The 115,343-nt window shown below is 71.6% G+C and carries 102 protein-coding genes and 1 tRNA gene (2 of these 103 cut by a window edge); 42 read left to right on the top strand and 61 right to left on the bottom strand.

The genetic code is table 11. The annotated features are described in order from the left end of the window. The 7 genes from FBY41_RS14225 to FBY41_RS14195 all read left to right on the top strand — a co-directional run. Positions 1-1,079, top strand: partial view of a transglycosylase domain-containing protein gene (locus tag FBY41_RS14225; RefSeq protein WP_141844856.1) — the 3' portion only. 904 nt of this gene lie to the left of the window's left edge; only the last 1,079 of its 1,983 coding nucleotides appear in the window; the start codon falls outside the window, past its left edge; it ends in the stop codon at positions 1,077-1,079. 79 nt (positions 1,080-1,158) lie between these two features. Beyond that, the gene (locus tag FBY41_RS14220; RefSeq protein WP_141844855.1) at positions 1,159-2,127 is read left to right on the top strand and encodes an aldo/keto reductase; all 969 of its coding nucleotides are present in this window, start codon (positions 1,159-1,161) and stop codon (positions 2,125-2,127) included. A gap of 212 nt (positions 2,128-2,339) precedes the next feature. Further along, positions 2,340-3,764 (top strand): M23 family metallopeptidase, encoded by a 1,425-nt coding sequence (locus FBY41_RS14215; protein ID WP_141844854.1) that lies wholly within the window; start codon positions 2,340-2,342, stop codon positions 3,762-3,764. 264 nt (positions 3,765-4,028) lie between these two features. After that, a complete protein-coding gene (locus FBY41_RS14210; RefSeq protein WP_141845147.1) occupies positions 4,029-4,757 on the top strand; it encodes an amino acid ABC transporter ATP-binding protein in 729 nt (242 codons plus the stop codon). A gap of 85 nt (positions 4,758-4,842) precedes the next feature. Beyond that, a complete protein-coding gene (locus FBY41_RS14205; RefSeq protein ID WP_141844853.1) occupies positions 4,843-5,679 on the top strand; it encodes a glutamate ABC transporter substrate-binding protein in 837 nt (278 codons plus the stop codon). Between the two features lie 162 nt (positions 5,680-5,841). Then, positions 5,842-6,519: an amino acid ABC transporter permease gene (locus FBY41_RS14200; protein WP_141844852.1), complete on the top strand. Its 678-nt coding sequence runs from the start codon at positions 5,842-5,844 to the stop codon at positions 6,517-6,519. Further along, entirely contained in the window at positions 6,516-7,442 is a 927-nt protein-coding gene (locus FBY41_RS14195) for an amino acid ABC transporter permease (RefSeq protein WP_141844851.1), read from the top strand. The genes FBY41_RS14200 and FBY41_RS14195 overlap by 4 nt, the downstream gene beginning before the upstream one ends. 72 nt (positions 7,443-7,514) lie before the next feature. Here the strand turns inward: FBY41_RS14195 and FBY41_RS14190 are convergent. From FBY41_RS14190 to FBY41_RS14170, 5 genes are all read right to left on the bottom strand, one after another. Next, positions 7,515-7,587: transfer RNA gene (locus FBY41_RS14190), tRNA-Asn, on the bottom strand. 71 nt (positions 7,588-7,658) lie between these two features. Further along, positions 7,659-8,177: a hypothetical protein gene (locus FBY41_RS14185; RefSeq protein WP_141844850.1), complete on the bottom strand. Its 519-nt coding sequence runs from the start codon at positions 8,175-8,177 to the stop codon at positions 7,659-7,661. Further along, positions 8,177-10,111 carry a DNA primase gene (gene dnaG, locus FBY41_RS14180; RefSeq protein ID WP_141844849.1) on the bottom strand — a complete coding sequence of 645 codons (1,935 nt, stop codon included), beginning with the start codon at positions 10,109-10,111 and terminating at the stop codon, positions 8,177-8,179. Before dnaG ends, FBY41_RS14185 begins: the two co-directional genes overlap by 1 nt. 51 nt (positions 10,112-10,162) lie before the next feature. Then, a complete protein-coding gene (locus FBY41_RS14175; RefSeq protein ID WP_141844848.1) occupies positions 10,163-11,392 on the bottom strand; it encodes a deoxyguanosinetriphosphate triphosphohydrolase in 1,230 nt (409 codons plus the stop codon). Positions 11,393-11,411: 19 nt separating this feature from the next. After that, positions 11,412-11,690 carry a hypothetical protein gene (locus FBY41_RS14170; RefSeq protein ID WP_141844847.1) on the bottom strand — a complete coding sequence of 93 codons (279 nt, stop codon included), beginning with the start codon at positions 11,688-11,690 and terminating at the stop codon, positions 11,412-11,414. Between the two features lie 117 nt (positions 11,691-11,807). Here FBY41_RS14170 and FBY41_RS23975 point away from each other — a divergent pair, with 117 nt between their 5' ends. Next, positions 11,808-11,939 carry a hypothetical protein gene (locus tag FBY41_RS23975; protein WP_260439778.1) on the top strand — a complete coding sequence of 44 codons (132 nt, stop codon included), beginning with the start codon at positions 11,808-11,810 and terminating at the stop codon, positions 11,937-11,939. A gap of 8 nt (positions 11,940-11,947) precedes the next feature. Here FBY41_RS23975 and FBY41_RS14165 read toward each other — a convergent pair whose 3' ends face one another. Next, a complete protein-coding gene (locus tag FBY41_RS14165; protein WP_141844846.1) occupies positions 11,948-12,586 on the bottom strand; it encodes a YdeI/OmpD-associated family protein in 639 nt (212 codons plus the stop codon). 45 nt (positions 12,587-12,631) lie between these two features. Between FBY41_RS14165 and FBY41_RS14160 the strand changes: the two genes are divergently transcribed. Continuing rightward, the gene (locus FBY41_RS14160) at positions 12,632-13,345 is read left to right on the top strand and encodes a hypothetical protein (protein ID WP_260439777.1); all 714 of its coding nucleotides are present in this window, start codon (positions 12,632-12,634) and stop codon (positions 13,343-13,345) included. 2 nt (positions 13,346-13,347) lie between these two features. Here FBY41_RS14160 and dusB read toward each other — a convergent pair whose 3' ends face one another. Together dusB and FBY41_RS14150 are read right to left on the bottom strand one after the other, a co-directional pair. Further along, positions 13,348-14,577 (bottom strand): tRNA dihydrouridine synthase DusB, encoded by a 1,230-nt coding sequence (dusB, locus tag FBY41_RS14155; protein ID WP_141845146.1) that lies wholly within the window; start codon positions 14,575-14,577, stop codon positions 13,348-13,350. A gap of 31 nt (positions 14,578-14,608) precedes the next feature. Then, entirely contained in the window at positions 14,609-15,316 is a 708-nt protein-coding gene (locus tag FBY41_RS14150) for an alpha/beta fold hydrolase (protein ID WP_141844844.1), read from the bottom strand. 25 nt (positions 15,317-15,341) lie between these two features. Between FBY41_RS14150 and FBY41_RS14145 the strand changes: the two genes are divergently transcribed. After that, positions 15,342-16,172, top strand: coding sequence for a sulfurtransferase (locus tag FBY41_RS14145; RefSeq protein WP_141844843.1), 831 nt, complete (start codon positions 15,342-15,344; stop codon positions 16,170-16,172). A gap of 204 nt (positions 16,173-16,376) precedes the next feature. Here FBY41_RS14145 and FBY41_RS14140 read toward each other — a convergent pair whose 3' ends face one another. Beyond that, positions 16,377-17,771, bottom strand: coding sequence for a glycine--tRNA ligase (locus FBY41_RS14140; RefSeq protein ID WP_141844842.1), 1,395 nt, complete (start codon positions 17,769-17,771; stop codon positions 16,377-16,379). A gap of 84 nt (positions 17,772-17,855) precedes the next feature. Here FBY41_RS14140 and FBY41_RS14135 point away from each other — a divergent pair, with 84 nt between their 5' ends. The 5 genes from FBY41_RS14135 to FBY41_RS14115 are packed head-to-tail and all read left to right on the top strand — an operon-like array spanning position 17,856 to position 21,495. Continuing rightward, positions 17,856-18,137 (top strand): DUF6703 family protein, encoded by a 282-nt coding sequence (locus FBY41_RS14135; protein WP_260439776.1) that lies wholly within the window; start codon positions 17,856-17,858, stop codon positions 18,135-18,137. A 49-nt stretch (positions 18,138-18,186) separates the two neighbouring features. Further along, positions 18,187-19,146: a metal ABC transporter substrate-binding protein gene (locus FBY41_RS14130; RefSeq protein WP_141844840.1), complete on the top strand. Its 960-nt coding sequence runs from the start codon at positions 18,187-18,189 to the stop codon at positions 19,144-19,146. Then, positions 19,143-19,994 (top strand): metal ABC transporter ATP-binding protein, encoded by an 852-nt coding sequence (locus tag FBY41_RS14125; RefSeq protein WP_141844839.1) that lies wholly within the window; start codon positions 19,143-19,145, stop codon positions 19,992-19,994. Before FBY41_RS14130 ends, FBY41_RS14125 begins: the two co-directional genes overlap by 4 nt. Then, positions 19,991-21,085, top strand: coding sequence for a metal ABC transporter permease (locus tag FBY41_RS14120; RefSeq protein WP_141844838.1), 1,095 nt, complete (start codon positions 19,991-19,993; stop codon positions 21,083-21,085). Before FBY41_RS14125 ends, FBY41_RS14120 begins: the two co-directional genes overlap by 4 nt. Beyond that, entirely contained in the window at positions 21,082-21,495 is a 414-nt protein-coding gene (locus tag FBY41_RS14115) for a Fur family transcriptional regulator (protein ID WP_141844837.1), read from the top strand. The genes FBY41_RS14120 and FBY41_RS14115 overlap by 4 nt, the downstream gene beginning before the upstream one ends. A 202-nt stretch (positions 21,496-21,697) precedes the next feature. Here FBY41_RS14115 and FBY41_RS14110 read toward each other — a convergent pair whose 3' ends face one another. Together FBY41_RS14110 and recO are read right to left on the bottom strand one after the other, a co-directional pair. After that, positions 21,698-22,468, bottom strand: a complete 771-nt coding sequence (locus FBY41_RS14110) for an isoprenyl transferase (RefSeq protein WP_141844836.1) — start codon at positions 22,466-22,468, stop codon at positions 21,698-21,700. Between the two features lie 34 nt (positions 22,469-22,502). After that, complete coding sequence (recO, locus tag FBY41_RS14105; RefSeq protein ID WP_141844835.1) at positions 22,503-23,231, bottom strand: DNA repair protein RecO; 729 nt, start codon at positions 23,229-23,231, stop codon at positions 22,503-22,505. Between the two features lie 121 nt (positions 23,232-23,352). Between recO and FBY41_RS14100 the strand changes: the two genes are divergently transcribed. Together FBY41_RS14100 and FBY41_RS14095 are read left to right on the top strand one after the other, a co-directional pair. Continuing rightward, entirely contained in the window at positions 23,353-24,003 is a 651-nt protein-coding gene (locus tag FBY41_RS14100; RefSeq protein WP_141844834.1) for an alpha-ketoglutarate-dependent dioxygenase AlkB, read from the top strand. Positions 24,004-24,019: 16 nt separating this feature from the next. Beyond that, entirely contained in the window at positions 24,020-24,838 is an 819-nt protein-coding gene (locus tag FBY41_RS14095; protein WP_141844833.1) for a maleylpyruvate isomerase family mycothiol-dependent enzyme, read from the top strand. A gap of 75 nt (positions 24,839-24,913) precedes the next feature. Here the strand turns inward: FBY41_RS14095 and FBY41_RS14090 are convergent, their stop codons facing one another. From FBY41_RS14090 to uxaC, 4 genes are read right to left on the bottom strand one after another with little or no spacing between them, the layout of a single operon-like run. After that, positions 24,914-26,395, bottom strand: a complete 1,482-nt coding sequence (locus FBY41_RS14090; protein ID WP_185749055.1) for a glycoside-pentoside-hexuronide (GPH):cation symporter — start codon at positions 26,393-26,395, stop codon at positions 24,914-24,916. Between the two features lie 50 nt (positions 26,396-26,445). Next, positions 26,446-28,116 (bottom strand): gluconokinase, encoded by a 1,671-nt coding sequence (locus FBY41_RS14085; RefSeq protein WP_141844831.1) that lies wholly within the window; start codon positions 28,114-28,116, stop codon positions 26,446-26,448. Then, positions 28,109-29,650 carry a mannitol dehydrogenase family protein gene (locus FBY41_RS14080; RefSeq protein ID WP_260439775.1) on the bottom strand — a complete coding sequence of 514 codons (1,542 nt, stop codon included), beginning with the start codon at positions 29,648-29,650 and terminating at the stop codon, positions 28,109-28,111. The genes FBY41_RS14085 and FBY41_RS14080 overlap by 8 nt, the downstream gene beginning before the upstream one ends. Further along, positions 29,647-31,071: a glucuronate isomerase gene (uxaC, locus tag FBY41_RS14075; RefSeq protein ID WP_141844830.1), complete on the bottom strand. Its 1,425-nt coding sequence runs from the start codon at positions 31,069-31,071 to the stop codon at positions 29,647-29,649. Before uxaC ends, FBY41_RS14080 begins: the two co-directional genes overlap by 4 nt. Before the next feature lie 98 nt (positions 31,072-31,169). Between uxaC and FBY41_RS14070 the strand changes: the two genes are divergently transcribed. Then, complete coding sequence (locus FBY41_RS14070; RefSeq protein WP_141844829.1) at positions 31,170-32,507, top strand: lactate racemase domain-containing protein; 1,338 nt, start codon at positions 31,170-31,172, stop codon at positions 32,505-32,507. Here FBY41_RS14070 and FBY41_RS14065 read toward each other — a convergent pair. After that, entirely contained in the window at positions 32,411-33,481 is a 1,071-nt protein-coding gene (locus tag FBY41_RS14065; protein WP_141844828.1) for a LacI family DNA-binding transcriptional regulator, read from the bottom strand. The two genes, FBY41_RS14070 and FBY41_RS14065, sit on opposite strands and share 97 nt — an antisense overlap. 488 nt (positions 33,482-33,969) lie before the next feature. On the opposite strand from FBY41_RS14065, the gene FBY41_RS14060 reads away from it, so the two are divergent. From FBY41_RS14060 to larB, 5 genes are all read left to right on the top strand, one after another. After that, positions 33,970-34,734, top strand: coding sequence for a hypothetical protein (locus FBY41_RS14060; RefSeq protein WP_141844827.1), 765 nt, complete (start codon positions 33,970-33,972; stop codon positions 34,732-34,734). A 341-nt stretch (positions 34,735-35,075) separates the two neighbouring features. Next, positions 35,076-36,857 (top strand): beta-glucuronidase, encoded by a 1,782-nt coding sequence (uidA, locus tag FBY41_RS14055; protein WP_141845144.1) that lies wholly within the window; start codon positions 35,076-35,078, stop codon positions 36,855-36,857. A 59-nt stretch (positions 36,858-36,916) separates the two neighbouring features. Continuing rightward, positions 36,917-38,350 (top strand): NADP-dependent phosphogluconate dehydrogenase, encoded by a 1,434-nt coding sequence (gene gndA, locus FBY41_RS14050; RefSeq protein ID WP_221629279.1) that lies wholly within the window; start codon positions 36,917-36,919, stop codon positions 38,348-38,350. Between the two features lie 35 nt (positions 38,351-38,385). Then, the gene (locus FBY41_RS14045; protein WP_141844826.1) at positions 38,386-39,288 is read left to right on the top strand and encodes an asparagine synthase-related protein; all 903 of its coding nucleotides are present in this window, start codon (positions 38,386-38,388) and stop codon (positions 39,286-39,288) included. Further along, positions 39,281-40,054 (top strand): nickel pincer cofactor biosynthesis protein LarB, encoded by a 774-nt coding sequence (larB, locus tag FBY41_RS14040; protein WP_311769404.1) that lies wholly within the window; start codon positions 39,281-39,283, stop codon positions 40,052-40,054. The genes FBY41_RS14045 and larB overlap by 8 nt, the downstream gene beginning before the upstream one ends. A 33-nt stretch (positions 40,055-40,087) precedes the next feature. Here larB and FBY41_RS14035 read toward each other — a convergent pair whose 3' ends face one another. The 14 genes from FBY41_RS14035 to hrcA form a co-directional block, all read right to left on the bottom strand. After that, entirely contained in the window at positions 40,088-41,446 is a 1,359-nt protein-coding gene (locus tag FBY41_RS14035; protein WP_141844825.1) for a LarC family nickel insertion protein, read from the bottom strand. Positions 41,447-41,450: 4 nt separating this feature from the next. Next, positions 41,451-43,010, bottom strand: coding sequence for a hypothetical protein (locus tag FBY41_RS14030; RefSeq protein WP_185749054.1), 1,560 nt, complete (start codon positions 43,008-43,010; stop codon positions 41,451-41,453). Positions 43,011-43,111: 101 nt separating this feature from the next. Beyond that, complete coding sequence (leuA, locus tag FBY41_RS14025; RefSeq protein ID WP_141844824.1) at positions 43,112-44,854, bottom strand: 2-isopropylmalate synthase; 1,743 nt, start codon at positions 44,852-44,854, stop codon at positions 43,112-43,114. A gap of 125 nt (positions 44,855-44,979) precedes the next feature. Beyond that, on the bottom strand, positions 44,980-45,150 hold the full coding sequence (locus FBY41_RS23445; RefSeq protein ID WP_185749053.1) for a hypothetical protein: 171 nt from the start codon (positions 45,148-45,150) through the stop codon (positions 44,980-44,982). 39 nt (positions 45,151-45,189) lie between these two features. After that, positions 45,190-45,555 (bottom strand): VOC family protein, encoded by a 366-nt coding sequence (locus FBY41_RS14020; RefSeq protein WP_141844823.1) that lies wholly within the window; start codon positions 45,553-45,555, stop codon positions 45,190-45,192. 66 nt (positions 45,556-45,621) lie between these two features. Further along, complete coding sequence (gene era / locus FBY41_RS14015; RefSeq protein ID WP_141844822.1) at positions 45,622-46,581, bottom strand: GTPase Era; 960 nt, start codon at positions 46,579-46,581, stop codon at positions 45,622-45,624. Continuing rightward, positions 46,559-47,875 carry a hemolysin family protein gene (locus tag FBY41_RS14010; RefSeq protein WP_141844821.1) on the bottom strand — a complete coding sequence of 439 codons (1,317 nt, stop codon included), beginning with the start codon at positions 47,873-47,875 and terminating at the stop codon, positions 46,559-46,561. The genes era and FBY41_RS14010 overlap by 23 nt, the downstream gene beginning before the upstream one ends. A gap of 44 nt (positions 47,876-47,919) precedes the next feature. Then, positions 47,920-48,387: an rRNA maturation RNase YbeY gene (gene ybeY, locus FBY41_RS14005; RefSeq protein ID WP_141844820.1), complete on the bottom strand. Its 468-nt coding sequence runs from the start codon at positions 48,385-48,387 to the stop codon at positions 47,920-47,922. Further along, a complete protein-coding gene (locus FBY41_RS14000) occupies positions 48,384-49,475 on the bottom strand; it encodes a PhoH family protein (RefSeq protein ID WP_141844819.1) in 1,092 nt (363 codons plus the stop codon). The genes ybeY and FBY41_RS14000 overlap by 4 nt, the downstream gene beginning before the upstream one ends. A gap of 13 nt (positions 49,476-49,488) precedes the next feature. Beyond that, entirely contained in the window at positions 49,489-51,021 is a 1,533-nt protein-coding gene (locus FBY41_RS13995) for a S10 family peptidase (RefSeq protein WP_221629278.1), read from the bottom strand. Then, positions 51,018-51,374 (bottom strand): histidine triad nucleotide-binding protein, encoded by a 357-nt coding sequence (locus FBY41_RS13990; RefSeq protein ID WP_141844818.1) that lies wholly within the window; start codon positions 51,372-51,374, stop codon positions 51,018-51,020. Before FBY41_RS13990 ends, FBY41_RS13995 begins: the two co-directional genes overlap by 4 nt. A 95-nt stretch (positions 51,375-51,469) precedes the next feature. Next, a complete protein-coding gene (locus tag FBY41_RS13985; protein WP_141844817.1) occupies positions 51,470-52,213 on the bottom strand; it encodes a 16S rRNA (uracil(1498)-N(3))-methyltransferase in 744 nt (247 codons plus the stop codon). A gap of 27 nt (positions 52,214-52,240) precedes the next feature. Next, a complete protein-coding gene (gene dnaJ, locus FBY41_RS13980) occupies positions 52,241-53,374 on the bottom strand; it encodes a molecular chaperone DnaJ (RefSeq protein ID WP_141844816.1) in 1,134 nt (377 codons plus the stop codon). Between the two features lie 89 nt (positions 53,375-53,463). Then, positions 53,464-54,507, bottom strand: coding sequence for a heat-inducible transcriptional repressor HrcA (gene hrcA, locus FBY41_RS13975; RefSeq protein ID WP_141844815.1), 1,044 nt, complete (start codon positions 54,505-54,507; stop codon positions 53,464-53,466). 169 nt (positions 54,508-54,676) lie between these two features. On the opposite strand from hrcA, the gene FBY41_RS13970 reads away from it, so the two are divergent. Further along, entirely contained in the window at positions 54,677-55,561 is an 885-nt protein-coding gene (locus FBY41_RS13970) for a DUF3097 domain-containing protein (protein WP_260439774.1), read from the top strand. 27 nt (positions 55,562-55,588) lie between these two features. On the opposite strand, the gene FBY41_RS13965 is transcribed toward FBY41_RS13970, so the two are convergent. The 3 genes from FBY41_RS13965 to hemW all read right to left on the bottom strand — a co-directional run bounded on the left by FBY41_RS13965 (position 55,589) and on the right by hemW (position 60,209). After that, positions 55,589-57,199, bottom strand: a complete 1,611-nt coding sequence (locus FBY41_RS13965) for a CHAP domain-containing protein (protein WP_185749052.1) — start codon at positions 57,197-57,199, stop codon at positions 55,589-55,591. A 311-nt stretch (positions 57,200-57,510) separates the two neighbouring features. Further along, the gene (locus FBY41_RS13960; protein WP_141844812.1) at positions 57,511-58,977 is read right to left on the bottom strand and encodes an aldehyde dehydrogenase family protein; all 1,467 of its coding nucleotides are present in this window, start codon (positions 58,975-58,977) and stop codon (positions 57,511-57,513) included. Beyond that, positions 58,974-60,209, bottom strand: a complete 1,236-nt coding sequence (gene hemW, locus FBY41_RS13955) for a radical SAM family heme chaperone HemW (RefSeq protein WP_141844811.1) — start codon at positions 60,207-60,209, stop codon at positions 58,974-58,976. Before hemW ends, FBY41_RS13960 begins: the two co-directional genes overlap by 4 nt. Before the next feature lie 60 nt (positions 60,210-60,269). Between hemW and FBY41_RS13950 the strand changes: the two genes are divergently transcribed. The 3 genes from FBY41_RS13950 (at position 60,270) to FBY41_RS13940 (ending at position 63,956) form a co-directional block, all read left to right on the top strand. Then, positions 60,270-61,046, top strand: a complete 777-nt coding sequence (locus FBY41_RS13950; RefSeq protein WP_141844810.1) for a peptidylprolyl isomerase — start codon at positions 60,270-60,272, stop codon at positions 61,044-61,046. 98 nt (positions 61,047-61,144) lie between these two features. Further along, the gene (locus tag FBY41_RS13945; protein WP_141844809.1) at positions 61,145-61,984 is read left to right on the top strand and encodes a tyrosine-protein phosphatase; all 840 of its coding nucleotides are present in this window, start codon (positions 61,145-61,147) and stop codon (positions 61,982-61,984) included. Positions 61,985-62,120: 136 nt separating this feature from the next. Continuing rightward, positions 62,121-63,956, top strand: coding sequence for a DUF222 domain-containing protein (locus tag FBY41_RS13940; RefSeq protein WP_141844808.1), 1,836 nt, complete (start codon positions 62,121-62,123; stop codon positions 63,954-63,956). A gap of 280 nt (positions 63,957-64,236) precedes the next feature. Here FBY41_RS13940 and lepA read toward each other — a convergent pair whose 3' ends face one another. Continuing rightward, positions 64,237-66,096 carry a translation elongation factor 4 gene (lepA, locus tag FBY41_RS13935; protein WP_141844807.1) on the bottom strand — a complete coding sequence of 620 codons (1,860 nt, stop codon included), beginning with the start codon at positions 66,094-66,096 and terminating at the stop codon, positions 64,237-64,239. A 276-nt stretch (positions 66,097-66,372) separates the two neighbouring features. Here lepA and FBY41_RS13930 point away from each other — a divergent pair, with 276 nt between their 5' ends. After that, entirely contained in the window at positions 66,373-67,551 is a 1,179-nt protein-coding gene (locus tag FBY41_RS13930; RefSeq protein ID WP_260439771.1) for a M48 family metallopeptidase, read from the top strand. 34 nt (positions 67,552-67,585) lie between these two features. On the opposite strand, the gene FBY41_RS13925 is transcribed toward FBY41_RS13930, so the two are convergent. From FBY41_RS13925 to FBY41_RS13910, 4 genes are all read right to left on the bottom strand, one after another. After that, positions 67,586-68,632, bottom strand: a complete 1,047-nt coding sequence (locus tag FBY41_RS13925) for an ABC transporter ATP-binding protein (RefSeq protein ID WP_141844806.1) — start codon at positions 68,630-68,632, stop codon at positions 67,586-67,588. Next, entirely contained in the window at positions 68,629-70,272 is a 1,644-nt protein-coding gene (locus FBY41_RS13920; RefSeq protein WP_260439769.1) for an ABC transporter permease, read from the bottom strand. The genes FBY41_RS13925 and FBY41_RS13920 overlap by 4 nt, the downstream gene beginning before the upstream one ends. Before the next feature lie 47 nt (positions 70,273-70,319). Next, entirely contained in the window at positions 70,320-71,402 is a 1,083-nt protein-coding gene (locus FBY41_RS13915; protein ID WP_141844805.1) for an extracellular solute-binding protein, read from the bottom strand. Between the two features lie 238 nt (positions 71,403-71,640). Beyond that, complete coding sequence (locus tag FBY41_RS13910; RefSeq protein ID WP_141844804.1) at positions 71,641-72,855, bottom strand: MFS transporter; 1,215 nt, start codon at positions 72,853-72,855, stop codon at positions 71,641-71,643. Positions 72,856-72,980: 125 nt separating this feature from the next. On the opposite strand from FBY41_RS13910, the gene FBY41_RS13905 reads away from it, so the two are divergent. Beyond that, the gene (locus FBY41_RS13905; RefSeq protein ID WP_141844803.1) at positions 72,981-73,592 is read left to right on the top strand and encodes a type II toxin-antitoxin system PemK/MazF family toxin; all 612 of its coding nucleotides are present in this window, start codon (positions 72,981-72,983) and stop codon (positions 73,590-73,592) included. Between the two features lie 88 nt (positions 73,593-73,680). On the opposite strand, the gene rpsT is transcribed toward FBY41_RS13905, so the two are convergent. From rpsT to FBY41_RS13890, 3 genes are all read right to left on the bottom strand, one after another. Next, a complete protein-coding gene (rpsT, locus tag FBY41_RS13900) occupies positions 73,681-73,941 on the bottom strand; it encodes a 30S ribosomal protein S20 (RefSeq protein ID WP_141844802.1) in 261 nt (86 codons plus the stop codon). Positions 73,942-74,166: 225 nt separating this feature from the next. Continuing rightward, the gene (gene holA / locus FBY41_RS13895; RefSeq protein ID WP_141844801.1) at positions 74,167-75,132 is read right to left on the bottom strand and encodes a DNA polymerase III subunit delta; all 966 of its coding nucleotides are present in this window, start codon (positions 75,130-75,132) and stop codon (positions 74,167-74,169) included. 69 nt (positions 75,133-75,201) lie between these two features. Further along, positions 75,202-77,442, bottom strand: coding sequence for an ATP-dependent DNA helicase (locus tag FBY41_RS13890; RefSeq protein WP_141844800.1), 2,241 nt, complete (start codon positions 77,440-77,442; stop codon positions 75,202-75,204). Positions 77,443-77,642: 200 nt separating this feature from the next. Here FBY41_RS13890 and FBY41_RS13885 point away from each other — a divergent pair, with 200 nt between their 5' ends. Beyond that, on the top strand, positions 77,643-79,346 hold the full coding sequence (locus FBY41_RS13885; RefSeq protein ID WP_141844799.1) for a formate--tetrahydrofolate ligase: 1,704 nt from the start codon (positions 77,643-77,645) through the stop codon (positions 79,344-79,346). A 6-nt stretch (positions 79,347-79,352) separates the two neighbouring features. Here FBY41_RS13885 and FBY41_RS13880 read toward each other — a convergent pair whose 3' ends face one another. Both FBY41_RS13880 and hflX read right to left on the bottom strand, forming a co-directional pair. Then, on the bottom strand, positions 79,353-80,447 hold the full coding sequence (locus FBY41_RS13880) for a GNAT family N-acetyltransferase (protein WP_141844798.1): 1,095 nt from the start codon (positions 80,445-80,447) through the stop codon (positions 79,353-79,355). 142 nt (positions 80,448-80,589) lie between these two features. Next, on the bottom strand, positions 80,590-82,107 hold the full coding sequence (hflX, locus tag FBY41_RS13875) for a GTPase HflX (RefSeq protein ID WP_141844797.1): 1,518 nt from the start codon (positions 82,105-82,107) through the stop codon (positions 80,590-80,592). A 117-nt stretch (positions 82,108-82,224) separates the two neighbouring features. Between hflX and FBY41_RS13870 the strand changes: the two genes are divergently transcribed. Then, positions 82,225-82,836 (top strand): class I SAM-dependent methyltransferase, encoded by a 612-nt coding sequence (locus tag FBY41_RS13870; RefSeq protein WP_141844796.1) that lies wholly within the window; start codon positions 82,225-82,227, stop codon positions 82,834-82,836. A gap of 31 nt (positions 82,837-82,867) precedes the next feature. On the opposite strand, the gene dapF is transcribed toward FBY41_RS13870, so the two are convergent. From dapF to miaB, 6 genes are all read right to left on the bottom strand, one after another. After that, complete coding sequence (dapF, locus tag FBY41_RS13865; protein ID WP_141844795.1) at positions 82,868-83,719, bottom strand: diaminopimelate epimerase; 852 nt, start codon at positions 83,717-83,719, stop codon at positions 82,868-82,870. Further along, positions 83,716-85,482: a SulP family inorganic anion transporter gene (locus tag FBY41_RS13860; RefSeq protein WP_141844794.1), complete on the bottom strand. Its 1,767-nt coding sequence runs from the start codon at positions 85,480-85,482 to the stop codon at positions 83,716-83,718. The genes dapF and FBY41_RS13860 overlap by 4 nt, the downstream gene beginning before the upstream one ends. Then, on the bottom strand, positions 85,479-85,814 hold the full coding sequence (locus tag FBY41_RS13855) for an ArsR/SmtB family transcription factor (RefSeq protein ID WP_141819491.1): 336 nt from the start codon (positions 85,812-85,814) through the stop codon (positions 85,479-85,481). Before FBY41_RS13855 ends, FBY41_RS13860 begins: the two co-directional genes overlap by 4 nt. Positions 85,815-85,930: 116 nt before the next feature. Further along, a complete protein-coding gene (gene miaA, locus FBY41_RS13850; protein ID WP_141844793.1) occupies positions 85,931-86,896 on the bottom strand; it encodes a tRNA (adenosine(37)-N6)-dimethylallyltransferase MiaA in 966 nt (321 codons plus the stop codon). Continuing rightward, entirely contained in the window at positions 86,893-87,522 is a 630-nt protein-coding gene (gene def, locus FBY41_RS13845) for a peptide deformylase (protein WP_141844792.1), read from the bottom strand. The genes miaA and def overlap by 4 nt, the downstream gene beginning before the upstream one ends. A 43-nt stretch (positions 87,523-87,565) precedes the next feature. Continuing rightward, a complete protein-coding gene (miaB, locus tag FBY41_RS13840; RefSeq protein WP_141844791.1) occupies positions 87,566-89,089 on the bottom strand; it encodes a tRNA (N6-isopentenyl adenosine(37)-C2)-methylthiotransferase MiaB in 1,524 nt (507 codons plus the stop codon). A 275-nt stretch (positions 89,090-89,364) separates the two neighbouring features. Here miaB and FBY41_RS13830 point away from each other — a divergent pair, with 275 nt between their 5' ends. Beyond that, the gene (locus FBY41_RS13830; protein ID WP_141844789.1) at positions 89,365-89,970 is read left to right on the top strand and encodes a YceI family protein; all 606 of its coding nucleotides are present in this window, start codon (positions 89,365-89,367) and stop codon (positions 89,968-89,970) included. 94 nt (positions 89,971-90,064) lie between these two features. Here FBY41_RS13830 and FBY41_RS13825 read toward each other — a convergent pair whose 3' ends face one another. The 4 genes from FBY41_RS13825 to FBY41_RS13810 all read right to left on the bottom strand — a co-directional run bounded on the left by FBY41_RS13825 (position 90,065) and on the right by FBY41_RS13810 (position 92,779). Continuing rightward, positions 90,065-90,757, bottom strand: coding sequence for a regulatory protein RecX (locus tag FBY41_RS13825; protein WP_260439766.1), 693 nt, complete (start codon positions 90,755-90,757; stop codon positions 90,065-90,067). A 2-nt stretch (positions 90,758-90,759) separates the two neighbouring features. Then, entirely contained in the window at positions 90,760-91,800 is a 1,041-nt protein-coding gene (recA, locus tag FBY41_RS13820; protein ID WP_260439811.1) for a recombinase RecA, read from the bottom strand. A gap of 233 nt (positions 91,801-92,033) precedes the next feature. Then, entirely contained in the window at positions 92,034-92,279 is a 246-nt protein-coding gene (locus tag FBY41_RS13815) for a DUF3046 domain-containing protein (RefSeq protein WP_446496951.1), read from the bottom strand. Between the two features lie 167 nt (positions 92,280-92,446). Next, positions 92,447-92,779: a DUF6221 family protein gene (locus FBY41_RS13810; RefSeq protein ID WP_141844786.1), complete on the bottom strand. Its 333-nt coding sequence runs from the start codon at positions 92,777-92,779 to the stop codon at positions 92,447-92,449. Between the two features lie 498 nt (positions 92,780-93,277). Between FBY41_RS13810 and FBY41_RS13805 the strand changes: the two genes are divergently transcribed. Both FBY41_RS13805 and FBY41_RS13800 read left to right on the top strand, forming a co-directional pair. Next, positions 93,278-94,915 (top strand): DUF3352 domain-containing protein, encoded by a 1,638-nt coding sequence (locus tag FBY41_RS13805; RefSeq protein WP_141844785.1) that lies wholly within the window; start codon positions 93,278-93,280, stop codon positions 94,913-94,915. Between the two features lie 55 nt (positions 94,916-94,970). Next, the gene (locus FBY41_RS13800; RefSeq protein ID WP_141844784.1) at positions 94,971-95,759 is read left to right on the top strand and encodes a DUF5995 family protein; all 789 of its coding nucleotides are present in this window, start codon (positions 94,971-94,973) and stop codon (positions 95,757-95,759) included. Here the strand turns inward: FBY41_RS13800 and FBY41_RS13795 are convergent. The 6 genes from FBY41_RS13795 to rimO form a co-directional block, all read right to left on the bottom strand. Beyond that, positions 95,684-96,793, bottom strand: coding sequence for a mandelate racemase/muconate lactonizing enzyme family protein (locus tag FBY41_RS13795; RefSeq protein WP_141844783.1), 1,110 nt, complete (start codon positions 96,791-96,793; stop codon positions 95,684-95,686). The genes FBY41_RS13800 and FBY41_RS13795 overlap by 76 nt on opposite strands. Then, positions 96,790-97,668 (bottom strand): serine hydrolase, encoded by an 879-nt coding sequence (locus tag FBY41_RS13790; RefSeq protein WP_141844782.1) that lies wholly within the window; start codon positions 97,666-97,668, stop codon positions 96,790-96,792. The genes FBY41_RS13795 and FBY41_RS13790 overlap by 4 nt, the downstream gene beginning before the upstream one ends. A gap of 17 nt (positions 97,669-97,685) precedes the next feature. Continuing rightward, positions 97,686-97,988 (bottom strand): helix-turn-helix domain-containing protein, encoded by a 303-nt coding sequence (locus FBY41_RS13785; protein WP_141819476.1) that lies wholly within the window; start codon positions 97,986-97,988, stop codon positions 97,686-97,688. 75 nt (positions 97,989-98,063) lie between these two features. Continuing rightward, entirely contained in the window at positions 98,064-98,630 is a 567-nt protein-coding gene (locus tag FBY41_RS13780; protein WP_141844781.1) for a CinA family protein, read from the bottom strand. Between the two features lie 3 nt (positions 98,631-98,633). After that, complete coding sequence (pgsA, locus tag FBY41_RS13775) at positions 98,634-99,521, bottom strand: CDP-diacylglycerol--glycerol-3-phosphate 3-phosphatidyltransferase (protein ID WP_375869872.1); 888 nt, start codon at positions 99,519-99,521, stop codon at positions 98,634-98,636. Next, complete coding sequence (gene rimO, locus FBY41_RS13770) at positions 99,518-101,005, bottom strand: 30S ribosomal protein S12 methylthiotransferase RimO (RefSeq protein ID WP_141844780.1); 1,488 nt, start codon at positions 101,003-101,005, stop codon at positions 99,518-99,520. The genes pgsA and rimO overlap by 4 nt, the downstream gene beginning before the upstream one ends. Before the next feature lie 37 nt (positions 101,006-101,042). Between rimO and FBY41_RS13765 the strand changes: the two genes are divergently transcribed. Continuing rightward, the gene (locus FBY41_RS13765) at positions 101,043-102,266 is read left to right on the top strand and encodes a dipeptidase (RefSeq protein WP_141844779.1); all 1,224 of its coding nucleotides are present in this window, start codon (positions 101,043-101,045) and stop codon (positions 102,264-102,266) included. A 69-nt stretch (positions 102,267-102,335) separates the two neighbouring features. On the opposite strand, the gene FBY41_RS13760 is transcribed toward FBY41_RS13765, so the two are convergent. Then, on the bottom strand, positions 102,336-103,082 hold the full coding sequence (locus FBY41_RS13760; RefSeq protein ID WP_141844778.1) for an ion channel: 747 nt from the start codon (positions 103,080-103,082) through the stop codon (positions 102,336-102,338). Positions 103,083-103,183: 101 nt separating this feature from the next. Here FBY41_RS13760 and FBY41_RS24275 point away from each other — a divergent pair, with 101 nt between their 5' ends. Genes FBY41_RS24275 through FBY41_RS13730 form a run of 6 tightly spaced genes read left to right on the top strand, consistent with a single transcriptional unit; the run spans position 103,184 to position 110,935 of the window. Then, positions 103,184-103,270, top strand: a complete 87-nt coding sequence (locus tag FBY41_RS24275) for a potassium-transporting ATPase subunit F (RefSeq protein WP_084327844.1) — start codon at positions 103,184-103,186, stop codon at positions 103,268-103,270. Next, the gene (kdpA, locus tag FBY41_RS13750) at positions 103,270-104,916 is read left to right on the top strand and encodes a potassium-transporting ATPase subunit KdpA (RefSeq protein WP_141844777.1); all 1,647 of its coding nucleotides are present in this window, start codon (positions 103,270-103,272) and stop codon (positions 104,914-104,916) included. Before FBY41_RS24275 ends, kdpA begins: the two co-directional genes overlap by 1 nt. Further along, positions 104,913-107,069 (top strand): potassium-transporting ATPase subunit KdpB, encoded by a 2,157-nt coding sequence (gene kdpB / locus FBY41_RS13745; protein WP_141844776.1) that lies wholly within the window; start codon positions 104,913-104,915, stop codon positions 107,067-107,069. The genes kdpA and kdpB overlap by 4 nt, the downstream gene beginning before the upstream one ends. 22 nt (positions 107,070-107,091) lie before the next feature. Continuing rightward, positions 107,092-107,673, top strand: coding sequence for a potassium-transporting ATPase subunit KdpC (kdpC, locus tag FBY41_RS13740; protein WP_141844775.1), 582 nt, complete (start codon positions 107,092-107,094; stop codon positions 107,671-107,673). 17 nt (positions 107,674-107,690) lie between these two features. Then, complete coding sequence (locus FBY41_RS13735; RefSeq protein ID WP_141844774.1) at positions 107,691-110,261, top strand: sensor histidine kinase; 2,571 nt, start codon at positions 107,691-107,693, stop codon at positions 110,259-110,261. Then, positions 110,258-110,935, top strand: coding sequence for a response regulator (locus FBY41_RS13730; RefSeq protein WP_141844773.1), 678 nt, complete (start codon positions 110,258-110,260; stop codon positions 110,933-110,935). The genes FBY41_RS13735 and FBY41_RS13730 overlap by 4 nt, the downstream gene beginning before the upstream one ends. Before the next feature lie 20 nt (positions 110,936-110,955). Here the strand turns inward: FBY41_RS13730 and FBY41_RS13725 are convergent, their stop codons facing one another. Next, the gene (locus FBY41_RS13725; protein WP_185749051.1) at positions 110,956-113,925 is read right to left on the bottom strand and encodes an FtsK/SpoIIIE family DNA translocase; all 2,970 of its coding nucleotides are present in this window, start codon (positions 113,923-113,925) and stop codon (positions 110,956-110,958) included. 236 nt (positions 113,926-114,161) lie between these two features. On the opposite strand from FBY41_RS13725, the gene FBY41_RS13720 reads away from it, so the two are divergent. Then, positions 114,162-115,343: the 5' portion of an MFS transporter gene (locus FBY41_RS13720; RefSeq protein ID WP_141844772.1), read on the top strand. The gene runs 234 nt beyond the window's last position; the window shows 1,182 of its 1,416 coding nt (coding positions 1-1,182); the start codon lies at positions 114,162-114,164; its stop codon lies off the right edge, out of view.

Genomic DNA, 115,343 nt, shown 5'->3' with positions numbered 1-115,343 from the left:
TCCACGGTGGTCTGACGATCCACACGACGCTCGACCCGAGCGTGGAGGACACGGTGAACGCGGCGCTGCGCACCGTGGCGCCCGAGCACAACTCCATCGGGGTCGCGGCGGCCGCCTACGTCACCGAGCCGGGCACGGGCAAGGTGCTCGCGTTCGGGCAGGACACGGCATACGGCAGCTCGCGGCCCGGCGAGACGGAGGTCGACTACTCCGTCGACGCCACGTACGGCGGGTCGGGCGGCTTCCAGTTCGGCTCGACCGCCAAGGCCTTCTCGCTCGTCACCGCGATGGCTCAGGGTCTCGGCACCCGTGCGAGCATCGACGCTCCGGCCGCCGACAACCAGCGCCCGGCCACGTTCTCGTCGTCGCAGTTCCCCCAGCCGTGTGGGCTCTCCACCGACTGGATGGTCTACAACGACGAGGCCTGGGGCGGTGGCCGGATGTCCTTGATGACGGCGACCGCACAGTCGACCAACACGGCCTTCGTGGCGCTCGCGAGCAAGATCGGGGTCTGCGCCATCCACGACACCATGACGGCGTTCGGCATCCACGGAGGCGACGGCTCGCCGCTCGGGACCTATCCACCTCAGGTGGTCCTCGGCGCTCAGGCCGTCTCGCCGGCGACCCTCGCCACCGCCTACGCAGGTCTCGCCGCCGGCGGGGTCGTCTGCGCCCCCTATCCGGTGACGAGCATCGAGCAGGGCGGCAAGACCCTGTGGTCGCCGAAGCCGTCGTGCAGGCGCGTCGCCGATGCCACCGCGGTGAGCCAGGCGACCCGATACCTCGAGTACAACATGACCCACGGGTCGGGCATCCTCAACCAGCTCTCCGGCCGCGTCTCCGCGGGCAAGACAGGCACGTCCGACGGCAACGCGCAGTCGTGGTTCGTCGGCTACACCCCACAGCTCGCGACCGCCGTCTGGGTGGGCAACCCGACGCGCCCGAACCGGCGGATGTTCGACGTGACGATGGGTGGCAAGTACTGCCACGCGATGACGGGCGCGTGCTACGCCGCGCCGATCTGGCGCCGCATCATGGACGGCGCCCTCGCGGGCGAGCCCGCGCTGCCCCTGCCCTGAGACGGGGTAACTACCGTGGGTACGTCGGGCGCCGGTCAGCGGACCAGCGCCGGGACCGGCTGAAGGGAAGCGCACGACCATGGACTACGTCCGCCTCGGAAACACCGGCCTGCAGGTCTCGCCCCTCATCATCGGTTGCATGAGCTTCGGTGACCCCCACCGTGGCCCTCACCCGTGGACGCTGGACGAGGACGCCAGCCGCCCTCTCATCCGACAGGCCATCGAGGCCGGCATCACCACCTTCGACACCGCCAACGTCTACTCCGCGGGCAGCAGCGAGGAGATCGTCGGCCGCGCCCTGCGCGACTTCGGCCGCCGCGAGGAGCTCGTCATCGCCACGAAGGTCCACGGCCGGATGCACGACGGGCCGAACGGCGCAGGCCTGTCGCGCAAGGCGATCCTGAACGAGATCGACGCGAGTCTGCGCCGGCTCGGCACGGACCACGTCGACCTCTACCAGATCCACCGCTGGGACCCGCTGACCCCGATCGAGGAGACGATCGAGGCCCTGCACGACGTCGTCAAGGCGGGCAAGACGCGCTACGTCGGGGCCTCCTCGATGAGCGCGTGGCAGTTCTCCAAGGCCCACTACCTCGCCCGGATGGCCGGACTGACGACCTTCGTGTCCATGCAGAACCACTACAACCTCCTCAACCGCGAGGAGGAGCGCGAGATGCTGCCGCTCTGTGCAGACCTCGGCGTGGGTGTCCTCCCGTGGAGCCCGCTCGCCCGCGGCAGGCTCACGCGCGACTGGGACGTCGAGACCGCCCGGAGCCAGACCGACGAGTTCGGCAAGACCCTCTATCGCGAGGGCGACCGGGCGATCGTCGACCAGGTGGCCGCGATCGCGCGGGAGCGCGGGGTGCCGCGCGCCCAGGTGGCGCTGGCGTGGGTCCTCGCCAACCCGGTCGTCACGGCGCCCATCATCGGCGCCACGAGGCCCGAGCACATCGACGATGCCGTCGCTGCCCTCGACCTGCACCTGGGTGAGGACGAGCACGCCCGCCTCGAGTCCGCCTACGAGCCTCACGAGCCCGCCGGCTTCTGAGGCCCGACGGTTCGGAGTCACTCCTGTCACACCAGTCACATCCGTCACGAATCTCGGAGAACTTCTCCCACAACTGCCCCCAATCGTTCTCCCCCACATATGGTGGAGGAAGCGACAGAGGTTGGCCCCTGGGGAGAACCAACCGCAGTTGGTAGTGACAGATGCGGCCCATGGGCCGAACGTGACGAGACGCCTGAGGGGGTGGCCGGCCGGTGGGTGATGACACCCGACCCAAGGGTCCCTTCGTCCTCAACATCCGCATGAGTGGCCGCATCGTCCCGTTTGCCGCGGGACTCACGATGTTCGCGGTCCTCCCCTTCCTCGGCGGCAGCGCCCCGAGCGCACAGCGCGCCGACGTCGTGCTCGCCGCCGGCACCCCGGCGCAGGCCGCGGTCCAGGACGCCGTCGGAGCAGTCGACGTGGCTCGCGCAGGCCTGTCCGACCACACCACGTCACTGCTCGGCGACGCCGTCGCGGTCGGCGGCGGCAACGCCGCCTTCAGCGGCGCATCGGGGCTGTTCATGTTCCCGTCGATGAACCTCGCACTGTCGACTGCACAGGCGGTCGCCGCACCGGTTGCCGGCCCGCCCTCCACGGCCGGCTTCATCCACCCGGTCCCGGGCGCCGAGGTCTCCGCCTTCGGCCCCCGCATCCACCCGGTGCTGCACCGCGCGATGTTCCACACCGGAATCGACCTCCAGGCGAGCTGCGGCACCCCGATCCGCGCCGCGGCCGACGGCACGGTGATCTACGCCCGCGTCTCCAACTCATGGGGCCTGCGCACGATCATCCAGCACACGACCGGCGTCAAGACCGCCTACGGCCACCAGTCGAAGTTCCTCGTCAAGGAGGGTGACGTCGTCAAGCAGGGCCAGGTCATCGGCCTCGTCGGCACGACCGGGTGGTCGACCGGCTGTCACCTGCACTTCGACGTCATCATCAACGACCGCTACGTCGACCCGGCCCCCTACCTCGGCTTCCCCGCCTCGGCCGTGGACAGCATCCCGTATGCCGTCGTCCCGCACTTCGTCATCGACCGGAGCGGGCGCACGGTGCAGACCGTGCAGGACGGCGACGTGCCGATCCCGTCCGGTGGCTCTGCCGGCTCGAGCAGCGCGATCGACGGCTCGGGCAGCACGCCGTCGACTTCCACCCCGACGACGACACGACCGACGTCCTCCGGCTCGGGCACGACGACGCGGCCCCCGACGTCCACCGGCACCGGCACGCCGACGAGCACCGGCACGTCGAGCGGCACCGGCACGTCGAGCGGCACGGGCACCCCGACGACCGGCACGACGTCCGGTTCCTCGAGCAGCACGACCACGACGCAGCCTCCGTCGGAGACGACGACGAGCTCGCCCACCACGACGACGAATCCGCCTGAGACGTCGACCACGACAGCCGCCGACCCGACTCCGACCGACTCGCCGACGTCCTCGACGAGCCAGTCCACGACGAGCGCGGAACAGTCGGTGACGACGTCAGACCCGGCTCCGGCAGGCACGAGCGACACCTCGACGAGCTTGACGAGCTCGTCGAGTGACGCGTCGACCGGCACCTCGAGCTCGGCCGACACGGCGAGCACCGCCGACACGTCGACCTCGACAGGGTCGACGGAGAGCGCCACTCCCTGACCTGCCGGCTCGGCCGGTGCGCGGACCCCGCCGTGCGGGTTCCTCGCCCGTCCCCGCCATGTCATGGTTCGTCGGGTTCTGAGCGGTCCGACACAGGCAGATGGAGCCGATTGCTCACGATTGGGCGTCGCTCTTGCGTGGTGACTCCCCCGCGCGCGTCCCAGCCGATAGGTTTCCGGGATGGACGACGTGAATCCCGGTCAGGCAGATCGGACCACCGGCGAAACGGTTGCCCCTGACCGCACCGGAGGCGCTCGCGAGCCGATGGTCGTCATCGAGGGCGTCAACAAGCACTTCGGAGACCTGCACGTGTTGCAGGACATCAACCTCACCGTCGGCAAGGGTGAGGTCGTCGTCGTGCTCGGCCCCTCGGGGTCGGGCAAGTCGACGCTGTGCCGAGCCATCAACCGCCTCGAGACGATCGAGTCGGGCACCATCAGCATCGACGGCAAGGCCCTGCCCGAGGAGGGCAAGGCGCTCGCGCAGCTGCGCGCAGATGTCGGCATGGTCTTCCAGTCCTTCAACCTCTTCTCGCACAAGACGATCCGAGAGAACGTGACGCTCGGACCCATCAAGGTGCGCAAGAAGTCCAAGGCCGAGGCCAGCACCCAGGCTGATGCGCTCCTCGAACGCGTGGGTGTCTCGGCGCAGGCCGACAAGTACCCCGCCCAGCTCTCCGGCGGCCAGCAGCAGCGCGTCGCCATCGCGCGATCGCTCGCCATGGGTCCCAAGGTGATGCTCTTCGACGAGCCGACCTCGGCGCTCGACCCCGAGATGGTCAACGAGGTCCTCGACGTCATGGTCGGCCTCGCCAAGGAGGGCATGACGATGATCGTCGTCACCCACGAGATGGGCTTCGCCCGCAAGGCAGCAGACCGGGTCGTCTTCATGGCCGACGGCCAGGTCGTCGAGGTCGCCACGCCCGAGGAGTTCTTCACGGCGCCCAAGAGCGCCAGGGCCAAGGACTTCCTCGGCAAGATCCTCACCCACTGACGATCCCCGCCACCACGCACCAACCGCCCGCAGGGAGCGGCACGCACCCGGCGTGCCGCGAGCAACCACTCATGGAGGAACCCAGATGAAGTCACGAGGACTTGGCGCCGTCGCAGCAGCCGCTGCCCTGGCGCTCACGCTCGCCGCGTGCGGATCGAGCAGCAGCGGAGACAGCGCCGGCTCCGGCGGGGGCACGAAGCTCAAGATCGGCATCAAGTTCGACCAGCCGGGCATGGGCCTGAAGAAGGGCAGCGAGTACACCGGCATGGACGTCGACGTCGCGAAGTACATCGCGAAGCAGCTCGGCGCCTCAGAGGGCGACATCACATGGGTCCAGGCCCCGAGCGCCCAGCGCGAGACCCTCATCCAGACCGGTCAGGTCGACATGGTCGTCGCGACGTACTCGATCACCGACGCCCGCAAGGAGAAGGTCAGCTTCGCCGGCCCCTACTTCGTCGCCGGGCAGGACCTGCTCATCCGCGCCGACGACACGTCGATCACCGGCCCCGACTCCCTCGACGGCAAGAAGCTCTGCTCCGTCAAGGGCTCGACGTCCGCGCAGAAGGTCAAGGACAAGTACCCGGGCGTCCAGCTCCAGGAGTTCGGCACGTACTCCGAGTGCCTGCCCGCCCTGGCAACCGGCGGCGTCGACGCGCTGACGACCGACGACACGATCCTCGCCGGGTATGCCGCCCAGCCGGAGTTCAAGGGCAAGTTCAAGGTCGTCGGCCAGCCGTTCTCGCAGGAGAACTACGGCGTCGGCATCAAGAAGGGCGACACCGCCCAGTGCACGAAGATCACCGACGCCATCAAGAAGATGATCTCCGACGGCTCGTGGCAGAAGGCCATCGACAACAACCTCGGGCCGGCCGGCTACAAGCCCGGCCAGGGCAACCCGCCCACCCCCGCGGCCTGCTCCTGATCCACCCGCACCCGGTGGCGGGTCGGTCGACACCAGCCGTCGACCGACCCGCCACCGCCGGGGTCCGGGCCCGCTGACCGGCGACGAGCACGGACCGTCCGGCACCAGCCCTCGACACCGACCTCGACACCTCCGCTCCACCACTCCCCCGAAAGGAGCGCCGTGCTCGACATCCTCGACAAGTACGACGTCCTCGGCGCGTTCTGGATGACGATCAAGCTGACCGTCTTCTCCGCGATCGGCGCCCTCGTGATCGGAACGATCCTGGCCGTCATGCGGGTCGCGCCCGTGGCGATCCTGCGCCGGCTGGGGGCGTTCTACGTCAACACGGTCCGCAACACCCCCCTGACGCTCATCCTCGTCTTCTGCTCGCTCGGTCTGCTCTACATCCTCCAGATCAACCTCACCGACCCGAACTCGTCGACCTCCATCGTCGACAACAACATCCGGTGGGCGATCGTCGGTCTCGCGGCCTACCACGCCGCCTTCGTCTGCGAGGCCCTGCGCAGCGGCGTCAACACCGTGCCCCTCGGGCAGGCCGAGGCAGCCCGCTCGATCGGGCTCACCTTCAGCCAGAGCCTGCGTGAGGTGATCCTCCCCCAGGCCTTCCGCGGCTCGATCGCCCCGCTGGGCTCGGTCCTCATCGCCCTGACGAAGAACACGACCGTCGCCTCGATCATCGGTGTCGCCGAGGCCTCCGGCCTCATGAAGGAGATCATCGAGAACGAGACCGCGAGCTTCGGGGTCTTCTTCATCTTCGCCCTCGGCTTCGTCATCCTCACCCTCCCGGTGGGGATCCTCTTCACGTCCCTCTCCCGACGCCTGGCGGTGAAGCGATGAGCGCCCAGAACGTCCTCTTCGACGCCCCCGGGCCCAAGGCCCGCCGGCGGCACGCGGTCTTCACCGTCATCGGCTTCGCCCTGGCAGCGGTGACCCTCGGTCTCGTGGTCTGGAAGCTGCAGGCACAGGGCCAGCTGGACCCGTCCATGTGGACCGTGCTCTTCACGGCCGACGTGTGGACCCAGTACCTCATCCCCGGCCTCATCAACACCATCAAGGCCGCCGCGCTCTCCATCGTGTTCGCTCTGGCGTTCGGCCTGCTCTTCGGCATGGGGCGCCTGTCGCACAACGGGCCGATCAGGTGGGTGAGCGGCATCGTCGTGGAGTTCTTCCGCTCCGTGCCCGTGCTGCTGATGATGTACTTCTTCTTCCAGGTCTTCGCCTTCAACAACTACTTCGGGGCCGACTACAACTCGCTCGCCGCGGTCGTGCTCGCACTGACGCTCTACAACGGCTCGGTCATCGCGGAGCTCGTGCGCTCGGGCGTTCACGGTCTGCCGTCCGGACAGTCGGAGGCCGGTCTCTCGATCGGCCTGACGCCCGGTCAGACGCTGCGCTCGATCCAGCTGCCCCAGGCCCTGACGGCGATGCTCCCGGCTCTCGTGGGGCAGCTCGTCGTCATCCTCAAGGACAGCGCCCTCGGCACGGCGATCACCTACCCCGAGCTGCTCCAGGCCGCGAAGGACGTCGGCACGGCATACGGCAACGTCATCCCGGCGTACGTCCTCGCCGCGCTCATCTTCATCCTCATCAACTACGGGTTGACGAACGTCGCCGGACGCGTTGAGCGCCGCCTCAGCCGACGCGGTCGCGGTCCGCGCAAGGGTGCCGCCGCTGCCGTCGTCGGGACAACGGTCGACGGCTCCCTCGGCGGCCCCCTCGAGGATGCTGCCGTCGGCGAGGCGCCGGGCCCGCCCCGGTGACCCTCCAGGGTCGGCAACGCCGGCCGATGACGAAGGCCCTGACACCGTGGGTGTCAGGGCCTTCGTCGTGGGCTCCCCCGATTGGACTCGAACCAATAACCTGCCGGTTAACAGCCGGCTGCTCTGCCAATTGAGCTACAGGGGAATGCTGCCGGGCAACCATAGCAAAGGGATCGGGCCGACACTAAATCGGGTCGCCGGGCGCTGGATGCCCTCTCAGCGACCGATCTCCGAGCGCAGACGCGCGAGGTGTCTGCCCGCCTCGGCAGCCACCGCCGGGTCGTCGACGCGGGCCCCCTTGCCGGGGATCACCTGCTCGACGATGGCGCCGGTGGCGAGGTCCTGACGGATGACGACGCGCACCGTGCGCCGCGCAGAGGTGCGGAACTCGTCAGCCAGCACGACGCTCGCCTGCACCCGCTCGCGCAGCGTCTGCTGGATCAGCGAGGGCTCGGTGACCTCCCACCGACACGGCGCCCCCTGGTCGACCCACGAGACGGTGAGCAGCGACTCCCCGCCCTGCCACGTGCCCGCCTCGACCTCGTGCCACGGCCGGCTCCAGGCCAGCACACCGTCACCTCCGACGAGGGCGAGGTGGTGGGTCGTGGCGACGACGTGAGAGCCGGTGCGGTCATCGCGGGCCCATGCGAGCACACGCTCGCCGGGGCCGAGCGGCACCGCCGAGCGCACCGTGTCGGGCAGCGGAGCACGCCGCCGGTTGCCGAGGAGTCCCATCAGCCCATCCCTGCCTTGATCGTGGCGAGCTCGCGTTGCAGCACCTGCAGCTGGGTGCCCAGCTCGCGGGTGCGCTCGGGTGAGGGCTCCGCGGCATGGTCGAGCCGGCGCATCTCGCTCAGGGCGTCGGCGATCTGCCGGGTGAGGGCGATGGTGCGTACCCGGTCGAAGAGCTCCTCGACGTAGCGCGCCGTGGGCAGGCCCGTGACCGGGTCCATCCGGGTCGGCAGGGTGCCGACGGCCAGCTCGCTCACGAGTCCGGCCACGGGTCGCGGAGCGGCCTCGGTGACGGCGGCCATCCAGGCCTGCGCGTTCGCCGAGCTCGTCGTGGCTCGGGCGATGCGGATGCCGTCGAAGACCGCCCGGTGAGCGGGAGCCGAGAAGGACTCCGGGGTCAGCATGTCGATGGCCTCGGCCCGCAGCACGTGCGGGAACTGCAGGAGCACCTGGAGGAGCTGCCTCTCGGCCGACACGACCGGGTCACGGGGGTCGGGCATCGCCATGATGCCGCCGGACTCGGCGACCTCGTCGTCGCCCGGCTCCGGCGACTCCACGACCGCGCGGTCGCGCCGGCGGTCGTCGTCGGCGGAGTCGACGGTGAGGCGCCCGGCACGGCTCACCTCACGCGCCACCTGCTCCACCTCGAGCCCCAGCAGGCCGGCCACCTCACGGGTGTACTCCGGCCGCAGCGACTGGTCGCGGATCGCCGCCACGATGGGAGCGACGGCCGTCGCCGCCCGCACCCGTCCCTCGGCCGTCGCGAGGTCGTAGCGCTTGATCGTCGTGCGGACGGCGAACTCGAACATCGGCACGGCGTCCTCCACGAGGGCCTGAACGGCGGGGTCGCCCTTGGCCTGGCGCAGCTCGCACGGGTCCATACCCGAGGCCTCGACCGCGACGAAGGACTGCGACGACCACTTCTGGTCGTCGGCGAAGGCCCGCATCGCGGCCTTCTGCCCCGCGGCGTCGCCGTCGAAGGTGAAGATGACCCGGGCCGGGGCGAGGTCTGCCTCGTCGCGCATGATGCGGCGCAGCACCTTGATGTGGTCGGAGCCGAAGGCCGTGCCGCACGTGGCCACGGCGGTCTCCACCCCCGCGAGGTGGCACGCCATGACGTCCGTGTAGCCCTCGACCACGACAGCCGTGCGGTCGGCCGCGATCCGCTTCTTCGCGAGGTCGAGGCCGTAGAGAACCGTCGACTTCTTGTAGATCGGTGTCTCGGACGTGTTGAGGTACTTCGCCTCGATGCGGTCGTCATCGAAGATGCGCCGCGCCCCGAAGCCGACCGTGTCGCCGGTGATGTCGCGGATCGGCCAGACGAGACGCCCCCGGAAGCGGTCGTAGAGCCCCCGCGAGCCCCGACCGGCGAGACCGCCGGTCACGAGCTCGTCGTCGGTGAAGCCCTTGGCTCGCAGGGCGCGCACGAGGTCCTCCCCGCCGCGTGGGGCGAAGCCGACCCCGAAGTGCTTGGCCACGGCCCCGTCGAAGCCGCGGGCCCGCATGAAGTCGCGGGCGGGCCGAGCGCCGGGCTGGTTGAGCAGAGCCTCGGCATAGAACTCCTGCGCGACCCGGTGGGCCTCGATGAGCCGCGAGCGCCGACCCGGACCTTCCTGCGCCGACCGCGCGCTGCCGTCCTCGTAGCGCAGCTCCATGCCGAGCTTCTGCGCGAGCCGCTCGACGGCCTCGCTGAAGGAAAGGGCCTCGACCTTCTGCACGAAGGAGATGACGTCGCCGCCCTCGCCGCACCCGAAGCAGTGGTAGAACCCCGCGGCCGGGTTGATGCCGAAGGAGGGGCTCTTCTCGTCGTGGAAGGGGCAGAGCCCCACGAGGCGCGCCCCGGAGCGCCTGAGGGTCACGTGCTCGCTCACGACGTCCTCGATCGACGACCGCGCCTTGACCGTCGCGATGTCGTCGCTGTTGATGAGCCCCGCCATGTGCCTCCTCCCGCTGCTCGTGATTCTAGGTCGACACTCCCACCGCGCCGGTCAGCGGCTCCACTGCACGTGCAGCGCCAGGGCGCGCACGTCGGTCAGCGAGGCCACCTGGTCGACGACGACCCGCAGCCGCTCCCCGTCGTCCGACGCGGCGTCGTGGTCGGCGCGGAAGGGCGCGTCGAGACGCTCAGCCGGCCGGGCGGCATACCCCTCGACGAGGCTCCTGACGATGTCGCGCTGCTCGGCCATCGCCCGCAGCCGCTCGTCGGTCGTCATGACGAAGTGGTTGGCGATCGCCTTGAGCACGGAGCACTCGGCGCGGGTCTCGTCGGGCACCACGAGGTCCGCCTCGAAGCGGCACAGCGGCCCGGGGCCGTGGCGCTCTCGCGTCGCGCGCTCGACGTCGAGCACGAAGTGCCCGATGAGCCGGCTCGTCATGTCCTTGAGCCGGGCGAGGTCACCACGAGAGCCGCCGTATGCCGTGGGCACCGCGTCGGAGGCCAGGAGGCGTTCCAGCGCGGCCCCCAGGGCGTCGCTGCCGAGGTCGGGCGCGTAGGTGCGGCCTGCCACGGCCACGACCTCTGCCATGTCGGTGGAGCGCAGCACGCGAGGGTCGAGCCAGCCCGAGGCGATGGCGTCCTCGACGTCATGGACGGAGTAGGCGACGTCGTCGGACCAGTCCATGACCTCTGCCTCGAAGCACCGGTCACCGGGGGTGGCCTGCTCGCGCATCCACTGGAAGACAGGGAGATCCGATGGGTAGACGCCGAACTTCTTTGTGGGATAGGGCGCTTCGCCACGTTGCCAGGGATACTTCGTCGTGGCGTCGAGGCTCGCGCGGGTGAGGTTGAGCCCCGCGGGAGTGCCGTCCGGGTGCGAGCGCTTGGCCTCGAGCCGGGTCAGGAGGCGGAGGGTCTGGGCGTTGCCCTCGAATCCCCCTATGTCGCAGGCGATCTCGTCGAGAACCGTCTCGCCGTTGTGACCGAAGGGCGGGTGCCCCAGGTCGTGGGCGAGGCACGCCGTGTCGACGACGTCGGCGTCGCACCCCAGCGCGGCACCGAACTCCCGACCGATCTGCGCGACCTCGAGCGAGTGGGTGAGGCGGTTGCGCACGAAGTCGTCGTGGCCCGGTGCGAGGACCTGGGTCTTGGCGGCGAGGCGGCGCAGCGCCGAGGAGTGCACGACCCGCGCCCGGTCGCGGGCGAAGTCGTCGCGGTCGGCCCGCTTCTGGGCAGGGTCCTCCGCGACCCACCGCTCGCGATCTCGACCCTCGTAGCCCACGACCCGACTCTAGGCCGGATCACCCCGGCGGCAGCGTGAGGCCCGTCGTCGCGGGGTCGACGGTCTCGTCGAACGCCGCCCGGGGGTCGCCCTGGAGGCGCTCCCCCGCGTGGGTGCCCAGGTCGTAGCGGTAGGGGACCGACGAGCCGGTGGGGGCGGCGGCAGTCGCGGCGAAGACGTCGGCGCTCTCCCAGGCGTAGTCCTCGATCGGGGCCGCCAGGGCGTGCGCGAGCCCCGGTTCTCCCGTGACCGCGCCGCCGGCCAGAGGTCGTGCAGTGCCCCCTACGCCGGCGGGCACGGGAAAGGTTGCACGACGCCTGACGATGACGCCACGGCACAGCGACGGTCGCAGCAGCGCCGAGGGGGCATACTTCAGGGATGGAGCCGTTCAGGCTTCCAACGCGAGGAGCTCGCCATGGGCGACAAGTCACCGAAGTCCCACATGACCACCAAGGCCAGATCGCTCAAGGAGAAGCGTGCCGACAAGCACGCCAAGTCCGCGGCGAAGGACCACATCGAGATCATCCCGCCCAAGGGCAAGCGGTGACCGGCCTCTCAGCGCAGCTCTGAGCGGGCCCGCCGCACCCAGGCCGGCTCGGTGCCGTAGCGCTGGATCTTGATGAGGCGCAGGTTGGCGCAGTCGTCGACGAGCTCGGCCATCCGCTTGTCGCGGGTCGCCTCCAGCTTCGCGGTGAGGACCCAGTTCGTCGCGACTCGCCGGTAGGACGGTGTCGCGGCGTCCCAGAACGCCGAGGCCGTGGCGTCGGCGCGCAGCTGCGCCTCGTAGTGCGCCGGCCACTCCCTCTCGCGGGTCTCGTAGGCGTAGATGCCGGAGCGGTCCTCGCGCCGCCTGGCGAAGGCCGCCAACCCCGCTGGGTGCATGCGCCCGGACGCCGTGAGCTCGGCGACCGCGTTGATGTTGATCGTGCTCCAGTTGCTGCCGCTCCGGCGCGGCGTCCACCGCTGGCGGCGGGTGTCGTCGTCGATGCTCTGGGCCATCGAGTCGATCCAGCCGAAGCAGAGCGCCTCACGAACGGCATCGGCCCACTGCAGACCCGGCGGGTCGACGTGCTTCTTGTTGAGGCCCATCCACAGCTCGGTCGCCGTGTCGTGGTTGGCCTCGAGCCATGCCCGGAAGTCGGCCGCGTCGTCGAAGAACACGGCCGGCCGCTCCGGCGATCCGCCCTCTCGCATGACCCGATGGTGCCACCACCCACCGACAGGGGGCAGGATCTACCCGTGACGAGCACCCCCGACCGGATCGCCCTCGCCGCCCACAACAACGCCCTGTGGTGCGACGCCGTCGCCCGCTCCCACGGCGTGCGGGGCACCTTCGACGACGAGGCCTGGGCGGCCCCCACCCGCACCCCGCCCTTCTACCCCGACGCCGTCACCCTCTCCCCCACGGCCGAGGAGTACGACCTGCTCGCCCGTGTCGACGACTCCGACGGTTGCTCGGTCAAGGACTCGTGGGCCCGCCTCGACCTCACGCTCGAGGACTTCGCCCGGCTCGTCGTCGGCGAGTGGGTCTGGCTCGACCCGGCGACCCCGCTGCCCGTGGACGCCGGCGGCAGCTCGCGCACGTGGCGTCGCGTCACGACCGCCGACGAGCTGGCGGAATGGGTGCGCGCCTGGTCGTCCGACCCCGACGCCGTCTCCATCCTGCGGCCCAGCCTGCTCGACGAGCCCGGCGTGCACGTGCTGGCTGGGCGCTCGGCCGCAGGATCCGTCGTCGCCGGTGCGATCCTCCACGTCACCGGCGAGGTCGCCGGCCTCGGCAACATCTTCGCCCGGGACGGCGACGAGCACCGGGCCTGGCGCGAGGCCGCCGCGGCTGCGCGAGAGGTCGCCCCCGGCATACCCCTCGTGGGGTGGGAGGCGGGGGCGAGCGTCGATGCGGCCGTCGCCGCAGGGTGCGAGCGGCTCGGGCCCCTCACGGTCTGGCTGAAGTAGCCTCAGCCGCCGCTGACGGACAGCTCGGCCTCGGCGATCGTGCGCTCGTGCTCCTCCGAGAGCTCACGCGACTCGAGCCACCGGTCGGGCAGTGCGACGGTGCGCGACGAGCCGGCGCGGCCGCGCTGGCCCTCCGCCGCCTCCCCCGGCCACGGCGCGTCGCTGTCGAGGGTCGCGAGCAGCGCGTCGAGGGACGCGAGCGAGTCGACGAGCGCGAGCGAGTTGCGGATCGTCGAGCCGGCGGGAAAGCCCTTGAGGTACCAGGCGATGTGCTTGCGGATGTCGCGGCAGGCGCGCTCCTCCTCGCCGTAGAAGTCGGTGAGGTATGTCGCGTGCGTCCGCAGCGTGTCGGCGACCTCCCCGAGAGAGGGGGTCACGCGCGTCGGGGTGCCGGCGAAAGCGGCCGCGAGGTCGGTGAAGAGCCAGGGTCGGCCGAGGCAGCCGCGCCCGACGACGACGCCGTCGCAGCCGGTCTGCTCCACCATGCGCAGGGCGTCCTCGGCCGACCAGATGTCGCCGTTGCCGAGCACGGGCACCGACGCGATCGTCTCCTTGAGCAGCCGGATCGCCGCCCAGTCGGCCTGGCCCGAGTAGGCCTGTAACGCGGTGCGGCCGTGGAGCGCGATCGCCGCGACCCCCTCCTGCTCGGCGGCGAGGCCGGCGTCGAGGAAGGTGAGGTGCGTGTCGTCGATGCCCTTGCGCATCTTGACCGTCACGGGGATGTCACGTCGGGCGCCCTCCTCGACGACGGCGCTGACGATGCGGCGGAAGAGGTCTTTCTTCCACGGCAGCGCCGAGCCGCCGCCCTTGCGGGTCACCTTGGGCACGGGGCAGCCGAAGTTGAGGTCGATGTGGTCGGCGCGGTCCTCGGTGACGAGCATCCGGGCCGCCGCTCGGGCCGTCGCCGGGTCGACGCTGTAGAGCTGGATCGAGCGGGGGTTCTCGTCGGGGTCGTGCTCGATGAGGCGCATCGACTCCGGCGTGCGCTCGACGAGCGCGCGCGAGGTGATCATCTCGCTGACGTAGAGGCTCGTCGCCCCGCTGGCGCCGCCCAGGGAGGTGCCCTCGTTGCCGTACTCACGGCACAGGCGGCGGAAGGCGCGGTTGGTGATGCCCGCCATCGGCGCCAGCACGACCGGTGACTCGATGACGTGGCGGCCGATGCGCAGCGGGGGCAGCACGGGCGCCGGGGCAGCGAGCGCAGCCTCCTGCGCGGGCGCGTCGGCGGTCATCAGGTCGGTCACAGCGACCCATTCTCCCCAATCAGGCGCGCTGGACCGAATCGGCGAAGTGGAGCAGCGCCTGCGCGAAGGCCTCCGGCTGGTCGAGGTTGGCGAGGTGACCGGCCCGCGGGATGACCTCGACCCGGGCCTGCGGGCAGGCCCGGAGGAACGCGCGCGTGCCGAGCCGGAACTGGTCGAACCGCCCGTTGAGCAGCAGCACGGGGCACGACACGTGGCGGAGCATGGCCGGCCGGCAGTGCGTCATCACCTCGCGCCAGGCTGCCGGCGTCGCAGCGAAGTAGTAGCCGCCGGCGATGACCGGCTCGATGCGCTCGGGCGGGTAGAGCCGTCGGAGCACCCGGTCGTTGACCCTCGTCATCCGCTCCGGACCGAGCCGGTCGGTCAGGGCCGCCACACCCCGGTAGATCGCCGCTCCCGGTCCCGTCGGGGTGGCGGAGGCGTCCGCGAGCACGAGGCCACTGAGGGCCTCGGCCCGCCGGGCGGCATACGCCATCGCGACGTAGCCGCCGAGCGAGTGGCCGACGAGGACGACCGGCACGCCCGTGGGCAGGGCCTCGTCGATGACCTCGACGCAGCGCTCGAGGGTGAAGGCCTCACGCTCGCGGGTGCCATGGCCCGGCAGGTCGACGAGGGTCAGGCCCACGTGGCCGCGCAGCAGCGGGACCTGCGGCGCCCACTGCGAGCTCGCGAGGCGGGAGCCGTGGATGAGAACCAGGTGCACCTCCACACGGCGAGGATGCCACGATGGCCGCGTGACCCACCTCATCAGTGCTGCCGAGCTCGCGCGCGGGATCGACGACGTCGTCGTGCTCGACGTCCGCTGGGCGCTCACCACCGCCAACACCGCCGCGGGGCGCGACGACTACGACGCGGGGCACGTGCCGGGTGCCTTCTTCGTCGACCTCGACACCGAGCTCGCGGCGCCGGCGGGTGCCGGTGGACGCCATCCGTTGCCCGATCCCCTTGTCGTGCAAGCGATGCTGCGGCGGGCGGGCATCACTCCGAGCACTCGCGTCGTCGTCTACGACGGCAAGGAGTCGTATGCGGCAGCGCGAGCCTGGTGGGTGCTGCGCTGGGCCGGCGTGTCGGACGTCCGCGTGCTCGACGGCGGGTATGCCGCGTGGCTCGCCGCCGGGCTCCCCGTCTCGACCGAGACCCCCGCCGACCGGGGCGGCGACATCGAGGTGAGGCCCGGTGCACTGCCGACCCTCGACGCCGGCGCAGCCGCTCGCGTCGCCCGGGAGGGGCTGCTGCTCGACGTGCGGGCGCCCGAGCGCTACGCCGGTGAGACCGAGCCGATCGACCCGGTCGCGGGGCACATCCCCGGCGCCGTCAACAGCCCGACCACCGCCTGGCTGACCCCCGACGGGACCTTCCGGCGCGACCTGGCCGAGCACTGGGCCGCCGTGCGCGGCGAACGGGGCGGCGAGGTCGGCGTCTACTGCGGCTCCGGGGTGACTGCGGCCCACCACCTCCTGGCGCTCGCCGAGCTCGGCGTCGATGCGACTCTCTACCCCGGCTCGTGGAGCGAGTGGATCCGCGACCCGTCCCGCCCCGTCGCCACCGGTCCCCACCCCGGCTGACACCAACGCCGATCGACAGAGCAGTTCGTCGCCTGCACGGGTGCACCTCCGATCGAAAGAGCAGTTCGTCGCCGTCTCGTGTGCGGCGCCGGCCATCGGACGCGCGACGAACTGCTCTTTCGATCGGTCTTGAGGAGGGGCGAACGCGCGTATGCCGCCCGCCCGGGTGGGCGGACGGCATACGTCAGCGCTGGGTGGGCGAGGTCAGCAGCCGACGAGGCGCTGGGCGAGGTAGCCCTCGACCTGGTCGAGCGCGATGCGCTCCTGGGCCATCGAGTCGCGCTCACGGATCGTGACCGCCTGGTCCTCGAGGGTGTCGAAGTCGACCGTGATGCAGAACGGCGTGCCGATCTCGTCCTGGCGGCGGTAGCGCTTGCCGATCGCGCCGGCGTCGTCGAAGTCGATGTTCCAGTTGCGGCGCAGCTGGGCCGCGAGGTCGCGCGCCTTCGGGGAGAGGTCGGCGTTGCGCGACAGCGGCAGCACGGCGGCCTTGACCGGCGCCAGACGCGGGTCGAGACGCAGGAGGACGCGCTTGTCGACGCCGCCCTTGGTGTTGGGCGCCTCGTCCTCGGTGTAGGCGTCGACGAGGAAGGTCATGAGCGACCGGGACAGGCCGGCCGCCGGCTCGATGACGTAGGGCGTGTACTTCTCACCCGTCGTCTGGTCGAAGTAGACGAGGTCGGTGCCGGAGTGCTTCGAGTGCGTCGACAGGTCGAAGTCGGTGCGGTTGGCGATGCCCTCGAGCTCACCCCACTCGGAGCCGGCGAAGGTGAAGCGGTACTCGATGTCCACGGTGCGCTTGGAGTAGTGCGAGAGCTTCTCAGGAGCGTGCTCGTAGTGGCGCAGGTTGTCGGGGTTGATGCCGAGGTCGACGTACCACTTGGTGCGCTCGTCGAGCCAGTACTGGTGCCAGTGGTCGTCCTCGCCGGGCTTGACGAAGAACTCCATCTCCATCTGCTCGAACTCGCGGGTGCGGAAGATGAAGTTGCCCGGGGTGATCTCGTTGCGGAAGCTCTTGCCCGTCTGCGCGATGCCGAAGGGCGGCTTCTTGCGCGAGGCCTGCATGACATGGTTGAAGTTGACGAAGATGCCCTGAGCCGTCTCGGGACGCAGGTAGTGCAGCCCCGACTCGTCCTCGATGACGCCGAGGTAGGTCTTGAGCATCATCTGGAAGTCGCGGGGGGCGGTCCACTGGCCCTTGGTGCCGCAGTCGGGGCAGACGATCTCGGACATCTCGATCGTGTCGGGGTCCTCGATGCCCTTCTTGGCCGCGAGCGCCTCCTGGAGGTGGTCCTGGCGACGGCGCTTGTGGCAGTTGAGGCACTCCACGAGCGGGTCGGTGAAGGTGCCGACGTGACCCGAGGCGACCCACGTCTCGCGGGGCAGGATGATCGAGGAGTCGAGACCGACGACGTCGTCGCGGCTCGTCACCATCGACCGCCACCACTGCCGGCGGATGTTCTCCTTGAGCTCGACACCGAGCGGCCCGTAGTCCCAGGCCGATCTCGTGCCTCCGTAGATCTCACCGCTCGGGAAGACGAAGCCCCTGCGCTTGCAGAGGCTGACGACGGTGTCCACGGTGGATGTCTGCTTGGCCATGCCGCTCAGGTTATCGGGGCGGCGGCCGGCGGTTGTCCGCCGTCCGGGGTATGCCGCCGCGTCCCCTAGGCTCGTGTCGTGGCCATGAGCTTTCGTTCCCGTGTCGAGCACGCGTCCTACCCGTGGGTCGAGCGGCTCCGCGCCGTGCCGCGGCCGGTGGCGATCGGCGGCTTCATCGCCCTGCTGGCGGTCGGGATCCTCGCGCCGCGACCGTGGGCGGGCATCGCGTTCCTGCTCGTCTCGCTCTTCGTCGGCTGGCTGCTCTACCTCACGTGGGAGCGGCTGACGCTGCCCGAGCGACTCATGCGGACGGCCGTGCTCGTGCTCGCCCTGGCGGTGGCCGTCGTGAGGATCTTCCCCAGCTGACGTCGACGCGGTTTTGACAATCATTCTCACAACGAGAATGATTGTCATCATGATCTCCGCTCCCCGGCGCCGCGCGCTGACCGCCCTCACCGCCGTCGGCGCCTGCGCCGCGCTCGTCCTGTCGGCCGCCGCGTGCAGCAGCGACTCAGGAGCAGGCTCGGGCTCGGCCGAGGGGGCGGTCGTCACCTCCTTCTACCCGCTCCAGTTCGCCACCCAGCAGATCACCGGATCGGCCCTCCCGGTCACGTCGCTCACCAAGCCGGGCGCCGAGCCGCACGACCTCGAGCTCGCCCCGCAGGACGTCGCCGGCCTGACGAAGGCACGCCTCGTCATCTATGCGGACGGCTTCCAGCCGGCGGTCGACGACGCCATGGCGCAGGTCGACCAGAGCCGCGTGCTCGACGTCGCCGACGCCGCGGCGCTGACGCTCCCCGCGGCCGAGAGCGGGCACGCCGGCGAGTCAGCCGCAGACCACGCGGAGCACTCGGCCGACGACCCGCACTTCTGGCTCGACCCGCAGCGGTATGCCGCGGTCGCCAAGGTCATCGGCGCCCGCCTGGCCAAGGACGACCCGGCAAAGGCCGCCACCTACACAGCGAACACCGACGCCTTCGTCGCGAAGCTGACGGCGCTCGACGGCGAGTTCGCCAAGGGGCTCTCGTCCTGCACATCGAAGGTCCTCGTGACGAGCCACGCCGCCTTCGGCTACCTCGCGAAGCGCTACGGCCTCGAGCAGCACGGCATCAGCGGCATCTCGCCGGAGGCGGAGCCGAGCGCCGCTGCACTGAAGGAGATCTCCGATCTCGTACGCACCGAGGGCGTCACGACGATCTTCCAGGAGACGCTCGTCGAGCCGAAGTTCGCGCAGACCGTCGCGACCTCGACGGGAGCGACGCTCTCGACCCTTGACCCCATCGAGGGCATCACGACCGACTCGGCCGGCAAGGACTACTTTGAGGTCATGCGCAGCAACCTTCGCGCGCTCCAGCAGGGCCTCGGGTGCTCATGAGCGCCCCCCGCACCTCGCCTGACGCCGGCCTCCCGGCGGCCGCGTCCGACGTCGTGATCGACCTGCGACGGGCCTCCTTCGGCTACGGCGAGCGGCCGACGGTCACCGACGCCACGCTGACGGTCCGTCGGGGCGAGATCGTGGCTGTCGTCGGCCCGAACGGCTCGGGCAAGTCGACCCTCATGAAGGGCATCCTCGGCCTTAACGAGCGCACCGACGGCACCCTCACCCTCTTCGGCGTGCCGGGCGACGAGCTGCGAGACCGCGCCCGCCTCGGCTACGTGCCCCAACGGCATACCCTCTCGACGTCGGTGCGGGCCACGGCGGAGGAGATCGTCTCGACCGGGCGCCTCCCCCGCATCGGCTGGCTGGGCCGACTGCGCGCGACCGACCGGCAGATCGTCGCGCGCTCGCTCGACGTCGTGGGGCTCGCCGACCGGGCGGCGACGGAGGTCAGCACGCTCTCGGGTGGCCAGCAGCGCCGGGTGCTCATCGCGCGCGCCCTCGCCGGCCAGCCCGACGTGCTCATCATGGACGAGCCCACCGCAGGCGTCGACGCCGCCAACCAGCACGTCCTCGCCGACGTGCTCGAGCGGCTCGTCGAGCGCGGCGTGACGATGGTCATCGTCACCCACGAGCTCGGAGCGCTCGAGCGGCTGCTGACGCGCATCGTCGTCGTCGACGGTGGGCGCATCCGCTTCGACGGCACCCCCGAGCGGTATGCCGCGCAGCGCGGTGCCGTGCACCACGACCACGACAGCCACCACCACGACGACGAGCTGCGGCCACACCCCAGTGGCGTGACCGTCGGCCCTCTCGACGTGCGGCACGACGGGAGGCGACGGTGATCGACCTGCTCTCCATCGACTTCATGCAGCGGGCGCTCATCGCGGCCCTTCTCGTCGGCACGGTCGCACCGATGGTCGGCATCTTCCTCGTGCAGCGGCGGCTCTCGCTCATCGGCGACGGCATGGGCCACGTCGCCCTCGCCGGTGTCGCCATCGGGCTCGTGACCGGCGTGGCACCGGTGTGGACCGCGCTCGTCGCGGCGGTCGTCGCCGCGGTCGTCATCGAGCTGCTGCGCACCCGTGGCCGCACCAACGGCGACGTCGCCCTTGCCGTGATCTTCTACGGCGGCATCGCAGCGGGCGTCGTCATCATCAGCAAGTCGCCCGACGGCACGCCGGCGAACCTCATGAAGTACCTCTTCGGCTCGATCCTCACGACGACCTCGTCGGACCTCTACCTCTTCGCCGGTCTCGCGGTGCTCATCGCCGCGACGACCTGGGCGCTCCGGCCGCGGCTGTTCGCGGTCGCCAACGACGAGGAGTACGCCCGAGCCGTCGGCATCCCGGTGCTGCCGCTCAACATCGTGCTCGCCGTCCTCACCGCGACGACCGTCGTCGTCGCGATGCGGGTCGTGGGCCTGCTGCTCATCAGCGCCCTGATGATCGTGCCGAACGCCGCGAGCCAGCTCATCGCTCGGTCGTTCAGCGGTGCCCTGCGCTGGGCCATCGCCTTCGGCCTCGTCTCCGCGGTCGGCGGCGTGGCGCTCTCCTACCCCCTCAACACGCCGTCCGGCGGAACGATCGTGCTGCTGGCGGTCGGGCTCTTCATCGTCACCGCGGTGGCTGCGACGGTGCGCACCCAGCTGTCACGACGCCGGCACGACATCGCCGAGACCCATCCCCACGAGCACGGCATCGAGTGCGGGCACGAGGCGATCCCGCACGGCGACCACGTCGACTACGTCCATGACGGGCACCTCCACGCCGCGCACGAGAGCCACTACGACGAGCACGGCCACGAGGGCGTGCACAGCGACACGACCGGCGGTGCTGGCGCGGCCGGCACGGTGGGGGCGGCCGACACAGCTGGCACGGTTGGGGCGGCTGACACGGCCGGCACGACGAGCACGACGACGGGAACGGCACGATGAGCAAGACGACGAGTCCGGTGAGCCGCCGGCCGACGCGCCAGCAGGCCGCGGTGGCCGAGCTGCTCGGTCGCTGCGACGACTTCACGTCGGCCCAGACGGTGCACGCCCGACTCCGCGAGGCCGGAGAGGGCGTCGGACTGGCCACGGTCTACCGCACGCTGCAGGCGATGGTCGAGGCGGGCACGGTCGACGTGCTGCGCACCGACGACGGCGAGGCCGTCTATCGCGCCTGCTCGACCCACCACCACCATCACCTCGTGTGCCGGGCCTGCGGCAAGACGGTCGAGGTGGAGGGACCGGCGGTCGAGAAGTGGGCCGACAAGGTGGCCGGCGACCACGGCTTCAGCGGCGTCACCCACACGATCGAGATCTTCGGCACCTGCGCCGACTGCACCGCTGCCGGCGCCTGAGCAATCGAAAGAGCACTCCGTCGGGTCCCCCGCGACCCCAAGCCGACCCAAGGTCTCAATCGAAAGAGCGATTTGTAGGTCCAGTCGGCGGTCGACCCCGGGGCCTCAGGCGACGAATCGCTCTTTCGATTGGTGGCGTGGGGGCCGTGGAGCCCGACGAACTGCTCTTTCGATTGCCCGCGCCGACGAACTGCTCTCTCGATCAGGTGGGGGTGTCGACGGCTCCGCCGTAGCGACGGTCGCGGTCGACGTAGTCCTCGATGGCGGCCCACAGGTCGCGCCGGTCGTAGTCCGGCCAGAGCCGGTTCTGGAAGACCATCTCCGCGTAGGCCGACTGCCACAGCAGGAAGTTGCTCGTGCGCTGCTCGCCCGACGACCTGACGAAGAGGTCGACGTCGGGCATCGTCGGCTCGTCGAGGTAGCGCTTGATCGTCTTCTCGTCGACCGAGCTCGGCCGCAGCCGACCGGCCTTGACGTCATGGGCGATTCGCTGCACGGCGTCGGCGATCTCGGCACGGCCGCCGTAGTTCACACAGAAGTAGAGCGTCAGTCCCGTGTTGTGCTGCGTCAGCTCCTGGGCGACCTCGAGCTCCTTGACGACCGAACGCCAGAGGCGCGGCGCTCGCCCGACCCAGCGCATCCGCACACCCCACTCGTGCAGCTGGTCGCGGCGCCGACGGATGACGTCGCGGTTGAAGCCCATGAGGAAGCGCACCTCCTCGGGTGAGCGGCGCCAGTTCTCCGTCGAGAAGGCGTAGGCCGACAGGTGGGTGACGCCGACCTCGATGGCCCCGGCGACGACGTCGAGCAAGGACGCCTCCCCTGCCTCGTGGCCCTTCGTGCGAGGCAGGCCCCGGGCGTTGGCCCAGCGGCCGTTGCCGTCCATGACGACGGCGACGTGCTTCGGCAGCAGGTCTGCCGGGATGACCGGCGCCGTCGCGCCGGAGGGGTGCGGGAAGGGCTTGGCGTACATGGCTCTCCGTTGAGGTGGTGAGTTCGCTTGCGGTTCAGGCGCGTTCGACGAGGCGCAGTGAACGCAGGCCCCGCTCGATGTGCCACTGGAGGAAGGCGGAGACGAGCCCGTTGCCCTGGCGCCGACACCGCTCGTCACTCGCGTCGGCGACGTCCCAGTCTCCGGAGAGCAGTGACGCGAGCAGCGCGAAGGTCTCGGGGGCGGGCGCGCTCGAGCCGGGCGGACGGCATACGGAACACACGGCCCCGCCGGCCTGCACGTTGAACGCCCGGTGGGGTCCGGTCGCGCCGCAGCGGGCGCAGTCGACGAAGCTCGGCGCCCAGCCCGCGACGGCGAGGGAGCGCAGCAGGTAGGCGTCGAGGACGAGGCCGGGATCGTGGCTGTGCTCGGCGAGCGAGCGGAGCGCGCCGGCGAGGAGGAGGTACTGCTGGGTCTGCGGCTCGTGCTCCTCGGTCAGCTGCAGCGCGGTCTCGAGCATCGACGTCGCACACGTGTAGGCGGCGTAGTCGCGGGCGATCGCGTCGCCGTAAGGGGCGAGCGTCTCGACCTGTGTGACGGTGTCGAGGTTGCGCCCCTCGTAGCACTGCACGTCGATGACCATGCCCGGCTCGAGCCGCGAGCCGAAGCGCGACTTCGTGCGCCGCACGCCCTTGGCCACCGCCCGCACCCGGCCACGCGTGCGGGTCAGCATCGTGATGATGCGGTCGGCCTCACCCAGCTTGTGGGTGCGCAGGACGATCGCCTCGTCACGGTAGAGGGGCATGCCGACCATTCTCCCCCGCCCGCGCGGCGCGAGCTCACCGCACGCGCCGAACCCCCCGAGATCTCCCGATCTCCGGTCGCCTGATCGAACAGGCGTTCGACCTTTGGGCTATCGTGGCTCCATGGACCTCACCCTTCAGGGGTCGCTCCTCGACCTCACCGACGAGATGAGCCTGCGCCACCTCGGCACGGCCACCCGACGACACCACCTGACCCGCGGGGCGTGGGTCGACGTGCGCCCCGACTGGCTGAGTGCCGGCGACGAGCTCTTCACGGCGCTGCTGCACGACGTGCCGTGGCACGCCGAGCGGCGCCAGATGTACGACTCCGTCGTCGACGTGCCCCGCCTCACGAAGTTCTACGCCGCCGGTGAGCGCCTGCCCCACCCGATGCTGACCACGGCCCGCGAGGCCCTCTCGGCGCACTACGCCGACGAGCTCGGTGAGCCGTTCGTGACGGCCGGCCTGTGCCTCTACCGCGACGGCCGTGACAGCGTGGCCTGGCACGGCGACCGCATCGGCCGCTCGCGCGACAGCGACACGATGATCGCCATCCTCTCGCTCGGCTCGTCGCGCACGCTGACGCTGCGACCGCGCGACGGCGGCACGATCGAGGGCACGAGCCAGAAGACCTTGCGCTTCCCCCTCGGGCATGGTGACCTCGTCGTGATGGGCGGCTCGTGCCAGCGGACCTGGGACCACGCGGTCCCCAAGACCTCCGAGGCCGTGGGTCCGCGCATCTCCGTCCAGTTCCGTGTTTCCGGAGTCCGTTGAAGGAGACCCCTGCCGTATGCCGTCCGGCCCGTCCGACCCCGCCGCTCCACCGTTCCTCGACCACCTCGCGGATGACTCCGCGCGCTTCCGAACGGTCCTCGCCGATGCCCCGCCGGGCCTGCGGGTGCCGACGTGCCCCGACTGGGACGCCGACGACCTCATCTGGCACCTCGCCGAGGTGCAGTGGTTCTGGGGTGAGATCGCCGCCGGCGGCCTGACGACCCGAGCCGACGTCGATGCGCTCGATGGACGTCGCGTCGAGCGGCCGGCCGACCGTGCCGGGCTCCTCGAGCACTTCGACCGGTCGAGCAGCCGGCTCCACGCCGCCCTCGCTGCACTCGACCCCGCCACCGAGCTGTGGATGTGGGCCGACGAGCACACCGCCGGCTACATCGCGCGGCGCCAGGCGCACGAGGCGATGATCCACCGCCTCGACGCCGAGCTGACCGTCGGCGCGCGCACTCCCCTCGACTGCCGCCTGGCAGCCGACGGCGTCGACGAGGCGCTGCGCATCATGCGTGGCTACGAGCCCGAGCCGGGGCTCACGCACGAACCCGTCGCGGGCACGGTCACGATCGCCACCGTCGATGCGATGCACGCGTGGACCGTCACGCCGGTGCGGATCACCGGCGCCTACGAGGGCCGGCAGATCGACCTCAGGCGCTTTCTCGTCGACGACGGCCCCGACGACGCCTCGGCCGCTGAGATCTGCGGCACCGCGGCCGACCTCGACTGCTGGCTCTGGAACCGCCCAGCGGCCGAGGCGATCACTCGTGAGGGTGAGGCGGCCGCGTTGGCCGCCGTGGACGCCGTGCTCACCGACTCGATCGACTGACGCTCGCCCGGCACAGAAGACGGCGCCGGGCGGGTCCATCGGACCCACCCGGCGCCATGAGCACCACCGTGCGCGTCAGACCTCCCGCGCCTCGATGACCTGACCGTCGGGCCCGATGAGGTGGCCCTGCCGGCGCTTGCGCAGCTCCGTCTCGTTGCGGATCTCACGGAAGCGCTCGTCGGTGAGCGGGTACTTCCAGAAGATGAGCATCGCGATGGCGGCGACGATCGCGGGGAGCAGTCCGATCGTGAAGCGGATCGCGTCGATGGCGGACTCCGGCTGGACCGGGTTGGGCACCGCCGCGGTGGCGGAGAGGTAGCCACCGAAGGCGAGGGCCGCCGCACCCACCGCGCCACCGATCGACTGCGTGATCTTGCGGGTGAAGGAGAAGACCGCGTAGGTGGCGCCCTCGGACCGCTGCCCGGACTTCCACTCGCCGTACTCGACGGTGTCGGCCTCGAGGCCGAACATGATCGTGTTGATCAGAGCTGCGCCGATTCCCTTGATGCCCAAGAAGATCAGGGCAGGAGCGACGGCGCCGACCGGCGTGAAGAAGAGCGCGATCCCGCCGACGACGGTGAAGACGCCGCACCACTGGAAGAGGGACTTCTTGCCGAAGCGGTCGACGAGCTTGGGGATGAAGGGAGCCGCGACGATCGAGATGCCGCTGTTGACGAGGGTGATCGGGCCGAGCCACTTGATGTCGCCCATGACGTACTGCGCGTAGAAGGCGGACGCACCGCCGACGGCGAAGAGGCCGACGAGGTAGAAGAAGCTCGCCGCGCAGAGGTAGCCGAGGGGCTTGTTGGTCCGGATCGTGTCGTACGTCTCGCGCAGCGACACCCGGGGTGAGGTGCGCACGACCTGCTCGCGACAGAAGTACCAGGTGATGAGGTAGGCGATCGAGCCGATGACGATGAAGAGCAGGGTCGTCTGCGTGAAGATGGCCTGCACCTGCTCCTGGTACTCCGCGGGGGTCAGCGTCTTCTTCACCGACTTCAGGTCCGAGATCTTCGGCGCGATGATGTAGGTGAGGACGATGCCCCCGAGCGCGCCGCCGAAGAAGCGCGACGACACGAGCTTGGCCCGCTCCTTGACAGACTGCGTCATCGCCGAGGCGAGCGAGCCGTACGGGATGTTGACGAGCGAGTAGAGCAGGCCGAGGACCGCGTAGGTGACGTAGGCGTAGAGCAGCTTCGCGCCGTCGTCGAGCGAGCTCGGGACATGGAAGGTGAGGAAGCTGAGGAAGAGCAGCGGCACGGCTCCGAAGAGAATGAAGGGGCGGAACTTGCCCATCCGCGTCATGGTGCGGTCGACGAGCCGGCCCGCGAACATGTCGGCGACGGCGTCCCAGAGCCGCACGACGAAGAACATCGTTGCGACGGCGGCCGCGGAGAGGCCGGCGACGTCGGTGTAGTAGTAGAGCAGGAACGCCGTGCTGAGGGTGAATGCCAGGTTGTTCGCGAAGTCGCCGAATCCGTAGCCGACGACCGATCGCTTGGGAAGGCGCTCGTCGACGAACGACTGCGCGATCTCCTCTTTGGTGATGGTGCTCATGGGGCCGAACTCCTTTGTGGGCCAAGGCTTTTTCGCCATCGGTGATGCACCTAGTGAAGGGCCGTCTGGCCCTGGCGGACAACGAGTTGCCTCTTGTTGCCAGACGGTTGCACGGTGTTGCCGCGCACGGTGCCCGAGGGACCCGCCAGCAGGGCTGCCGCATCCGCCAGATCGCGCAGCCGCGCCCCCGCGGAGGCTCGCGCGTCGCGGTATGCCGCTGAGCTGGCTTCCGGCGCCACGACCCTGTCGCTGCCGTCGGCACGGTCCCCGACGAGACCCGGGGCGAGGCGCCTCAAGGAGTCCTCCAGCGTGGCCTCGAGCCCGACGGCGTGTAGCCCGAGCGCCGCCGCACCGAGCGCCGACCCCTCGGCGCCGGCCGTCACACTGAGCGGCCGGCCGAGGGCTCCGGAGAGGACCTCGCGCCAGAGCTCGCTACGGAAGACACCCCCGGTGGCGCGGATCGAGGTCACGGGCTCGACCTCGTCGAGGCCGTCGAGGATCGTGGCGAGCTGGTAGGCGACGCCCTCGACAGCGGCACGCACGAAGTGCGCCCGGGTGTGGCGCTGGCGGATGCCGAGGTAGGCGCCGCGCAGGTCGGCGTCCCAGAGAGGGCCACGCTCGGCCAGGAGGAACGGCAGCATGACGAGGCCCTCGCTGCCGGGTTCGACGCCGGCAGCGAGGGCCAGCAGGTCGGTGTCGGTGACGGGCGGGCCGGCATACTCCTCGGGGGCGTCGGGACGCTCGGCCGCGAAGACTGACCCGGCCCACCTGACGACGGCGCCGCCGTTGCTGATGGGAGTGCCGAGCACCCACCGGTCCTCCGTCAGGGCATAGCAGAAGAGGCGGCCGCTCGGGTCGGCCCACGGGTGGTCGACGACGAGACGGAGGGCGCCGCTCGTGCCGAGGGAGAGCCCGGCGACGCCGGGGCGGATCGCGCCCGTGCCGAGGTTGCCCAGGGGCCCGTCGCCGGCACCGAGGACCACGGGGGTGCCGGCGGGCAGGCCGACTCGTCTGGCGACGTCGGCGTCGAGCGGCAGGGTCGCTGTCGTCGGGAGCACCGGTGGCAGCTGGCCGAGGCGGGCGCCCGAGAGCGCGACCGCCTCGGCGTCCCAGGTGCGGTCGGCGATGGAGAGCATCCCCGTGCCGCTGGCGGACGACAGCTCCGTGACGAGGTGACCGGTGAGGGCGTGCAGGATGAGGTCCTTGAGCCCGACCCAGGAGGCGGCCCGGGCCATGAGCTCCGGCTCGTTCTCGGCGAACCAGCACAGCTTGGTGAGGGGTGACATCGAGTGCACCGGCGTGCCGGACCGGGCGTGGAGCGAGGCCGAGAGCGGGGTCTCGCGCAGCCTGCGTGCGACGTCGCGGGCCCGCGCGTCGGCCCAGGTGACGATCGGCGTCAGGGGTCGCGCCTCGGCGTCGAGGGCGATGAGCCCGTGCATCGCGGTGCTCACCGAGACGGCGACGACGGACCCGCCGTCGAGCTGGGCGACGCAGCCCGCGAGAGACGTCAGGGTGGCCGCGACGACGGCGTCGGCGTCCTGCACGCGCCACCCGGAGCGGGGCCTGACGAGGGGATACTCGTGCACGGCGACCGCCGCGGGCGACCCGCTCGTCACGTCGGGCTCGGCATCGTCGAGGAGCCGGAACGCGACGACCTTGGCCGCTGTGGTGCCGACGTCGACCCCGACGACGTAGCGAGGCTGGTGTCGCCCGTCACTCACGAGCGGCACCCGCGAGTGAGGCGGTCGCCGTGGTGGCTCGCCCCAGTCGGGTGAGGTGCGCGAGCTGGGCGAGCACGACAGGCGCGATCGGCTCGCGCTGGCCGTCGTCGAGGCCGAGCCACTCGAGCACCGAACGGACCGCGGCCTGCGGGTCGCCCTGTGCGAGCGCCCGGACCTCGGTCGCTGCGGTGTCGGTGACCGGCGCTCCGAGCCCACGCAGGTGCGCGATCCACGCGGCGACGATCCGGGTCGCGCCGGGTGCGACGCGGCCCCGGGCCAGCTCGGCCCGGATGACGGGCAGGGCTCGGATCGGCACCTTCTGCGAGCCGTCCGCCGCGATCTGCGCGAGGAGGTGGCGGATCTGCGGGTTGCGGTAGCGCTCGAGCAGGGCCTGGCGGTAGTCCGAGACGTCGACGGCCGGGAGGTCGACGTGCGGCGCCGCGGCGTCCCACCACTCCTCCACCCACGAGCGTACGAGGGGGTCGGCGATCGCGTCGGCCACGGTCTCGTGCCCGAGGAGGGAGCCGGCATACGCCATGAGCGAGTGGGAGCCGTTGAGCAGCCAGAGCTTGCGCGTCTCGAAGGGACGCACGTCCGCCACGACCGTGGCACCCGCCGACTCCCAGTCGGGCCGCCCCGCCGGAAAGGTGCCGGCGAGCACCCACTCCGAGAACGGCTCGGTCGGCACGGTCTCGGGGTCGTCGACACCCGTCTGGCGTGCGACCTCGGCACGGTCGTCCGCGGTCGAGCGCGGCGTGATGCGGTCGACCATCGTCGTCACCCAGGAGACGTTGGCGTCGATCCAGGCCGGGAGGGAGGGGTCGACGAGGGAGGCGAGGTCCCCGACGACGCGTGCGACCATCGGGCCGTTGTCGGGCACGTTGTCGTTGGGGACGACGGCGATCGGACCTCCGCCCGACGCCCGGCGGGTCAAGAGGCCGGCGACGAGCTTCCCCGGCGTCGTCGACACGCTCCCGCGCGGATCCCCCTGCAGCGCAGCGATGTCCGCGCGCACATCGGCTGCGTCGACGTCGAGCCCGCCCTGCGGGTTCCGGCGGTAGCCGGCCTCGGTGACGGTCAACGTCACGACGGCCACGGCGGGGTCGGAGAAGTAGCCGCGGAGAGCGTCGAGGTCATCGGCCGGGTGCACGGCACTGAGGCTCGAGATGACCTCAGGACGTGCTCCCCCCGGGCCCCGGACGAGGAGGGTGTAGAGCCCGTCCTGCTCGGCCAGGCTCTCCGCGACGGCGGGCGAGCGCCCCGTGAAGGCGGCGATCCCCCACTGCGCGGCGTCGCTCGCGTGCTCCGTGTACCAGGCGGCGTGCGCCCGGAAGAAGTTGCCGACGCCGAGGTGGACGATGCGCACGGGCGCGGCGGGCCGCCCGTCGGTCTCTCGCCGGAGGCGGCGCCGAGCCACCCCGGCGTGGGCCGCGTCGTCGGTGTCGCGCGCCGTGTCGGACGTCGTGTCCGGCGTCGTGTCGGGCGTCGTGTCGGGCGTCGTGTCGGGCGTCGTTTCGGTCGGGTGGGTGCTCACAGCTTGAACGCCTTCCTGGGGATGGTCGAGACGAGGTCGATCACCGTCTCGAGGGCCTCGTCCTCGTCGAGCCGGTGCTCGGCCACGAGCTGGGCGAGGTAGCCGCTGTCGAGGCGCCGGGACATGTCGTGGCGGGCCGGGATGGACAGGAACGCGCGCGTGTCGTCGATGAAGCCCGAGGTCCGGTAGAAGCCGGCCGTCTCGGTGACGGCGCCACGGAAGCGGCGCACGGCCTCGGGCGCGTCGAGGAACCACCACGGGGCGCCCGCGTAGACGCTCGGGTAGAACCCGGCCAGCGGCGCGATCTCCCGCGAGAGGACCGTCTCGTCGAGCGTGAAGAGAATGAGCTGGAAGCCCTCCGCCGTGCCGAAGCGGTCGAGGAGCGGCTGCAGGCCTCGGGTGAACTCCACGGTCGTCGGGATGTCGTGACCCGTGTCGGGTCCGAAGCGCTCGAGCGTCGGCGAGTGGTGGTTGCGGTGCACGCCCGGGTGCAGTGTCATGACGAGGCCGTCCTCGGTCGACATCCGGGCCATCTCGACGAGCATGTGGCGGCGGAAGGCGGTCGCGTCGCCCGAGCACACGACGCCGCGCAGCGCGGCGTCGTAGATCCGGGCGGCCTCGTTCTCGTCGAGGGTGAGGGTCACGACGTCGGCGTGGCTGTGGTCGCTCGAGACGGCGCCGTTGGCCTTGAAGAAGCGCCGCCGCTCCTCGAGCGCTGCGAGGTAGCCCCGGTAGGTGCCGGTGTCGACCCCGCTCGCCCTCGACAGGTCGGTCATGAGGTCGGCGAAGTCCGCGCGCGCAGGCTCGAGGTAGCGGTCGGGTCGGAAGGTGGGCACGACGCGCCGACGGAACCCGTCGTCGCGCAGCGTGCGGTGGTGGTGGAGGTCGTCGACCGGGTCGTCCGTCGTCGCGAGGATGTCGATGCCGAAGCGCTCCATGAGGGCCCGGGGGCGGAAGTCGGGTGCCGCGATCGCCTCGGCGACCCGGTCGTAGATGGCGTCGGCGCTCTCCGGCGCCAGTCGCTCCGTGACCCCGAAGACGTCGGCGAGCACGCTGTCCATCCAGAAGCGGCTCGGTGTGCCGCGGAAGGCCGGCCAGTGCTGCGCCAGCAGGTGCCAGGCGCGTCGCGACTCGGCGGCCGTCAGCGGGCGACCCCCGACTCCGAGCTCGTCCAGCGCGACACCACGGGCATGGAGGAGGCGGAAGACGTAGTGGTCCGGGGAGACCAGCAGGCTCGTCGGGTCGCTGAACGCGACGTCCTCCGCGAGCCACTGCGGTGGGACGTGGCCGTGAGGCGAGATGATGGGCAACCCGGCGACAGCGGCATACAGCCGGCGGGCGATCTCGCGCGTCCGCGGCTCGACGGGCAGGAGCCGATCGGGGTCGAGGGCAAGGGGCCGGGCTGTCGCGAGGGTCGTCATGTCTGCCATCGTGCGCCCCCGGCGCGCGGGTGCCCACGAGTTGCCACGAGTTGCCCGGCGCCCTTGTCGGCGCGGGCGGTCGGGGCAACAGTGGGTCCATGACGACCACCGCACCGAGGCCGGCCACCGCACCGAGGCCGACCACCACCCCAGCTGCCGACGAGACACCGCAGGAGGCGGCCCGCCGGGCCGCGCGCCTCGGCGGCACCGAAGGGGTGCTCGCTCCGGAGGCGGTGAAGGCCTTCATCGCCGAGCAGCTGGGCGGGGCCGACCTCGACGGGAAGAGCGTCTGCATCGTCGTCCCCGACGGCACGCGCACCTGTCCGCTGCCCCTCCTCGTCGGCGCGGTGCACCGAGCGCTGCACGGGCGCGTCACGCGGATGACCACGCTCATCGCACTCGGCACCCACCAGCCCATGTCGGAGGCAGCGCTCGCTGCCCACCTCGGCTACGAGGAGAGAGGGCTCGAGGCCACGTATCCGGGCATGTCGGTGGTCAACCACGAGTGGTGGGAGCCGTCGACCTTCGCCGACCTCGGCACCATCCCGGCAGCGCGCCTGGCGGAGCTGTCGGAGGGGCGGCTGTCGATGGACGTGCCGGTGCTGCTCAACCGGGCGGTGGTCGAGCACGACGTGGCGCTTGTCGTGGGGCCGGTGCTGCCGCACGAGGTCGTCGGCATCTCGGGCGGCAACAAGTACTTCTTCCCCGGTGTCGCGGGCCAGCAGATCATCGACGTCTCGCACTGGATCGGGGCGCTCATCACCTCCGCCGAGATCATCGGCACGACGGACATCACGCCGGTGCGGGCGCTCATCAACGAGGGCGCGTCGCTCGTCCCGGCCGAGAAGCTCGCCCTCTGCGTCGTCGGCGAGTCGGGCTCGCTCGACCTGCACTCGATCTCCTTCGGCGACACGATCTCGTCGTGGGCCAACGCGGCCGAGGTCTGCGCTGCCACGCACGTCACCTACCTCGACGAGCCGGTCCACCGGGTCATCTCGGTCATCCCGGAGATGTACGAGGACATCTGGACCGGCGCCAAGGGCTTCTACAAGCTCGAGCCCGCGGTGGCGGACGGCGGCGAGGTCATCATCTACGCGCCGCACATCACCGAGATCTCGACGAGCCACCCCGAGATCAACGAGATCGGCTACCACTGCCGCGACTACTTCGTGAAGCAGTGGGACCGGTTCGAGCACATCCACTGGGGCACCCTTGCCCACTCGACCCACCTCCGGGGGGCGGGCACCTACGACGCCGAGACGGGCGAGGAGCGTCTGCGCGTGCGCGTCACGCTCGCGTCGCAGATCCCCGAGGAGGTATGCCGCGCAGCCAACCTCGGCTACGTGGACCCAGGCTCCATCGACGTCGCTGCGGAGGCGGAGGGTGGCGCGTTCGTCGTGCCGAACGCCGGTGAGGTCCTCTTCCGGCTGCGCTGACCCGTCGACCGGCGCACGACGAGACGCACCGGCATGACGATCGGCTCACGGCTCGGCACGGCGCCCCCGGCCATGGCGACGAGGTTCTTGACGCCGGTCGCGCCCATCGCGTGCAGCGGCGCGGCGACGGTCGTCAGCTCCGGCTCGGTGATCTCGGCCAGGAGGGTGTTGTCGAAGCCGACGACGCTGACGTCGCCCGGCACGCTGAGGCCGAGTCGGAGCAGTCCCTTGAGCACGCCGATGGCGACGACGTCGTTGTAGGCGATGACGGCGGTGGCCCGCTGGGCGGCGATCTCGGCGGCTCGGCCGAAGCCGGCTTGCACGGTGGGGCTGTTGCAGGGGCCGACCCGGCGCAGGCGGATGTCGAGCTCGTAGGTCGCCTCACGCAGCGCCTGCCACCGCGTGCCGTCGGTCCAGCTCGACTCGGGGCCGGCGACGTAGGTGATCGAGTCGTGGCCGAGCTCGGTCAGGTGCTCGACCGCCCGGCGGACGCCACGGGCGTTGTCGACGAGGATGTTGGGCACCTCGGGAAGTCGGCGGTTGAGGACGATGACGGGCTTCTGCTTGGCCATCATGCGGATCGCCTGGTCCGACATCCGCGAGCTCGTCAGGAGCACGCCCTCGACGGCGCGCAGCTCGCGCTCGGTCCACTCCCGCTCGAGCTGCGCGTCCTCCTGGGTGTGCGACAGGAGCAACGTGTAGCCGAGCTCCGCCGCGGCCTCGTGGGCGCCCCGGATGATGTCGCCGTAGAACGGGTTCGTGATGTCGGTGACGACGACGGCGAGCGTCCTCGTGCGGGTCGGCACGAGGCCCGGGAGCGAGCCGGAGCGGTAGCCGAGCTGCTCCGCGGCGGAGAAGATCCGCGCCGCGGTCTCGGCGTTGACGCGCCCCGGCCGGGCGAAGGCCCGCGACACCGTCGACGCGGCCACCCCGGCGGCCTCCGCCACGTCGTAGATGGTCGGCCGGCGCTCCATCCCGCCAATCTAGGCAGCCACCCCCCACCCCCACAATCGAAAGAGCACCCCGTCGCCTCCCAGCCAAGGCGAGAGCGCGTCGCCAGACGACCGCGTATGCCGTCCGCGACCTCCCGATCGAACGAGCACTCCGTCGTACCTCGGCGTATGCCGTCCGCGAACCCTCAATCGAAAGAGCACTTCGTCGGACCCCGGCGGCCTGTGGACAAGTCACCGCCTCGATCGTGGGTCGTCGCCACCATCGACACATGCCTTCCCCCCTCCCCGAACCGCTCAGACACCGGCCCTTCACTCCAGGTATCGCCAGTGTGTGGGGCCTGACGCGAACTCAGGTGTACGCGATGAACCTCGTGTCGCCGGTCCGTGGCGTATGGGCGGCCGACCCACTCGACTCACTCGTGGAGCAGTGCGGTGCCATCTCACTCGTGGTCGAGTGCCATGCGTTCTCTCACCTGACCGCCGCCAGACTTCACGGGCTTCCACTTCCGATGGCGCTGGACGACGACGACTCGATCCACGTCGTCCGCGATGCCCGTGACGGGGCGATCCGTCGACGGGGGCTGATCGGACACCGCGGCCTCCTCAGTCGCGAGGTGGTCACGTTTGCCGGTCTCCCCGTGACGAGCCCGGCAGAGACCTGGGTCGACATGGGCGAGCTCATTCGCCCCGGGATGCCCTTGGGTCTGGACGACCTCGTCGTCATGGGAGATGCCGTGGCGACCAGGCTGGGCTCGGTGGACCCCTTGCACGAGGCCCTGAGCGCCAGAGTCGCCCCGCGCGGCAAGCTCACCCTCCTCGAAGCCCTCACCTGGATCAGAGTCGGCTCGGAGTCACCGGGCGAGACTCGCACGAGGCTCGTGCTCGTGCGAGCAGGGCTGCCCGAGCCTGAGCTCAATCAGCCCATTGTCGCGGTGGGCGACCGGTGGTTGGGCCGGCCCGACATGCGTTGGGTCGCACAGCGGGCGCTGCTCGAGTACCAAGGGCGGGAGTTCCACGACAGCGACGAGCAACGAGCGCAGGACAAGGTGCGGTTCCAACGGTTCGGCGACGACGGCTGGTCGGTCATCGAGGTCTGGGACGAGGATGTCAACACCGACGCGGCCCGAATGGCGCTGGTGCTGAGGGCCGCTGAGGAGCTGGGTCAGCCACGGGAAGGCTTGGAGCTCACCGACATCCACCCGAGGTTCTTCAGCACGCGGATGCTCGAGCTCGCCGAGATCCGCGCCCGGAGAATGCGCGCCAGAGGCTGCTGATCCCGCCCGCCGACGAACTGCTCTTTCGATCGGGAAGGGCCTTGCGGCATACGGGCTCGGCTGGTCGACGAACTGCTCTTTCGATCGGGTGGGGGGACAGCCCGAGCTGCGATCGAAAGAGCAGTTCGTCGCCCTTCCACGCAGCCGCGCCGGGCCGCTCGAACCCGACGAACTGCTCTTTCGATCGGGGAGGACCGGGCGGCATACGGGCTCGGCTGGCTGACGGACTGCTCTTTCGATTCTGGTGGGTATGGGCGTGGCAACTGGTGGCAATCGCTCGCCTGGCGCTGGCGGCGGTGACTCAATGGAGGGACGCCCCACCGATGACGAAAGGCACCACCATGCTGCGCCCCCAGGACACCTCCACTCGCGAGACGAAGCGCCTCGACGGCCTCTGGTCGTTCGAGCTCGACGGAGACTCCGCGGGCCGCGACGCCGGGTGGTTCCGTGGTCCGCTGCCCTCGCCCCGCGACATGGCGGTGCCCGCGAGCTTCAACGACCTGACCGCCGACGCCGCCGTGCGCGACTACGTCGGCGACATCTGGTACCAGCGCACCGTCCGCGTCCCGCGCGGCTGGACGGACCAGCGCGTCGTGCTGCACTTCGAGTCCGCGACGCACCGCGCCACCGTCTGGGTCGACGACCACGAGGTGGTGAGCCACGAGGGCGGCTACACACCCTTCGAGGCCGATGTCACGGAGTTCGTCACCCCGGGCGAGGAGGTCCGCATCACGGCGCTCGTCAACAACACCCTGAGCTTCCAGTCGATCCCGCCCGGCGTCATCGAGGACACGGCCGCGGGCAAGGCCCAGCGCTACTGGCACGACTTCTTCAACTTCGCCGGCATCCACCGCTCGGTCTGGCTGGCCGCGACGCCTCAGGCGCGCATCGAGAACCTCACCGTCGTGACCGGCTTCTCGGGTGACGTCGGCTCGGTCGACTTTGCGGTCGAGACCGCCGACTCCGACGGGCTCGAGGTCCGCACCGTCCTGCGTGACGCCGCGGGCCGCGAGGTCGCCACCGGCAGCGGCGCGACCGGCTCGCTGCGCGTCGATGACGTCCACCTCTGGGCACCAGGACACGGCTACCTCTACGACCTCGAGGTCCAGCTCGTCGACGACACCGGCGTCGTTCTCGACACCTACCACCAGTCCGTCGGCATCCGCACCGTCGAGGTGCGCGGCACCGAGTTCCTCATCAACGGCGACCCCTTCTACTTCAAGGGCTTCGGCATGCACGAGGACCACTCGACGATCGGCAAGGCACACAGCCCGGCCCACCTCGTCCAGGACTTCGAGCTGCTCGACTGGATCGGGGCCAACTCGTTCCGTACGTCGCACTACCCCTACTCCGAGGACGTCCTCGACTACGCCGACCGCCACGGCATCGTCATCATCGACGAGACCGCGGCCGTCGGTCTCAACATGGGCCTCGGCGGCGGCATCTTCGGCGGGCAGGGCTACACGACCTTCTCCCCCGACACGATCAACGAGACCACTCGCGAGGTGCACGCCCAGGCCATCCGCGAGCTCATCGCCCGCGACAAGAACCACCCGAGCGTCGTGCTCTGGTCGATCGCCAACGAGCCCGAGTCCGACACCGAGGGCGCCGAGGACTACTTTCGCCCCCTCTTCGACGTCGCCCGCGAGGCCGACCCGTCCCGTCCCGTCGGCTTCGTCAACGTCATGCTCGCCCCGCACGGCAGCTGCCGCGTCTCCCAGTTCGCCGACGTCCTCATGCTCAACCGCTACTACGGCTGGTACGTCAACACGGGCGACCTCGCCGGCGCCGAGATCGCGTGGACCGAGGAGCTGACCGGCTGGGCGTCGGAGGGCAAGCCGATCATCATCACCGAGTACGGCGCCGACACCCTCGCCGGCAACCACTCCCTCACGCCTCAGCCGTGGAGCGAGGAGTACCAGGTCGACTACCTCGACATGAACCACCGTGTCTTCGACGCGTGCGAGGCTGTCGTGGGTGAGCATGTATGGAACTTCGCGGACTTCGCGACCACCTCCGGCATCATGCGCGTCGACGGCAACAAGAAGGGCGCCTTCACCCGCGACCGCAAGCCCAAGGCGGCCGCCTTCGCTCTCCGCCGCCGCTGGCGCAAGGACGCCTGACCCGACCAGCCCACCACCCGGCATACGCCGGATCACCCTCTCCCCCAAGGAAAGCAACCGTGAGCAGCCTCGCCACCATCGGAGTCACCGGACTCGCCGTCATGGGCAGCAACCTCGCCCGTAACCTCGCCCGCCACGGCCACACCGTCGCGGTGCACAACCGGAGCAACGCGAAGACGCAGGCGCTCATCGAGCAGCACGGGTCCGAGGGCACCTTCGTCCCTTCGGAGTCGACGGCCGACTTCGTCGCCTCCCTCGAGCGACCCCGGCGGATCATCGTCATGGTCAAGGCGGGCGGCCCGACCGACGCCGTCATCGACGAGCTCGTGCCGCTGCTCGAGGAGGGCGACATCGTCGTCGACGGCGGCAACGCGCACTTCGAGGACACCCGGCGCCGCGAGGCCCGGCTGCGCGAGCACGGGCTGCACTTCGTCGGCACGGGCATCTCCGGCGGCGAGGTCGGTGCCCTCGAGGGCCCGTCGATCATGCCGGGTGGCTCCAAGGAGTCGTATGCCGCCCTCGGCCCGATCCTCGAGTCCATCGCCGCGCAGGTCGACGGGGAGCCGTGCTGCGCCTGGATGGGCCCTGACGGCGCCGGCCACTTCGTCAAGATGGTCCACAACGGCATCGAGTACGCCGACATGCAGTTCATCGCCGAGGCCTACGACCTGCTGTCGGCGGCAGGACTCACGGCCGCCGAGGCAGCCGACGTCTTCAGGGAGTGGAACTCCGGCGAGCTCGACTCCTTCCTCATCGAGATCACGGCCGAGGTGCTCGACCAGGTCGACGCAGCCACCGGCGGCCCGCTCGTCGACGTCATCGTCGACGCGGCCGAGCAGAAGGGCACCGGCCGCTGGACCGTGCAGACGGCGCTCGAGCTCGGCGTGCCGGTGTCGACGATCGCCGAGTCGGTCTTCGCCCGCTCCGGATCTGGTGACACCGACGTGCGCGGAGCGGCCCGAGGAGTCTTGACCGGGCCGAATCGCACTGTGACAGTTGAGGATCGGCAGCGCTTCGTCGACGACGTGCGCGATGCACTGTGGTCCTCCAAGGTCGTCGCCTACGCCCAGGGTCTCGAGCAGATCCGCAAGGCGAGCGACGAGTACGTCTGGGACGTCGACATCGCGACCGTGGCCCGCATCTGGCGCGGCGGCTGCATCATCCGTGCACGCCTGCTCGCGCAGATCAGCGACGAGTACGCCGCCGGCCGGCTCGCGACGCTCCTCGTGGCCCCGAGCATCGTCTCCGGGCTCGGCGACCGCCAGGACGCGTGGCGACGCGTCATCGCCCTCGGCGCCACCTCGGGGGTCCCCGTGCCCGGCTTCTCGAGCGCGCTCGCCTACTACGACACGATGCGCGCCGAGCGTCTGCCGGCCGCCCTCGTCCAGGGTCTCCGCGACAACTTCGGAGCCCACACCTACGGCCGCATCGACCGCGACGGCGCCTTCCACACGCTGTGGTCGGGCGACCGGACCGAGGTCACGACGCCGTGATCGACCGACGGACGGCGATCGGCAAGACTGGGGACATGACGACTCCTGACCCGTCGGTCGAGGTGTGGGGGCAGCGCAACGACGCGCTGCCCCCACACCTTGCGGCGCGTGCTGACGCAGTGGGCGAGCGACTCCGAGCCGGTATGCCGTCCGGCCAAGGCCGCCTCGGCGTGGCCTTCTCGGGTGGCGTCGACTCCGGGCTCCTGCTCGCCCTCGCGGTGCGCGCGCTCGGAACGCCTCGGGTCGTCGCCGTCATCGGGGTCTCCCCCAGCCTTGCTGCCGATGAGCGCAGGGGCGCTCACGACGTCGCCGCCCACATCGGCGCGTCGGTCGTCGAGGTCGCGACGCACGAGGGCGACAACCCCGCCTACCGCGCCAACGGACCCGACCGCTGCTTCCACTGCAAGGACGAGCTCTTCACCCGGATCTCCGACGACGTTGCACGCGCACACGGTCTGACGGCCGTCGCCTACGGCGAGAACGCCGACGATGCCCGCCGGCCCGACCGCCCGGGCTCGCGCGCCGCGACCGAGCACGGCGTCCTGCGGCCGCTCGCCGACGCCGGCCTCACCAAGGCGGACGTGCGCGCGCTCGCTCGCGCCCTCGGCCTGCCCAACGCCGACAAGCCCGCCGCCCCGTGCCTGGCCTCGCGCATCCCGCACTTCTCGGTCGTCGATCCCGCCAAGCTGGCCCAGGTCGAGCAGCTCGAGGCGGCGGTCCGCTCGCTGGGCTTCGACGACTGCCGGGTGCGCCATCACGACCAGGTGGCGCGTATCGAGCTGTCGGAGCCCGACCTCGCGCGCTCGATGGCGGCTCCGGTCCGAGCGGCCCTGCACGAGGCCGGCCGGGCAGCCGGGTTCGCCTTCGTCGCCGTCGACGTCTCCGGCATCCAGTCCGGCGCCTTCACCCTCCCCCTCGTCCAGGTCACCCGTGGCTGACGCCGTCGCTCCCCCCGGCGACGGCGCTCGCCCCGGCGGGAGCGATCTCGGCAACGGCGATCTCGGCGAGAGCGATCTCCGCGACGTGGCCGAGCTCGACCTCGGAAGAGCGGCCCGGCGCGGCTACCCCGAGGCGATCTACTGCGAGGGCAAGACCTCCGAGCAGGTGCGCGCCATCGCCGAGCGCCTGCGGGCCGCGGCTGCCGATGGCACGACCTCGGGCGCCGTGCTCTTCACTCGCGCGAGCGCCGAGCACGCCGAGGCCGTCCTCGACGTGCTGCCCGACGCCGTCCACGACGAGACCGCGCGCCTTCTCGCCTGGCCGCCGGACCCTCCGGCTCCGTCGGGCGGGCTCGTGGCCGTCTTCTGCGCGGGCACGTCGGACCTTCCCGTGGCCCGCGAGGCCGTGCTCACCGCGCGCTACCTCGGACGCGCAACCGAGCTCGTCGTGGACGTCGGGGTGGCCGGCCTGCACCGGATCCTCGCCCGCCGCGACCTCATCGACCGGGCGCGCGCCATCGTCGTCGTCGCCGGCATGGACGGCGCCCTCCCGAGCGTCGTCGCCGGCCTCGCCGCGTCACCTGTCGTCGCCGTGCCCACGTCCGTCGGCTACGGCGCGGCCTTCGGGGGGCTCGCTCCCCTGCTCTCGATGCTCAACTCCTGCTCACCGGGGATCGGCGTCGTCAACATCGACAACGGCTACGGCGCCGGTCACCTCGCGGCCCAGATCGCGGCACCGTGGTCGCCCACCGCGGAGCGTGCCTGACAGCTCGGGAGCTCCGCACCCACGCCACCCCGGTCACGGGGTGTCGCGCAGCCCGTCCGGTATGCCGCCACCCCGCGTGAGACCCGCAGCCGCGGCAGCCGCTTCGGCTGCGTCGAGCACCTCGCGCACCGGCAGGCCCAGGGCGACAGCAGCAGCCTCGACGTCGCGGAACTCGGCGGCCACGTTGACGATGCGGCCCTGCTGGTGGGCCACCTTGATGCCCACGCGCTGACCGCTCACCTCGACATCCGACCAGCCACGGTCGAGCGCCCACCGGATGACGTCGTGCACCCGCACCCCGATGGTGCTCGTCGAGGCGAACACGACGTCGACGAGCCCGGCCACCAGCGACGGGGCCGCGAGGACGGAGAGCAGCTGGGCCGGCCGGCCACGCTTCATCGTCATCGGGGTGGTCCACGCATCGGCGGCGCCGGCCGCGAGCATGCCGTCGATGACGGTCGGCCACAATCGGGGGTCGAGGTCGTCGACGTTGGCCTCGATGACCTGCAGACGCTCCGCGGGGCCATCCGCGCCCCGGTCTCGATCCGGCTGGCCCACGACGACGCGCACGACGTTGGCCCGGTCGGGCTGCTCCTTGGTGCCGGCCCCGATGCCGACCGTGTGCACGGTCATGGCGGGCATCGCCGTCTGCCCGCCCGCGAGGGCGGTGACGAGCGCGACTCCCGTCGGGGTGGCGAGCTCGCCATCACCTCCGGAGGTGACGTCCCACCCGCGACACAGCTCGAGCACGGCTGGCACCGGCACGGGCACCCGGCCGTGCGCCACTCGCACCGAGCCGGAGCCCAGCGAGATCCGGCTCGCCGTCACACGGCGGCTTCCCCCCGCGCCCGGCGCCCCGGCCACACCCGAGGCGTTCGACGCCCCGGTCACACACGACGCCCCGGCCACACCCGACGCGCCGCCCCCGCCGAGTCCGCCGAGCACACCGAGGTCGGCGAGCGCAGCACAGGTGCCGACGACGTCGGCGATGGAGTCCCAGGCGCCGACCTCGTGGAAGTGCACGTCGTCGACGTCGGTGCCGTGCACGCGCGCCTCGGCGACGGCCAGGCGCTCGAAGACGGCGTGCGCGCTCTCGCGGACGACGTCGGGCAGGTCAGCCGCCCCCAGCCGATCCCTGATCTCGGACCAGCGGCGGTGGTGCTGGTCGGCGGCGAGCAGCTCGACGTCGACCTTGAGCGCCCGCATGCCGGCCCGCGCCGTCTCGTGTGCGACGAGTCGCACGGTGCCCGGGATGACCGAGTCCACAGCGGACTGGACGACCTCGAGAGCGGCTCCCGCGTCGACGAGGGCCCCGAGGAGCATGTCGCCGGAGACACCCGCCGAGACGTCGAGCCAGGCGCAGCGGTCCTCGCCGCGGTCCGGGTCGTTCATGGGTTCACCGTAGGCGCCCGGACGCGCGCGGGTCGCGCACGGCTCGCAGCCGCGGTCGCCGCAGGTGCGGCACCCAGAGGTGCACCATGCCGGCGAGGGCGACGACGAGCGGCACGAAGGCGAAGAGGTAGCGTGCCCGGCCCTGGAAGAGCAGGGTGAACGCGGCGATGCCGAGCACCGTGACCGCGAGCAGGACGATCTCGCGGCGGTAAGGGGCTCGGAGGAGCCCGACGCCCGCGAGCAGGAGCACGGTGATCCACATCGCCTGGGCAAGCTCGGCCCGCAGCGGGTACCACCGACCGTGCAGCCCGTTCAGCTCCTGCACGGTCGCGACCGCTCCGGTCGCCGGGGGCATCACCCCGGGCAGCGAGTCGGCCCCCTCGACCCAGGCCGAGAACATGCCGTCGCCCCAGTTCCACGCGAGCTTGTTGCCGTAGAACGCGAGGGTTCCGAGCGGACCCCGCTCGGCCCACCGGTCGGCGAGGAAGGCACGCGCATAGGAGTCCATCTCGTCTGGGCTCAGCCCCTGGATGCCGTCGACCATCTCGCGGGAGTACGTGCCGTAGTTCGTCACACCCGTCTCGCTCGTCTTCTCGTTGGACCCGTTGGCCAGCCACCACAGCGGGCTCGGCGAGACATCGGCTCGCAACCGGGAGTTGTCTGCACCCGAGGCGTTCTGCGCAAGGCTCGGCACCGCGACAGCCAGGGCCGAGAACAGCACGAGACCGGCCGCACAGGCTGCCAGCCCGGCTGCGCGACGCTCGAGGTGCTGGTGACCGTCGAAGACCGCCACGAGGACGGCGACAGCGACCGCGATCACCATGACGACCGGAGTCGTCTTGAGCGCGTACGCCACGGTCATCGCGAGGATCGAGAGGCACCACAGGACGACGCGCACCTCGCGGCGCCCCGGCGCGAGCGCGCGGGCCGCGAGAGCGGCGCCGCCGGTGACGAAGGGCATCGCGTAGAGGTCGGTGTACGGCACGGCCACCCAGGGGCTCGTCGCGACGAGCACGAGGGTGACGAGCTGGGCCGAGAGAGCGGGACCGCGGCCGGCCACCCGGGCGACGAGGTCGTGCACGGCATACAACGTCACGGCGACGCAGACGGCGCTGAGCCCGATGAGCACCTCGTCCGCCGTCAGACCCGCCTGCCTCGCGACCGCGTGACCCCACTGGTCGACCGCGAGGAGCGGCAGGTTGTTGGGGTAGAGCGAGAAGTAGTCGACGCCGAAGGGCGGCAGGGGCAGCCCCGAGTCGAGCGTGCGTGCGAGGTCCATGACGACGCGGGCGTCCCAGCCGTATGCGTACTGCCCGGCGAGACCCACCGCTGCCGTCACGACTCCCCCGCCGACCGCCACCGCCGGCGGCACCCAGCCGCGCCCGAGCCACCGCGGCAGGCGCGCGACGAGTGCCAGGAGCACGAGCGCGACGACGCCGACGACGACCACCGGCCAGCGATAGGGCGTGATGACCGCTCGGGGGGCGACGAGCGCGACGAGGGCCACGCCGAGCAGCCCGACCCCGGTGAGCCGCATGAGGAGGCGGCCGACCGGTGAGTCCATGCGCAGACCGTATCCCAGCGCCATCCGGGCATGGGGCGGTGGCTCAGGGTGGGGCCCACCGCGCGTCGAGCGGCGGGCCCCACCCGCGTCGCGGGCCCCGCTCAGGCGGTCGTCGCGTCGCGGACCGACCGGTTGACGGCGGACACCACGGCCTTGATCGACGCCGTGACGATCGACGGGTCGACCCCGACGCCCCAGAGCACCCGCTCACCGACGGCGCACTCGACGTAGGCAGCGGCGCGCGCGTCGCCACCGGCCGAGAGCGCGTGCTCGGCGTAGTCGAGGACGCGGACGTCCGGAGCGTCCTCGACGGTCGAGAGCGCGTCGACGAAGGCGGCGATCGGGCCGTTGCCGCGGCCGTGCACCGTGAGGCTCTCGTCACCGTCGCGCATCGTGGCCTCGAGCGTGCTGACGCCGTCGACCGTCGAGTCCGTCACGACGTTGACGAGCTCGAAGCGGCCCCAGGCGCGGTCGGGGTCCGGCAGGTACTCGTCCTGGAACCTGGCCCACAGCTCGGCCGGAGCGACCTCGCCACCGTCCTGGTCGACACCGCGCTGCACCACTCCGGAGAACTCGATCTGGAGCCGGCGCGGGAGGTCCATCTGGTGCTCGGACTTCATGATGTAGGCGACGCCACCCTTGCCGGACTGGCTGTTGACGCGCACGACCGCCTCGTAGGAGCGGCCGAGGTCGTGGGGGTCGACGGGGAGGTAGGGCACGCCCCACACGAGGTCGTCCACGGAGGTCCCCTTGCCCTTGGCCTCGACCTCCATCGCCTCGAAGCCCTTCTTGATGGCGTCCTGGTGCGACCCGGAGAAGGCGGTGAAGACGAGGTCGCCGCCGTAGGGGTGGCGCTCGCCGACCGGCAGCTGGTTGCAGTACTCGACCGTGCGGCGGATCTCGTCGATGTCGCTGAAGTCGATCTGGGGGTCGATGCCCTGGCTGAAGAGGTTCATGCCGAGGGTGACGAGGTCGACGTTGCCGGTGCGCTCGCCGTTGCCGAAGAGGCACCCCTCGATGCGGTCCGCCCCGGCGAGGTAGCCGAGCTCGGCGGCTGCGACGCCCGTGCCCCGGTCGTTGTGCGGGTGGAGCGAGACGACGACGGACTCCCGACGGTCGAGGTGGCGGATCATCCACTCGATCGTGTCGGCGTAGACGTTGGGCGTGATCATCTCGACCGTGGCGGGCAGGTTGATGATCATCTTGTGGTCGGGGGTCGGGTCGAGCACCTCGATCACGGCGTTGCAGATGCGCATCGCGAAGTCGGGCTCGGTGCCCGTGTAGGACTCCGGGGAGTACTCGTAGTAGATCTGGGTGTCGGGGATCGTCTCCTCGAGCTTCTTGATGAGGCGGGCCCCCTGGACGGCGATGTCGATGATGCCGTCCTGGTCGAGCCCGAAGACGACCCGGCGCTGGAGGATCGAGGTCGAGTTGTAGAAGTGGACGATGGCCTGCGTCGCGCCACGGATCGCGTCGAACGTGCGCTCGATGAGGTGGTCGCGGCACTGCGTCAGCACCTGGATCGTCACGTCGTCGGGGATGTGCCCGCCGTCGATGAGCTCGCGGCAGAAGTCGAAGTCCGTCTGGCTCGCAGACGGGAAGCCGACCTCGATCTCCTTGTAGCCCATCTTCACGAGCAGCTGGAACATCCGCAGCTTGCGCTCGGAGTTCATCGGGTCGATGAGCGCCTGGTTGCCGTCACGCAGGTCGACCGCGCACCACCGCGGGGCCGTCTCGATGCGCTTCGTCGGCCACGTGCGGTCGGGCAGGTCGAACGGGATCTGCTCATGGAAGGGCTGGTACTTCTGGAACGGCATTCCCGACGTCTGCTGGGGGTGGATCATCGCTTCACTCTCTCGTCTGCGTTTCGCTCGGTGTCCGGCCGGACACGGGAAACTCCGCGACGAGGAGGGCCGGGGGTCAGGCCTCGTCGCGGCAGAGAAGGAGGAGGCTCACCGCACGCACGATGTCACCGTATGCCGGTGGGTCGGCTCGCGTCCACCCCTCGGGACCCCTGCCCGGATCGTGAGACCTCGGGGTCGTCGGGCGCGTCGGCGATCTGCTCCTCGGGGCGCGGGGGGACGTTCTGGTCGTCCTCGAGGACCTCGAGCTCGTGGTCGTGTGCGGCTGTCTCCGACATGTCAGCCTCCTCGCTCCGAGTCTAGGACGGACGCGCCTCTCAGGCGCGCTGACAGACCATGAGCGCGTTGCCGTCGGGGTCCTCGAACTGGACGAAGAGGACGCTGCCGATGTCCTCGACCTCGGAGGTGATCGTCACGTCGAGCCTGCGGAGGTGGGCCACCGTGGCCACCATGTCGTCGGTCCAGAGGAAGAAGCGCGGCGGCCCCGACGTCTCGACGTCCGGTCGGTTGGCGTCGAGCGAGAGCCGGGTCTCCCCGTCGGTGGGCACGTCGTAGATCGTGCCCCCGTGGGAGGCGGCGCCCGGCTCGAAACCCAGCAGGGCGGCATACCACCGGATGGCGGCGGCCATGTCGCGGACGGGGACGAAGACCTGGCCGACTCGGCGCTGGATCGGGCTGCTCACCCCGGCAGGCTAGGGGCACCCACCCACAGCGCGAAATCGCCTGTGCCGCAGCGCTGGAACGCAGCGCTAGAAGCCGAGGCGCTGCATCTGCTTGGGGTCACGCTGCCAGTCCTTGGCCACCTTGACGTGCAGGTCGAGGTAGACCTTCTGGCCGAGGAGCTGCTCGATCGCCTTGCGGGAGTTCGTGCCGACCTCGCGCAGCCGGGACCCCCCCTTGCCGATGACGATGGCCTTCTGGCTCGGGCGCTCGACGAAGACGTTGACGCGCACGTCGATCATCGGGCTGTCCTCGGGGCGCCCCTCCCGCGGCACCATCTCCTCGACGACGACCGCGAGCGAGTGCGGCAGCTCGTCGCGCACGCCCTCGAGGGCTGCCTCGCGCACGAGCTCGGCGATCATGATGATGTCGGGCTCGTCGGTCATCACCCCGTCGGGATAGAGCTGGGGCGAGCGCGGCAGGTAGGACGACAGGAGGTCGCGCACCTGCTCGACCTGCTCCCCCGACACGGCCGAGCACGGGATGATCGCGTCCCAGTCGCCGAGCTGGTCGATGGCCATGAGGTGCTCGGCCAGCTGGTCGCGGTCGACGGTGTCGGCCTTCGTCGCGATCGCGACGACGGGACGGCGACGCACGGAGCGCAGCTCGGTCAGCTCGTTCGCGATGAACGCGTCACCCGGCCCGGGGCGCTGGTCGGCCGGCAGGCAGAAGCCGATGACGTCGACCTCGAGAAGCGTCTCGCGCACGAGGTCGTTGAGCCGCTGGCCGAGCAGCGTGCGCGGCTTGTGCAGCCCGGGGGTGTCGACGAGGATCAGCTGGGCCTGCGGCGTCGTCGAGATGCCGCGGATCGTGTGCCGCGTCGTCTGGGGCTTGGAGCTCGTGATCGCGACCTTCTGCCCCACGAGGGCGTTGGTCAGCGTCGACTTTCCGGCGTTGGGCCGCCCGACGAGGCAGGCGAACCCCGCGCGGTATGCCGCCTGGTCGCCGTCCTCCGGTGCCGTTCCCTCAGTGCCCGCTCGCGTGCCCATGGGCGTCCTCCGTGTCGGTGTGGTCCATGTCAGTGTCCTCTGCCGCGACGCGGTGCACGATGACCGAGGCGACGCGGTGGCGCCGACCGGCCATCCGCTCGGCCGTCAGCTCGAGCCCCGCGATGCGGGCGGAGGAGCCGACGATCGGCACGCGGCCGATCGCCTTGGTGAGGAGGCCGCCGACGGTGTCGACGTCCTCCTCGTCGATCGTGACGTCGAAGAGCTCGGCGAGGTCGTCGATGTCCATCGAGGCGGGCACCCGCAGCGTGCCGTCCTCGAGCTGCTCGACTCCTGGCGCCTCGCGGTCGTGCTCGTCGGCGATCTCGCCGACGATCTCCTCGATGATGTCCTCGATCGTTACGAGCCCGGCCGTGCCGCCGTACTCGTCGACGACGATCGCGAAGTGGGTCTGGTCGCGCTGCATCTCGCGCAGCAGGTCGTCGACCGGCTTGCTCTCGGGCACGAAGTGCATGGGCCGGGTCACCTCGGTGGCCAGGCGCTTGGCGTCCTCTGGGGCGGCGTTGAGCCGCCGTGCGACGTCCTTGAAGTAGAGCAGGCCGCGCACGTCGTCGCTGTCCTCGCCGACGACGGGGATGCGCGAGAAGCCGGAGCGCAGGAAGAGCGACATCGCGCTGCGCAGCGACTTGTCGGCGTCGAGCACGACCATGTCGGTGCGCGGCACCATGATCTCGCGCACGACGGTGTCGCCGAGCTCGAAGACGGAGTGGATCATCTCGCGCTCGTCGTCCTCGATGACCTCGGAGCGGCCGGCCATGTCGACGAGGTCACGCAGCTCGGACTCCGTCTGGAAGGGGCCGTCGCTGTAGCCCTTTCCCGGTGTGACGGCATTGCCGAGCACGACGAGCAGCTTGGCGACCGGGCCGAGCACGCGTCGCAGCCCGACGGCGAGCGGCGCGCTCCAGAGGGCGACGGTGTCGTAGTGCTGACGGCCGAGGGTGCGCGGTGAGACCCCGACGACGACGAACGACACGACGGCCATGATCGCGATGCTGATGAGCGCCCGGCTCCAGGTCGACTCGACCTGCCCCGCGACGGCGAGCGTGACGAGCACCGCTGCGGTCGCCTCCGCCACGACGCGCAGGAAGGCGATGACCGACAGGTAGGCCGGCGAGTCGCCGACGACGACCATGAGCGACTTCGCGCCGGAGCGGCCCTCGTCGTAGAGCTCCGCCGCCCGGACCCGCGACATGCGGAAGATGGCCGCCTCGGACGCCGACAGCACGAAGGCCATCGCGATGCTGATGAGGGCCGGGAGGACGAACTGCGGGAGCATCAAGGTCTCTCGTGAGTGAGCTTCTGTGCGGGACGGGGGCGCGCTCAGGCGCCGGGCCGGCCCCGGGTCGCGAGGAAGGTGAGGAGCAGCTGGCGCTGGAGCTCGAACATCTCGCGCTCCTCCTCGGGCTCGGCGTGGTCGTAGCCGAGCAGGTGCAGGATGCCGTGGGTCGTGAGGAGCAGCATCTCCTCCATCGGGGCGTGGCCCGCCTCGGCCGCCTGCCGCGTCGCGACCGACGGGCAGAGCACGATGTCGCCGAGGGTGCCCTCCTCGGGCTCCTGGCCCTCCCGGCCGGGACGCAGCTCGTCCATCGGGAAGCTCATGACGTCGGTCGGTCCGGGCAGGTCCATCCACTGGACGTGGAGCACCTCCATGGCCTCCTCGTCGACGAGCTTGATGCAGAGGTCGGCCTGCGGGTTGACCCGCATCTGCTCGAGCACGTACTTCGAGCAGGCGAGCAGCTCGAGCTCGTCGACCTTCTCGTCGGTCTCGTTGAGGACGTCGATGCTCACGCGCGAGCCTCTCTCGCTCCGTGAGCTCCTCGCTCGCGAGCCGCCGCGGAGGCCTTGCGCTCACGCTTCTCGCGCTTGACCTCGTCGGCCTCGTAGGCGTCGACGATGGCGCTGACGAGCCGGTGGCGCACGACGTCGTGCGAGGTGAGCTCGGCGAAGTGGACGTCCTCGACCCCTTCGAGGATGTCGCGCACGACCCGCAGCCCCGAGCGGGTGCCGCCCGGGAGGTCGACCTGGGTGATGTCACCGGTGACGACCATCTTCGACCCGAAGCCGAGACGGGTGAGGAACATCTTCATCTGCTCGCTCGAGGTGTTCTGCGCCTCGTCGAGGATGATGAAGGCGTCGTTGAGCGTGCGGCCACGCATGTAGGCGAGCGGCGCCACCTCGATCGTGCCCGAGGCCATGAGCCGCGGGATCGTCTCGGGACTGACCATGTCGTGCAGCGCGTCGTAGAGCGGGCGCAGGTAGGGGTCGATCTTGTCGTTGAGGGTGCCCGGCAGGAAGCCGAGGCGCTCGCCCGCCTCGACGGCGGGGCGGGTGAGGATGATCCGGTTGACCTGGTGGGCCTGGAGGGCGGCGACCGCCTTGGCCATCGCGAGGTAGGTCTTGCCCGTGCCGGCCGGGCCGATGCCGAACACGACCGTGTGCTGGTCGATGGCGTCGACGTAGCGCTTCTGGTTGAGCGTCTTGGGTCGGATGGTGCGACCGCGGCTGCTCACGATGTTCATCGTCAGCACGTCGGCCGGGCGCTCGCTCGACTGGTTGCGCAGCATCCCGATCGAGCGCTCGACGGCGTCGCGGTTGAGCGGCTGGCCGAGGTCGACGATGGTCAGCAGCTCGTCGAGGAGGGAGTCGATGATCTCGAGCTCGCCCGTCGGGCCGCTGAAGGTCATCTCGTTGCCCCGCACGTGGGTGTCGACGAGCGGGAACTGACGCTCCATCGTGCGCAGCAGCTCATCGCGCGGGCCCAGCAGGGACACCATCTCGATGGGCGGGGGGATGCGGCGGGTCAGCACGGGTGCGTCGGAGTCGACGGGGCTGACGGGGCCGCTCGAGTCGGGGCCGGGTGAAGAGGCGTCATTCATCGTGATGTCGAGTCTACGTGCGACCGGCGGAGCTCCTCACCACGAAATCGGCGAGATCGGCACTCTGGCGGCGGCGGGTCGGCTCGTGGACGTACATCATGTGCCCGGCCTCGTAGTAGGCGTGCTCGATGTTGGCGCGCAGCTCGTCGGGCAGCTGGAGGTGCGCGACGACGTCCTCCGCGGCGAAGTGCGGGGTGGCCCCGTCGTAGTAGCCGTAGGCGACGTGCACCCGCAGGTGCGGGTTCTGGCGCATCGCGCGCTCCAGCTGCGGCGAGACGTCGATGGGCCGGCCCTCGAAGTCCTTGAACGACCACGGGTGCACGAGGCGCGAGATCTGCTCGTAGTGCAGGTCGCTGTCGAAGCCGAGCTCGTCGCGAACGTAGTGGTTCCACGTCGCGGCATACGGCCCGGCGATGGCGTCCATCGACGGGTCGGCGTCCATCCCCTCGGCGATCGCGCTCGCTGCAGGCCCCGTGAACCGGCCGTCGAGGCGGCCGACCGACAGCCGCTGGTCACGCAGCAGCTCGGTGAAGAAGCGCCAGTGCTCGATGCGCAGGTCGGCGCGGTCGACGTAGTCCTCACCGAGCCCCGTGAGCCGCGCGAGGGTCGCGACCGCCTCACGCCGCTCGGACGGGGTGAGCCGGGCACCTCGGGACAGGAGCCACGGGTAGTCGCGCGCGGCATACGCCTCCGCCTCGTCGAGCACTGCTCGGAGGCCGCGGCGGCCGTGCTTGCCGTGGTAGTGGGCGATCGCGGCATACGTCGGCAGGTAGAGCGCGTGGGCGCGGTCGTTGCGCTGCTTCTCGAAGTCGACCGACGACAGGTCGAGGACGCTGGAGATGAGGATGAGCCCGTTGAGGTACATGCCGTACCGCTCCTGGAGGTGCCCCGCGAGCGCCGCACCGCGCAGGGTGCCGTAGGACTCCCCCGCGATGAACTTCGGCGACATCCAGCGGCGGTGGCGCGACGTCCAGAGCCGGATGAGCTCGGCGACCGACTCGATGTCCTTCTGGTAGCCGTGGTAGTCGCCGGGCTTGCCGCCCTCGACCGCCCGCGACCACCCCGTCGACATCGGGTCGATGAAGACGAGGTCGCTGACCGCGAGAAGCGACTCCGGGTTGTCGACGAGGTCGTAGGGCGGCGCCTCGAGCGCGCCGACGTCGCCCATGACGACGCGGCGCGGGCCGAGCAGCCCGAGGTGCAGCCAGACGCTCGAGCTGCCGGGCCCCCCGTTGAAGGCGAAGGTCACCGGCCGCTTGCGCACGTCGGCGCCGTCGAGCACGTAGCTCGTCATGGACAGCTCGGCGCGGGCCTTGTGACCACCGAACGTGCCGTCCTCGTGGTGCTCCTCGCGCAGGACGACCCGGCCGGTCGTCGCGGTGTAGCGCAGCTGGCGGCGCCCGACCCGCAACGTGTGGTGGGTCGTGACGAGCTCGTCGACCGGCTCCTTGGGCTCGGGCTTGCCGGTCGGGTCCTTGGACGTGTCGCCGGCAGGGAGCGTCTCGCCGTCAGCGGCGTTCTGGTCGATCTCGCTCCGGTCGCTCACAAGAGCCACTCCTCGCTGAATCGGGCCCCCGCGAGCACGTGGACGTGGGCGTGGAAGACGGTCTGGCCAGCGCCACTGCCGGTGTTGACGACCATCCGGTGCGCGTCGGCGACGCCCTCCTGCTCGGCGACCTGCTGGACGAGCCGGAAGACGTCGGTGAGGTCGTCGGACGACGCGGCAAGGGCGCCCACGGTCGGCTCGTGCCGCCGAGGGACGACGAGCACGTGGACCGGCGCCGCCGGGTTGATGTCGCGGATCGCGATGGAGCGCTCGGTCTCGGCCACGCGCTCGGACGGGAGCTCGCCGGCGACGATCCTGCAGAAGATGCAGTCGTCGGGCGTCTGCTGGGTCATGCCTGCACCCTAGGCACCTCGACCCCACCGCGCACCTGAGTCGACGAGCCCGTCGCCGCCCTCCCGCCCATTCGAGGTCTCGGGAGGTCTGTCGGTCAGCGCCAGCGGGTGGCGGCGTTGATGACGGCCAGGGCTGCGGGGCCGGCGGAGGAGGAGCGCAGGATCGCCGTGCCGAGCCGCACCGGGCGACCGCCCGCCGCCGTCAGCGCCTCGAGCTCGCGGGGCGAGATGCCTCCCTCGGGACCCACGACGACGAGCACGTCACCGTCGGCGGGCAGGTCGAGACCGGCCAGGCGCTCGACGGCCTCCTCATGGAGCACGACCGTCAGCGCCGCAGCCTGCACCCGCGCGACGAGCGCCCGGAGGTCGACCGCGGCGGTCGTGAGCGGCATACGGGCTCGGCGGGACTGCTTGGTCGCGCGGGCGACCACGGCGGCCCACTTGGCGAGCGACTTCGCGGCGCGCTCGCCGCGCCAGACGACGACCGAGCGCTCTGCCTGCCACGGCACGACCTCGTCGACACCGAGCTCGGTGGCGGCCTCGATCGCCTGCTCGTCGCGGTCGCCCTTGGCCAGGGCCTGCACGAGCACGAGACGCGGCTGCGGGGCGGGCTCGTCGGTCACCTCGACGACCCGGCCACGCACCCACGTGCGGTCGACCTGCTCGGCCTTGCAGAGCACGCACCGCCCCGCACCGTCGGCCACGAGGTAGCGCTCACCCGGCCGCACGCGCACGACGGTCGCGGCGTGACGGCCCTCGTCGCCCTCGAGCAGGAGCACGCCGCCCGCCACCGCGCCTGCGACGGCCGAGGCGTCTCCGAGGAAGAGCTGGTGGGTCACCGCGAGCACTCCCCCACGCTCACGGCGTCACTTCTCCTTGAAGGCGTCACGCAGCTTGCCGAAGAGGCCCTTGTTGGCGGGGGCGAGCCGACCCTCGGGACGCTCCTCCCCGCGCAGCGCTGCGAACTGCTGGAGCAGCTCGCGCTGCTCCTCGGTCAGCCGGGTCGGGGTCTGCACCGTGGCGTGGACGAGCAGGTCTCCGCGCCCGCCGTGGCGCAGGTGCGTCACGCCGAGCCCGCGCAGGGTGTGGACCTCGCCGCTCTGCGTGCCCGGCTTGATCTCGAGGTCCTGCATGCCGTCGAAGGTCGAGAGCTTGAGCGTCGTGCCCAGCGCGGCCGCCGCCATGGGCAGCTCGACGCTGCAGTGCAGGTCGTCGCCCCGCCGCGTGAACGTCTCGTGGTTCACGACGCGGATCTCGACGTAGAGGTCGGCGTTGGGGCCGTTGCCCGGGCCGACCTCACCCTCTCCGGTCAGCTGGATGCGGGTGCCGGTGTCGACGCCGGCGGGCACCTTTAGCTTGAGGTTGCGCCGCGTGCGCACGCGCCCGTCGCCGGAGCAGTCGTGGCACGGGTCGGTGAGGTTGGAGCCGTAGCCTTGGCAGTTGACGCAGGGCCGCGAGGTCATGACCTGGCCGAGGAAGCTGCGCTGGACCTGCTGCACCTCGCCGGCGCCCCTGCAGATGGGGCAGGTCTCGCGACCGGTGCCCGGCTCGGCCCCGTCACCGCCGCAGCGCGCGCAGCCGATGGCCGTCTCGAGCGTCAGCTCCTCCTCGGAGCCGAAGACGGCCTTGGCGAGGTCGATGTCGAGGCGCACGAGGGCGTCCTGGCCGCGCTGCACGCGCGAGCGGGGTCCCCGCGTCCCGCCCGGGGCACCGGCACCGAAGAAGGCGTCCATGACGTCGCTGAAGGAGAAGCCCGCCCCCGCGCCGTAGCCCGCGCCACCGCCGCTCGCGAAGGGGTCCGAGCCCAGGTCGAAGGACCGCCGCTTCTGCGGGTCCGAGAGCACGTCGTAGGCCTGTGAGACCCGCTTGAACTCCTCCTCGGCCTCCGCGCCCGGGTTGACGTCCGGGTGCAGCTTGCGGGCGAGGCGACGATAGGCCTTCTTGATGTCCTCCTGGCTCGCGTCGCGAGCCACCCCGAGGACGGCGTAGTAGTCGTTCAAGCTGAGGTTCCTTCGTGGGACGTGGTGCGTGTGGTGCCGGGGCGACGGTGCTCCGACGGCTGGCCTCGTTGCAGAGGTGAGGATCTGGGTCAGGTGGTCTGGTTGGCGTCGAGGATCTCGGAGACGTAGCGCGCGACGGCCCGGACCGAGGCCATCGTCATGGGGTAGTCCATCCGGGTCGGGCCCAGCACGCCCAGGCTCGCGACCCGCTCGGCACCCGAGCCATACCCCATGGAGACGAGCGAGGTCGACTGCAGGCCCGTCACGGGGTTCTCGGAGCCGATGCGCACCGACACGAGGTCGGGGTCGTCACCGAGCTGACCGAGGAGGCGCAGCAGGGTGACGTGCTCCTCGAGGGCCTCGAGGATCGGACCGATAGTGCGCGGGAAGTCGGTGCCCGCACGGGCGAGATTGGCCTGACCGGCCAGCACGACCCGCTCCTCGCGCTCCTCGACGAGGGCGTCACCGAGGGCCGACACCACGGCCTCGGTCGTCGCCTTGTCCGGCTCCGGGGCGTCCTCGACGAGGTGGCGCAGCCGGGTCGCCGCGAGGGTGAAGGGCACGCCGGCGGCGACCTCGTTGATGCGCGAGCGGATCGCGGCGACGAGCGCCTCGCCCTCGGCGTCGACGAGCGAGCGACCGGTGTCGACGACGCGCTGCTCGACGCGGCCCGTGTTGACGATGAGCACGATCATGAGGTGCGTCGCGCCGATCGGCACGAGCTCGATGTGACGCACCGTCGAGCGGGTGAGCGAGGGGTACTGCACGACCGCGACCTGGCGGGTCAGGCTGGCGAGCAGCCGCACGGTGCGGTCGACGACGTCGTCGAGATCGACGGCGCCCTCGAGGAACTGGCTGATCGCGCGACGCTCCCCCGGGTTCAGCGGCTTGACCGCGCTCAGGCGGTCGACGAAGACTCGGTAGCCGGCATCGGTCGGCACCCGTCCCGCCGAGGTGTGGGGGGCGTGGATGAGGCCCTCCTCCTCGAGCAGGGCCATGTCGTTGCGCACCGTCGCCGCGCTGACACCGAGGTGGTGGCGCTCGACGAGGGCCTTGCTGCCGACGGGCTCGGAGGTCTGCACGTAGTCCTGCACGATGGCGCGCAGCACCATGAGCCTGCGGTCCTCGCTCATCAGTCCTCCCTCGCTGCTCGTGCGCACCTCTGGCACTCTCGATTGACGAGTGCCAAGTCTACGCGTTCGGCCGCCGATGCACCGAACGACGTCCTCGGTGTCGAAGGTCGCAGCGCCCTCGGGCGTGGCGTGGCGCGCGGGCCCGCGGGACGGCATACCCTGCCTCACCGTGAGCCCCGACGACCGCTACGGCAACGACGTACTCTCCGGCGACTGGCGTGCCCCTCGGCGGGGCCGCTCGACCGACCTTCCCGCCGAGCGTGACCTCGTCGTCGAGGAGGTCGAGACCGGCTGGGTGGGCGCCGTCGTGCGGGTCGAGAAGGCCGGAGGTATGCGTGTCGTGCACCTCGAGGACCACCGTGGCCGCACCAAGGCCTTCCCGCTCGGCCCCGGCTTCCTCGTCGACGGCCGCCCCGTGACGCTCACCCCTCCCCGGGCCGCGTCATCGGCGCAGCTCGCCGATGCGCTCCGCGCGCAGTCGCGCACGGCCTCCGGGTCGGTGGCGGTGCACGACGCCCGGGCCAGGGTCGCGAGCGGCTCGCGCATCTACGTCGAGGGTCGCCACGATGCAGAGCTCGTCGAGAAGGTGTGGGGCGACGACTTGCGCATCGAGGGCGTCGTCGTCGAGATGATGGACGGCGTCGACGATCTCGCCGGCATCATCGCCGAGTTCCAGCCCGGCCCCGGACGGCGGCTCGGCGTCCTCGTCGACCATCTCGTGCCGGGCACCAAGGAGGCGCGGATCGTCGACCAGGCGCGTTCCCTCCCGGGGCTCGCGGCGCACGTCAAGATCCTCGGACACCCCTACGTCGACGTGTGGCAGTCGGTCCGCCCCGAGCGGCTGGGCTGGCAGAGCTGGCCCGTCATCGCCCGTGGCACGTCGTGGAAGCACGGGATCTGCGCCGAGCTCGGCTGGCCGCACGACACCCAGGCTGACATCGCGCGCGCCTGGAAGCGCATCCTCGGCACCGTGGGCACCTACGCCGACCTCGAGCCGACCCTCCTTGCGAGCGTCGAGGAGCTCATCGACTTCGTCACCGAGCCGGCCGCCTGACGGTCCCTTCTCCGAGCCCGTCTGCCGTCAGCGCAGCACGTAGCCCGTGATGTCCACCTTGACGTATGCCGCAGCCGACGTCCTGACGCGGATGGCCCCGTCGGGGCCGATCGGCACGACGATGGTGTTGGTCACGGTGGCGCCGGAGAGGTACTTCACCGTGGCGTACGGCGTCTCGGCGGCGCCGCTCGGGTAGGCGGTGAGATAGCCGCTCGCCGTGGGCGACACGGCCGTGACCGTGACGGTGACGGCGCTGACGCCCGAGGACGGGACGCCCGCCTTCCCGAGCACCGGCACGATGGGCGCCGAGCCCGCGGGCACTCGACCGGCGGGGAAGCCCAGCCCGCTCTGGCTGTCGAGGACGCGCTTCGGGGTGAGGGCGACCTGGTCGCCACCGGAGCGGAGCCATCCCACGATGTCGACCATGACGTCCGTCTGCGCGGACGAGTGGATCTTCACCGCACCCCCGGTGCCGATGCGCGCGACGACGAGGCCCGTGCCGGCCTTGCCCGTCTCGTAGCGCACCTGCGGGGCCGCGGGCCGCGTCGCCCCCGACGGGTAGGTGGTCAGCCAGCCTCCGCCGGTCGCATTCGCGGACGAGACGTCGAGCAGGACCGCCGAGGCACCGGAGGTCGGGACGCCGGCCCGGCCGGTCACGGTGAGGCTGAGGGTGCCCCCTGCGGCGAGCTTCGCCTTCGTCGCGGAGAGACCGGTGCGCGTGTCGAGCACCCGCACGGGCGCCCCGCCCGCAACGTGCCCCCCGGTGGCCGACCACCCCACGACGTCGGCCGAGAGGTCGGTCGTGGCGGACGTGTAGATGCGGACCTTGCCGTCGGAGCCGACCCGGGTCATGACGCTCGTGGTGTTGGGGCGAGCGGCCCTGATGGAGGCCGCTCGTGCGGTCGGCTGCGTCGTGCCGGAGGCGTGCACCGTGAGGTAGCCGTCAGTGGCGGGAGTCGTCGCGTTGACGTTGAGCAGCACCTTGTCGATGCCGGAGGTGGGCAGCCCCCCTCGCCCGGTGACCTGGAAGGTGACGGCCGACCCGCCCGTGACCCGCACCTTGGCGGCGCCGTTGCCGGTCCGCGTGTCGAGCAGGCGGACCGGACCCGCGACCTGCCAGGACGGGTCCGTCGTCGGAGCGCTCGCGCCCTGGTCCTTGAGGTGGATGAAGCCGGTGGGCCAGCGACCGCCCGTCAGCGTGATGCGGCGCCAGCGGAAGTCGCCACCCCAGTTGTCCTCCGAGACGAGGATCTCCGAGGGTGAGATGACCTTCTCCACGTAGGCCACGTGTCCCGTCGCGGAGTAGGACGTGTTCCACCACGCGACCGCCCCCCGCGCAGGGCTGTTGTTCGTCTGGGTCGGGAAGGCGGGACCCCAGTTGTAGGCATTGCCCGACAGCGAGTCCGGCCGGACGTTCGGCATCCCGTTCTTCACGAGGCGGTAGGCGACGTAGTTCGTGCAGTTGTGGCCGGGCGTCTGGCGCCAGTAGCTCGTCGAGGAGACCGCCTTGTACCCGCTGTCGGAGTAGCCGGCCGCGTTGCACGTGTCGTAGCCGGTGCAGAGGACGATCCACTCGGCGGAGCTGGCCGGAGCCGTGAGGCCGACGCTCGTGAGCAGGGCGAGCAGGAGCGCGAGCACCGGCAGTGAGCGCCTCGACCGTCGACGCCGGGACCGTGGCGTAGCCGACGGCTCGGTCGACGGCTCGGTCGACGGCTCTGCCGGCAGCCCGGTCGGCGGCCCGGTCGGCAGCCCGGTCGGCGGCTCCGGGGCGGGGCCTGCACAGGTGGGGCTGGCTGCTGGACGTCCGGCTGCGCTCACCGTGCGGCTCCCGTCGTGGGCATCAGGTCCCTACGGAATCTAGGACAGAAGCGTCACGACGTCACTGCTTTCCCAAAAATCCCTTGCGACACGCCGAGTCCCTACGCCGACATTTCGCCCCCGTGTGCTAATCAGCGACGGCGACCGGGGAAGACGAAACGATCGATGAGACGACGCTGGACGGACGTCCTCGGCGGGCGCACGACGATCGTTGCGTCCGGCCGCAGCGGCTGGCGCAGCACCGCCTTGGCGTGCGAGAAGAGGTCGATGGAGAACTCGCCGTGGTAAGCCCCCATGCCGCTCATGCCGACGCCCCCGAAGGGCAGCTCGGGCACGGCGAGGTGGGCCAGGGGGATGTTGAAGCTGAGGGCTCCCGATGACGTGTCACGAACGAACCGCCGCCTCGTGTCGGGACTCGACGTGAAGACGTAGAGGGCGAGCGGCTTGTCGCGGCCGGTGATCACCTCGATGGCTTCGTCGACGCCCGACACCTCGACGAGGGGCAGCACCGGCCCGAAGATCTCCTCCCCCATCACTGGGTCGTCGAGCGACACGTCGTCGAGCACCGTGGGGGCGAGGTAGCGCGCCGAGAGGTCGCTCTCGCCACCCGTCACCACCTTCGAGGGGTCGATGAGCTCGACCAGGCGACGGAGATGGCGCGCGGTGATGATGCGCCCGTAGTCGTCCGAGCTGCGGGGATCGTCGCCGTAGGAATCGCGAATCGCCTTGATGAGCAATGGCTTGAGCGCATCGAGAGTCTGCCGTGTGCCGAGCACGTAGTCTGGCGCGACGCAGGTCTGCCCGGCATTGGTGAACTTGCCCCAGACGATGCGTCGGGCGGTCGTCTCGAGGTCGACGCCGTCGTCGACGAACGTCGGCGACTTGCCGCCGAGCTCGAGGGTGACGGGCGTCAGGTGCCGGGCCGCCGCCTCGAGCACGATGCGCCCGACGACACCGTTGCCGGTGTAGAAGATGTGGTCGAAGCGCTCCGTGAGCAGCGCGGTCGTCTCCGGCACGCCGCCCTCGACGACGTGCACCGCCTCGGGGTCGAGGTGCTGCGCCATGAGTCGCGCGATGACGGCGGATGTCGCCGGCGCGACCTCGCTCGGCTTGACGACGGCGGCGTTGCCCGCGGCCAGCACGCCCACGAGCGGTCCGAGCGTGAGGAGCACCGGGTAGTTCCACGGGGCGATGATGAGCACGACCCCGAGCGGCTCGCGCACGATGCGCGCCTGCCCGGGCTGGACGCGCAACGGCACCGACACACGACGCGGAGCGAGCCATCGGCGCAGGTGCTTGAGGGTGTGGTCGATCTCACTGACGACGAGACCCATCTCGGTGAGCCAGAACTCCTCGGCGCTCTTGCCCAGGTCGGCCTCGAGCGCCTGTGCGATCTCGTCGTGGTTGTCGATGAGCAGCTCTCGCAGGGCCTTCAGCTGGGCCTCACGCCAGGCATACGGCTTGGTGCGGCCGCTGTCGAAGGTGTGACGTGCCTGCGCCACGACCGAGGACACGATGGAGGCCACGTCGGACTCGGCGGTCGACCTGGAGGAGGCGAGGTCAGTCATCGGATTCCTTTGTTGGATCGGGTCTTTCATGCCGCCAGGAGGCGGTGGACAACGGTGTCGGCGAGAAGGCGGCCGCGCCGGGTGAGCACGACCCGGCCGTGCGCGACAGCAGCCGGACCGTCGACGAGACCGTCGGCGATGAGCCCCGCCACGGCACCGCGCCCCCCGGTGCCGAGGTCGTCGACGGGCAGACCCTCGACGAGGCGCGTGCCGAGCAGCACCCGCTCGTCGTGGCGCTGCTCGTCGGTGAGGCACTCGCGCGCCTGCGCGGGCGAGACGCCCGAGGCGAGGCGTGCGGCATACGCACTCGGATGCTTGACGTTCCACCAGCGCACCCCGCCGACATGGCTGTGCGCGCCCGGACCGATGCCCCACCAGTTCGTGCCGGCCCAGTAGGCGATGTTGTGGCGGCACCGGGTCTGCTCCGACCGGGCCCAGTTGCTCACCTCGTACCACCCGAAGCCGGCATCGGCGAGCAGGGCGTCGGCGAGCTCGTACTTGTCTGCCTCGTCGTCGTCCTCGGGCATGGCGACGAGCCCCCGGCGCACCTGGGCGGCGAGCTTCGTGCCCTGCTCGACGACAAGGGCGTAGGCCGAGATGTGGTCGGGCTCTAGCGCGATCGCCGTCTCGAGGCTGCGCCGCCAGTCGTCCAGCGACTCCCCCGGCGTGCCGTAGATGAGGTCGACACTCACCTGCATGCCCGCTGCACGGGTGGCCGCGACCGCCCGTGCGACGTTGGCGGGGTCGTGCGTGCGCTCGAGCGTTGCGAGCACGGGAGGCACCGCCGACTGCATGCCGATCGACACGCGCGTGAAGCCGCCGTCGGCGAGCTCCGTGAGCGACTCCGGCGTCACCGAGTCGGGGTTGGCCTCCGTCGTCACCTCCGCGCCGGGCTCGAGCCCGAAGCACTCGCGTATGCCGCCCAGCATCCTCACGAGGTCACCCGACCTCAGCATCGTGGGAGTGCCACCACCGACGAAGACCGTTGACACGGAAGGTGACTCGTCACCGAGCACTCGGCGGGCGAGGTCGACCTCGCGCAGCGCGGCATCGGCGTAGGAGTCCACCCCGATCGAGGCTCCGGGGCCACCCAGCTCGGTGAGGGTGTAGGTGTTGAAGTCGCAGTAGCCGCATCGCACGGTGCAGAACGGCACGTGCACGTAGATGCCGAGCTCGGTGCCGGCGAGCGACGACAGGGCCGCTGCGGGGAGCTCGCCCGACGCGGGGGCGGGGTCGCCGTCGGGGAGGGCGGAGGGCGGCATACCACGATTGTCTCAGGCGAGGAGGGCGCCGTTGACCGGCCGTCGTCCTACGCTCAGGAGATGAGCGGTGCGGGCGAGGGCCGGCCCCCACCGGCCGTGCCGTCGCTGCGCACGGCCGTGCTGCTGGTGCTCGCTGCCATCGCGGCCGCCGCGGCCCTGCTCCTCGTGTCGACGCGGACGGGGGACCCGTCGCCGAGCGGTCCGACGACGAGGCCGCCCACGACCGCACCGGGCACGCCGGCGCGGGCAGCCGGGGCCGTGACGTGCACCGCGCCGCCGACACCCCCGACCACGGCGCCCCGTCGGGCGTCCCCGCCCGACCCGGCGATCGCGGCGGGAGCCCGGTGGCGGGCCACCGTGACGACGACGTGCGGCGTCATCCGGCTCGAGCTCGACGGCAGGGCCGCCCCAGCGACGGTCGCCTCGTTCGTGACCCTCGCGCGGTCCGGCTACTGGTCCGACAGCGTCTGTCACCGCCTGACGAGCCACCAGGCGCGCACCGGCTTCCTCCAGTGCGGCGACCCGACCGGGCACGGCTTCGGCGACCCCGGATACGGCCTCCCGCTCGAGAACGTCCCGGCCGACGACCACTACGTGCGCGGCATGGTGGGCATGGCGCGCGGCGACGACGTCAACGGCACGGCCGGAGAGTTCTTCCTGGTTTACCGCGACTTCACCGTGCGACCGGGGGCCCCGGTCTACTCCGTCTTCGGCCGGGTCGTCGAGGGCCAGGAGGTCATCGACCACATCGTCGCGCGCGGCGGCGAGGACACGCGACCGGACGGGCCACCGTTCGCCTCGATCAGCATTCTCACCGTGAGCGTCGTGCGCGACTGACGTCGCGGACGGTCACCAGGGGTCACCAGGGGGTCATCACGGGGTCATCACGGGGTCACCACGGGGTCACCACGGGGGGGCTCGCTTAGGCTGCTGGGGTGTATAGCCCCCAGTGGATCGACCTCGACGGCGTCGTCAACATGCGCGACCTCGGCGGCCTCCCGACCGAGTCGGGTGAGGTCGTGCGACACCGCCGGCTGCTGCGCTCCGACAACCTCCAGGACCTCTCGCCGGAGGCGATCGAGACGCTCGTGACCCGCTTCGGGGTGAGCGACGTCGTCGACCTGCGCACGCACGTCGAGCTCGCCAAGGAGGGCGACGGACCCCTGCGCGCGGTGGTGCAGATCCGCCACCACCACCACACGCTCTACCGCGAGGACTCGACCGAGTCGGGCATCCCCGCCGCGGAGCGCGCCCTCCCGTGGGAGACCGACGAGCGCCATGAGGCCGCGGCGGCTCGTCAGCTCGCTGGCGCGGACGCCGCGCACCGCCGCAGCCACGAGGAGTACTGGTCGGAGCACTATCTCTCCTACCTCGCGACCCGCCCCGACTCCGTCGTCGCCGCTCTCGACGCGATCGCCTCGAGCGAGGGCGCCGCGATCGTGCACTGCGCCGCTGGCAAGGACCGCACCGGCACCGTCGTCGGCCTCGCCCTCAAGGTCGTCGGCGTGCCCGACGAGCTCGTCATCGCCGACTACGCCGCCTCCGCCGAGCGCGTGCCCGCGATCATGGCGCGCCTGCGCTCGAGCACCGCGTATGCCGCGAACCTCAAGGACAAGACGGTCACCCAGCAGTCCCCGACCACCGACACGATGCGCCTGCTGCTGCGCACCCTCGACGAGCGCCACGGTGGTGCGCTCGGCTGGCTGGGCACGCAGGGGTGGACCCGCGCCGACACCGACCGCCTGCGCCGCAAGCTGCTCGGCGACCGGGGCTGACCGGCCTACCAGCGCTGGCCGGCGCACCAGCGCACGGCACCGGGCGGCATACCGCCTGTGGCCCGCCACCAGCTCGAGACCACGAACCCGACGCGCACGCAGGAGCACTGTCGGTGGTCGCCTCTAGTGTCGTTTCATGGCAGAGAACGCGGACGTGCTCGAGCTCCTGAGGAGCCGGCTCGCCGACCTGGAGACGCGGCAGCGCTCCGGGGGCGGCACGTCCGCGACCGACTTCTGGCAGCGCCTGACGGGCGGTATGCCGTCCGCGCCCGACGCGTCCTCCGCGACCGCGTCGGGCCCGTCGCGACCGTCTGTGACGACTGCACCCGCGGAGGCTGACGGGGCGGGCGTGTGGGCCGAGTGGGGCAGGACCACGAGCGGCCCGGCAGAGCCGGGGCCGTCCCAAGGATCGACGGGGACGTCGCGGCGCAGGCCGAGCCGCCGGGTCGCGCCGCAGGTGCGGCCGTTGACCGCGCCGCGGGGGCCGTGGTCCGGGGTGCCTGCGGAGGTGCTGGACTCGATCGACCCGCAAGGGCTGGAGCCCCTGTCGGAGGCCGAGTGGCTCGCGATGGTCGACGACCCGGAGTGGATCGAGGCCACCGCAGCCCGCGCCGCAACGTGGGACAGCGACCGCAGCCGCGCCGACGCCCGCCAGGCTGTGCAGCTCGACGCCGTCGTCGGCCGGTCCTTGGTGGCTCACGCCGACACCGACCTCGCGGCCGCGGCCGAGCGGGTCGCCGCGCAGCGCGCCACCCTCGAGGTCACCCTCGTCGGCATCGTCTCCGAGCTGGTCTCCCGCGGCACCGAGGCTCCGGACGGGCTCTCACGGGTCGACTGGCTCCGCCGCCACGACGCCTCCCTGACCGCCGGGCAGGCCAAAGCCCTCGTCACCGTCGGCGCCGCCCTGACCGGCCCCCGCTGGGCCCGCCTGCGCCTGCTCGTCACCACCGGGCAGGTCACCGTCGGCAACGCCGCCCAGATCCTCGACTTCCACACCCGCACCGCCCCGGTCGCCGACGATGGCGACCTCACCACCGCCCTCGCCGACCTCACCGACCAAGCCCGCCAGCTCCGCCCCGAGGAGCTGGCCCGGCTCGTGCGCCACCACACCGAACAGATCACACCGCCCCGCGACCAGGACGACCTCGACCACCGCCGGCGCACCGCGCGGGGGCTGTGGTTCACCCCACCCAACGCCACCGGCATGGTCGGCCTGCGCGGCACCCTCGACCCCGAAGGCGCCGCCATCCTCAAGTCCGCCATCGACCCCCTCTCACTCCCTCGCCCCGAAAGAGACGAACACGGCCACACCATCACGGCCGACGACCGCACCCCCGCGCGCCGCCGGATGGACGCCCTGCTGGCCATGCTCCAACGTGGCGTCGCCTCCGCCGACCGGGTGCCGACCACCGACAAGGCGAAAGTCGTCGTCCTCATCGACCTCGACACCCTCCTCACCGACCTCAGCGACGACCTCGGCGACCACATCGGCGACGACATCCCCGACGCGTTCCGCCGCAAGCCCCCCACCAGCACCCGCACCGGCACAGCCACCGGCACCGGCACCGGGACGGGCATCACCCTCAGCGGCGACGTCCTGTCACCGGGCGTGGTCCGGCGCATGGCCTGCGACGCCCAGATCATCCCCATGGTCCTCGGCGGCGACAGCAAACCCCTCGACGTCGGCCAGCGCAGACGCCTCTTCACCCGCTCCCAACGCCTCGCCCTCGGCGTGCGCGACAAGGGCTGCAGCTGGCAGGGCTGCACCATGCCCCGAGCTGGTGCGACGCCCACCACGTCACCCACTGGGCCCTCGGCGGCCCGACCGACCTGCTCAACGCGGCCCTGCTGTGCCCGAGACACCACACCGAGGTCCACCGCCGCAACCTCACCGCGACAGTCACCGCCCACGGCGTCACCTGGCACACCTGAGCCACCCGCCCCAATCCCCGCCGAGACCAGCGGGGACTGAGGCATGCCCGCACCGAGATGAATGCTGTTCACAGGGGGCGGCCACGCCTCATCAGGCGCTGTGGCACACCCCGGTGTCGTCACCCCGGTGTCGTCACCCCGGTGTCGTCACCCCCATGTCGTCACGCGGTGTCGTCACCCCGGTGTCGTCACCCGGTGAGGTCGAGCGCGGCGGCGAGGAAAGCCTTGCCCAGTCCGCCGAGCTCGAGGTCCAACACGGTGACGCGGGTATGTCCGCACCCATCACGGATGCCAACACCGTCCCCGTGCCCCCGAGCGGCCTAGGAGCCCTTCTTGCCCTTGTCTCCGTCGCTCGAGAGCGCGGCCACGAAGGCCTCCTGGGGGACCTCGACGCGGCCGACCATCTTCATCCGCTTCTTGCCCTCCTTCTGCTTCTCGAGGAGCTTGCGCTTGCGGCTGATGTCTCCGCCGTAGCACTTGGCGAGGACGTCCTTGCGGATGGCGCGGATGTTCTCGCGGGCGATGATCCGCGAGCCGATCGCGGCCTGGATCGGCACCTCGAACTGCTGGCGCGGGATGAGGTCCTTGAGCTTGCCGGCCATCATGACGCCGTAGGCGTAGGCCTTGTCCTTGTGGACGATCGCGGAGAACGCGTCGACGGTCTCGCCCTGCAGGAGGATCTCGACCTTGACGAGGTCGGCCACCTGGTCGCCGTCGGGCTCGTAGTCGAGGGAGGCGTAGCCGCGCGTGCGCGACTTCAGCTGGTCGAAGAAGTCGAAGACGATCTCGGCGAGCGGCAGCGTGTAGCGCATCTCGACACGGTCCTCGGAGAGGTAGTCCATGCCGCGCAGCGCCCCGCGCTTCTGCTGGCAGAGTTCCATGATCGCGCCGACGAACTCGCTCGGCGCGAGGATGGTGGCGCGCACGATCGGCTCGCTCACCTCGCGGATCTTGCCGTCGGGATACTCGCTCGGGTTGGTGACGTGGACCTGCTTGCCGTCGTCCATCGTGACGTCGTAGACGACGTTGGGCTGCGTCGAGATGAGGTCGAGGCCGAACTCGCGCTCGAGGCGCTCACGGACGATCTCGAGGTGCAGCAGCCCGAGGAAGCCGCAGCGGAAGCCGAAGCCGAGGGCGGCTGAGGTCTCGGGCTCGTAGACGAGCGCGGCGTCGTTGAGCTTGAGCTTGTCGAGGGCCTCGCGCAGGTCGGGGTAGTCGGAGCCGTCGATGGGGTAGAGCCCCGAGAAGACCATCGGCTTCGGGTCGCGGTAGCCGCCGAGGTCCTTGCTGGCGGGCTTGCTCGCGTTCGTGACCGTGTCGCCGACGCGCGACTGGCGCACGTCCTTGACCCCGGTGATGAGGTAGCCGACCTCACCGACGCCGAGCCCCTTGCTCGGCATGGGCTCGGGGCTGATGACGCCGATCTCGAGCAGCTCGTGCGTCGCCCGCGTCGACATCATGACGATCTTCTCGCGCGGGTTGAGGTTGCCGTCCACGACCCGCACGTAGGTGACGACGCCGCGGTAGGTGTCGTAGACCGAGTCGAAGATCATGGCCCGGGCGGGAGCGTTCGCGTCACCGGTCGGGGCGGGGATCTGCGCGACGATCGTGTCTAGGAGCGGCTCGACGCCCTCGCCGGTCTTGCCCGACACGCGGAGGCAGTCCTCGGGCTCGCCGCCGATGAGCTTGGCGAGCTCCTCGGCGTACTTCTCGGGCTGCGCCGCCGGCAGGTCGATCTTGTTGAGGACCGGGATGATGGTGAGGTCGTTCTCCATGGCGAGGTAGAGGTTGGCCAGGGTCTGCGCCTCGATGCCCTGTGCGGCGTCGACGAGAAGCACCGCGCCCTCGCACGCGGCGAGCGACCGGGACACCTCGTAGGTGAAGTCGACGTGGCCGGGCGTGTCGATCATGTTGAGCGCATAGGTCGTCAGGGCGCCGGCGGCGTCCTCGACGGCCCACGGCATGCGCACCGCCTGGCTCTTGATCGTGATGCCGCGCTCCCGCTCGATGTCCATCCGGTCGAGGTACTGCGCGCGCATCGCCCGAGCGTCGACGACGCCCGTCTTCTGCAGCATGCGGTCGGCCAGGGTCGACTTGCCGTGGTCGATGTGGGCGATGATGCAGAAGTTGCGGATGAGGTCCGGCGGCGTTGCGTGGGGCGCCAGCGCAGTACGGGCCATGGGCGACACGGTGGGACGAACCTCGCAGGGTGGGGAGTGGGGGTCGGCATGGCGCGGGTCGGGTGGGCCGACGCCCGCTGCCACCGGCACAGTCTCCCACGCTTTCGCCGTATGCCGTGCACCCCGCGAGCGTCTCAGCCTCAACTCCGCGTCACCCACCGCGTCACCACCGCATCACCACCGCGCCACCCACCGCGCCACCCTCCGTCTCACCGCTGCGCCAGGACTGCACCGCCGACGTGGCCGGGGTCGGTGCCGTGCCGCACAATGGCGCCCATGCGCGCCCAACCCATGCTGAGGCTGCCGGTGGCTCCGGGGTCACACCTGCCCCTGCGCCGCTACGTGCGCCACCCGCGAGAGATCCTCGTGCTCGTCCTCGCCATCATCGCCTCGGTGCTCCTGCTCGTGCTCGCCGTCGACGAGATCATCGCCGCGAACGACGAGGGACGCGCGCCCGACGTCTACGCGCTCGCCCTGATCTTCGCGCCGCTGCTCGTGTGGTTCGCCCGTGGCCAGCTCTGGGCCCAGCAGCGGCTGAGCGGCATCAAGCTGACCCCCGAGCAGTTCCCCGAGGCCTACGCGATGCTCGTCGACGCGGCAGCGCGCTCAGGACTCTCGTTCGTCCCCGACGCCTACGTCGTGCTGGGCAACGGGGTCATCAACGCTGCGGCGTCGGGTCACGGCTTCCGCCGCTTCGTCTTCATCAACAGCGACCTGCTCGAGGTCGGTGGCGCGGCGCGAGAGCCCGAGGCGCTGCGCTTCGTCATCGCCCACGAGGTCGGCCACATCGCGGCCGGCCACGTCAGCTACTGGCGCATCCTCGGCACGTTCGCCTCGCAGTGGATCCCCGTCGTCGGGTCCACGCTGAGCCGGGCGCAGGAGTACACCGCCGACAACTACGGTCACGCGCTCGCCCCGCAGGGTGCCAGACTGGCGATGGCCACCCTCGCCGGCGGCAAGTACCTCAACCGGTCCGTCGACGTCGACGCCATGGCCGACCGGGCCGTCACCGAGCCCGGGTTCTTCGTCTGGGTCGTCAACGCGTCGTCCTCGCACCCCGTGCTGCTCTGGCGCATGCACGCGCTGCGCGACCGGCGCCGCCCCGGCCGCCTGCTCTGGCGACCCCGCGAGCCGTGGCTCTGGGGTGAGGCTCCCTCCCCCGGCACCTATGCGCTGCCGACGATGGTCGGCTTCCAGCCCACGGCCCCGACGGGCATCGGCGCGGGCATCGGCGCGGGCGGCGACGACCGAGCGGTCCGGGCCGACCTGCCGACGACCCAACCCGCGTGGCCGCAACGCACCCCCGCGGCCCCCACCACACCGCTGCCGGTGGCGACGGCGGCCGCCGAGCCCGCGGCATACCGCCCCTTCGACGCTCCCCCGGTGACGCCGCCCTACGACCCGACGGCACCCCAGCCGGAGCGGGAGTCCGAACCCGAGCGCTGGCGCCCCTGAGCGCGAGCGGTCGCTCCGACCACGGAGCGCGCGGTCAGCGGGGGTAGGCGAGGGCGGGGCCGATGACGCGCACCGCCACGTCGTCACCCGGCCGCAGCGGAGCCTGCGAGCGGGCGGCGAGGCGCAGGGCGGGCCGGGTCTCGGTGAGGGTGAGCCGCACGATCGAGTCGTGACCCTGGAAGACGACGTCGTCGACGTGAGCCCGGTGACCGTGGCGCTCGAGGCGGCCGTCGACCCGGATCTGCTCCGGCCGCAAGGCCGCGAGCACGGGGCCGTCGGGCACGTCGGCAGCGCCGTGCAGCGGCAGGAGGCCGAGCGCCGTCTCGACGGTCGCGCCCGCCTTCGTGCCCGGCAGCTCGACGAGGTCGCCCACGAAGCGCGCGACGACGAGGTCGGCGGGCCGCTGGTAGACCTCGGCGGGGGTGCCGTGCATGAGGACGCGCCCCCGGTCCATGACGGCGACGGAATCGGCCATCGACAGCGCCTCCTCCTGGTCGTGGGTGACGATGACCGCGGTCGCCCCGATGGCACGGAGCACGCCGCGGACCTCCGTGCGCACCTGGGTGCGCAGGCCCGCGTCGAGGGCCGAGAACGGTTCGTCGAGCACGACGACGCCCGGGCTCGGAGCCAGCGCCCGGGCGAGCGCGACCCGCTGCTGCTGGCCACCGGAGAGCTCGTCGGGACGGCGGTCGCCATGGCCCTCGAGGCCGACGAGCGCGAGCATCTCCTCGACCCGCTCGGCAGTCGCTCGGTCGCGCCGGCGGCCAGGAAGGCCGAACGCGACGTTGGCGGCGACGTCGAGATGCGGGAAGAGGGCCCCCTCCTGCGGCACGATCGCGACTCCGCGCCGCTCCGGCGCGACATGGGTGCCCGGCGCCTCCACGGTCGTGCCGCCCACGGCGATGGTGCCGGCGTCGGGTCGCACGAAGCCGGCAACGACCCGAAGGAGCGTCGTCTTGCCGCAGCCGGAGGGTCCGAGCACGGCCGTGAGGTGGCCACCGGCCACCGTGAGGTCGACGGCGTCGAGCGCCGTCGTCGCACCGAACGCCTTGGTCACGCCCTCCAGCGTCACGGTGCTCACAGGACACTCCTTCGTTGCGGATCACTCTGGGGTTCAACGACGTTCGCGAGAGACGGAGTGGCAGTGTGGGATCGTGGTGGCCTGACGGGCGCGAGCAGACCAGCGGACTCAGCCGGCCCCTCGAGTCCCGCGGACTCAGCGGACTCAGCGGGCTCGATCGACTCGCCGAGGCGGCCCTGGGCGTGCATGAGCCACAGCGTCGGCGCCACAGCGAGCGCGACGAGCGCGAGAGCGTAGGGAGCCGCGGCGGCATACGCGGCGACCCCCGTCTCGGTCCAGAGGCTCGTGGCCAGGGTGTTGGAGCCGGTCGGGCGCAGCAGCAGGGTGGCCGGTAGCTCCTTCATGATCGTCAGCAGGACGAGCGCCGTGCCTGCCGCGACCCCCGGCCCGGCGAGCGGCAGGGTGACCCGCCGCAGCACGTCGAGCGGGCGGCTGCCGAGCGAGCGGGCGACCTCCTCGACCCGGGGCGAGCTCATCGCGACGGACGCACGCACGGCACCGACGCCCGCGGGGAGGAAGAGGACGGCATACGCGATGAGGAGCAGCGGGGTGCGCTGGTAGATCGGCTGGGCGACGCGGACCCCGAAGAAGACGAGAGCGAGGGCGACGACGATGCCCGGCAGGGCGTGACCCGCCCAGGCGCCGAGCTCGATGGCAGAGGTCGCGCGCGAGCGGTGCCGGGCCGCGAGCACTCCGATCGGCACGGCGATGGCCATCGTGACGAGGGCGCCGAGCAGCGCCAGCAGCAGGGTCGTGCCGGTGCTCGTCACGAGCCGGTCCACGTCGACGCCGGCGGAGAGCCCCGTGACGAACCAGTAGACGAGGGAGGCGAGCGGGAAGGCCAGAGCGACCCCGACGACCGCGACGACGGCCGCGGTCGCCCCGCTCGCGGCGAGCCGCCCCAGCTGCAGCGGCTCGGAGCGGCGCGAGAGGCCCGATCCCACCCGGGTCTGCTCGAGGCCGCCGCGGCTGCGACGCTCCCCCAGCGCGATGAGCACGGTGAGGACGACGAGCAGCAGCGAGAGGACGGCGGCAGGCGTGCGGTCGAAGCTTGCGCGGTAGGAGGTGTGGATGACGCGGGTGAAGGCGTCGAACTGCAGCAGGGAGACGGCCCCGAAGTCGCTCAGCACATAGAGCGCGACGAGCAGACCGCCCGATGCCGCAGCGGGCCAGACCTGGCGCACGGTGACCGTGAGGAACGTGCGCCCCGGGCCGCGGCCGAGGCTGCGGGCCACCTCCTCCTGTGCCGGGTCGACGCCCCGCATCGCGGCGACCACGGGCAGGAAGACGTAGGGGTAGGTACACGCGGTGAGCACGAGGGTCGCGCCGACGAAGCCGCGCGCCCACGGGGCCGCCGCGACCCAGGCGAAGGCTGCGACGTAGCTCGGAACGGCGAGCGGCAGAGCGAGCAGCACGGCGAAGAGCCGCCGGCCGGGCAGGGTCGTGCGCGTGACAAGGGCTGCGAGCCCCACGCCGAGGACGAGGCAGAGCGTCGTCACCGTGCCGACGAGGGCGAGACTTCGGCCGACGAGCTCGAGGGTGCCCGGGCGGGCGAGGATCGCCCCCACCCGGTCGCCGGCCTCGACGGTGCGCACGACGAGGTAGCCGAGCGGCAGGAGCGCGAGGAGCGCTCCTGCCACCGACGGGACGACGAGCCAGAGTGGGGCCCGCCCGGCGTCGCGCGTGCTCAGGTGAGTCCCACCTCGCCGAGGAGGGCGAGCGTGCGGTCGAGCGAGTCGAGCTTGTTGAGGTCGACACTCGAGCTGCGCAGGTCCTTGAGCGCGGGCAGACCGGCGGGCGCGGGGGTGCCGTCGACGACGGGGTACTCGAACGTCGTCTCGGCGAAGTACTTCTGCGCCTCCGGGCCAAGGAGGTAGGACACCGCCTTGGTCGCGGCCTCCTTCTGGTCCGTGCCCTTGAGCACGCCGACTCCGGCGACGTTGATGAGGGCGCCCGGGTCGTCCGAGCCGAGGAAGCGGATCTTCGCCGTGACGGCGGACTCGCCCTTCTCGGCGGCCTTCTCGAACCAGTAGTAGTGGTTGATGAGCCCGAGCGAGACCTCGCCCTTGTCGACGCCGTCGAGCACGGCGACGTTGCTGTCGTAGGCCTTGGGCTCGTTGGCGCGGAAGCGCTCGAGCCACGCCCGGGCACCATCCTCGCCCTTGGTGACGCGCAGCGCCGTGACGAAGGCATGGAAGGAGGCGTTCGACGGCGCGAAGCCCACCTTGCCCTTGTACCTCGGGTCGAGCACCGCGTCGATGGTCGTCATCTGCGCCGCCTCCGGAGCCTGCTCCGGGTGGTAGGCGACGACCCGGGCCCGCGCCGAGGTGCCGACCCAGAGGTCGGCGGGGTCGGCGTAGCCGTCGACGACCGTGTCGGTGACCGCCGGGTCGAGGGTCTCGAGCCGCCCGGCCGCGCCGAGGGCCCCGAGGGCGCCGGCATCCTGGCTGAAGAAGAGGTCGGCCTTGGTGGCGTCGCCCTCCTCCAGCAGCTGCGCGGCGAGCTCGCTGGAGCCGGCGTAGCGCACGCTCACCGTGACGCCGGTCGCGGCCGCCAGCTGGTCGAGCAGGGGCGAGACGAGCTTCTCGTTGCGGCCGCTGTAGATGACGAGGTCACCGTCGGAGGCCGCTGCCCCCGTCGAGGACCCGGCGGCACCGGTCGCGCCGGAGGCGGGTTGGTTCGCGGAGCCGCCACAGGCCGCGAGGGCGAGGACGGCGCTGGCCGCGAGGGCGGTGACGAGCAGGGGGGTGCGTCGGCGACGGAGGTTCACGAGCTGGCTCCCGGTGTCAGGGGTCGAGGGCAGGGCGGATCGGCCGCCGAGTCGGGTGACAGGTGTGAGTTGCTCCGGACTCGCTGGCCTCACCACCTCGGTGAGTTAGGCAAGCCTCACCTTATTTGCGAGCTGCCGCCACGCCAAATCCCGTCCACCGGGGGCCGTGAGGCCCGGGGGCACTGAGGGCCGGGGGCCACCGAGGACTACCGGGGACCACGCCGCCGGGTCCGGACGATCAGACGTTCGCGGTCTCGACCTGCCGCGCGGCGGGACGCGCGACGTGAGCGCGGCGCTCGAGCGCCGCTGAGAGCACGGCCACCCCGACACCGAGGACCGCGAGGCCGGCGCCCACGAGGCTGGGCGCGCCGTAGCCCCAGCCGGCGGCGAGCACGAGCGAGCCGAGCCAGGCCCCGAGGGCGTTGGCCATGTTGAGCGTCGAGTGGTTGAGCGCAGCCGCGAGCGACTGCCCCTCGTGGGCGACGTCCATGAGGCGCGTCTGGAGCAGCGGCACGACGATCGATGGCAGCACCCCGAGCACGAAGACCATGACGACTGCCAGCCACAGCACCTGCGCGGCCCAGCCGAAGACCGCGAGCAGGGCCCCCACGAGCGACAGCGCGATGATGATGCCCTTGAGCACCCCGACCCGGTTGGCGACGCGCCCGCTGAGGACCATTCCGGTGACCATGCCGATGCCGTATGCCGCGAGGACCCACGGGATGTAGCTCTCGTCGAGCCCGGCGAGCTCGGTCATCGTCGGCGTGATGTAGGAGTACATCGCGAACATGCCGCCGAAGCCGACGACGCCGATGAGCAGGGCGAGCCACACCTGCAGGCGACGGAGGGAGCGCATCTCCGAGCGCATCGACTCCTCGCCGCTCGGGCTCTGGTGGGGCAGGAAGACGCCGATCGCGGCGACCGTCACGACCGCGACGAGGCCGACGACGAGGTAGGGCAGGTGCCACGAGTAGCGCTGGCCGAGAAGGGTCGCAAGGGGCACGCCGATGACGTTGGCGACCCCGAGGCCACCGAGCAGCGTCGCCACCGCAGCCGTGCGCCGCTGGTGTGACACGAGCGAGGCCGCGACGACCGACCCGATGCCGAAGAAGGCGCCGTGCGGGATTCCGGCGAGGAAGCGCGCAGCCATGACGGTCGGGTAGGTGTCGGCAAACGCGATCGCGATGTGCGCCACGGCGAAGAAGCCCATGAGCCCCATGAGCAGTCCCTTGCGCGGCATCTTCGCCGCCATGACGGCGATGAGCGGGGCGCCGATGACGACTCCGAGGGCGTAGGCCGAGACGTAGTGACCGGCCGTCGCGATGTCGACCCCGGTGCCCTCGGCGATCTGCGGCAGCAGTCCCATCGTGACGAACTCCGTCGTGCCGATGGCGAAGCCGCCCAGCGCGAGGGCGAGGATGGCGAAGGTCGTGCGTCGTGCGGCGGGGCTCACGGTGGGTTCTCCGGGTTCGGGGCTGTGCGTGGCAGTGCCGGGGGCACTGGGAGCGGACAGGATGGATCGCCGTCGACCCGGGCTCAGACCCAAACGGTAACGGTGGCGCGGTTACGGTGATTCCCATGTCTGCCCTCGACCGCCTCCTCCAGGGCCTGCGCAACGCCCTGCGCGGCCCCCGCACCCCGCCCGCTCGCGGCCCGAAGCCGGGATCGAGGCCGGGCTCGCGGCCGGGCTCGCGGCCAACGAGCCCGCCGGGCGCCCAAGGAGCCCAAGGAGCCCAGGGCCCCCAGGGCACCCAGGGCACCCGGACCGACGGAGGCGACCGGACGGCATACCCCGGGGATGCCACGACGCTGCCCGACATGACGTACTCCCCCGCGCCGGACGGCAACCCCGACCCGGGCGAGATCGTGTGGACGTGGGTGCCCTACGAGGAGGACCACACCCAGGGCAAGGACCGGCCCGTGCTCATCATCGGGCGCGAGGCCGAGTGGCTCGTCGCGCTGCCGCTGACGAGCAGGGACCACGACGTCGACGAGCAGCAGGAGCGCCGCTCGGGGCGGGAGTGGGTCGACATCGGCACGGGCGACTGGGACCGGCGTGGCCGGCCGAGCGAGGTGCGGGTCAACCGGCTCGTTCGGGTCGACCCGCAGGGGGTGCGCCGCGAGGGTGCGGTGCTCCCCCGTGACCGCTACGAGCGCGTCATCGCGGCGGCCCGCGCCCAGCGGCGCTGAACACCTCCGCGCGCCTCACGCTCGCCGGACGCAGTTCGGGCCCGCCACCCGAGGGTGACGGGCCCGAACAGGGCTGGTGCGTGACGCGTCAGAGCGCCGCGGCCTTCTTCGCCATGGCCGACTTCTTGTTGGCGGCCTGGTTGGCGTGGATGACGCCCTTCGAGACAGCCTTGTCGAGCTTCGTCGAAGCGACCTTCAGGGCGTCGGAGGCGGCGTCCTTGTCACCGGAGGCAGCGGCCTCACGGAACTTGCGGATCCACGTGCGGAGCTCGCTCTTGACGGCCTTGTTGCGCTCGGTGCGCTTCTCGTTCGTCTTGATGCGCTTGAGCTGCGACTTGATGTTTGCCACGTTGAGAGTTTCTTTCGTTCGGTCGGATGGTTGCCGTTAGAGGGCGGCAAAGCAGCTCGGGACCGGGCGTGGGGCACCCTGCGTGAGCCGCTCTGGGTAGAGCCTGCATACGCGCACGACCAAGAGCGCGCACGCAAGGGTCAAAGTTACCAGTGGCTCCGCTCCCCTCCAAACCGGCGCCGCCACCGGGTCAAGGCACCCGCGGGCGTATGCCGCCGCGCCCGGTCAGCTCGCCGCGCGGGCTCGCGCGATGGTGAGGATGGCGCGCTCGACGGCATAGACCGGGTCTCGGCCCCCGCCCTTGACCTCGTGGTCGGCCGCGGCGATGGCCTGCACGGCGACGGCGAGACCGTCGGCGCTCCAGTGCCCGACGGCCCGGCGCGCCTTGTCGACCTGCCACGGGGCCATCCCGAGGCTCTTGGCGAGCTGGGCCGAGCTGCCCCGCCCGGCTGAGCCGACCTTGACGAGCTGGCGCAGCTGCGAGGCGATGACCGCGACGATCGGCACGGGGTCGACCCCAGAGGCGATCGCGTGCCGGAGCAGCCGCAACGCCTCGCCGGCCTGGCCGGCGACGGTCGCGTCGGCGACCCGGAAGCCGGTCGCCTCGACCTTGCCGCCGTGGTAGGTGTCGACGACGGCGTCGTCGACGGTGCCCTCGGTGTCGGAGACGAGCTGCGAGCAGGCGCTCGCGAGCTCGCGGAGGTCCTTGCCGACCGCCTCGACGAGGGCGCGCACGCCCTCGCTCGTGATCTTGCGGTGGGCGGCCGCGAACTCCTTCATGACGAAGTCGGTCTTGTCGCGGTCGGTCTTGACCGCCGGGCAGTCGATGACGCGTGCACCCGACTTCTTCATCGTGTCGAGGACCTTCTTGCCGCGCATGCCGCCGCCGTGCGCGACGACGAGCAGCAGGTCGGGGTCGGGGGTCGCGACGAGCGTCAGCAGGTCGGCCTGCATCTCCTCGGGCGCCTCGTGCACGCCGGTGACGACGATCGCCTTGACGCCACCGAAGAGCGACGGGCTCGCGTGCATCTGCAGGGCGCCTGCCTCGTAGGTGCTCGGCTCGAGACGGATGACCTCGAGGTCGGGCTCGGCCGCGCGGGCGCTCGCGACGACCCCGGAGACGGCGCGCTCGACGAGGAACTCCTCGGGTCCGGTGACGAGCACGAGCGAGGATGCGGCCGGGTCGGTCATGGCAACACCCTGCCACGCGCCCCCGACACCCCGACCACTGCCGCCACCCGCGGTGTGTCCCTGGCGTGCTCAGTCGAAGAGGGCCCCGGAGGCGAGGTTGAGGTCGAGCTGCTCGAGGCGGGCTGCGATGGTCTCCTCGCTCAGCTCGAAGTGGTCGACGAGCTCCTCCAGCTGCATGCCGGACTCGGCCGCATCGCGCAGCTCCTCGTCCTGCTCGTCGGTCCACGCGTGCCCGGACGTGACGGCGCTGCGAGACGACTCGGCGACGGGCGGCGGGCCCGCGACGGGCCGCGGGTGCTCGGTGCCGTCGGCGTCGGCGCGCGCTCCGGTCAGTGACCGCAGTGCGGGCTCCTCGACGGCCACCGGCGGTGGTGCGGTGGCGTCGAGGCGAGCGAGGGCGGCGAGCACCATCGCCGTGTCGGTCGTGGGATAGAAGGGCGGCAGCGAGCGCTGGAGGAAGCCGGCATACCGGGCCGTCATCATCCGGGAGTCGAGGAAGGCGACGACCCCGCGGTCGTCGGCCCGCCGCACGAGTCGACCCGCCCCTTGAGCGAGGCGCAGCGCCGCGTGGGTCGCCGACACGGCCATGAAGCCGTTGCCGCCCATGCGGGCGATCGCCTGCGAGCGGGCGGACGCCAGCGGGTCATCGGGGCGCGGGAACGGGATGCGGTCGATGATGACGAGCTGGCACGAGGACCCCGGCACGTCGACGCCCTGCCACAGGGTCAGCGTGCCGAAGAGGCACGTGCGCGGGTCACGGGCGAACTGGCGCACGAGGGTCGTGATCTGGTCCTCGCCCTGGCAGAGGACCGGGATGTCGTCGCCGAACCGGGCCCTCATGACCTCGGCGGCCGTCTGCGCCGCACGCATCGAGGAGAAGAGCCCCAGGGTGCGTCCGCCGGCGGCCCGGACCAGCGCCTCGATCTCGTCGAGCGTGTCGTCGCCGGCGCCGTCGCGACCCGGAGGCGGCAGGTGGGCGGCGACGTAGGCGATGGCCTGCTTCGGGTAGTCGAACGGGCTGCCGACGTCGAGCCCCTGCCACGCCGGAGCGCCCTCGCCCCGCAGGCCGATGGTGCCGGCGACGGCATCGAAGGTGCCGCCGAGCTCGAGGGTCGCCGACGTCAGCACGACCGTGCGGCCCTCGAAGACCTTGTCGCGCACGAGCATCGCGACACTCATCGGGGCGACGCGCAGGACCGGGCCGCGGCGCTGGTCGCGATTCAGCCAGACGACGTCGAGCTCGCGCTCCTCGAGGATGCGCTCGGCGTTCTCCTGCACCTCGTCGACGGCGGCGCGGGCGACCTGGCGCGCCCCGTCGGCCTCCTGCCCGGGCGGCGGCTTGAGGTCGCTCTGCACCGTGCGCGCCGTGTCGCGCACGCGAGCGAGTGCGAGTCCCACCGAGTCGGGCACGCCGAGCATCCGGCCCTCCTCGAGCGGCTCGAGGGCTGCCGCGAGCAGCTCTCCCGCCTCCTCGAGCGCCGGGCCGTTCTCGGACATGCGACCCGCCTTGCGGGCGGCCGTCATGACCATGGCGCCGGTGAGCTCGTCGGTGATGGTCGCGGTCACGCGGTCGACGAGCTCGTGGGCCTCGTCGACGACGAGCACGTCGTGCTCGGGCAGCATCTGGCGGCCCTCGAAGGAGTCGATGGCCATGAAGGAGTGGTTGGTGACGATGACGTCGACGTCCTTGGCGGCCTCGCGCGCCCGCTCGACGAAGCACTCGGCGACGAGCGGGCACTTGCCGCCCATGCACTCGTGCGCCGATACCGACACCTGCCGCCAGGCTCGCTCCGAGACGCCGGGGACGAGCTCGTCACGGTCACCGGAGTCCGTGCTCGAGGCCCACTCGCGCAGTCGGACGACCTCCTGGCCGAGCCGTCCCACCGCGGCGTCGACCTGACCGACGCCGAAGAGCCCCTCCTCGTCGTCGGGGAAGCCGCCCTCGAGCTTGTTGAGGCACACGTAGTTGCGCCGACCCTTGACGAGCGCGTAGGTCGGGCGACGTCCGAGCACGGGTGCGAGGGCGTCGGCGACGCGGGGCATGTCGCGGTCGACGATCTGGGCCTGCAGCGCGAGCGTGGCGGTCGCGACGACAGCGGGCTTGCCCGCCTCGAACGCGTGAGCCACGGCCGGCACGAGGTAGGCGAGCGACTTGCCGGTGCCCGTGCCCGCCTGCACGAGCAGGTGCTCGCGCGCGTCGATCGAGCGGGCGACGGCCCGCGCCATCTCGACCTGGCCGGGCCGCTCGGCGCCCCCGACCCCCGACACCGCGGCGTGGAGGAGGTCGTCGAGCACGGGTCGCTGGGGCATTGGATCAGGGTATGCCGACGCGCCTTCGCTCCGCCCCCGTGGACCCCCACCCTGTGGACCCGCGCACGGGCCGGGCGCCGGTGCCTGCCGCCTCGGGACCGGCGGAGCGCGCCGTCGATCGTCCCGACTGGGCTCGACATCACACTCGTCATTGCGGCGATTCTGTTGTGTGAGCGCAGATCCGGGAGTTGTATCGACCCATGAGTGCATCGCTGCCCACCGACCTCGAGATCGCGCACGCGGCGACCCTGCGTCCGCTCGTCGACGTCGGGTCCGACCTCGGACTGACCGAGGACCAGCTCGAGCCCTGGGGGCGTGACGTCGCGAAGATCGACCTCGCGGTCCTCGACGAGCCGGACGCGGGCCACCGGGCGAAGTACGTCGTCGTCACGGCGATCACTCCGACGCCTCTCGGGGAGGGCAAGACGACGACGTCGGTGGGTCTCGCGCAGGCGCTCGGGCGCCTCGACAAGCGCGCGGTCGTCGCCCTCCGGCAGCCGTCGATGGGCCCGACCTTCGGCATCAAGGGCGGCGCGGCGGGCGGGGGCTACAGCCAGGTCGTGCCGATGGAGCGCCTCAACCTGCACCTGACCGGCGACTTCCACGCCGTGACGGCCGCGCACAACCTGCTCTCGGCGATGATCGACAACCACCTGCACCACGGCAACAAGCTCGGCATCGACGTCCGCAACATCACCTGGCGCCGCGTCCTCGACGTCAACGACCGGGCGCTGCGCACCGTCATCGTCGGCATCGGTGCCCGCGAGGACGGTCTCGTGCGCCAGACCGGCTTCGACATCACGGCGGCCAGTGAGGTCATGGTGCTGCTCACGCTCGCCACCTCGCTCGAGGACCTGCGGCTGAGGCTGGGGCGGATCGTCGTCGCCTACACCGTCGAGGGCAAGAGCGTGACGGCCGACGACCTGCAGGCCGCGGGCGCGATGTCGGTCATCCTGCGCGACGCCCTCAAGCCCAACCTCCTCCAGACCCTCGAGGGGGGGCCGGCCATCATCCACTGCGGGCCCTTCGGCAACATCGCGACCGGCACCTCCTCGGTGATCGCCGACCTCGTGGGCGTGCGCGGCAGCGACTACGTCATCACCGAGGCCGGCTTCGGCGCCGACATGGGCGCCGAGCGCTTCTTCAACGTCAAGTGCCGGGTCAGCGGGCTCGTGCCCGACGCCGCGGTGCTCGTCGCCACGGTGCGCGCCCTCAAGGCGCACTCCGGACGCTGGGTGATCAAGCCCGGCAAGCCGCTGCCCGAGGGTCTGCTCGCCGAGAGTCCCGACGACGTGCGCTCGGGGCTGCCCAACCTGCGCAAGCACATCGAGATCATCCAGCGCTTCGGTATCGCGCCCGTCGTCGCGATCAACGCCTTCCCGACCGACTTCGACTCCGAGCACGCGGTCATCCAGCAGCTGTGCGACGAGCTCGGGGTGCGGTGCGCCGTCACGACGCATGTCGCCGACGGAGGCGCCGGCGCGCTCGAGCTCGCACGCGTCGTCACCGAGGCGGCGGAGGAGCCCAACGACTTCCGCTTCCTCTACCCGCTCGAGATGCCGCTCACGGAGAAGATCGAGACGGTCGCCCGCGAGGTCTACGGCGCCGACGGCATCGACGTGAGCCCGTCCGCTGCCAAGGCCCTCGCAGAGTACGAGCGGCTCGGCTTCGGCACCCTGCCCGTCGTCATCGCCAAGACCCACCTGTCGATCTCCTCGAGCCCCTCGCTCAAGGGTGCGCCGACCGGCTGGCGGCTCCCGGTCCGTGAGGTGCGCGCAGCGGTCGGAGCCGGCTACGTCTACGCGATCTGCGGAGACATGCGCACGATGCCCGGGCTCCCGAAGTCGCCCAACGCCGAGCGCATCGACCTCACCGAGGACGGCTCGATCGTCGGCCTGTCCTGACCCGTCTCAGCGAAGCGGTGCACCGTCGACCCGGCGGGCCATCGCCACGTCGTCGCGGTAGTCGCTCTCGGTCAGCTTGAGGCCGCGCGGAACGCGCCCGACCTCGCTCCAGCCGGCCCGCCCGTAGAACTCCCCGAGGCCGAGGCCATCGCGGTAGTCGAGGCGCAGCAGCTCGACGTGGGGCAGCTCGAGTCGCGCGATGCCGACCATGCCCGCGAGCAGGACCCGGCCGAGGTTGCGGCCCTGGATCGCCGGCTCGACCATGAGCCGCTTCAGACCCGCGACGTGCTCGTAGGGGAAGCCGAGCGCGTGCTCCCAGAGGCCGATGCCGCGCACGGGGCCCCCGGGATCGGTGCGGGAGCCCGCCGGCGCGTGCACCGGAGCTGCCGGCTCGCGCAGGACGCAGAGCAGGCTGCGGCCGGCGCGGACGTCGCCCAGGTGACGGTCGAGCGCTGCCGCGACCTCGTCGCGCGGCGCCCCCGGCAGGAACCCGACCGAGCCGCCGGCGTCGTTCACCCGGACCCAGAGGTCGATGACGTCGTCGCGCAGCGCGTCGGCCGCCGCTGCGGACACCGCTGCGACGCGGGGCGCCTCGAGGTAGAGCATCGGCTCGCCGTCGGGGTCGTCGCGCGGAGCCCGTGTGCCACAGGCGAAGAGGCCCGAGCGCTCGGCCGTGCGCCTGGACGCCGTGTTGACCTCGTCGACCATCGCCGTGACGAGCGAGGCAGGACGGTGCTCGACCCCCCAGGCCACGACCGCACGCGCGATCTCGAGCCCGAGACCACGGCCCAGCCGGTCGAAGGCGAGGCGGTAGTAGAGGTTCAGGGCAGAGACATCGGAGTCCCTGTGCCGCAGGCCCGCCCACCCGATGACCTCGCCGGTGGCACGGTCGACGACGGCGGCATACCCCAGCTCGTCACGCTCCCAGTCGGAGAGGTCAGCCGACAGTCGCGCGCGGCAGCCCTCCGGCGTCGGCATGCTTGCCGGTGCGTGCGCATAGGTGCGCGGGTCGGTGTGCAGGCGGACGTAGTCGTCGAGGTCGTCGGCCCTCGGGCGACGCAGGACGAGCCGCTCCGTCGTCAACCAGACGGGGTCGCTCACGATGGCCGCCGTCCGGGAGGGAGGCGGCCACAGGGTCCGTCGAGGTGCATGAGCCCATCCTCACCGACGCCACCGACAGCACCACCCCGACAAGCCGAAGGGCCCCGCGGCGGGGGCCCTTCGGGTCGGGGAGACGCCGAGGTCAGCTGGCGACGACGGCGTATGCCGCGAGGTCGGCCTCGATGATCGGCGTCACCTTCGCGCGCAGCCGGGTCCCGTCGGCCACGTGCTCGCTCTCGAGGATCTCGCCCTCCTCGTGGATCCGGGAGATGAGGTCGCCGCGGTCGTAGGGCACGAGCACCTCGACCTCGATGTCGGGCTTGGGCAGCTCGCGGGCGATGAGCTCGCGCAGCTCGTCGAGCCCCGCGCCGGTGCGAGCCGACACGGTGACGCAGTGCTTCTCGTGCCGGCGCAGCCGGGCGAGCACCTCCGGGTCGGCGATGTCGGCCTTGTTGACGACGATGATCTCCTTGAGCTGGTCACCGCCGACCTCCGCGAGCACCTCGCGCACCGCGGAGATCTGGCCCTCGGGGTCGGGGTGCGACCCGTCGACGACGTGCAGGAGAAGGTCGGAGTCACCGACCTCCTCGAGCGTCGAGCGGAACGCCTCGACGAGCTGGTGCGGCAGGCTCCGGACGAAGCCGACGGTGTCGGCCAGCGTGTAGACGCGGCCGTCGGCGGTCTCGGTGCGACGCACCGTCGGGTCGAGGGTGGCGAAGAGCTGGTTCTCGACGAGCACACCGGCGCCGGTGAGGCGGTTGAGCAGCGAGCTCTTGCCGGCGTTGGTGTAGCCGGCGATGGCGACGGAGGGCACACCTCCCGCGTGACGCGAGTGCCGGCGCGTGTCGCGGCTCGTCTTCATGCCCTTGATGTCGCGGCGCAGCTTGGCGATCTTCGTGTTGATGCGGCGACGGTCGAGCTCGATCTTCGTCTCACCGGGGCCACGCGAGCCGATGCCCTCACCGCCGGCGACGCGGCCACCGGCCTGTCGGGACATCGACTCACCCCAGCCACGCAGGCGCGGGAGGAGGTACTGCAGCTGCGCCAGCTCGACCTGGGCGCGGCCCTCGCGGCTCTTGGCGTGCTGGGCGAAGATGTCGAGGATCAGCGCGGTGCGGTCGATGACCTTGACCTTGACGACGTCCTCGAGGGCGCGGCGCTGGCTCGGTGCCAGCTCGCCGTCGCAGATGACGGTGTCAGCACCCTCCTCGACGACGATGTCGCGCAGCTCGAGCGCCTTGCCCTTGCCGAGCCAGGTCGCCGGGTCGGGCTTCTGGCGACGCTGCACGACGCCCTCGAGCACGGTCGAGCCGGCCGTCTCGGCGAGGGCCGCGAGCTCACGGATGGAGTTCTCGGCGTCGTCGGCGCTGCCCTCGGTCCACACACCGGCGAGCACCACGCGCTCGAGGCGCAGCTGGCGGTACTCGACCTCGGTGACGTCCTCGAGCTCGGTCGAGAGGCCCTGGACGCGGCGCAGCGCGGCGCGCTCCTCGCGCTCGAGCTGGTCGCCGTCATAGAGCGGCAGCAGCGTCTCGTCGAGGTCGTCGTAGCCGTCGTGCGGGGCCTCGCCCAAGGCGTCGGCGCGGGTGGCGAGCAGGTCACGCTCGCGGGTCGTGTCACGGATGTCGCTGGTGGGGCGGTTGCTGTGGTTGGTCGTCATGTTCTCCCTATGGTCCCACTCGTCCAACGCCACGAGCCACCGGTTTGTGCCCGGGTCGGCACCTGCGCCGTGCGGGCCCGCCACCCGGATGGGTCCGGCCCGCTAGCGTGGGCGCCGATGAGCGAGCAGCCCGACCACTACTTCACTGCCGAGCCCGCATCACTCGAGGAGCGGCGCCACATCGCCGTGCAGCTCGACGGGCAGGCCGTGACGCTGACCACCGCCAAGGGCGTCTACTCCCCCGAGCGGCTCGACCCGGGCACGGCCGTCCTGCTCGCCGGCGCTCCCGATCCGAGTCCCACCGGCGACCTGCTCGATCTCGGCTGCGGCTGGGGGCCGATCGCCCTCACCCTCGCGCTGCGCTCCCCCGCCGCGCGGGTCTGGGGGGTCGACGTCAACCGCAGGGCCCTCGACCTCGCCCGCACCAACGCGGCCTCACTGGGCCTCGAGACGATCACCTTCTGCGAGCCGGACGAGGTGCCGGGCGACGTGCGCTTCGCGACGATCTGGTCCAACCCCCCGATCCACGTGGGCAAGGCCGCCCTGCACGCCCTGCTCGAGCGCTGGCTTCCCCGGCTGACCGACGACGGCGTCGCTCACCTCGTCGTGCAGAGGCACCTCGGCTCCGACTCGCTCCAGAAGTGGATCAACGCGCAGGACTGGGGCCTGCGGTGCACGCGCCTGTCGTCGGCCAAGGCCTTCCGCATCCTCGAGGTCCGCCGAGCCTGACGCCGACGTGCCACCGCCTCCAGGGGTGCGGTCAGAGCGGGAAGTCCCCGTCGGCCACGAGCTCGGCCGGGCCCGCGAGCTCGACGCGCTGGCCGGCGAGCGGGGTGACCGTCAGGCGGCCTCCGGGCACGTCGACGATCCACGGCGAGAGGTCCTCGACACCCGACCAGAAGCGCGTCGCGAGGGCGGCCGCCGCGGCGCCCGTGCCGCACGACCGAGTCTCGCCGACGCCGCGCTCGTGCACGCGCATCGCGATGTGACCGGGCCCCTCCGCCCGCACGAACTCGACGTTGGCCCCACCGGTCGGCTCGGGGTGCAGCTCGGGCGCCTCGGTGAGGTCGAGGTTCTCGAGGGCGATGCCCTCCGGGAGCATGACGACAGCGTGCGGGTTGCCGAGGTCGAGCGAGAGCGCGGGCACCGGCTTGCCGTGACGCGGCTTCACCATGACGTCGAAGCCGTCGCGGCGCGCCCCCTCCTCGTCGACGAGGCGCCACGGACCCAGGTCGATGGCATACCCCTCCTCGGTGACGCGAACGGTCTTGACCCCGGCCCGCGTCGCGATGCTGAACGAGCTGCCGAAGACGAGCCCCTCACGGCGCAGGAAGGCCGCGAAGACGCGCGTGCCGTTGCCGCACATCTCGGCGAGGGAGCCGTCGGCGTTGCGGTAGTCCATGAACCACTCCGCCTCGGGCGCGAGCGCCCGCACCGTGTCGTCGGTGGCGAACCGGGTGCGCACGACACGGATGACGCCGTCGGCGCCGATGCCCGCGTGCCGGTCGGCCATGCGCTGCACCTGGGCGGGAGTGAGCTCGAGCGAGCCCTCGAGGTCGGCGACGAGGATGAAGTCGTTCTCGGTGCCGTGGCCCTTGGTGAAGCGCGTCATGCCGGCCATTCTCCGGTATGCCGTCCGGCCGGGCTCGCGGGGTCCACCCGGTCGGTCTCGGGCGGGGTCGTCGCCGGATCGTGGGCGACCCGCGCCGCGTGCACGCGCGCGTGCTCGATCGCGGCGGGCGTCGTCGCGAAGAGGTGCTTCTCGTGCGCCAGACCGTCGTAGACCCCGAGCTCACGGAGGATCCGCTCGTGCTGGGGGCGCACCCCCGAGAGCAGCACCGAGACGCCCCGTGCCTCGAGCCGCGAGATCGTGTCGGCGAGGACAGTGGCACCCGTGGCGTCGACGACGGTCACTCGCGACATGCGCAGGACGACGACGCGAACGTCACTCACCTCGGTGAGCTCGAGGAGGAAGTCGTGCGCGGCGCCGAAGAAGATCGGCCCGTCGATGCGGTAGGCGACGATGTGCTCGTCGAGCAGCGCGCGCTCCTCGTCGCCGTGGTCGCTCTCGTCGAGGGGCACCTCCTCGAGCCGGGCAGAGGCTGCGGCCTGTCTGAGGACGAAGAAGCCGGCCATGACCAGTCCGATGAGCACGGCCATGACGAGGTCGAGCAGGACCGTCGCCGCAGCCGTCCCGATGAGGACGAGTGCATCCCCCCGCGAGGAGCGCAGCAGGGCGCCGAGGCTCGAGACCCGGACCATCTGCACCGCGGTCGCGACGAGAACTCCGGCCAGGGCGGCGGTGGGGATCATCGCCACCCACCGGGAGGCCACGAGCACGATGAGGAGGAGGACGGCCGCGTGCGTGAGCGCGGCGAGCCTCGACGCCGCTCCTGCTCGCACGTTGACCGCCGTGCGCGCGATGGCCGCGGTGGCGGGGATGCCGCCGAAGAGCGGCGCCGCGAGGTTGGCGAGACCCTGCCCGACGAGCTCACGGTCGGAGTCGTGCCGTTGCCCCACGCTCATCGCATCGGACACGGTGGCGGAGAGCAGGCTCTCGAGCGCAGCGAGGGCCGCGACCGCGACGGCGGGCAGCAGGAGCGAGCTGAGGTCGGACACTGCCATCGACGGCAGCGAGGGGGCCGGCAGGCCGGCGGGTACCGCACCGATGGTGGCGATCCCGAGGCCGAGGACAGAGTTGGCGACGCTCGCGAGCACGACGACGACGAGCGCCCACGGCAGACCCGGGCGCAGGCGCGCCAGCCCGAGCACCCCGGCCACGACGGCGGCCGCGACGACGAGCGAGGGCCACGCCGGGTGCGACGCCCAGTCACCGACTGCTCCCAGCGCCTGGCCGAGCACCTTCTCCCCATCCGCGTGCACCCCCAGGGCCGCAGGCACCTGCTGGAGCAGGATGATCGCGGCGATCCCGAGGGTGAAGCCCTCGACGACGGGCACGGGCACGTAGCGGATGTAGCGGCCCGCACCCACGTAGCCGAGCGCCATGAGCACGACACCGGCCATGAGCCCGACGACGAGGACGCCGTGCGGACCGTACGTCGCGATGATGGGGACGAGGACGACGGTCATCGCACCGGTCGGCCCGCTCACCTGCACCCGGCTGCCCCCGAAGACCGCCGCGACGGCGCCCGCGACGACGGCCGTGACGAGCCCCGCCGTGGCTCCCATCCCGGAGCTCACTCCGAAGCCGAGGGCGAGGGGCAGCGCGACGAGGCCGACCATGAGGCCTGCAGGCAGGTCCCGCCCGAGCCGCACCGAGGCCCAGTCGGACCTGCGCGGAGCCAGAGCCTGCAGCCGCCGCGCCTGCCGCAGCGTCCAGGCCCGGACCCCCTGCGCGTCGAGCTCGAGCGTCATGAGCCGGCCGTCGGGCTGAGCTCGGACTCGAGCTCGCCCTGGGCAGCGATGATGCCGGAGAGGATGCGCCGGGCGGCGAGGAGGAGGTCGCGAACCTCAGGAACGCTGACCGAGTAGACCACCTCACCCCCGACCCGCGTCGACGTGACGAGCGACGTGCGCCGCAGGACGGCGAGCTGCTGCGACAGGCTGCTCGGCTCGATGTCGATGCGGTCGAGCAGCTCGTGCACGGCGTGGTCCCGCTCCGAGAGCAGCTCGAGGATCCGGATGCGAGCCGGGTGGCCGAGCGTCTTGAAGAACTCGGCCTTTGCCTGGTAGAGCGGCACACTCATGGGACGACCCTTCGATGTGAACCTTTTCAGTTGCACACTTTATCAAGTCATGAGGTGGGCACGGGACCCGGTGGCCCCGAATGACGACGCGCACCCGGTGGGCGCGTGCCAGCGGGTCACGAAACGCGCAGCACGCGGAGGGCTTCGCCCAGCACCCTGGCCCCGTCGCCGTCGGTCGCGTCGAGCCAGACGATGCGGGGGTCAGGGCGGAACCACGACTCCTGTCGTCGCGCGTAGCGACGGGTCGCCTGCGCGGTGTCGGCCCTCGCCTGCGCCTCGTCGAGGTCACCGTCGATGACGGCGATGGCCTGGCTGTAGCCGATGGCACGCGAGGCGGTGACGCCGTCGCGCAGGCCGCGCGCGAGCAGGCCCTCGGTCTCCTCGCGCAACCCGGTCTCCCACATGATCGCGACCCGCCGGTCGATGCGCTCGTCGAGCACCGCCCGATCCACCCGTAGGCCGAGCATGACTGCAGGAGAGACGAACTCGCGTCTGGGCATCGAGGCGCTGAAGGGTCGTCCGGTGATCTCGATGACCTCGAGGGCGCGCACGACGCGGCGGACGTTGCCCGGCAGGATCTGCGCGGCTGCCTCCGGATCGCTCTCGCGGAGGCGGCGGTGCAGCTCTGCACCGCCGACGCGCTCGGCCTCCCTCTCCAGTCGCTCCCGGACCTCGGGGTCGGTCGGCGGGATGTCGAGCCGGTCCAGCGCGGCGCGGACGTAGAGGCCGGAACCTCCGACGAGGACGGCGCGGTTGGCGCGTGCAGCGATCGAGGCGAGGTCGGACCGGGCGGCCTGCTGGTAGGCGGCGACGGTCGCCTCCTGCGTCACCTCGAGGACGTCGAGCTGGTGGTGGGGAATGCCACGACGCTCGGCGAGCGGCAGCTTGGCGGTGCCGATGTCCATCCCCCGATAGAGCTGCATCGCGTCGGCGTTGACGATCTCGGCGCCGAGCCGCTCGGCGAGGTCGAGCGCCAGTGCGGACTTGCCGGTGGCGGTGGCGCCGACGACGGCGATCGTCGGGGCGGCTTCGCTCTCGCCCGGGGCGCCGGGACCCGGCGGCCCCGGCTCGGGCGCGGTCACCCGGCGAGCTCTCCCGAGTGGCCGTCCGCGTGCGCGACCTCGACGGTGTCGTCGTCATGACCGAACGGGTCCTCGTCGACCCCGGGCATCCACGAGTGCCCGGGCTTGCCCCAGCCGTTGCGCTTGACGGCCTTGCGGGCCTTCTTCGACTGCCGGTCGTCGAGGCGGTCGACGTAGAGCGTGCCGTTGAGGTGGTCGTACTCGTGCTGCATGCACCGTGCGAACCACCCGGTCGCGTCGAACTCGACGCGGTTGCCGTCGACGTCGAGGCCGACCACGTGGGCCCGGTCGGCCCGCTTGAGCGGGAAGGCCTCGCCGGGGACGGAGAGGCAGCCCTCGGTCTCCTCGTCGGGGTTCGGGCGCTCCTGCGGGATGCGCGAGGTCGTCACCGTCGGGTTGACGAGGTGACCCTGCTCGGGCACCCCGTCGTCGTTGGCCATCTTCCAGATGAAGACTCGCAGGCCGACGCCGATCTGCGGGGCTGCGAGGCCGACGCCGTTGGCCGCGACGTTCGTCTCGTACATGTCCTCGACGAGGGTGCGGAGCTCGTCGTCGAAGTCGGTCACGAGGGCGGCCGCACGGTGCAGGACGGGCTCACCGGTGATGACGATGGGGCGCACGGTCATGCGCCAAGTCAAGCACGAGGCCGCGAGCGCCTCCGAATCGCGGTCAGGGCGCCGCGCAGGCTGGTGCGACGGGTGCGACCGCCGGGCGCCCGACCGACGGCATGCCGAGGCTCACGGCAGGCTTGCCCGTGCCGTGGGGGGCGTCCTGGAGCACCGCCCACGCGTCGCCTCCGCGAGTGCGCCGGACGGCATACGCCCCACCCTGCACGCCGGAGTCGGCAACGAGGTGGTGGGGCGCGCCGTAGGTCACGGCGACGGTAACGGCGTCACCCGGCCGGGGCACCTCCGCGCCGTCCGGGACGGCGAAGTGCACGAGCCTGTTGTCGCGTGCGCGGCCCGAGAGCCGGTGCGTCTCGGCGTCCTTGCGCCCTTCGGAGGGGGCGACGAGCACCTCGACCCCACGGCCCTCGAGGCTGCGGTTCTCGGCCCAGCTGACCTCTTCCTGGAGGGCGATGAGGCGCTCGAAGCGCTCCTGGACGACCTCCTTGGGCACCTGGTGCTCCATCGTCGCGGCCGGGGTGCCGGGGCGGATGGAGTACTGGAAGGTGAAGGCGCTGGAGAAGCGCGCCGCCCGGACGACGTCGAGGGTGCCCTGGAAGTCCGCCTCGGTCTCACCGGGGAAGCCGACGATGATGTCGGTCGTGATCGCGGCATCCGGGATGTGCTCACGGACGGTGTCGATGATGCGCAGGAACCTCGCGCTGCGGTAGGAGCGGCGCATGTCCTTCAGCACCTTGTCGGAGCCGGACTGGAGCGGCATGTGCAGGCTCGGCATGACGTTGGGCGTCTCGGCCATCGCGAGGATGACGTCGTCGGTGAAGGCTGCCGGGTGGGGGCTCGTGAAGCGGACCCGCTCGAGGCCGTCGATCTCGCCGCACGCGCGGAGCAGCTTGCCGAAGGCGAGCCGGTCGCCGAACTCGACCCCGTAGGTGTTGACGTTCTGGCCGAGGAGCGTGACCTCGACGACCCCCTGCGCCACGAGCGCCTCGATCTCGGCGAGGATCTCGCCCGGACGGCGGTCCTGCTCCTTGCCCCGAAGGCTCGGCACGATGCAGAAGGTGCACGTGTTGTTGCAGCCCACGGAGATCGAGACCCAGCCGCTGTAGGCAGAGTCGCGTCGGGTGGGCAGCGTCGAGGGGAAGACCTCGAGGCTCTCGAGGATCTCGACCTCGGCGCGCCGGTTGTGGGCCGCCCGGTCGAGCAGGGCCGGGAGCGAGCCGATGTTGTGGGTGCCGAAGACGACGTCGACCCACGGAGCCCGCTCGACGATCGTGCCGCGGTCCTTCTGCGCCATGCAGCCACCGACGGCGATCTGCATGTCGGGATTCTTGAGCTTGGCCTGGCGCAGCTGCCCGAGGTTGCCGTAGAGCTTGTTGTCGGCGTTCTCACGCACGGCGCAGGTGTTGAAGACGACGACGTCGGCGACCTCGGGCCGCTCCCCCGCGGGCAGGGCTGCGAGCTCGACGTAGCCGGCGGTCTCGAGCAGGCCCGAGAGCCGCTCGCTGTCGTGGACGTTCATCTGGCACCCGTGGGTGCGCACGTCGTAGGTCCTGGGTGCCGGCGGCATCGAGGCGCCCGGGGTGACCGGGGTGACCGAGGTGACCGAGGTGACCGAGGCGGACGCCGGGGACTCGGACGGCTTGGGGAGGCTGGGGTGCGTCGTCATGGCCCGTCAAGAGTACGGCGTCGCGGCCACGCTTCCGTTGCCCGTCACGGTCTCGACAGGCGGCGTTCAGGAATACGAGGCAGGCTGAGGTCGTTGACGCCATCGCTTGACAATTCAACGAAGCAGTGCCAGCCTAGTTGTTGAAAGTTCAATCACCTACCTCGAAGGAATCCATCATGGGTCTGTTCAACCGCACCAAGGACGAGGCCGTCACCGAGGCCGCCTCCGTCGCCGTCGCCGACATCACCGGCGACTACACCCTCGACCCCAGCCACACCCGCATCGGCTTCTCGGCCCGCCACGCGATGGTCACGAAGGTCCGCGGCCACTTCGACCAGTTCGAGGGCAGCGCGCACGTCGACACCGCCACGCCGGCGAACTCCTCGGTCACCGTCACCATCGAGGCCGCCAGCGTCACGACGGGCAACGAGCAGCGCGATGGTCACCTCAAGACCCCCGACTTCTTCGACATCGCCAACTACCCGCAGATCACCTTCGTCTCGACGAACGTCGAGCGCGACGGCTCCGAGTGGGACATCACCGGCGACCTCACGATCAACGGCGTGACCAAGTCCGTCACCATCCCCTTCGAGGAGACCGGCTCGGCGAAGGACCCCTTCGGCAACACGCGCGTGGGCTTCGAGGGTGAGGTCACGATCGACCGCACCGAGTGGAACCTCTCCTTCAACGCCGCCCTCGAGACCGGTGGCGTCCTCGTCAGCGAGAAGGTCAAGCTCGAGTTCGACGTGTCGGCCATCGCGAACGTGCCGGCCGAGGCCTGAGCGACCACGGCGAGACGCACTCGCGGCGCACGACGCCGATGAGACCACAAGGGTGGGGAGCTTCGGCTCCCCACCCTTTCGCATGCTCCGGCCCTCAGTCGCGCTGGTGCTCCGGTGCGGCGCCGACCGCCTCCCGGATGACCGGCCACGCCACCTCGCTGGAGTAGCCCTTGCGGGCGAGCAGGCCGGCGAGCCGGCGCGTCTGCACCTCGGCAGGCAGACCGTGCAGGCTGCGCATCCGCTTCTGCACGAGCTGCTCAGCGCGCATCCGCTCGTCACCCGCACCCACCTGGCCGAGCGCCTCCTCGGCCACGTCCTGGTCGATCCCCTGCTTGCGCAGCTCGTGGGCCAGCGCCCGGCGGGCCAGTCCCTTGCCGGCGTGCCGGGCCCGCACGAGCATCTCGGCGTAGGCCTCGTCGTCGACCAGGCCCACCTGCGTCATCCGGTCGAGGACCCGCGCCGCCACGTCGTCGTCACACCCGCGCTGACGCAGCTTCCGCTCGAGCTGAGCACGGCTCCGAGGAGCCATGCTCAGCTGGCGCAGCACGATGGCGCGGGCCACCGACTCCGGATCGGCCTCGGGGCTCTGCGCGGCCGGGTCGTCAGGGGGCGGTGCGACAGACCCTGCATCGCGACCTCCGGCCCGACGCGGACCGGGCCCGGCGGCCGCCACCATCCCCTCAGCTGCTGCGAGGGCGGCGGCGGCCCGGGACAGGCGGTCCTCACGGTCGCGATCCGAGCTCGAGGCGGCCCGTGCCGGCTGGCCGTCGCGGTCGTCACCCGTCATGGTCAGAAGTCGACGGGCACGTCCGAGACCTCGGCGGGCTGGTCGACTCGCGGCCCGACGCCGAGCTTCTCCTTGACCTTCTTCTCGATCTCGTCGGCGAGGTCGGGATTGTCCTTGAGGAAGTTGCGGGCGTTCTCCTTGCCCTGACCGAGCTGGTCGCCGTCGTAGGTGTACCAGGCGCCGGCCTTGCGGACGAAGCCGTGCTCGACGCCCATGTCGATGATGCCGCCCTCGCGCGAGATGCCGTGGCCGTAGAGGATGTCGAACTCGGCCTGCTTGAAGGGCGGGGAGACCTTGTTCTTGACGACCTTGACGCGGGTGCGGTTGCCGACCGGCTCGGTGCCGTCCTTGAGGGTCTCGATGCGGCGCACGTCGAGACGCACGGACGCGTAGAACTTCAGCGCCTTGCCACCGGTCGTCGTCTCGGGAGAGCCGAACATCACGCCGATCTTCTCGCGGAGCTGGTTGATGAAGATCGCCGTCGTGCCCGTGTTGTTGAGGGCGCCGGTCAGCTTGCGCAGGGCCTGGCTCATGAGCCGGGCCTGGAGGCCGACGTGGCTGTCGCCCATCTCGCCCTCGATCTCGGCGCGCGGCACGAGTGCGGCGACGGAGTCGATGACGATGATGTCGATCGCGCCGGAGCGGATCAGCATGTCGGCGATCTCGAGTGCCTGCTCCCCCGTGTCGGGCTGGGAGACGAGCAGGGCGTCGGTGTCGACACCGAGCTTCTTGGCGTAGTCGGGGTCGAGGGCGTGCTCGGCGTCGATGAACGCCGCGATGCCGCCGGCCTTCTGCGCGTTGGCGACGGCGTGGAGGGCGACCGTCGTCTTGCCCGAGGACTCCGGACCGTAGATCTCGACGACGCGCCCCCGCGGCAGGCCACCGATGCCGAGGGCGACGTCGAGGGCGATCGACCCGGTGGGGATCACCTCGATCGGTGCCCGAACGTCGTCGCCCAGACGCATCACGGCACCCTTGCCGTAGCTCTTCTCGATCTGACCCATCACCGAGGAGAGGGCCTTGTCCTTGTCCTTTTCCTGCATGGCTGCCATGTCGTGGTCACCTGTCTGCCGTCTGCGCGGTGGTCGTCTACCTTCGACCCGCGCACGGCCTCGTCGTGAGATGTGCTGTCGGGTCAGACGTTAGGTGCCGGCGCCGACATCGAGGTGAACCACGAGACGGCCTGTGGATGATGCGGGTGATGGCGCAGGACCTGTGGACGACACTACCGAACAGGTGTTCGACATGGGAGCGACACGCCGCACCCCGGGACCGGCTAGCGCGCCGACCCGCCCTGCGCGCCCCGGGCCACCCGGTCGTCGCGGCCCAGCCGGCGCTCGGGCGGCACGTCCATGTCGTCGCAGAGCGCCTCCCACACCTCACGCGGTGGCACCCCGTCGGCGATGGCCTGCAGCGCCGTACGCTGCTGCAGCGTGCCGAGCACATGGTCGCGAGCGAGCGAGCCGGCATACGCCGGGCCGAACTCGTCGTCCATGAGGGTCCAGAAGTGGCTCATCCGCACTGGGTCCTCCCGACCTGCTCACTGCGACCTGCGCGCCTCGCGCGGGCCGGTCACTGCCGTCCGCGCCTCGATCCGGGCCAGCATACGCGCGATGACCTCGTCGGCCCCGTGGCATCTCCAGCACCGGCAGCACCACTCGCACCGGCGCCGGACCGTGCGCGTCTCGGTCAGGGGCGCCACTCGGCGCGGTAGTCCGGATGGTCTGCGTAGGCCGCGGCGAAGATGAGACAGGCGTACTCCGCCTCGTCCTTCATGCCGGCGCGGCGCTGGTCGGCCGTGCCGTCGTCGAGCACGCGCACCCGGTCGACGAGCCACTGCTTGGCGGCAAGGTCGGCCAGGGTGCGGTCGGGGCCCAGGGACGCGACGTAGGTGTCCACCCGGCTGGCCGGGTCGGCGACGAACCACGACGGGCCCATGGCCCACTTGGCGCCCTCGGCGCGCTCGCGCTCCTCGGCGATCCGTGCCGACAGGAACTCGGTCACCGTCTGGGTGTTCGGCACCCTGTCCTCCTTGATCGATCTGCTCGGGTCGCTGGACCCACCCGGGCACGACCCGAGTCCCCTCGACGCGTGGTGGACCTCCCCCCAGAGGGCCGGGATCAATCATGGCCGCCCGACGGGCCGTTTGGGGGCGCTGCGACCCACGGATCGCGCTGGAGTGGCGGACTCGGGCGGTATGCGTGGCAGGTGCCGTCGAGGTCGCCCACGAGCGACCCGTGGAACGACAGAAGCCGTAGGCGGCGTCGAAGCCTTGTCCGATCCGACCACGCCTGTCCGTGGCCGGAGGTATCGTCCACAGCGTCACCGGTCATCCGTGACCGTGGCGGGCTGCACCGACTGCGCAGGGGGAGAACGACCATGACCGACCCGACTCCGGACCACACCCCGGACCCCGCCCCGGACCCCACCCAAGGTCCGCCCCCGGCTCCCGCTCCTCACGCGTCCGGCCCGTCAGGACCGTCAGGACCGTCAGGACCGTCAGGACCGTCAGGACCGAGCGTGCACCCCACCGGCACCCCGATCGGCAGCCCCGTCGGCAGTCCCGTCAGCGGCCCGACCGAGCTTCCCCGCTACACGTACCCCGGCGGGCCGCCCGCAGCATCGGCGGCGGCAGGGTCGGCCGCGGCGGCGGCCACGGGAGTCGGCCTCTCCGACCCGCAGGAGCGTGCTGCCACAGCGCGCCCCGGACGGCGCCGCACCGGGCTCGTCGTCGGCGGCGTCGCCGCGGCCCTGCTGCTCGGCGGCGGAACGGTCTTCGCCGTGCAGCAGCTGAGCGGCGCAGGAGCCCAGCCGGCCGACGTGCTGCCGGGTGACGCCTATGGCTACGTAAGGCTCGACATCGACCCCTCGGCCGGGCAGAAGATCGCCGCGGTGCGCTTCCTCGGCAAGCTCCCGCAGGTGCGCGACACCCTGACCGGCGACGACCCCCGCCAGAAGCTCTGGGACCTCGTCGCGCAGGACGCCGCCGACAGCTGCGTCTCGGCCGTGCGCTACGACACGGACATCGCGCCGTGGCTCGGCGACCGCGCCGGCGTCGCGGTCCGCCCCGGCGGCACCGAGGACAAGCCGAACGTCGCCCTCGCGGTGCAGGTGCGCGACGAGACCCGGGCCAAGGAGGTCCTCGGCAAGCTCTTCGCCTGCGACAAGGACGGCGCCGACATCGAGACGAAGGACGGCTACGTCCTCGTCATGCCGCCCGGCACGGGCGCCTCGACCATGGCGGCCGTCGCCAAGGGCACCCTGGCCACCAACAGCACCTTCACCGGCGACATGGCTGCCCTCGGCGAGCAGGGCGTCGTGTCCGCATGGTTCGACATGACGAACGGCGCCCAGCAGCTGCAGGACCTCGGGGCGGGCGCGCTCGGCACCCCAGGCACCCCGGGCACCTCGACCGCGGCGGCCCAGGGCCGGGTCGCCGCCGCCCTGCGCTTCGACCCGTCCTTCGTCGAGCTCGCCGGCGTCGTGCGAGGCGCCAAGGCTGTCAACGCCGCACCGGGCGACACCTCGCAGCTCATCGACCTGCCCGACGACACGGCCGCCGCCCTCCACGTCTCCGGCGCCGACCGGGCCATCGACTCGGCCTGGCCGGTGCTCTCGGAGCAGCTGAAGAACCTGAGCGGCATGACCGGCGGCGACGTCATCGGCGAGATCGAGAAGGAGCTCGACGTCACGCTGCCCGACGACCTCAAGGTGCTCCTCGGCCGCTCCTTCACCCTCTCGCTCCCCCAGCAGGATCTTCGCGTCGCAGACTCCTTCGTCGTGGGGGGCAAGATCGTCTCGAGCGACAGCGCCCGGGCCGGCGACCTCGTCGACCGCATCGACCAGGCGATGGGTGGCATCCTCACGCACTCCGTCGACGGCGGCACCGTCTACCTCGCCACCGACCCGGCCTACGTCGACGCCGTGAAGAAGGGTGGCGCCCTCGGCGACTCCGACACCTTCAAGGCCGCTCTCGGCGACGTGAGCCGCGCCAACGGCGTGCTCTTCGTCGACCTCGACCGCATCGAGAGCGCCTACCTCGGCGATCTCGAGGGCGAGACGAGGGCCGTCGTCGAGTCGTTGCGCGCCGTCGGCGGATCGACCACCGTCACCGGCCCGGGGGAGGCGTCGTTCTCCCTGCGCGTGGTCGGCAACTGAGCCGCCCTCACCGAACCCCCACGCCGGCGCCGCCCGACGCCCTACGATGCGGACCATGCGGCCCGGCCCGAACGCCGAGGAACGCCTCAGCGCCCTCATGGAGGGCTGGGCGGAGGCGGGTGACCGCCGCGGAGCCTTCACCCAGTGCTACCTCGTGATGACCAAGCGGGTCCACGATGCCGTCGACGACGGTGCGTTCAACGACGGGGCCTGGGTGACCCGCCTGCTCGAACGCTTCGCCGACTACTACTTCGAGGCCGTCGACGCCCACGGGGCGCCTGAGCCGCAGCACCCCTGTCCGGAGGTGTGGCGGTCGGCCTTCGACGCGTGCGCCGACCCGTCCTGCCACGTGCTGCAAGTGCTCATGCTCGGCATCAACGCCCACATCAACCACGACCTCGCCCTGGCGCTCGTCGACGTCCTCGACGACTGGGACACCCTCGACGAGACTGCCCGCTCGGCCCGCCACGAGGACCACGAGCGGGTCAACGAGATCATCGAGGCGACGACCGACGAGGTGCAGCGCGAGGTCGTCGACCGCTGGTCTCCCGCAGCCCGCACCCTCGACGTCCTCCTCTGGCGACTCGACGAGTGGACCTTCGGCGCGCTCGCGGAGTCGTGGCGCAGCCGGGTCTGGACCGACGCGATGGACCTGCTCGCGCTGCCGCCGGGGAGCCGGCGCGAGGCGTCCGCCCACCTCGGCACCCGTGCCTCCACGGTCGCCACCGTGATCCTGCTCGGTCGCCATCCCGGACACCGCGCGGAGGGCTATCCCTCCGGCGTCGCCCACGCCCCGATGCCGGAGCCCGCTCCTGACGGCATGCGGATCTCGTTGCCGGAGTAAGTGATACCGCCCTCGACCGGTGACGCGAGCGACCACCACGCAGCGTCGAGGTCGGGGGTGTGCGTCGTCGGCTGCGCGGCGACGAGGGCGGCGGCCGCCCCGACCCCGATGTGGCTCTCCATCATCGAGCCGACGATCGTGCCCAGCCCGGCCTCCTCGGCGCGGCGCAGCAGCGAGCGCCCGAGCGTGAGCGACCCGCACTTGGCGAGCTTGACGTTGACGAGGTCGGCTGCGCCCAGCCGGATGATGCGCTCGAGGTCATGGAACCCGTAGCAGGACTCGTCGGCCATCACCGGCAGGCCGACCCGCGCACGCACCCAGGCCAGCCCCTCGACGTCCTCGGCGACGACCGGCTGCTCGACGAACTCGACGCCGAGGTCGGCGACCTCGAGCGCCCGGATGACCGTCACGGCCTCCTCACGGGTCCAGCCCTGGTTGGCGTCGAGCCGGATGGCGACGCCCGGACCGACGGCGTCGCGCACCGAGGCCACGCGCTGGACGTCGGTCGACGCGTCGGTGCCGACCTTCATCTTCAGCGTCGTGAAGCCGGCGGCGACGCGCTCGCGAGCCGTGTCGGCAAGTGCCGACGCCGCGCCCGCCGACAGGGTGACGTCGGTCGTCAGGCGCTCCGGTATGCCGTCCGGCCGGCCCGAGAGGAGAGCGGCCACGCTCGTGCCCTCCGCCCGGGCGACGAGGTCGTGCAGGGCCGCGTCGACGGCCGCCTTGGCGCCGAAGTTGCGCGCGACGGCCCGCTGGGCGGCGCCGGCGACGGCGGCGAGGTCGGCGCGGTCGTCGAGGGCGTGCCCGAGGAGCACGGGCGCGAGCATCGTCTCGATGCACGCCGTCGCCCCGGCGAGCGACTCACCGGTCACCTGCCAGACCTGCGGCGCCTCACCCCGCCCGACCCGCCCGTCGCTGTCGGTGATCGTCACGACGACGGTGTCGGTCGTCTCGGTGCGCCGCAGCGCCGTCACGAAGGGGGTGTGCAGCCGCACGGAGACGGCCCGCGTCTCGACCCGGTCGATCGTCGTCACCGCTGCACCTCCCGAACGTCGTGCGCCTGGTGTCGCGCGTGGTCCGCGGCCCAGACGTCGGCCGCGACCGACGCGACGAAGGCAGCGGCCTCGTGCTCGCCGAGCTCGATCGTCGTGCAGATCGAGAGGACGAACGGGTCCTCGCCGGCCGGCCGCACCAGCGCGACGTCGTGCGAGACCCCAGGGATCCAGCCGGACTTGCTCGCGGTCGGGGTGCCGCTCGGCAGGCCGGCCGGGATCTGGTCGACGTGCTGCTGTCGCTCGAGGATCTGCTCGACGGGCTCGCACACCGGCGGGCCGCCCAGCGCCGGCTCACGACGAGCGACGGCAGCCATGAGCAGGCCGAGGTCTGCCGCGGTGACGGTGTTCGTGATGCCGGCCGCCCGGGCGACGGCGTCCTCGATGCCGCGCCCCACGACGGTCGTCGGCGAGCACCCGGCGAGCCGCACCACCTCGGCGACCTCGTCGCGGCCGACGACGTCGAGCAGGAGGTTCGTCGCGAGGTTGCCGGAATGGGTGATGGCGTGCTCGGCCAGCTCGCGCAGGGTGCGGGTGGCCCCGACGGCGGCCCACGTCTCGGGGTCCTGGTCGTCGTCCTCGTCCATCGTGAACGGCGAACCGTCGAGGACGGAGGCGAACGCGTTGCGGACCGGGAGCGGCGCGTCGAGGTCGAGCTCACCGCGCACGACGCGGCGCTGGGCAGCGATGACGAGGGGCAGCTTCATCGTCGACGCGGCGTAGTGCGGCGCGTCCGCCCGGTGACTCCACCGGCACCGGCCGGCCAGGTCACCGAGCCACACGGACACGGAAGCGGACGGGTCGTCGGAGGCCAGCGCGTCGAGACGCGCCACGAGGTCGGCGAAGGAGCTGGGCACCCCAGAACGCTAGAGGATCAGGCCGCGGAGGCCGACACCACGTCGTTGCTCGGCACGGGGAGGGTGACCGTCGGGGCCAGCCCCTCGCTCTCGGCCATGCGGCTCGAGACGTCGATGAGCACCTGTGAGAGCGGCAGCTCGAGAGCACCGCAGATCGAGGCGAGCAGCTCGGACGACGCCTCCTTCTCACCGCGCTCGACCTCGCTGAGGTAGCCGAGGGAGACCGAGGCCGTGGCCGACACCTCACGCAACGTGCGGCCCTGGGCCCGGCGGCGCTCGCGCAGGACGTCACCGAGCTCGCGTCGCAACAGTGTCGTCATGCCGGCCTCCTCCAGGTCCTCGTCTCGGCGTCTCGTCGTCGGTGGTGGTGGACCGGGGTGGTGTCGATCCGGTCGTCAGGTGCTCGTGCGCGGCCCACCGTCGTCCGTGACCGCTAGGCCTACCGTACCCCCAGCCCCTGTCGGCGGTGCAGGGGTTGTCCGCGTGGCGCCGATCTCGCGGAGCGCGAGCAGCAACACCTCGTGCACGGCGCCGGAGCGCACGGCTGCTCTGCCACCCTTCAACCGCAGCGCCACGGCGGCTGTTCCCGAGGGTCCCGCGACCGCGACGTGGACGGTGCCGGAGGGCTTGCCCTCGGCCGGACCCGGCCCTGCCACGCCCGTCGTCGACAGGCCCCACGTCGCCCCGAGGCGGGCCCGCACTCCCTCGGCCATCGCGATGGCGACGTCCGGGTGCACGGTGCCGACCCGGTCGACGAGCTCGGCGGGCACCCCGAGCAGCTCCACCTTGACGCGCGCGGCATACGCGACGACCCCGCCGAGCAGCACCGCCGACGCACCGGGGGTGTCGGCGATGGTCGCGGCGACGAGACCGGCCGTCAACGACTCCGCGCTCGCGACCGTCTCACCGCGCTCGGTCAGCAGCTCGACGAGCCGCTCCCCCGCGTCAGCGCCGTTCGCCACGGGTCACTCCCGGCCCGCGCCCCCGCGGCCCGCGGGGTCGACGGTGGGGTGCTGGTCGCTCTCCGGTGCCGCCGTGTGCCGCTCCGTCGCGGGCGCATCGGCGCTCACCGGGGCCGCCTTCTGGCTCGGCGCCACCGGCGGTGCGCCGGGGTCCGCAGGACTCACCGGAGCCTCCGGCGCAACGCTGACCGTCGGGGCCGCGGGCGGCGTCGTCTGGGCGCCGTCCTGGTCGCCGCTGCGTGCCTCGCGACCGGCAGCGCGCCGTTCGCGCCGCAGCCTCGTGCGCTCACTCGTCTCGCGCAGCCGGGCGGCCTTGAAGACGTAGTCGACACCGCTGACGACGGTCATGACGAGGGCGGCGCCGAGGAGCACGTAGGCGACGAAGAGCCACGCACCTCCGAGCGGCAGCACCGCGAGCGGGAAGGTCAGGGCGCCGAGCGACAGGGTCTGCAGCATCGTCTTGAGCTTGCCGCCTCGACCGGCCGGCATGACGCCGTGCCGGATGACGACGAAGCGCAGCACGGTGATGCCGATCTCGCGCACGACGATGACGACCGTCACCCACCACCAGATGACCCCGAGGACGGACAGCCCGATGAAGGCGGTGCCGGTCAGGGCCTTGTCGGCGATGGGGTCGGCGACCTTGCCGAAGTTCGTGATCTCGCCGCGCTGCCGGGCGATCTTGCCGTCGATGCCGTCGGTGACGGCGGCGAGGACGAAGACGACCCAGGCCCAGAAGCGCCACCACGGGCTCGAGCCGCCCTCCATGAAGAGCAGCACCCCGTAGACGGGCACGAGGAGGAAGCGCAGCACCGTCAGGGCGTTGGGCAGGTTCCAGTCGGTCGGACGGGGAGCGGGCCCCTCCCCCCGGTGGAAGCCACCCGCGGTCATCGCGGCTCCGCGACGAGGTCGATGCCCTCGGTGCCGACGACGACGGCGGCGACGAGGTCACCGACGGCGGGCAGTGCTGCCCCCTCGGGCAGGTGCAGCTGCGTGACACCGTCGACGTCGGGGCCCTGGAAGGCCGCGCGGCCCACGGGCAGCCCGTCGTCGTCGATCTCCTCGACGAGCACGACGACGTGCTCGCCGATGCGCTCCTCCGCCCGCTGGGCGTTCAGCTCCTCGACGAGCCGCGTGAAGCGGTCGAAACGGTCGGCGATGACCTCGGGAGCCAGGTGGCCGGCATACCCCTCCGCCTCGGTGCCGTCCTCGTCGGAGTAGCCGAAGACCCCGACGACGTCGAGGCGAGCCTCCGTGAGGAACGCCTCGAGCTCGGCGAGGTCGGCCTCGGTCTCACCGGGGAAGCCGACGATGACGTTGCAGCGGATGCCGGCCTCGGGGGCGTCGGCCCGGACGCGTGCGAGCAGGTCGAGGAAGGCCTCGCGCGAGCCGAAGCGGCGCATCGAGCGCAGCAGCGGCTCGGAGGCGTGCTGGAAGGAGATGTCGTAGTACGGCACGACACCGGGGGTGTCGGCCATGGCGCGCAGCAGGCCGGGCCGGATCTCGGCAGGCTGCAGGTAGGAGACGCGCACGCGCTCGATGCCCTCGATGGCGGTCAGCTCCGGCAGCAGCTTCTCGAGCAGGCCGAGGTCGCCGAGGTCCTTGCCGTAGGACGTGGAGTTCTCGGAGACGAGGAAGAGCTCCTTGACGCCGCGCTCGGCGAGCCAGCGCCCCTCCGTGATGATGTCGGCCGGCCGGCGCGAGACGAATGCCCCACGAAACATCGGGATGGCGCAGAAGGAGCAGCGGCGGTCGCAGCCCGAGGCGATCTTGAGCGGCGCCCAGGGCCGGCCGTCGAGCCGGGCGCGGATGACGCGGGGGCCGGAGGCGGGTGTGGGCACGTGGCCGTCGAGCGGGTCGGCGGGGGCGGCATACGCCTGCGTGTCGCCGTGGCCGGGCAGCGCGACGCCGGTGCTGCCGCCCTGGCGCTCGACGGGTGAGAGCGGCAGGAGGGTGCGACGGTCGCCCGGCGTGTGGCTGGTGACATGGCCCCCGGCGAGGATCGTGCGGAGGTGGCTGCTCATGTCGCGGTAGGAGTCGAAACCGAGCACGGCGTCGGCCTCGGGCAGCTGCTCCTCGAGCTGGGTGCCGTAGCGCTCGGCGAGGCAGCCCACGGCGACGACCTTCTGCGTGCGGCCCCCCGCGCCCTTGAGGTCGGAGGCCTCGAGCAGGGCGTCGATGGAGTCCTTCTTGGCCTGCTCGACGAAGCCGCACGTGTTGACGACGGCGACATCCGCCTCGGCAGCGTCGTCGACGAGCCGCCAGCCCTCCGCCTGGAGGCGCCCGGCGAGCTCCTCCGAGTCGACCTCGTTGCGGGTGCACCCGAGGGTGACGAGCGCGACGCTCCGGTCGGTGCTCGGGTGGGGAGGGGTCATGCGTCCACTCTAGATGGACCGGTGTTCAATGACGGACATGCCAGCAAGCGCCCCGACCACCCCTCCCGAGCCCGACGGCAGCAGCCTCGAGCGGGCCCGGGCGGTGCTCGCCGAGCACCCGCTCGTCGACGGCCACAACGACCTGCCCTGGGCGGCTCGGGAGCAGACCGGCTACGACTTCGACGCGCTCGACATCGCCGCGCGGGTGCCCACGACGCAGACCGACCTCCCGCGCCTCGCCGAGGGCGGCGTGGGCGGGCAGTTCTGGTCGGTCTTCGTGCCGAGCACGCTCCAGGGCGACGCGGCCGTCGCGGCCACGCTGGAGCAGGTCGACGGCGTGCACCGGATGATCGCGACGTATGCCGGCCGGCTGGCTCTCGCGCGCACCGCCGACGAGGTCGAGCGCGCCAACGCGTCGGGTCGGCTCGCCTCGCTGCTCGGGGCCGAGGGCGGCCACTCGATCGGGTGCTCGCTCGGCACCCTGCGGATGCTCCACGTGCTCGGGGTGCGCTACCTGACGCTGACCCACAACGACAACACCCCGTGGGCGGACTCGGCCACCGACGTGCCCGTCGTCGGGGGCCTCAGTGCCTTCGGGCGCGAGGTCGTCACCGAGATGAACCGGCTCGGGATGATGGTCGACCTCAGCCACGTCGCCGCGACGACGATGCGCGCGGCCCTCGAGACGACGGTCGCGCCGGTCATCTTCAGCCACTCGAGCGCGCTCGCCCTCTGCGACACCCCGCGCAACGTGCCCGACGACGTGCTCGCCGCGCTGCCTGCGAACGGCGGGGTGTGCATGGTGACGTTCGTGCCCGAGTTCGTCTCTCCCGCCACCGCGGCGTGGCGGCTCGAGGCGGCTGCTGCGGCGGCGGAGGTCGGCGTGGAGGCCCGCGACTGGGAGGCCTTCGGCCGGTTCACCGCCGGCTGGCAGGTCGAGCACCCGAAGCCCGACGCGACGATCGAGCAGGTCGTCGCCCACCTCGAGCACGTGCGCGAGGTGGCGGGCATCGACCACGTCGGCATCGGCGGTGACTACGACGGCACCGACACCTTCCCCGTGGGTCTGGAGGACGTCAGCGGCTACCCGCGGCTCGTGGCGGCGCTGCTCGAGCGATCGTGGTCGCGGGCCGACGTGGCCCAGCTCGTGCGCGGCAACACCCTGCGGGTCATGCGCGACGTCGAGGCCGTGGCCCGCGACCTGCAGACGACCCGAGCGCCGAGCCTCGCGACCTTCGCCGAGCTCGACGGCACGGCTTGAGCGCACCCCAGCTCGACGGCACGGCCCGAGCGCACCCCCGGCGGCACGGCATACGCCCTCGAAGCGCGGCTACTGGCGGAAGCGGGCGATCGTGAGGCCGACGAGGCGGGCGACGACGAGCGCGACGTAGAGCATGCCGACGATCTGCTGGAGCAGCACGAACGACCGCGCGTGCGGCGTCACCGCGTAGATGTCGGACAACCCCGTCGAGGTCATCGTCGTGATCGAGAGGTAGAGCAGCTCGTACCAGCTGCGCACCCCCGGAAGGGCCTCGCCGTAGATGGTGAACGAGCTCGGCCAGATGAACTGCACGGCGACGTAGAGGTAGGCGAACCCCCACGCGACGACGGTGAAGGTCGCCCCCGTGGCATAGAGCTCGTCGCGGGTGACCCAGTTGTCGGCGAACATGTACCGCAGCAGCCCGTAGCCCGTGTAGAAGTAGAAGAGCGCGTGCAGCAGGGCGCTCCAGAACGCGACGGAGTCGTTGTCCGGCCAGACCGCCTCGGCCACGGTCAGCAGGACGACCGGGCCACCCAGCACCACGGCCACCCAGGTCAGGGCCGGTGTTGCCCGCACCGCCCGCACGGCGAGGAAGAGCACGAGCAGGCCGATGATCCCGAAGATCGCGCGGCCCGCCTCTCGGTAGTCACCGAAGGTCGCGGTCTCGACGAAGGGGTAGAGGATCAGGGCCCCGAGCTGGACGAAGAGGAGCAGCGCACAGGGCAGGTCAGCCACCTTGCGGCGCAGGCGTTCGAGGCGGCCCGGCGGTCCGACGCGACGGGGCGACGACGGCCACAGCTCCAGTGAAGCACTCACCTGCCGGAGCCTAGTGCGGGGTCGTCAAGAACGCGTCAAGAGGCGTCAGCCGGGCGTCAACGGGTCGAGGTCGCGCAGGCGCCGGGCCGTAGGAACGTCTCATGGTCACCAACATCCTCCTGGGCCTCGTGGCGCTGGCCGTGCTCGGCTACCTCGTCCACGTCCTCCTCCACGCGGACCGCTTCTGATGGGCGACACCGCCAGCGGGCTGCTCACCATCGCCGTTCTCGTCGCCGCCCTCGCCGTCGTCCACGTGCCCCTCGGCGGCTGGATGGCGACGGTCTTCACCGACACGCGGCACTGGCGCATCGAGCGCCTCGTCTACCGCCTCGTGCGGGTCGACCCATGGTCCGAGCAGCGGTGGGTGACGTATGCCGTCGCCGTCCTCGCGTTCTCCGTCGTGGGCATCGTCCTGCTCTTCCTCCTCATCGTCTTCCAGGGCGTGCTGCCGCTCGCGCGGGGCGCCTCGATGAACGTCGACACGGCCGTGAACACCGCCGTCTCCTTCGTGACGAACACGAACTGGCAGTCGTATGCCGGTGAGGCGGGCACGTCGCCGTTCGTGCAGACCGTGGGCCTCACCGTGCAGAACTTCGTCTCCCCCGCCGTCGGCCTCGCGGTCGCGATCGCGCTCGTCCGCGGTCTCGTCCGCTCGAGCGGCTCGGACCTCGGCAACTTCTGGGTCGACCTCGTGCGCGGGCTCTTCCGCGTCATCGTGCCGCTCGCCCTCGTCGGTGCCGTCGTGCTCCTCCTCGGGGGAGTCATCCAGAACCTCACCGCCCCGACCACGATCACGACGCTCTCGGGCGGGCACCAGGTGCTCCAGGGCGGGCTCGTCGCCTCGCAGGAGGCGATCAAGGAGCTCGGGACGAACGGCGGCGGCTACTTCAACGCGAACTCGGCACACCCCTTCGAGAACCCGAACGCGTTCACCAACCTCGTCGAGGTCTTCCTGCTCCTCGTCATCCCGTTCTCGCTGCCGCGCACCTACGGCGTCATGGTCGGCGACCGCCGCCAGGGCTGGACCGTCCTCGGCTTCATGGGGACGCTGTGGGCGCTCATGCTGACCGCGGTCACGTGGTCGGAGGTGCACGCCGCGGCCGGGCCGCTCGGCGGCCTCGAGGGCAAGGAGCTGCGTCTCGGCGTGTGGCCCTCCGCGCTCTTCGCGACGAGCACGACCGCCACGTCGACCGGGGCCGTCAACTCGATGCACGAGAGCTTCTCGGCGCTCGGCGGCGGTGGCGCCCTCTTCACCATGATGCTCGGCGAGCTCTCGCCCGGCGGCGTCGGCACGGGCCTCTACAGCGCCCTCGTCGTCGCCGTCCTCACCGTCTTCATCGCCGGCCTCATGGTCGGGCGCACGCCCGAGCTGCTCGGCAAGCAGATCGGTCGCCGCGAGATCACCCTGACCGCACTCACCGTCCTCGTCATGCCGTTCCTCGTGCTCGTCTTCACCGGCATCGGCATGGTGGCGCCGCTCGTGACCTCGCAGATGCTCGCCACGGGCCCGCACGGGCTCACCGAGGTGATGTATGCGTACACGTCCGCGGCGAACAACAACGGCAGCGCCTTCGCGGGCTTCTCTGCCGACACGCCCTACACCAACCTCACGCTGGCGCTCTGCATGTTCGTGGGCCGCTTCGCTCCCATCGTGCTCGTGCTCGCCCTCGCGGGATCGCTGGTCGCACAACGTCGCCGGCCAGTGACCGCCGGCACCCTCCCCACCCACTCCCCCACCTTCGTCGGCCTGTTCGTCGGGGTGGCCGTCATCGTCGGCGGCCTCACCTTCTTCCCCTCCCTGGCCCTCGGTCCCCTCGCGGAGGCACTCTCATGACCCCCACCTCGACGACGAGGCCGTCGTCCACCGCCGACGTGTCGCGCCCTGGGCGCCCCGGCCCCCGGCGCCGGCGCGACGACGGCGGTCAGGCACTCATCCGGTCCGGCCGCACGAGCACGTCCTCGACGCAGCTCGCGCGCCAGCTCGTCACGACCCTGCCCCAGGCCGTCGCCAAGCTCGACCCGCGGCACGTCTGGCACAGCCCGGTGATGTTCGTCGTGTGGGTCGGCTCGGTCGTGACGACGGTGCAGGCGATCGCCGACCCGTCGTGGTTCGCCTGGACCCTCAGCATCTGGCTCTGGGCGACCGTGCTCTTCGCCAACATGGCCGAGGCCGTCGCGGAGGGCCGGGGCAAGGCCCAGGCCGCGACGCTGCGGGCCACCCGCAGGACGAGCACTGCCGAGCGTCGCCTTCCCGACGGCTCGCTCGAGACCGTCGCAGCCTCGGACCTCACGATCGGCGACGTCGTCGTCGTGCGACCGCACCAGGTCGTCCCCGGTGACGGCGACGTCATCGAGGGCATGGCCACCGTCGACGAGTCAGCGATCACCGGCGAGTCCGCACCCGTGATCCGCGAGTCCGGCGGTGACCGCAGCGCCGTCACCGGGGGCACGACGGTGCTCTCCGACGGGATCACCGTGCGCATCACGACGAAGCCGGGCGAGACCTTCATCGACCGGATGATCGCCCTCGTCGAAGGCGCCTCGCGGCAGAAGACGCCCAACGAGATCGCACTGACGATCCTGCTCACGGTCCTGACGATCATCTTCCTGCTCGCCGTCATGGCGATGCAGCCGATGGCCGTCTACTCCGGGCAGGCGCAGTCACCGATCGTGCTCGTGGCCCTGCTCGTGTGCCTCATCCCCACGACCATCGGCGCGCTGCTGTCGGCGATCGGCATCGCCGGCATGGACCGTCTCGTCCAGCACAACGTGCTCGCGATGTCCGGTCGCGCCGTCGAGGCCGCCGGTGACGTGTCGACGCTCCTGCTCGACAAGACGGGCACGATCACCTACGGCAACCGCCGCGCGACCGGGCTGCTCGCGGCGCCGGGCCTCGGCAACGACGAGGTCACCCGGGCGGCATACGTCTCCTCACTCGCCGACGAGACCCCGGAGGGGCGCTCGATCGTGGAGCTCGCAGCGGCCGCCCTCGACACGCCCACCCGTGAGGCGCTCGACCGGCTCCCCCGCGACGGCGCGACCTTCGTGGCGTTCACTGCCTCGACGCGCATGTCGGGGGCAGACCTCCCCGACGGCACGGCATACCGCAAGGGCGCCGCGGACTCGGTCGCACGCTGGGTGAGCAGCCACGGCGGCGAGATGCCGAGCGGGGTGCTCACGGAGGTCGACGGCATCGCGAGCTCGGGTGGCACGCCCCTCGCCGTGGCCGTGCAGGAGCCGGGCCGCTCGCCACGGGTGCTCGGCGTCATCCACCTCAAGGACGTCGTCAAGCCCGGCATGAAGGAGCGCTTCGCCCAGCTGCGGGCCATGGGCATCAAGACGGTCATGATCACCGGCGACAACCCGCTGACCGCGACGTCGATCGCGGCCGAGGCGGGCGTCGACGACTTCCTCGCGGAGGCGACGCCGGAGGACAAGATGGCGCTCATCAAGCAGGAGCAGCTGGGCGGCCGGCTCGTCGCCATGACCGGAGACGGCACGAACGACGCACCCGCGCTCGCGCAGAGCGATGTCGGGGTGGCGATGAACACCGGCACGATGGCCGCCAAGGAGGCCGCCAACATGGTCGACCTCGACTCCGACCCGACAAAACTCATCGACATCGTCTCGATCGGCAAGCAGCTGCTCATCACCCGTGGGGCGCTGACGACGTTCTCGATCGCCAACGACATCGCGAAGTACTTCGCGATCATCCCGGCAATGTTCGTCATCCTCTTCCCGGGGCTCGACGCGCTCAACATCATGGGCCTCGCGTCGCCGCAGTCGGCGATCGTCTCGGCCGTCATCTTCAACGCGCTCATCATCATCGCGCTGATCCCCTTGTCGCTGAAGGGAGTCCGCTACCGCGCCGCCGGCAGCACGGCGCTCTTGCGGCGCAACCTCCTCGTCTACGGCCTGGGCGGCATCGTGGCCCCGTTCATCGGGATCAAGCTGATCGACCTCATCGTGAGCCACCTGCCCCTCTGACCCCCGAATCGGTGTGATCCTCGTGACCAGCACGCTCAGCTCCTTCGTCAAGCAGTCATGGGCCGGCCTGCGCGCCATGCTCGTCCTCACCGTCCTGCTCGGCCTCCTCTACCCCGCCGTCGTCTGGGGGGTCGGTCAGGTGGTCGCCCGCGACCGGGCGGCCGGCTCGCTCGTCAGCGTCGACGGCTCGGTGGTCGGGTCCTCGCTCGTCGGGCAGCAGTGGACGGGCGCCGAGTGGTTCTGGGGCCGCCCGTCGGCCAGCGACTACGCAGGCGACACGAGCGGCGGGTCGAACCTCTCGGGCACCGCGCTCGCCGCGGAGGTCGCCAAGCGGGCCTCGGCCGCCGGGCTCGACCCCGCCACCGCTCCCGCCGACGCACTGACCGCCTCCGGCAGCGGGCTCGACCCGCACGTCTCGCAGGCGTATGCCGTCTCGCAGGTGCCGCGCGTCGCCGCGGCCCGCGGGCTGCCGCAGGCCGAGGTGGCCGCGCTCGTCGACGCGCACGTGCAGGACCGGATCGCCGGCTTCCTCGGTCAGCCGCGCGTCAACGTCCTCGAGCTCAACCTCGCCCTCGCTGCCCTCTCCGGCCGGTCCGCCGGCTGACCTGACAGGATCGGTCCATGGGTCGTGGGTCCCTTCGCATCTTTCTCGGCTCGGCGCCCGGGGTCGGCAAGACCTTCGCGATGCTCGACGAGGCCCACCGCCGGCGCGAGCGCGGGACCGACGTCGTCGTCGGCATCGTCGAGACGCACGGGCGTGCGCACACCGCGGCGGAGCTCGAGGGGCTCGAGATCCTGCCGCGCCTGACGCTCGACTACCGCGGCTCCGCGCTGACCGAGCTCGACACCGCCGCCGTCCTCGCGCGGCGGCCGCAGGTCGTGCTCATCGACGAGCTCGCCCACACCAACGTGCCCGGGTCGCGGCACGAGAAGCGGTGGCAGGACGTCGAGGAGATCCTCGACGCCGGCATCGACGTGCTCTCGACGGTCAACATCCAGCACCTCGAGTCGCTCAACGACGTCGTCGAGTCGATCACCGGCATCCGGCAGCAGGAGACGCTGCCCGACGAGGTCGTGCGCCGCGCCGACCAGGTGCAGCTCGTCGACATGGCGCCCGAGGCGCTGCGGCGGCGGATGGCGCACGGCAACATCTACGGTCCTGACAAGGTCGACGCCGCGCTGTCGAACTACTTCCGCGTCGGCAACCTGTCGGCCCTGCGAGAGATCGCCCTGCTGTGGCTGGCCGACCGCGTCGACGAGGCCCTCGAGCGCTACCGCGCCGACCTGGGCATCCAGGAGCAGTGGCCGGCCCGCGAGCGCATCGTCGTCGCCCTCACCGGGGGCCCCGGCAGCGAGACCCTGCTGCGCCGCGGCGCCCGCATCGCGACCCGGGCGGCGGGTGGTGACCTCATCGCCTGCCACGTGCGCTCTGCCGAGGGCCTCGCCTCGATCGACCCCACGGTGCTCGCCCGGCTGCGCCGCCTCGCCCGCGACCTCGGCGCCGAGTTCCACGAGGTGTCGGGCCACGACGTCGCCGAGGCGATCCTCGACCACGCGCGCGGTGTCAACGCGACCCAGGTCGTCGTGGGGGTGAGCCGTCGCGGCCGGTTCCAGCAGCTGCTCCGCCCGAGCATCGCGTCGGAGGTCGCCGACAGCTCCGGCGACATCGACGTGCACCTCGTCTCCCACGAGGGGTCGCGGGTGCGCCGGCGCGGTCCGCGATCGGGCGGCCTCCCCGCGCGCCGCGTGGTGGCGGGGCTGCTCCTCGCGGTCGTCTCGCTCACTGCTCTCACCGCCGTGCTCGTGGCCACCCGTGAGAGCCACACCCTGTCGCTCGACCTGCTGCTCTACCTCGCCCTCACCGTCGTGTGCGCGCTCGTCGGCGGCATCTGGCCGGCGCTCTTCTGCGCCGTCGCCGGCTCGCTCCTCGTCAACTGGTTCTTCACCGAGCCCCGCGGCACCCTGACGATCAGCGACCCGCCCAACGCGCTCGCCCTCGCGGTCTTCATCCTCGTCGCGATGGCGGTCAGCTCCGTCGTCAACGTCGCGGCCCGGCGGACCGAGCAGGCGGTCTCGGCCGAGCGTGAGTCGGCCGCCCTCGCCGCCCTGAGCCGTGACCTCCTCGCCGAGCCCCGCCCGCTGCCCGCCCTGCTCGAGAAGGCCCGGGATGCCCTCGGCATGCACTCCGCGGTGCTGACCGAGCAGTCCGTGCTGCCCGAGCTCTCCGAGGCCACGGGGCCGTCGGGGCTGCCAGCGTCGTCAGGCGGCGCCGCGCCCCGGGTGCTCGCCTCGACCGACCCGCACCTGCCGGTCGGCTCCGACCTGCCCCCCGACCTCCCGTGGGCCGTCGACGTCACGGTCGAGGACGGCGTGCACCTGCTCCTCGACGGCCCGCCCGTCGCCGCGGAGGACCAGCGTCTCGTCAACGCGTATGCCGCCCACGCCGCGATCCTCCACGGCCGCGAGCAGCTCGTGCAGGCTGCGCGTCAGGCGGCCGGCCTCGCCCGGGACAACGCGGCCCGCACGACCCTGCTCGCCGCCGTGTCGCACGACCTGCGCACCCCGCTCGCCAGCATCAAGGCCGGGGTCTCGACCCTGCGCCAGACCGGCCTCGAGCTGCCGCCCGACGACGAGGCCGAGCTGCTCGAGTCCATCGAGGAGTCCGCCGACCGCCTCGACGCGCTCATCGGCAACCTGCTCGACCTCTCACGGCTCGAGACCGGGAGCGTGCAGCCCCACCACCACTCCGTCGACCTGCTCGACGCCGTGGTGAGCACGGTGCGCACGACGTCGGACCCGGGCCGCGTCGAGGTGGCGCTCGAGCCCGACGTGCCACCCGTGCGCACCGACCTCGGGCTGCTCGACCGCGTCCTCGCCAACGTCGTCGAGAACGCCCTGCGACACAGCCAGACCACCGATGTCCGCATCACCGCCGGGCGCATCGGCGAGACCGTGCAGCTGCGCGTCGTCGACCGCGGCCCCGGGGTGGCCGACGCCGACAAGGACCGCATCTTCGCGGCCTTCCAGCGCGCCGGGGACGCCCCCCAGGGCGACGGCCTCGGCCTCGGCCTCGCTGTGGCGCGCGGGCTGATGACGGTCATGGGTGGCACGCTCGTCCCCGAGGACACCCCCGGTGGCGGGTTGACGATGGTCCTCGAGCTGCCCGTCGCCCAGCCCCAGGAGGAGCCGTGAGCCGTGTCCTCGTCGTCGACGACGACCCCCGACTGCTGCGCACCCTCTCGATCGCCCTGCGCGCGCACGGCAACGACGTCGTGACCGCGAGCGACGGGCGCACCGCGGTGCTGTCGGCCGCCGAGGACGCACCCGACGTCGTCATCCTCGACCTCGGTCTGCCGGACCTCGACGGCACCGAGGTGCTGCGCCGCATCCGCACGACCTCGTCCGTGCCCGTCATCGTGCTCTCGGCCCGGCACGAGAGCGACGACAAGATCGAGGCGCTCGACCTCGGCGCCGACGACTACGTGACGAAGCCGTTCGGTGTCGAGGAGCTGCTCGCCCGGGTGCGGGCGGCGGTCCGGCGCAGCGGCGAGGTCGGGCGGCAGATCGGCACGGTGCGCACCGACCACTTCACCCTCGACTTCTCGGAGCGTCGGGCCACCGTGGAGCAGGCCGAGATCCGCCTGACCCCGACGGAGTGGCGCCTGCTCGAGGCGCTGTGCCGCGAGCCGGGCCACCTCGTGCTCCAGCAGGACCTGCTGCGCTCGGTCTGGGGGCCCGCCTACGGCCGGGAGTCGAACTATCTCCGGGTCTACGCGAACCAGCTGCGCCGCAAGCTCGAGCCCGACCCGGGCAACCCGCGCCACCTCATCACCGAGCCGGGCCTGGGCTACCGCTTCACCCCCTGACCGCGGCCGATGCGTCGTGGTCAGTAGCGCTCGCGGCCCCCGCGGTCGGTGAGGTTCCAGGCGTCTTCGGACTCCTCGTCGTCGTCCTCGACGATCGGCCTGATCTCGCCGGGGCTCCACACCCCGACGGCGGTCGTGTCCTCCTCGCGCAGCCGGCGCTCGCCGCGCTGCGCGACGATCGCCGCCGTGCGCTGCGGGGTGTCGTCGGCGTCGTGGGTGGACCCGGTGTCGTCGTCGGGTTCCGCGTCGGGGTATGCCGTCTCGTCGGGGTGCGCGCCCGGGGGCTCGATCGCGACGGGCGGGGCGGCATACGGCTCGGGGTGCTCGATGATGTCGTCGAGGTCGGCGGGCTCGTTGGGGTGGGGCACGTCCTCGCCGCGGAGCAGCGCGAGCGTCTGCGGGAGGTCGTCGGGCCGCACGAGCACGTCGCGCGCCTTGGAGCCCTCGCTCGGGCCGACGATGCCGCGCGACTCGAGCAGGTCCATGAGGCGCCCGGCCTTGGCGAAGCCGACGCGCAGCTTGCGCTGGAGCATCGACGTCGAGCCGAACTGCGTCGTGACGACGAGCTCGGTCGCCTGGAGCAGCACGTCGAGGTCGTCGCCGATGTCGTCGTCGATCTGCTTCTTCGGCGCGACGACCGTGACGTCCTCGACGTAGTTCGGCTTCAGCTGGGTCGTGACGAACTTGACGACCTCGTGGATCTCGGACTCGTTGACCCACGCGCCCTGGACGCGCATCGGCTTGCTCGCGCCCATCGGGAGGAAGAGCGCGTCGCCCTGGCCGATGAGCTTCTCGGCGCCCGGCTGGTCGAGCACGACTCGCGAGTCCGCCAGTGAGGAGGTCGCGAAGGCCATGCGCGAGGGGACGTTGGCCTTGATGAGGCCTGTGACGACGTCGACCGACGGGCGCTGCGTGGCGAGCACGAGGTGGATGCCGGCGGCGCGCGCGAGCTGGGTGATGCGCACGACCGACTCCTCGACGTCGCGCGGGGCGACCATCATGAGGTCGGCGAGCTCGTCGACGACGACGAGGAGGTACGGGTAGGTCGTGATCTGCCGCTCGGAGCCGGGCAGCGGCTTGACCTTTCCGGCCCGGACCGCCTTGTTGAAGTCGTCGATGTGCTTGAAGCCGAACGCCGCGAGGTCGTCGTAGCGCTGGTCCATCTCCTTGACGACCCAGGCGAGCGCCTCGGCGGCCTTCTTGGGGTTGGTGATGATCGGGGTGATGAGGTGCGGGATGCCCTCGTAGGCCGTCAGCTCGACGCGCTTCGGGTCGACGAGGATGAGGCGCACCTCCTCGGGCGTGGCCCGCATGAGGATCGAGGTGATCATCGAGTTGACGAAGCTCGACTTGCCGGAGCCCGTGGCGCCGGCGACGAGCAGGTGGGGCATCTTCGCGAGGTTGGCGATGACGTAGGCGCCCTCGACGTCCTTGCCGACACCCATGACCATCGGGTGCTCGTTGCTGCGGGCCGTGTGGCTGCGCAGCACGTCGCCGAGCGAGACGTTTTCGCGGTCGAGGTTGGGGATCTCGATGCCGATGGCGGACTTGCCGGGGATCGGGCTGAGGATGCGGACGTCAGCCGACGCGACGGCATACGCGATGTTCTTGGACAGGGCGGTGACGCGCTCGACCTTGGTGCCGGAACCGAGCTCGACCTCGTAGCGCGTGACCGTCGGGCCGCGGGTGAAGCCCGTGACGGCAGCATCGATGTCGAACTGCTCGAAGACGTTGGTCAGCGACTCGACGACCCGGTCGTTGGTCTCGCTGCGCGTCTTGTGCGGGGGTCCCGGCGTCAGCATCGAGTGGTCGGGCAGCTGGTAGGTGATGTCGCCGCCGAGGCTCAGCTGCTCCGCGCGAGCGGGCAGGTCGGACATCGGCGGCGGGATGAGCTCGGCCTTCGGGCCGACCTTGGAGGTGTCGGGGGCACCGAGGGTGCGCGGATCGGTCGCGTCGATGACGCGCTCGACGCCCGCGGCTCCGGTGCCGGACGCGCCCTTCGAGCCCGAGGGCCGCGGCACGACGAGACCCGGCGGGGTCGGGCGCTTCTCGCCGGGGCGGGGCCCGTCGGCGTCGTCCTCGAGGCCCTTCTGCGCGGCCTGGCGGAAGGCCTCGTCGCCATCGCGGTCGCTGAGGTCGACGGCGCGACGACGCTTCGGCTTGGCCTCGGGCACCGCCTGGGTCGCGTCGGCGTCGGCCGGAGCATCGGGCGTGCGGTGGATGACGAGCGACCTCAGCTGGCGCAGCCGGGTCGGGATCATGTTGACCGGCGTCGCCGTGATGACGAGCAGGCCGAAGAGGCCGAGCAGGCTGAGCAGCACGATGGCACCGGGCACCGAGACCGCCGCGGCGACCGGGCTCGAGGCGAGGAAGCCGATGATGCCCCCCGCCGCGCGCATGCCGTCGGCGCCGTCGGGCGGGTTGGGGATGCCGTCGGCGATGTGCGACAGGCCGCAGGCGGCGAAGGTCAGCGCGATGGTGCCGACGACGACCCGGTTGGTCGCGCCGTCGTCCTGCGGGGCGCGCAGCATGCGCAGGCCGAGGGCGAGCAGCACGAGCGGGACGGCATACGCGACACGGCCGAAGGTGCCGGCGAAGACGGCGTGCACGACCTGGCCGAAGACGCCGCTGACCCCCCACCACTCGCGGGACGCCACGACGACCGCCAGGGCGATGAGCGCGAAGCCGATGCCGTCGCGACGGTGCTCCGGCTCGAGGTCGGCGGCGCTGTGGCCGACACGACGGACCGCGCCGCCGGCGAGGTGCGAGACCCCCATCCACGTGTTGCGCACGGCACCGAGCGGGAAGGGAAGCCCACCGTCGCGGGTCTTCGTCGTGCGCGCCGGCGCCTTGCGGGCGGCCGGCTTGCGCTGCGCCGGCCGCGTCGACCGGGCAGCGGCGGGGCGCGCCGAGGAGCCACCCGTCGTGCCCTTGGCACGGGTCGCGGCGGCGCTGCTCGGGCGCTGACTGCTGGACGGACGTGTCGCCATGATGGCACCGTACGTCACCGTCCCTCCCAACTCACGCGTCACACGCGCACCACAGGGCAAAGAGTGCAGACCGCCCCGGACCCAGGTCCACAATCGAAAGAGCACTTCGTCGGCCTTTCCTGCGGCGGGTGGGACGACGGACTGCTCTCTCGATTGACAGGGTCGCCCGGTGTGACGACGGACTGCTCTGTGGAGTGGCGGGCACCCGGCGCGGCCCGGGCTCCTAGGCTGGAGGTGTGAGCACCGGGCCGCTGCCGGCCGAGGGGCACGACGCCCCCGGCGGAGTCTCACGGCCCCACGGCACGGGCCTGCGTGAGCTGCTCGCCATCCGCCCCTTCCGCAATCTCTTCGCGGCGGGCACCCTCTCGAGCTTCGGGGACTGGCTGGCGCTGCTCGCCACGACCGCCCTCGCCGCCGAGCTCGCCGCGGGCGGTGTGGGCGAGTACCTCGCCGTCTCAGGGGTGTTCATCCTGCGCATCGCGCCGGCGGTGGTGCTCGGCCCCCTCGCCGGGGTCGTCGCCGACCGGCTCGACCGGCGCCACACGATGATCGTCGGCGACCTCCTGCGCTTCGCGCTCTTCGTCTCCATCCCCCTCGTCGGCACGCTGTGGTGGATGTACGTCGCCATCCTCGTCATCGAGTGCGTGTCGCTCTTCTGGAACCCGGCCAAGGACGCGACCGTGCCCAACCTCGTGCCACCGGAACGGCTCGAGCTCGCGAACCAGCTCGGCCTCGTCGGCAGCTACGGCACGGCCCCGCTCGCGGCCGTCGCCTTCTCCGTGCTGTCCCTGCTCAGCGCTCCCCTGCGCTCGGTCATCCCCGGCCTCGACCCCGAGGGCGTCTTCCTCGCGATCTACGTCAACGGGCTCACCTTCGTCGTCAGCGCCTGGATCGTGTCGCGACTCACCTTCCCGCGCCCCACCGCGAGCGAGACCCTCGACGGCCACTCGATCCTGCGGACCGTCACCGACGGCCTGCTCGTCGTCAAGGAGCGGCCCTTCGTCCGGGGCCTCATCGCCGGGATGATGGGCGCCTTCGCCGCCGGCGGGCTCGTCATCGGGCTCGCGACACGCTTCGTCAAGGACATGGGGGCGGGCGCGCCGGGCTACGGGATGCTCTTCGTCGCCGTCTTCACCGGCATGGCCCTGGGGATCGTGGCCGGTCCGCGCGTCCTCGCCGGGCTCTCCCGGCCCCGGATCTTCGGGGCCGCCCTGACGGGTGCCGGCGTCATCCTCCTCGTCCTCGCGCTCGTGCCGACGCTGCTGCTCGCGCTGCCCCTTGCGACGGTGCTCGGTGCGGTCATCGGCATCGCCTGGGTCATCGGCTACACCCTGATCGGCCTCACCGTCGAGGACGAGCTGCGGGGACGCACCTTCGCGCTCGTGCAGTCGCTCGACAGCGTCGCGCTCGTGCTCGTG

Source organism: Humibacillus xanthopallidus, from assembly GCF_006716675.1.
Lineage (GTDB): Bacteria > Actinomycetota > Actinomycetes > Actinomycetales > Dermatophilaceae > Humibacillus > Humibacillus xanthopallidus_B.
Note: the sequence above shows the minus strand (reverse complement) of the source record. Positions and strands in the feature narration are given on the sequence as shown.

Bases quoted from the DNA above. Each gene is read 5' to 3' on its own strand.
- FBY41_RS14220 (WP_141844855.1), top strand. From the start codon at position 1,159: ATGGACTACGTCCGCCTCGGAAACACCGGCCTGCAGGTCTCGCCCCTC.
- FBY41_RS14210 (WP_141845147.1), top strand. From the start codon at position 4,029: ATGGTCGTCATCGAGGGCGTCAACAAGCACTTCGGAGACCTGCACGTG.
- FBY41_RS14205 (WP_141844853.1), top strand. From the start codon at position 4,843: ATGAAGTCACGAGGACTTGGCGCCGTCGCAGCAGCCGCTGCCCTGGCG.
- FBY41_RS14195 (WP_141844851.1), top strand. From the start codon at position 6,516: ATGAGCGCCCAGAACGTCCTCTTCGACGCCCCCGGGCCCAAGGCCCGC.
- FBY41_RS14185 (WP_141844850.1), bottom strand. From the start codon at position 8,177: ATGGGACTCCTCGGCAACCGGCGGCGTGCTCCGCTGCCCGACACGGTG.
- dnaG (WP_141844849.1), bottom strand. From the start codon at position 10,111: ATGGCGGGGCTCATCAACAGCGACGACATCGCGACGGTCAAGGCGCGG.
- FBY41_RS23975 (WP_260439778.1), top strand. From the start codon at position 11,808: ATGGGCGACAAGTCACCGAAGTCCCACATGACCACCAAGGCCAGATCG.
- FBY41_RS14165 (WP_141844846.1), bottom strand. From the start codon at position 12,586: ATGCGAGAGGGCGGATCGCCGGAGCGGCCGGCCGTGTTCTTCGACGAC.
- dusB (WP_141845146.1), bottom strand. From the start codon at position 14,577: ATGACCGCCGACGCGCCCGCGCAGGAGGCTGCGCTCGCTGCCCCGGCG.
- FBY41_RS14140 (WP_141844842.1), bottom strand. From the start codon at position 17,771: ATGGCCAAGCAGACATCCACCGTGGACACCGTCGTCAGCCTCTGCAAG.
- FBY41_RS14135 (WP_260439776.1), top strand. From the start codon at position 17,856: ATGAGCTTTCGTTCCCGTGTCGAGCACGCGTCCTACCCGTGGGTCGAG.
- FBY41_RS14130 (WP_141844840.1), top strand. From the start codon at position 18,187: ATGATCTCCGCTCCCCGGCGCCGCGCGCTGACCGCCCTCACCGCCGTC.
- FBY41_RS14125 (WP_141844839.1), top strand. From the start codon at position 19,143: ATGAGCGCCCCCCGCACCTCGCCTGACGCCGGCCTCCCGGCGGCCGCG.
- FBY41_RS14115 (WP_141844837.1), top strand. From the start codon at position 21,082: ATGAGCAAGACGACGAGTCCGGTGAGCCGCCGGCCGACGCGCCAGCAG.
- FBY41_RS14110 (WP_141844836.1), bottom strand. From the start codon at position 22,468: ATGTACGCCAAGCCCTTCCCGCACCCCTCCGGCGCGACGGCGCCGGTC.
- recO (WP_141844835.1), bottom strand. From the start codon at position 23,231: ATGCCCCTCTACCGTGACGAGGCGATCGTCCTGCGCACCCACAAGCTG.
- FBY41_RS14100 (WP_141844834.1), top strand. From the start codon at position 23,353: ATGGACCTCACCCTTCAGGGGTCGCTCCTCGACCTCACCGACGAGATG.
- FBY41_RS14095 (WP_141844833.1), top strand. From the start codon at position 24,020: ATGCCGTCCGGCCCGTCCGACCCCGCCGCTCCACCGTTCCTCGACCAC.
- FBY41_RS14090 (WP_185749055.1), bottom strand. From the start codon at position 26,395: ATGAGCACCATCACCAAAGAGGAGATCGCGCAGTCGTTCGTCGACGAG.
- uxaC (WP_141844830.1), bottom strand. From the start codon at position 31,071: ATGACGACCCTCGCGACAGCCCGGCCCCTTGCCCTCGACCCCGATCGG.
- FBY41_RS14070 (WP_141844829.1), top strand. From the start codon at position 31,170: ATGACGACCACCGCACCGAGGCCGGCCACCGCACCGAGGCCGACCACC.
- FBY41_RS14065 (WP_141844828.1), bottom strand. From the start codon at position 33,481: ATGGAGCGCCGGCCGACCATCTACGACGTGGCGGAGGCCGCCGGGGTG.
- FBY41_RS14060 (WP_141844827.1), top strand. From the start codon at position 33,970: ATGGCGCTGGACGACGACGACTCGATCCACGTCGTCCGCGATGCCCGT.
- uidA (WP_141845144.1), top strand. From the start codon at position 35,076: ATGCTGCGCCCCCAGGACACCTCCACTCGCGAGACGAAGCGCCTCGAC.
- FBY41_RS14045 (WP_141844826.1), top strand. From the start codon at position 38,386: ATGACGACTCCTGACCCGTCGGTCGAGGTGTGGGGGCAGCGCAACGAC.
- FBY41_RS14035 (WP_141844825.1), bottom strand. From the start codon at position 41,446: ATGAACGACCCGGACCGCGGCGAGGACCGCTGCGCCTGGCTCGACGTC.
- FBY41_RS14030 (WP_185749054.1), bottom strand. From the start codon at position 43,010: ATGGACTCACCGGTCGGCCGCCTCCTCATGCGGCTCACCGGGGTCGGG.
- leuA (WP_141844824.1), bottom strand. From the start codon at position 44,854: ATGATCCACCCCCAGCAGACGTCGGGAATGCCGTTCCAGAAGTACCAG.
- FBY41_RS23445 (WP_185749053.1), bottom strand. From the start codon at position 45,150: ATGTCGGAGACAGCCGCACACGACCACGAGCTCGAGGTCCTCGAGGAC.
- era (WP_141844822.1), bottom strand. From the start codon at position 46,581: ATGGGCACGCGAGCGGGCACTGAGGGAACGGCACCGGAGGACGGCGAC.
- FBY41_RS14010 (WP_141844821.1), bottom strand. From the start codon at position 47,875: ATGCTCCCGCAGTTCGTCCTCCCGGCCCTCATCAGCATCGCGATGGCC.
- FBY41_RS14000 (WP_141844819.1), bottom strand. From the start codon at position 49,475: ATGAATGACGCCTCTTCACCCGGCCCCGACTCGAGCGGCCCCGTCAGC.
- FBY41_RS13990 (WP_141844818.1), bottom strand. From the start codon at position 51,374: ATGACCCAGCAGACGCCCGACGACTGCATCTTCTGCAGGATCGTCGCC.
- hrcA (WP_141844815.1), bottom strand. From the start codon at position 54,507: ATGAGCGAGGACCGCAGGCTCATGGTGCTGCGCGCCATCGTGCAGGAC.
- FBY41_RS13960 (WP_141844812.1), bottom strand. From the start codon at position 58,977: ATGAAAGACCCGATCCAACAAAGGAATCCGATGACTGACCTCGCCTCC.
- hemW (WP_141844811.1), bottom strand. From the start codon at position 60,209: ATGCCGCCCTCCGCCCTCCCCGACGGCGACCCCGCCCCCGCGTCGGGC.
- FBY41_RS13950 (WP_141844810.1), top strand. From the start codon at position 60,270: ATGAGCGGTGCGGGCGAGGGCCGGCCCCCACCGGCCGTGCCGTCGCTG.
- FBY41_RS13940 (WP_141844808.1), top strand. From the start codon at position 62,121: ATGGCAGAGAACGCGGACGTGCTCGAGCTCCTGAGGAGCCGGCTCGCC.
- lepA (WP_141844807.1), bottom strand. From the start codon at position 66,096: ATGGCCCGTACTGCGCTGGCGCCCCACGCAACGCCGCCGGACCTCATC.
- FBY41_RS13930 (WP_260439771.1), top strand. From the start codon at position 66,373: ATGCGCGCCCAACCCATGCTGAGGCTGCCGGTGGCTCCGGGGTCACAC.
- FBY41_RS13905 (WP_141844803.1), top strand. From the start codon at position 72,981: ATGTCTGCCCTCGACCGCCTCCTCCAGGGCCTGCGCAACGCCCTGCGC.
- holA (WP_141844801.1), bottom strand. From the start codon at position 75,132: ATGACCGACCCGGCCGCATCCTCGCTCGTGCTCGTCACCGGACCCGAG.
- FBY41_RS13890 (WP_141844800.1), bottom strand. From the start codon at position 77,442: ATGCCCCAGCGACCCGTGCTCGACGACCTCCTCCACGCCGCGGTGTCG.
- FBY41_RS13885 (WP_141844799.1), top strand. From the start codon at position 77,643: ATGAGTGCATCGCTGCCCACCGACCTCGAGATCGCGCACGCGGCGACC.
- hflX (WP_141844797.1), bottom strand. From the start codon at position 82,107: ATGACGACCAACCACAGCAACCGCCCCACCAGCGACATCCGTGACACG.
- FBY41_RS13870 (WP_141844796.1), top strand. From the start codon at position 82,225: ATGAGCGAGCAGCCCGACCACTACTTCACTGCCGAGCCCGCATCACTC.
- dapF (WP_141844795.1), bottom strand. From the start codon at position 83,719: ATGACGCGCTTCACCAAGGGCCACGGCACCGAGAACGACTTCATCCTC.
- FBY41_RS13860 (WP_141844794.1), bottom strand. From the start codon at position 85,482: ATGACGCTCGAGCTCGACGCGCAGGGGGTCCGGGCCTGGACGCTGCGG.
- FBY41_RS13855 (WP_141819491.1), bottom strand. From the start codon at position 85,814: ATGAGTGTGCCGCTCTACCAGGCAAAGGCCGAGTTCTTCAAGACGCTC.
- def (WP_141844792.1), bottom strand. From the start codon at position 87,522: ATGACCGTGCGCCCCATCGTCATCACCGGTGAGCCCGTCCTGCACCGT.
- miaB (WP_141844791.1), bottom strand. From the start codon at position 89,089: ATGCCGCCGGCACCCAGGACCTACGACGTGCGCACCCACGGGTGCCAG.
- FBY41_RS13830 (WP_141844789.1), top strand. From the start codon at position 89,365: ATGGGTCTGTTCAACCGCACCAAGGACGAGGCCGTCACCGAGGCCGCC.
- FBY41_RS13825 (WP_260439766.1), bottom strand. From the start codon at position 90,757: ATGACGGGTGACGACCGCGACGGCCAGCCGGCACGGGCCGCCTCGAGC.
- recA (WP_260439811.1), bottom strand. From the start codon at position 91,800: ATGCAGGAAAAGGACAAGGACAAGGCCCTCTCCTCGGTGATGGGTCAG.
- FBY41_RS13800 (WP_141844784.1), top strand. From the start codon at position 94,971: ATGCGGCCCGGCCCGAACGCCGAGGAACGCCTCAGCGCCCTCATGGAG.
- FBY41_RS13785 (WP_141819476.1), bottom strand. From the start codon at position 97,988: ATGACGACACTGTTGCGACGCGAGCTCGGTGACGTCCTGCGCGAGCGC.
- pgsA (WP_375869872.1), bottom strand. From the start codon at position 99,521: ATGACCGCGGGTGGCTTCCACCGGGGGGAGGGGCCCGCTCCCCGTCCG.
- rimO (WP_141844780.1), bottom strand. From the start codon at position 101,005: ATGACCCCTCCCCACCCGAGCACCGACCGGAGCGTCGCGCTCGTCACC.
- FBY41_RS13765 (WP_141844779.1), top strand. From the start codon at position 101,043: ATGCCAGCAAGCGCCCCGACCACCCCTCCCGAGCCCGACGGCAGCAGC.
- FBY41_RS24275 (WP_084327844.1), top strand. From the start codon at position 103,184: ATGGTCACCAACATCCTCCTGGGCCTCGTGGCGCTGGCCGTGCTCGGC.
- kdpA (WP_141844777.1), top strand. From the start codon at position 103,270: ATGGGCGACACCGCCAGCGGGCTGCTCACCATCGCCGTTCTCGTCGCC.
- kdpB (WP_141844776.1), top strand. From the start codon at position 104,913: ATGACCCCCACCTCGACGACGAGGCCGTCGTCCACCGCCGACGTGTCG.
- FBY41_RS13735 (WP_141844774.1), top strand. From the start codon at position 107,691: ATGGGTCGTGGGTCCCTTCGCATCTTTCTCGGCTCGGCGCCCGGGGTC.
- FBY41_RS13725 (WP_185749051.1), bottom strand. From the start codon at position 113,925: ATGGCGACACGTCCGTCCAGCAGTCAGCGCCCGAGCAGCGCCGCCGCG.